Raw genomic sequence first — 84,864 nt, forward strand, 5'->3', positions numbered from 1 at the left:
GTGCTTCACCAAAGCATTTATGGTGAGCCGATTTTTAATCGCAAGATATTCCAATAATTTCCCAAAAATATATACGAACTTAAACAATTCCCTTTCCGCTTAGATCAGAAAGGGAATTATGTTGTCTTATATCACTTTAATCCAGAAAAATTCAAATTAGTTATAATTCCCGGCTTCAATTGCCTCTGTTTTTTCATCCAGAATTTCCTGATATCCTGCTTCCAGATACTCTTGGACAGCCTGCTCATAAACTGTGTCGAAATCTGCTTCCGATGCCATAACACATTTTACATAAAGTTCCTTCCACAAATCATTTAAGGTCGTCTTATACTCTGCAACACTTTCAATTACGACAGAATAAAGTGCATCTACTGTCATGTACTCCTTATAATCGTTATAATATTGATAGGCGTCCTCAATCAGATATTCATATCCGGTGGGTGCCCAATTTGCAAGATTTGCTTTGTAATTAAGCTCCTCCTTCTCATATTCTACCCCTTCCGTTACCAGACACCAATAATCTTTGTTGTTGTTTTGTGATAGCTTTGATTCCCCTGCAAAATCAGAATCTTTAACTGCCAGACCATCGGCATCCAATGTATAATTTTCGCCTTCCACACCATTTTGTAAAAAGAATAAGTTGTTTGTCTGGCTCATCCACTCTAAATAAAGCCAGATTGCTGCTCTTTCCTCATTTGATGTAGCTTGGTTGATTCCCATAATGATACCAAATGGCCAGTAAGCTCTTGATTGCGGCATTACACCCTCTGGTGAAAGCGCTGCCGGGTCCATTACCGCCAATTTAGCCTCAGGCTCATTTCCCAGTAAGCTGCTGATAACATCTGTACTGCTTGACAAATACAGCGTATATACACCGGATTTTCCTGATACAAAATCAGCCTTTGTAGAAGCCTCGTCTGTATTTAGGTAAAATTCAGGATTGATTAGCCCGTTGTTATACTGATAGTTTAAGTTCGCAAGATATTCATAAGTGGATTGCCACGGTAAAGCTGCCACCGAGAGATCAGAGTAAAGAGCTCTCTCCTTTTCATCAATCGGCCATTCACGGAACGGGTAGTCAAAGTTAAAGCTGTTTTGTATCAGATATCCACCCCCGTTGCCAAGCCCTGCCTCCTTCCACGCCTTTAATACCGCATTGTATTCTTCCAGACTATGAGGCATCTCCATGTTTACCTTATCCAGCCAGTCCTGACGTATCAGTCTTACACTATTATAGGCATCTGTGCGCCCTGCAAAAAATAAAGTCGGCTTGCCATCAACAGAGCCATATCTGGAAATTGTCTCTCCCATCTTATCAAAATAGGTCGGTGCATAATAAGCAATTTCTCCCAAATCAAGCTCCTGCATCGCTCCTTCCCCATAATATGCCAACGCCTGTGGCATATCGTAGTGGAAAATAATATCCGGCGCCGTTCCTGCCGCCAGCATTTGCGTGTAATCCGTCACTTCTGTTGTTCTGCCGATTGCGACAAAATCAACTGTTATATTGTACTTATCACCAAATTCTTTCTGTATCCAATTCGTGTAATAATTATCTGTCACATTCCAGCCCTCATATGCCCTGTCATAGACCGGAATTTGAATCGTGACATTTTCTGAAAACCCCTGCGAATAATCTATATATTCGCCCTCTTGCTTTTCTGCTTCCTTTGTTTGCGCTGTCCCGTCCGCTTCTTGGGATGCCTTTGCATTTTCCGCTGCATCTGTTGAAGCTGTTTCGTTTGCCTTGTTTCCACCGCAACCTGCCAGTGAAGCTGCCGCCATAGAGCATACTATGGAAAATGCCGCAGCCTTTCTTAAACTCCTTCTCATATACCTTTACCTCCTTAAAATAAATACCTTTTTATAGAAATAGGATTTTCCTATTTAACTATCCGCTCTATTCTTTTGCTCTTTTTCTCCCTGCAAACATACATTTTTCACCCTTATATTCGTTACATTGTCGCAAACCATCGGTATTTTTGCACTTAAATCAATATCCTCCAGGAAAATATTTCTGAGCTCATGCTCCGGAAGTCCGCAGATTTCCAATGCATTCTTTGCCCCCTGACCATAAATGTTTTTTAGATGGATATCTGAAAAATCTGACGGTTCCTCTGTCTTTGGTATTACTGTGCTGTATGGATAAAACATATTAATTTGAACTGCCTCCTCAGAGACATTGTTAATCTCAATATTCTCAAACCAGACATCCTTGACATAGCCGCCCCGTCCTCTCATTGACTTTAGGCGAATGCCCTGATTCGTTCCTTTAATTTTACAATCATATGCATAAACATTATGAACACCCCCAGACATTCCGCTGCCGATTACAATTCCTCCATGCCCTCCGTTCATCGTACAGTTGCGAATTACAATGTTTTCGCAAGGCTTTCCCACTCTCCAACCATCCTCATTCATGCCGGAGTTAATTGCAATGCAGTCATCTCCCGTGTTAAAGTAACAATCCTCTATCAGCACATTTTTACAAGAATCCGGATTTAAACCATCTGTGTTGTGCCCTTTTGACAGGACTGAGACACCTTTTACCGCCACATTCTCACAATAGACCGGATGAAGCATCCACTGCGGTCCGTCGATTATGGTAAAATCTTTTAGCTCCACTCCCTTACAATTTATAAATTGGATGAATGACGGCCGAAGCGCCGCCTCTTTCGTTCCGTAAACTCTTTTCTTGACCTCTATACCTCTGTGTTGTGCATAGCATAAATCATTTGCCGCTTCCTGCTGCACCCCTTTCCAGTGCCACCATGCCTCCCCGCCGCCATACAGCTTTCCTTTTCCGGTTATGGCGATATTCTCACATTCATTTGCATAAATCAGCGGGGAATAATTATAGCACTCGATTCCTTCCCAACGTGTAAACACGACCGGCAAGTAATCCGAAGCCTCCTCACTAAAACGAATTACGGTTCCTTCTTCAAGTTTAAGATGAATATCATTTGCCAAATGAATCGGGCCTGTTATCCAATTTCCTTCCTCAACCAAAACAGTACCGCCTCCCATATCTTTACAGACATTGACTGCTTTCTGGATTGCATGCTTGTCGTCTGATGCAGTTCTATATTCCAAAGCCCGTACTACATGCGGTGGAAATTCTGCGGGCTTAATTTGCTCCATTAAAAATGGTATCTTGTCATAATTTTCTTGCACTTGTCTTACCTCCTGCTCACTCTATCTCACTATTATACAGATAATATTAAATATATAATTCTTTGTTTTTCACCAAAACATTTCTAATATTCACTTTTTATGTTATAGTGATAAAAAGCTGCTGTTTGTTCCATAATGGCTTAGAGGAGAGATTCACTATGAATATACAAGAAATATCGTACTTGCACTCTGCTGTCAAAATTCCTTTACAGGAAAAATTTATCCTTCACAATCACCCTGACTATCATGAACTTATTTTTCTGCTTCAAGGTGATGTGACCTTCTGTGTGGAGGGCATTTTCTATCCTTTAAAGCCATATGACATTGTTTTTGCACAAAATAATGAGCTGCATCAGATTGTGTGCAACTCAATAACACCTTACGAGCGAATCGTCGTAAAAATTAATACTCATTTCTTTGAAAAATATCATTGTGAGGAGTTAAGCAGATTATTTACGGCGCGCAGTTTGGGACAACACAATCTGATTCCGCATATTTCTCATGCTCCCTATCATCTTGTCGAGCTATTTCAAAAAGTTGATTTCTATTTGGAAAATCAAAATGATATCGGGGCACTATGCGTTTTTACAGAAATCCTGACTTTGCTAAACAGGATATCTCCCTACTCTGCGCCTATTGGGAAAAGTCAAAAGAATATAAATGAGATTATAAATTTTATACATGAACACCGCAGTGAGCCAATCAGCCTCACCTCAATAGCAGACCATTTTTATCTTAACAAGCAATATCTGTGTAAGATATTTAAGGCTGCAACCGGCTATACTGTGAACCAGTATATTAACTTAAAACGCTATATGCTGGCAGAAGAATTGATAAAGCAAGGGGCATCAAAAACCGAAGCCGCTTTTGAAGCCGGCTTCGGTACTTATGCCACTTATTATAAGGTTCGTAAACTTTATGAAGGTTAGAAATATATGCCTTGCGCATTCTTGCGCCAAGCGCGTTATAATTACAGCTCCACACCCTTATCATTTAAAACAGATGTTAAAAATGCAAGTGCAAGTCCCTGTCCCCATCCCTGAATCCAGTCTTTTGGAATATTTCTATATCCGTCTCTGTCCTTCATGACAGCTGTTCCACCTGACACGTTGAGAACTCTTCCGTCCTCCGTAATATTGTCAAGTATGCCCTCCAAAGCCTTCTGTACATGCTTTGTGTGAAGAGGATTTTTGTTTGTCACCATCGCTGCCGCGATACCGGAGGACGCTGATACCTCCTCATAAGATTCCTCATCGTCCAGTATTGTTCTCCACAAACCGTTTTCCGTCTGTAACAGCTTAATTGCTCCAAGCTGATCTCTTAACGCACATTCAATATCCATATAAATCGGATACAGGTATGCCTGAGGGAGTCTTCTCTTCACCTGTGACATGGTATAAGCTGCCCAGCTGTTTGCTCTTCCCCAGTAAAAGCCTGACATATGGTCCTTGCTGATGTTGTTATAGCCGTGATACCAGAGACTTGTAGCTGGGTCCTGAAGATACTTAATATGCCAGTAATACTGGTTTAAGGCATCATCTATAATCTCTTTATCCTCCAGCTTAACGCCGACTCTTAACAGGAAGAAAGCCGCCATAAAGAGGGTATCTGCCCAAGCCTGCTCCGGAAAATCGTTTTTGATAGACACTGTATGTTGAAGCACGTTATCGCCGAAACGGAGTGCATGATTTCGAATGTAATCTACCTTGCTCATAACAAGGTCCCAATATTTTTCTTCGCCGGTTGCCTCGTAAAGTGTAATCATGGCATGTCCCATTGCACAAGTATTTACTGTCCAGTTCGGAAGTCCCAGTTCGATGTAATCGTCTGTCCATTTTTTCAGCATTTCAAGATATTCTTCGTTCTTTGTTGTCTCATAAGCTTCTGATACGCCATAGTACGCAACACCGCATGGCCATTCCCATGTCATATCCATTGTCATCGTCTTTTTTACAATTGCATCAATCGCCTGTAAAATCTGTTTTTCATCATAATTAATTTTAAACATATTTTCCTCCATTAAAGTTGCTTGTTAAGGTGAGGTCAAAGCGGATATTCGTAATCCGCTACGCTACTTACTCATAACCTTATTACCACTTCGTGGTATTTCAGTAGGTGCTTGAACACCTACTGAAACAAGCAAGTCGCACCCCCGCTTGAAGAAGCGGGGGACTTCCTTGATAAGGTTAAAACATTTCCCCTTCCATGGTAACATAGAAGGGGAAACATTAAAATGTTTTATCTTATACTAAATTAATTTAGATTAGTTGTAGTTTCCTGCTGCGATAGCTTCTGTCTTCTCATCAAGAATCTCCTGATATCCTGCTGCTAAGTAGTCTTCGCAAGCCTGCTTGTAAGTAGCTTCAAAGTCTGCCTCTGATGCCATAACGCATTTTACATAAAGCTCTTTCCATAAATCATTTAATGTTGTCTTGTACTCTGCAACACTTTCAACAACTACAGAATATAATGCATCTGGTGTCATATACTCTTTGTAATCATTGTAGTATTTGTAAGAATCTTCGATCAAGTACTCGTATCCTTCCGGAGCCCAGTTAGCAAGATTTGCTTTGTAGTTAAGCTCATCTTTGTCGTACTGTGCACTTTCTGTTACTAAAGCCCAATAATCTTTGTTGTTGTTCTGTGATAATGCTGATTCACCTGTGAAATCTGCATTCTTAACTGCTAATCCGTCAGCATCTAAAGTATAGTTATCACCTTCAACACCATTCTGTAAGAAGAATAAGTTGTCTGGCTGGCTCATCCACTCTAAGTACATCCAAATAGCTGCTCTTTCTTCATCAGAAGTTGTTGAGTTAATTCCCATGATAAAACCGAATGGCCAGTAAGCTCTTGTCTGAGGCATTGTTCCTTCTGGACTTCCTGCTGCTGTATCTAAAGCTGCTAATTTAGCATTTGGATCATTTGCTAATAAACTGCTGATAACATCAGTTGAGCTTGACAAGTATAAAGAATAAATTCCTGAAGCACCTGATACGAAATCAGCCTTTGTAGAAGCATCATCTGTATTTAAGTAGAATTCTGGATCAATTAAACCATTGTTATACTGATAGTTTAAGTTCTTTAAGTAATCATAAGTTGGCTGCCATGTGAATGCTGCTACAGAAAGGTCAGAGTAAAGAGCTCTGTCTTTCTCATCAATCGGCCATGTACGGAATGGATAGTCATAAGTAAAGTTGTTCTGAACTAAAGTTCCACCGCCGTTACCAAGTCCCGCGTCCTTCCAAGCTGTAAATACTGCATTTAATTCATCTAAGTTATGAGGCATTTCCATGTTAACTGCATCTAACCAGTCCTGGCGAATTAGCGTCACCCAGTTGTAAGCATCGCTTCTCTCGCCGAAGAAGAAAGTCGGTTTGTCTTCAACTGAACCATATTTTGCGATTGTCTCACCCATGTTTGCAAAATAGGTGGGTGCATAGTTTGCGATTTCGCCTAAGTCAAGTTCCTGCATAGCACCTTCGCTGTAGTATGCCAATGCCTGTGGCATGTCATAGTGGAAGATGATGTCCGGTGCAGTACCTGCTGCTAACATCTGTGTATAATCTGTTACTTCTGTTGATCTACCAATTGCTACAAATTCAACTGTTACGTTGTATTTGTCACCGAATTCTTTCTGAATCCACTGTGTATAGTAGTTGTCTGTTACGTTCCATCCCTCGAATGCTCTGTCATAAACAGGAATCTGAATGGTTACGTTCTCCGGAAAGCCCTGCGAATAATCTGCATAGTCACTTGCTGCCTCTGTTGTGTCAGTTGCCTCTGTGCTATCTGTGCCTTCTGTGGTCTCTGTTGTTTCTGTTGTGTCTGCTGCTTTGTCTGTTTTGCTTCCGCAGCCTGCGAGTGAACCAACAATCATAGCTCCTGCTAATGAAAGGGCTGCAACTCTTTTAAAAGTCTTTCTCATATACATTTACCTCCTTAAATTGTATACCTTTTTTTATAGGAATAGGCTTTGCCTAAATCACTATCTAAATTAACCCTTTACTGCACCAATCATAGTTCCTTGTACAAAGTACTTCTGAACAAACGGATAAACACATATAATCGGGATAGTTGCGAACATAATACAGGAAGCCTTTAATACCTCCGGATTTGTAAGCTGTGCGGAGCCTTCCACTGCCGCCTGAAAACTCTCCGTGGCCGCAACTACCAAATAGTAAAGCTTTAACTGAAGCGGTCTCAAATCGGTTCTCTGCTTAATATAGAACAATGCATCCTGATAAGCATTCCATCTGCCTACTGCATAGAACAAGGATAATGTTGCGATAATAGGCTTTGACAACGGTAATACGATACTCCACAAAATGCGGATCTGTCCTGCGCCGTCCAAATGTGCCGCTTCAATCAAGCTGTCTGATATGGAGCTTTGCAGTGAAGTTTTCATAATCAACAGGTTATATGGACTGAACGCAAGCGGTAAAATCATAGCTGCCCAACTGTCCAACAGCCCTAGCTGGTTCATCAGTAAGTATTCTGGAATGATACCACCCGCAAAATACATCGTAAACATGAAGAGAAATGTCAATACTGTTCTTCCCTTTAAATCTCTTCTGGAAAGAGGATAAGCTGCACATATCGTAATAATCATACCAAGTATTGTGAACAATACCGTTACTATGACTGATACATAAAGGGAACGAATAATACTTGCATCCGCAAAAATTTTCTTATAAGCAGAAAATGTAATTCCCTTTGGCAGTAAAACAATTTTATTTGCAATAACATATGCTTCGCTACTGATTGACTTTGATGCTACATGTATAAACGGCAGCACGCAGGTTAACGAAACAATCAATATAAATGCATATATAAGAATATCAATTCCTAAATTCTTAACTCGTGCCTGTGTCCAGGCTTTTTTCTTTTTTGGTAACATTACATTTGATGCTGAATCCATTCTAAAGCCTCCTTCTTATAGTAAGCCTTCTTCGCCGAGTCTCTTTGCAACCCAGTCAGCGGCCAATACTAATACTAATCCCACTATGGATTGGAATAAACCAATCGCAGTAGCTTCACTAAACTTACCGCTTGAAATACCAAGCTTATATACTAAGACCGGAATGGTCGTGGTAAATTCAGTTGTTGCAACGTTCATCAAGGCATATACACTTTCGAATGAACCACCCATAATCTTACCAAGGTTCATAATTAATAATGTAACGATAGTTCCTTTGATACAAGGCAATGTAACATTCATACATTTTGCCCATCTTCCTGCACCGTCCACGGTTGCTGCTTCATATAATTCTGTATCAACCGAGGTGATAGCGGCAAGATAAATAATTGTTCCCCATCCCATACTCTGCCATACGTTGATTGCTACATAAGTGATGAGCCAGTTTGTATCCTCCTGCAAAAACGGAATTCTTACTCCGCCGTTTGCTGCTATCAGGTTATTCACAATACCGCTTGCCTGACCAAAAATCTGGTATGCAATTGCACCGATAATAACGAAAGATAAAAAGTGTGGTAAATAAAGTAATGTCTGTGTTATTTTTTTGAAGTATTTGTTTTTAATTTCATTTAATAGTAACGCCAATATGATAGGCATCGGGAAACCAAATACTAATGTCAATCCGTTTAATAATAATGTATTTCTTACGGATTTTCCGAAATCCCTCATTGCAAAGACTTTTTCGAATACCTTCATTCCTACCCATTCGCTTCCTGCGAACCCTTTCAGAATTTTGTAGTCTTTAAATGCAATTACTAAGCCAACCATTGAACCATATTTAAAAATCAAAGCAAACGCTAGCGGAATCAATAATAGTAAGTACAGTTGCCAATCCTTTTTTAAATAGAATAAAGGACCGTGCTTCTTAGGACCAATCGGTGAAACTGTTTGTATATTGTTTTCACCTTTCACTGCTTTGGCAGATTTCATAACATATTCCTCCTATTTAATTTTCAATTTGTGTATTCGTTCACACTTTGAACATAGTCCCACTATACTGGTTTCCAAAAGCTTTGTAAATAATCATTTTTGATACACTGCATCATTTTTGACACACGAAAATCCCTTGATTTTAGCGGGTTTTCTATTTGTTAACTTTTTAACGAGTCTGATTTTTCACTCATTTTTATCCTATTTTTTCCGTTTTTATTATCAAAACTGATAGATGAAATCAAAAAAAGTGCCCATATAATTTATATTTTTTTACAAATCATATGGACACTTTTACAGTAACTGGAAGTCTATTGGTTGTTCTTATAATCACTTGGGGAAATGCCTTCATATTTCTTAAAAAACCGATTTACACTTTGTACGTTTCGATAACCTACTTCTATGGCTATCTGGGAGATATTCATATCCGAGTGAAGCAATAAACGCTTTACTTCCTCAATTCGAAGAATATTGACGTTGTCCATCAAACTTCTTCCGGTCTCTTCCCTCACAAGCTTTCTAAGATAAGAATAGCTGATACCTATTTTCTCCGCCAAATCCTCAAAAACAATATCTTCCTTATAGTGCTCATTGATATATTTGATAATCTGTTCCCAGTATTTGGTCTCGCTCTGTTCATCACTCTGCGTCGAATTCTCAATGATAGTCCGGTAAAGTATGGTTAAATACTCACCGATTTCCTCCAATGTATCAAATTCCGCGATGTTAGAGTAGATATTGCTATTATGCCCCATTAATATACTTGTATTCATATTATGTTCCGCCATATATTTTATCGTTGCTCCTGCAAGCTGGTTAAATATGAACACAATATTATCACTCGACATATTCGGGATGTTTCTTATTTCATCAATAATTACCTTTATCTCTGCTTCAATGCTCGTAATATCACCGCTGTTCAGGTAATTCAGTATCTTTTTCTCACTATTATAAGAATAATGATACTTTTTGTTCTCGTTGCTCTTGGATTTGTAGAAAATAATACTGTTTCTGCCTTCCACCAGTCTGTTTTTCACAGCCTCGGACGCCTCACTCGTACAGTCCTTAATCCCCTCGTAATCATTATGAACCGCGCTGACACCAATGGTAAGCGTTCCGCCCATAACCTGTGCCGCTTCATTTTTGATAATCGAAAGAACATTACCGACCGTTCGCGGTGTCTTACTGTTGTCATATTCCTTCATATTGATAATAATACCCAGCATTCCGCCGATATACCGGATACAGCTGACACAGTATCCCTCCGGAAACGCCTGCTCTATTTTCTCAAAAAGAACATAACGGTGATAACTTCTGATATCATGGTTGGTGTCGTGGAGATAGGACTTCATATTATCCGCAGAAGCAAGCGCCACCATATAATGGTTGTACGGAAACATCTTCTTAATCTCTTCCATTTCCGCTTCACTTGTCACCTCACCTATCATCAGATTGTGAAGTGCCAGATTTTTTGTCTCTTCCTCCCTCGCTCTTAGCAGCTTATGCAAATCCTCCTCCTGCTTTTGAATCTGAGAGAAGGTATTTGCGATAAATGCCAAATCGCTTCGGCTTTCGCCATAAGCGCTGCCCTCGCGGCTTCTCAATTCCTTGACCAACTGACGCATAGGCTTTGAAAACTTAGTCGCCACAAAAATAGCAAGCAGCGTTCCCAGGACAATAATGATAATGGTGAGCAGCGTATATCGCGTTCTCATCTCATTCGATTTTTCCATAAGCTTGTCAAGCGGATACTTGGCAACATAGGTCCAGTCATTAAATGAAGTTCTGTAATAGGTGTACAAAACCTTTTCCTTTTTGTCGCTCACATATTCAAAACCGGAATTTTTGCCGCTCTTTATCATGTTCTTGATATAATCATCATCACGCAGCTCTTGGAATAAGTTTTCCTTATTAATATCCGAAATAACAATTCCACTTTTATCAATGAGCATGCCTTCCATTTCTGTCCCGAAACGACTGGAATTCAAATACTTACATATTTCTGACTCTGATACATTGATTACAATCGTTCCCTTTGTTGATGTAACCAGCTTACTTAGGCGAAACACATAAGAAATTACCTCTATGTCACTCTCTTCTCCCGTCTCTACCTCATTTACCGCTCTGGACGTTGAAACTCTCGGATACCACACACCGCTCGGACCCGCTATCTGCTTTGTCGCATCCGTAAGCCAATCGATACTTTCATAGCTTTCCAGACGCACAACACCCTTATCCGTAGAAATGATGTAATCAGCATCGTCCAAATAAAAAAACGCTGAGCTGATTGCCCGATTATTATTCATAATTTCGTCGAGGGCATCACAAATTTCAAATGCCTTTGAAATACTTTCATAGTTATTGTTTAACTCTGCATATGTGTTTGTATTTCTCAATGCATTAAAAGTACTCCCCTTCACAATCTGTAAAACATTCCTTACCGTACTGTTTAAAATCTCCTCAATCAAATCACTGTTAGCTTCCAGCTTCGCCATCGCCGAGGATGCGATCTCCTCCTCCGAATACTCCAGCATACTTTTACTGCTATAGTACGTGACAATACTCGTCGGTATAACCAGCAGCAAAACCAGCAGCACGATAAGTTCAAAAAGAAACGGTACCTTCTTCATAGTTTCCTCCGCATATTACTTTAAATGGTTTCTAAGCTCTCCTTCACTTTTTCCGCCAGCTCTTTGTATTCTGCCTCTGTTAAAAACGTCTTCTGCGGATTCATCTGGAAGGTTCCGCCCCACTCGTCACCATCCTTGTACTTCGGTACAATATGCATGTGTAAATGGCAGCCTGTATCGCCGTACATACCATAGTTTAGCTTGTCCGGAGAAAATGCTTTGTGTATTGCCTTTGCCGCTCTTGTCACGTCCGCCATAAACGCATTTCTCTCCTCTTCGGAAATATTCACAATCTCACTCACATGATCCTTGTAGGCAACAATGAAACGTCCTCTTTTACTCTGCTCCTTAAAAAGTATGAGACTGCTCACACTCAACTCACAAACAAAGATACCAAACGCATCCAACAGTTCCCCTCTCATACAGTAAGCACAATTATTATCTTTCATATTATCCTCCTTCTGTGTACTTTCCCACTTTTTGTATCAATTTGCTTAATACTGATACCGCTATAAGCTCATAATGGGTATTTTAGCACAAATTATTGTTATTCACAATGCGTTTGTCCCCTTTAACCAATAATATTTTAATTTTTGTTAAAATATTATAGATTTTTTAGTAATTTAATGTTACGTTATTAGAAAAGGTTAAACGTGATTGCTCACTACCTTCACGCTTATGATTAAACTTCAACTTTAGAGGAGGCTATGATATGTTTCAAAAGATATTTCAGTTTGGAAACACACAGACAGCGGATGCCATCTCCGTTTACGCAAACACCTTATATTCCTTCGAGAAAGGCTATGGCTTTTTGACGGAGGAAAACCGTTCTGAAAATGAGCTCCTTCAAATTCCGGAATTAAATGACGGATTTGAGATATGGTATTGGTACATCGGACAGAAGCTGATACAGATTAAACAGGACGATACCGGCTGCTACCTCACCCACAGTGAAAAGCTCCCGCTCTCCTTCAAGGCTTCCGTTCCCGCCGCAGGCAACTACAAGCTCACTGTCACGATAACCGCAGGTGACAAGCCGCTTGATGATTTCATGGTTTTCACAGGACGCCGCCATCTGGCACTTCGTGACATAAATCTAAATCCTCACGAGAGCCACACCTTTGAGACGATTGTCAACGTATGCGGCTTCATTCCTCGCGGAAAAGAGATTCCTTACACAGACAATTCCATTTGCGTGACCATCCTTGGAAATGATGCGAGAATCTCTGCCCTTCAGATAGAGGAAATCGCTGTTCCTACTATATATATTGCGGGAGATTCCACGTTGACCGACCAGACAGGAGGCTATCCGTATGTACCGGAAAATTCCTACTGCGGTTGGGGACAATTCCTCTCTTTTTTCCTGAACAACAAGGCTAGCGTTTCCAATCACGCACATTCCGGGCTTACAACCGAGAGCTTCCGAAGCGAGGGACACTATTCTATTATCGAGAAACACATACAGCCAAACGACTTTTTTCTTTTGCAGTTTGGACATAATGATCAGAAGCTGAGCCACTTGACCGCTCAAGGCGGATATCGCGAAAACGTGCTTGCCTATATCCGAGAGGTAAGGGAAAAGAAAGCATTTCCGGTTCTTGTCACACCACTTTGCAGAAATTCATGGAAGGGTTCTGACGGAACCTACCACGATTTACTAGAGGACTACGACAAGGTAATACGCCAAATAGGCGAGGAAGAGAATGTTCCTGTTATTGCACTTCATAAAAAGAGTTATGATTTTATCACTGAAATCGGACTGGAGGATGCAAAACGCTATTTCTTCCCCGGAGATTTCACCCACACAAACGACTTCGGCGGCTACAAGATGGCATCCTTTATCGCAGAGGGCTTTGGTGAGTTAGATGAATTGAAGGAGTTTTTAGGCTCCGAGAGAACCGACTGGATACCGCCGCAGAAAATCGAGCCTGCAAAACCGCCAAAGGGACTTGAGAATGTGAAAAATCCTTCTGTTGCTTCCTTTAAAGTTGAATTTACAGATATTGACGACTGCGGCAACAAGGATAAAATTGTGGAACTCACCTCCATCGGTGTCATTCCGAATACTGATACTTTATTCCGCCCGACTGATGTTATTACCAGAGCAGAGGCACTTGGCATGGTTGTAAAAATTGCAAACTTCTTCCCGACCAACGTATACAATGATATGTTCAAGGATGTTGTGGGTCATGAATGGTATGCCGGTACCGTGGAATGTGCATGGTCAAACGGAATGGTAGATAAAGCCCTTGTGGATGAGAACTTCTATCCGCAAAAAGAGGTTTCCTATGAGGAGATGGTTTCCTTCGTGATAAATGGCTATAAGAGCAGGAAAACACTGCCGGAAACAAAAGAAGCCAAAACCTTCCACTGTACAGAATGGGCAACCCCTTATTACAATGCCGCCGATGCAATCGGATTGCTGGACACCTCCGTTGCAAGCAGCCAACTGTTGACACGGCAGGAGGCAGGCAATATTTTGTATGCCTTTAAGATGGCAATGTAGGCTTGAAATACTTATCCCTTTTGGATATTTTATGTAACCTTATATGAAAAAAGTGTGAGCTTAGCTCACACTTCGCAGCCAAGTCTTTCACTCATGAAGGGCTTGGCTGCTTTCTTATCTATCTAAATCTCTGCCGTTTCTACTCTCTCTATCACCTTAACCGGATTTTCTTCCAACATGATTTCCCACACACCATCGCGTATCTGCTTTACCTGATTTTTCTCAATGCCGCTCCACTCAGGACATTTTATATACTTCGGAAGAACTAACTGCAATTTGTGCGGTCTTATCGGAGTAAGTTCTACCTCGAACACCGCTTTCTTTACATTCCACTTCATTGAGATAAGCCCGTCATGGTAACGGAATTTTTTCATCGTTCCCGCAGAAATCCTCTCCTCCAACGCCGGAAGGAGCGCAAGATATCCCGGTGCCGCGTATAACAGCATTTCTTGAAGTGCATTGACATAACCCACAATGGCATCGAGCTGAACCGGGGCGGGGTCCATATTCCACGAAATGTTCATCCCTCTCCAATCATTATGGAGGGTAAAGAAGTTATTTAACAGCGTGCTCTTTGCCATATCATCAAGACACTTCATCGCACCCTCTCCATCTCGAAAGCGGGCATAGATCGCTGCCATATGTGCAAGCGACCAACCGGTCTGTGCATCGATTTTACGAAGCTTCACTGCCTTTACAAACTTCTCCATCTCATCCGGGTCTTTTTCTGGATAATATTCATAACCCGGGAATACCGGATAGATGTGAGACAGATGTCGATGGTCATATCGGTCCTCAAACATATTCTCCTGCCATTCCTTGATGGCGCCCTTCTCGTTTACCTTATATTCCGGAATGGACGCAAGTATTCTTTTCCACAGCTTCACCCGCTTATCGGAGAACGTTCCTTCCTCCATATTGGCATAGAGGTCAAGCATCTGGGAAAAAAATTCCTTCAAAATAGCCAGATCGATTGTTGAATTGATTGTTGTCGGCATCGGATGCGCCATCTGTACCCCTTCAGGAGGCATAAAGTTTTGCGGCGTATTTTCCGGTGAAACACTCGGGTAAAACTTCATGCGTTCCTTTCCGTTTTCATCCTCTGTAAAACAAACGTATTCCTCATAAAATCTTGCTGTTTTGTCCATAAACGGAAGCAGAACCGTTTTTGCATATTCCTCGTTTTTCGTGTATAAGAAATATTGGTAATAATGCTGTGCAATCCATCCTGTTGCGCCTACCCAGTTGATAATAACCGGCACAACCTGAGTCGGAGCCGCTACGCCCGGCGTCGTGCCTGCCGTCATATAGATGCCGTCAAGTCCAAAAAGCTTTCTTGCATTATCCTCAAATGCCGGTATTCTGTCGTTCATATACTGAAAGACGGACTGATTGTAGTCTATCAGATTTCCGCACAGCGTATGCCAGTAAATCATCTGAATGTTCTCATTTGCCATATTATGACACCATATCGGATCACTGTTTCCGCACCATAAACCATACAGCGGGAATGGATTTGCCATTTGGTTCGTACCACAAAGGAAAAGATATCTTCCGTAGTGCCATAACTTTTCAATCAGCTCCACAGACTGCTTGTCCGAAAATGCGTCCATCAGCAACTCCTCATTGCTCTTTGACCAGTTGTCCTCCAATTCCTCGCCAAGCGAAAGCTCTGCACTCTGATAAAGCGCCCTATGAAGCTTAGCACTTTTTGCAAGCCGTTCTTCATAGCCGTCCTTTCGTGCTTCCAGCTCATCATGCAAGCGTTTAGACGCCTTCACCTTCTCATCATCGACATACAGCCGAATTGTGATAAGAACCTCCTTGGCTCCGACAATCTTTAAGCGCTGCTCAAATGTACTTATCTCTCCACCGTCAATTACAACCTTTGCCACTGCACCAAAGTCCTGATGAAGCACACCCTTTTTCTCACGGATCGAGTTAAAATAAAGGTATGCAACCTCATCTGTCTCACAGCAGGCTTCCACGGAAGCTGCATCCTGAATTGCCTTGTATGCTTCGCTTAGCTCCTCACCTTGATTTTGATAGGCTCCAAGCTCTAAGGTATAGCTGATTTTATCCTCCGGCACCCTCCCCGGTTCTGCGGTGAGGCGATAAACGACCTCATCTTCCTCCCGAGATACAAAGACTTCTCTTTTCAAAAAAGCTGCGCCGTCCTGCCATTGCTGTGATGCCACGGCATGCTCCATATCAAGACTGCGCGAAAACGTTGAAAAGCCCTCAATCGGTACCTGCTCCACGACCATTCTCGCCAGCGGTGCATGAGCCTCCAGACGCGATTCATAGCCCTTTTCTCTCAGCGCATTTACAATTTCCCAGCTTGCTTCCTTGAAATTGCCTGCATCCATTTTCTCGCGCAGCCTGCCAAATGCCTCGTGCACATCCGGGAGTTCCTCCTCCGCGTCGCCACACCAGAAATCATGCCGGTTTAGCTGCAAGATTTCGCATTTTGCTCCTCCGTAAAGGTTTGCGCCGGTGAATCCGTTCCCTGTCGGCAAGCCCTCTCTCCATGTGTCATGCCACCATGACGAAGGGTATTTCATCTCTAATATATGCTTCACGCTATTTCCTCCTTTAAGAAGATAGTACATTTTGTTGCTTCTATTTTATCTTAATCTTGTAAAAAAACACACCGCGATACACGCCATATTCTTTCATTTTATGTCGCAATTTCTAAACTTTTTCAAGTATTATTACTACTGCTTAATTTTAACCATACTTTGCAAACTTATTAATAGTTATACTTTAAATATTTTACTTGTACTAAGTATCTGAATTACTTATAATCAAATTAAGTAAACGGAGGTGTCTTATGAAGCTGTCGCAAAACCTAAACTATTCCTTTTCCATGGAAAATCATACCTATCATATTTTGATGGTAACACAAGGTGTCATTGAGCACCCAATTCCGGCGCACAGCCACAGCTACAACAGCTATGAAGTGCATTATATTTTAGAGGGCTGCGGAAAGCTTATTGTAGGCGAAACCGTCTACCTTCTGACACCCGGAACACTTTTTGTTACAGGTCCCGGGATTTTGCACCGGCAGGAACCGGACAAAACCAATCCTATGCAAGAAAACTGCCTATATTTCTCGATTGATGACTCACCGGAGCCTGTCACAAATGCACCTATCACAAAACTCTTTCGGACCACTCCATTTTGGTATGGCACTGATAATCAGAATATTGCCGATGCGATTCATCTGATTCACCAAGAGCTTTCCTCCACCTCCATTGGTCATTCCGTTGCAATCAATGCCTGCTTTCAACGCTATCTGGTTGCATTGGCACGCAATATATCCCCTCTCTCCGCGGAGGAAAAAGGGGATATCGTGCCCTTTCAGCGTGAAATTGAAATGGCGTTTTTATACCGCTATCGTGATTTAACGCTGGATGATATCTGTGAGATTGTCGGCATGTGCCGCCGTCAGACACAGCGGGTTTTATTAAAATACTATGGCTGCACCTTTCAAGAGAAGAGGGCAGAGGCGCGAATGTCCGCCGCGGCTTCCTTTATTTTGGACGGCAATTATACCATGGAGGAAATTGCCGATTTGACCGGGTATTCCAGCTTAAGCAGCTTTTTGCAGGCGTTTAAGGCTTATTATCATATGACGACAAGGGAGTGGAGACGACACATAACAGGACTCTAATCTCTTCTTTTTACTTCACCAAATCTGCTGTCTTGGCTTCCACAAAGGAAACCAAATCCTCCGGCTTCATAATAAGCTGTGCTCCGCGTATCCCCGCACTTACATATACCTCATCAAACAAAATAATCGTCTCGTCCACATAGGTCGGATATTTCTTCTTCATTCCAATCGGCGAACAGCCTCCCCGTATATATCCGGTTAATCCTAAAAGCTCCTTTACATGAACCATTTCAATCTTCTTATCTTTTGTCAGCACCGAGGCTTTCTTTAAATCCAGCTCTTCATTTACCGGAATACAAAAAACCATAATCCCGTTTTTCTCTCCTCTTGCAACAAGCGTCTTAAATACCTGCTCACAGGGAAGTCCAAGCTCTTTTGCAAGGTGTTCTCCTGACAGATCATTTTCGTCTACTTCATATTCCTTTGTATCAAAAAGAATACCGGCTTTTTCCAGTATTCTCATTGCATTTGTCTTTACCATAACTTCGTTCCTTCTTTCGTTTCTATCCGTAAACTTTATCTTGCATTTATTTTACTCAAAGACTACACTTTTGTCCATATATTCCGTTTTTATCACAATATAAGGATAGGACATGCCCTCGCTTATTTTTTCTTCTTTGGACGGTCCAATCAAATTTGTGTCAACAAAGATTGCGTTGCTTGTCAGGTACAAATCATTTACCGCTATACTGTAGCCTCCTGTCTGCTGCTCCCCGTAGCCAACACATATGTACAGGCTTTCATTATCCGTATATGTAATTTTAAATTCACTTTGTTTTTTCTCATCCACAATGCTTTGAAGCTCCTCCGGCACATCTGCCTCCTCCACAACGGTAAACTCCAAATCACGCAGTTTTTCATTGCTTGATTCCTCCACGGAACATCCTCCGACAAACGCTGCTATAAACAGCCCGGCTGCCAAAGTGATAAAAAACCGCTTCATACTATAAATTCCTCCTCTCATATTAAAAAAAGCTCTATGATACAAAGTATTATTTTCCTTTGCATCATAGAACTTTTATTCACATCTATTTCTTAAATCGGTATCCAAGCGCCATCGACAAATCCTGCTTTACCTGTAAAACATGCGCTGACAATTCCTTCACACGCTCGTCAGTCATTCGGCTTAGCGGCGCCGATATACTGAAGGCATATTTTGCCTTTCCCCTGTAATCATAAATACAGGCAGCAATGCAGCGGACTCCTATCTCATTTTCCTCATCATCCATCGCATAACCCCGCTCTCTCACCTCTTCCAACACACGCAGCAGTTCTTCAAGCGATGTAATTGTCTTTGGCGTTTTCTTCTCAATTACGCTGGCGCTCCAAATTTTTGCCACCTCTTCGATTGAAAGTGTCGCAAGAATCGCCTTGCCCACACCGGAACAATACATCGGATGGATAAGACCAATCTGGGAAACCATTCGTATCGAGCTCACCTTCGACTCCACCTTGTCGATATAGATAATGTCATTTTCATTTCGCTGCACCAGATGGACTGTCTCCTGGCTAAGCTCTGCCAATTGCTTCATATAAGAATGGGCAATCGGAAGAATATCAATCTTATCCAGAAGCTGTCCCGACAAACCTACAATTTTATAAGAAAGCATATATTTTTGAGTATCCTCATCCTGCCTTGCGTAACCCATATAAATCAATGAGGTAAGCAGACGATGCACCGTACTTTTATGTAATCCCAAATAGTTGCTCAAATCCATAAGACCAATCGGTCCCATCTGCGCTAAAGTCTCCATCACCTGAAAAATTCTCTCCGCAGACTGAACGGGATTTTTATTTACTCCAGTTTCCTCTTGCATATTTCCTCCATCCGTACCTTTTCTTGCGAAGAAGTACCTTTCCCAATATTCTTTCCACAAAATGCGCATACTACAAATTATCGGAAATGTTTTTGATTTCGATAATTTATTTTATATTATTAAAGAAGTTCTCAAAGATTTCCTATGTCATGAAACCAGTTTCACCTAGTGAAACATTGTTATTCTACCACGCTTTTGCAAAAAAAACAACATGGTTGCAAAAAGTTATCGTTTGGTCAGTAACGGTTCAGCCCTGCCCTATAGAAATGATTACGCAAAACTTTTTTAAACTGCAAGCACTTACGACAAATTTTGCGTAATCATCCCTGCATGGCTGAACTGTTACACAAAAAGTACGAAACATGATTGTTTTTTCTTGACATCTTGTCAAATGATAGTATAATTTATTTATAGTATCGTTATGCGAAACATAGTTTTATATTATGGAACACCATGGAAGTGACTATATATTATCCAAGTATTTTTCCAAAATGATATACTACATTTTAAATAAGGAGAGATTTGTAATGAACGAAGTATTACAGAAGATTCAAAAAATTGGTATTGTACCTGTTATTAAGCTTGATGATGCAAAAGATGCAAAGCCGTTGGCAAAAGCACTTTGTGACGGAGGACTTCCTTGTGCAGAGGTAACCTTCAGAACTGCCTGCGCTGCTGAAGCTATTCAGATTATGGCAACAGAATTCCCAGAGATGCTTGTAGGCGCCGGAACTGTATTGACAACCGAGCAGGTAGACACTGCTGTTGCTGCCGGAGCTAAATTCATTGTAAGCCCGGGACTTAATCCAAAGGTAGTAAAATATTGCGTAGACAAAGGAATCCCTGTAACACCGGGTACTACAAATCCTAGTGATATCGAGCAGGCAATCGAATTAGGCTTAGAGGTTGTTAAATTCTTCCCTGCAGAGGCGGCTGGCGGACTGAACATGATTAAGTCTATGGCAGCTCCTTATGTAAACATGAAATTCATGCCAACAGGCGGTATCAATGCAAGCAACCTGACTTCTTATCTTGATTTCCCTAAGATTATTGCTTGCGGCGGAAGCTGGATGGTAAATGATACACTCGTAAAAGAGGGAAAATTTGATGAGATTACAAGACTTACTAAGGAAGCTGTAACAAACATGTTAGGCTTTGAGGTAAGACACGTAGGTATCAATGCTGCAAACGAGACAGAGGCAGACGCTACTGCAAGTGCATTTGAGAAAATGTTTGGCTTTGAGAAAAAAGTTGGTTCAAGCTCTATTTTTGCCGGAAAAGGCGTTGAAGTAATGAAAACTCCTTATCTTGGAGCTCACGGACATATTGCAATTGCAACAAACTACATTGAGAGAGCAAAATTCCATCTTGAAATGCAGGGCTTCAAATTCGACGAAGCAACCGCAAAACACAACGACAAGGGCGCTCTTGCTGCAATTTACTTTGTTGGTGAATACAGCGGATTTGCTGTACATTTGGTTCAGAAATAAAAAACAAAAATAATTAAAATTTATATTTGCAATGGAGGAAATTAAAAATGGCTAAAGTTGTTACTATGGGTGAAATCATGTTAAGATTATCAACCCCAAATAATGAAAAATTTATTCAGGCTGATGAGTTCGATATAAACTACGGTGGCGGAGAAGCTAACGTTGCTGTCTCTCTTGCTAACTACGGACATGAGGCTGACTTCGTAACTGCTGTACCGGACAATGAAATCGGTGAGTGTGCAGTTGCGGCACTTAGAAAATATGATGTTGGTACAAAAAACATCGCAAAATGCGGTGAGAGACTTGGTATCTACTTCCTTGAGACAGGTTCCGCTATGAGACCTTCCAAAGTAGTTTATGACAGAGCTTATTCTTCTATCTCAACAGCTACTGCTGCTGATTTTGATTTTGATAAAATTTTTGAGGGCGCTGACTGGTTCCACTTTACAGGAATCACACCTGCTGTTTCCGATGCTGCTGCTGTATTGACAGAGGAAGCTTTAAAGGCTGCAAAGAAACATAACGTAACTGTTTCTGTTGATCTTAACTTCCGTAAGAAATTATGGTCTTCCGAAAAAGCTCAGAAGGTTATGACAAACTTAATGCAGTATGTTGATGTTTGTATCGGTAACGAAGAAGACGCTGAATTAGTATTAGGCTTTAAGCCGGGAAATACTGACGTTACAAGCGGTGATCTTGAATTAGCAGGCTACAAGGATATCTTTGAGCAGATGGTTGCTAAATTTGATTTCAAATATGCTGTAAGCTCTTTAAGAGTAAGCCACTCCGCTTCTGATAACGGCTGGTCAGCTTGTATCTACAACGGAGAGACAAAAGAATTCTATCACTCAAGAGAGTACCGTATTACCCCGATCGTTGACCGTGTTGGTGGTGGTGACTCCTTTGCTGCCGGTGTTATCTGCGGCTTAGTTGACGGAAAAGACTTCAAGTCTGCTCTTGAATACGGCGTTGCTGCTTCTGCATTGAAGCACACAATTCCTGGAGACTTTAACCTTGTTTCCAGAAAAGAAGTTGATACCTTAGCTGGCGGAGACGCTTCAGGAAGAGTTCAAAGATAAGAAGCTGCTTTTACGCAGCAGAATGTGAGCCCGGCTCCATTCAGACATTTATTTAAGCCTTTCACACAGAGGAAACATAGAATTTCCTCTGTGTTGAAATAAATTTCAATACTTTATACCATAGAATGTTAACCCATTCATTTTATGGTAACTCTCAATAGAATTTTGCCAATTCTATTAACTAAATGATAATGTACCTTTTGCCAAAGGTGCATTATTTTTTTCTGTCTTTTATTTGCATTTTGTCTATTATTACCCCTTTTTTTATTCGTTTCATTTTCTTTTCGTCGAATTGTCTGCAAACGTTTACATTTTCAACCATTAATGGTATAATCTGCTTATAACAGTTCCGCTATATAGAAATGATTATGCTAAATGACCGCGAGCGCTTGCACTCAAAGGACATGTTGTACAAGCCTTTCTACAGGGCGGACGCCATATAGAAAGAATGTGCCGATTATTTAATAAGATACTTGGCATATTTATATTCTGGCATATTATGAATGTCACGGCTGAACTGTTATATTTTTTTGCGTTACATGTAACTATTAACATTTTTTTCAAGGGGGAAACACATGAAAAAACTATTTTCAAGAACAATTGCAGCATTACTCACTAGTGCGCTCATATTTACGAGTACAGGGTTCTCGTCATCTGCCACTATTATTGAGGACAATTCTGCAAACGTTGTCACAGAGATTACGACCGATGAACAAGAAACAGAGGAGACTGTTTCTACGAATGACATCGAGGAAATCACAACCGATGAAGCAGAAAACGTTTCTGAAAATGATGTTGTGGAAAACACAACCGGCGAAACAGAAACCTCTTCTGTAAATGAGGTTGAGCAAAACACATCCGATGAAAAGGAGAGCTCTTCTATGGCTGCTATCAATCCATCCACCACTGCTTCTGAGCTCAATGAGGCAGCGGATTATACGTGGAAATCCATCACATTCGGACAGTCCACAGACCTGAATTTTCCGTCTAACGTTTTGCCGGAAAAGATAGGCACACAGTACGCTGAGGAAACTCAGATCAGTGTCGTTGATTCATCCGTCGAGGGCGCAGAGCCGGAGACAAAAGATGCTGTAGTGATTGAGAGCCGCGGCGGTAAAATCGCAAACGCACACGACGGCTTAACCTTCTACTACACAACACTTCCGACAAGTAAAAACTTTGTTCTGGAGGCAAAGGTATTTATCAACCAGTTTGGACCGGAAAACAATTCTGCTCCAAGTAAACAGGAAGCTGTCGGTATCATGGCAAGAGATATACTTGGGGCTGCCAGGCAAGAGCCTATGGCGGAGGGATATGAGGAACTTCCTGCTGCCTCCAATGTAGCTTCTACAATGGTCATGGCAAATGAGAAAAAAACCAATACAGCTCTCAATATTATGTCTTATCAGAGAAACGGCGTATTCTATCCATACGGAAATGCTCATATTTCCTACTCAGCAACTCAGTTTGCTCAGATAAACGCAGACAAGTCAAAGACCGTAATTGAAGATGTTACACCTGCTGAGGGAGAGAGCTACGACAGCAGCGACTTCTTTACACTTCGTCTGGAACGCACCGATAACGGATTTATCACCACCTACATAGCCTCTGACGGAACCGAGAAAACCGGAAGTATTGACGATGCAGACAGACTTGCCGTTATCGACGAGGAAAATATGTATGTAGGCTTCTTCTCTTCCAGAAATGCGAAGGTGACCTACACAGATATTACCCTGACTACATCTAATGCCAACACCGCACCATGCACCTTTACACCGGAGGCATATGCTCTCTCCTTTACCAATATGTCCGCAGAGAAGACAAGCTCCAGTGATTATACAGTGGCATTTCGGACAAATTTTGACGGTACGGCAGAGATTTTGCAGGACGGCAGCGTAATTGAGGCAGCCGGAGCTGTGACCGCAGGTGAAATATATGAGCTTCCTACTACTTTAAGCAGCGACACAACGAATTTTGTGATTAATTACAGCTCAAGCAACGGCTCCAAAACCGTAGATTTTAACGTGACCAAAAATGAAGCATACCAAAAGGATCTCTATGTCTCCGTGGACGGTACAAGCTCGGGCAGCGGGGATATCGATTCACCGCTTGATTTGGATACAGCTCTCTCCTATTTATCAGAGGGACACACCATTTATCTTCGCGAAGGAACCTATAATGCCCTCGTCATCCAGGCAACAATGTCGGCAAGCACTAAAGGAATGAAGAGCTTGACCGCTTATAATGGTGAAAATGTAGTATTCAGTGGAAATTCTTATGTATATGCAAGCTACTGGAATATATCCCATATTTCAATCACCGGCTCAAATTCTGCTGGTCTTCGTGCGAGCGGAAGCGGCAATGTATTTGAATATTGCACCTTCTACGGAAATGAGGATACCGGCTTCCAGCTTGGTATGGGCTCCGACACAGACCCGCTCACATGGCCGGAAAACAACACAATCCGTTACTGTCTTTCCTATGAAAACGTAGATGCCTCCCAAATCAATGCCGATGGCTTTGCCGCTAAACTAGGCGTCGGAAAGGGTAACCTATTTGATTCTTGTATCTCCCATGACAATGCAGACGATGGCTGGGATTTATTCAATAAGCTTGGCGATGCCAAAAATGAGCCTGTCACAATACAAAACTGTATCGCTTACAGCAACGGCAACAACGGCTTTAAGCTTGGCGGAGAAGGCTATGCGGTTGACCATATCATAACTGACTGCCTTGCTTTCCAAAACAATATGGACGGCTTTACCGACAATTTTAATACCGGTGTACTGACTGTCACAAACTGTACCTCAGTTGACAATAACAGATACAATTATATTTTCCGCTTAAATCCTTATTTGTCTGCAAGCGAGCAAGGAACCTTCACCAACAATATTTCCTATCGCAGCAGCTATGATGAAGATACAGTAAATGATTATATTTCCGGCAACATTGTCAACTCCTACTTCTTCGATGAAGGAAATAATACCATTACTGCAAACGATTTCATAAGTACAACGGCTCCTGAGTCATACGAGAGAAACGCGGACGGAACCATTAACTACGGTGATTTTATGCGCCCGACTACCGCAAGCTTCCTTGCAAACAGCGGCATTTCCCATGCTTCCTATATTGGCGCAATTCCACCTGTTTCTACTCCTGCACAGTTAGTGACCAAAATCAGTTTAGACAAGACACAGGCTTCCTTAAAAATCGGTGAAACCGTTGCATTGAAGGCAAGTGTTGAGCCTGCAAACGCTACAAACTCTGCATTGACATGGACCTCCTCCAACACCGGTGTTGCTTCAGTCGATTCCACCGGTCTGGTAAAGGCTCTGTCAGCAGGAACTGCGGTTATCAGTGCCGCTTCAACTGACGGAAGCAACATTACGGCTGCTTGTGCAATTACTGTTTTACCGGATGTCGTTGGGGTTTCGTCAATTACGCTTACCAAAACTAAAACCGCAATTGCAAAAGGCTCCAGCGAGACTTTATCCGCTTCTGTTTTACCTGAAAATGCTACGGATACTTCCGTTACTTGGAGTTCCAGCAACACAAAGGTTGCAACGGTAGACCAAAACGGCAAGGTGACCGGCAAAGCGTATGGAACGGCTGTTATCAAAGCAGCTTCTGTCAGCAACCCAAGCATTACTGCTTCCTGCAGCGTAACGGTAGGCTATAAGATTACTTATTCCTTAAACAAAGGAGCGAATAACAGCAAAAATCCGGCTGCTTATTACAAGCAAAAGGTAACGCTGTCTGAGCCGACAAGAAAAGGCTATCTATTTAAAGGCTGGTACACAGACAGTAAGTTTAAAACAAAGATAACCTCCATCTCAAAAAGCAGTACAAAGAATTACAAGCTGTACGCAAAATGGGAAAAGGTATCAAAACCTGCTGCACCTGCAATAAAAGCAGCGACAAACAGCAGTGCAAAGAAAATGAAAATTACATTGAAAAGTTCAATTTCCGGTGCAAAGGGATATGAAATAACCTATGCAACAGATAAGAAATTTACAAAAAACACGAGCACTGCTACGATTTCAAAAGCCTCCACTTTGTCAAAGACAATTTCAAAGCTGACAAAGGGCAGCACCTATTATGTCAAAGTTCGGGCATATACGGTTGATTCTGAGGGCAATAAGATTTATGGAAAATATAGCAAAACCGTCAGTGTAAAAATCAGAAAATAAAAAAGTTCTATAATCTTCTATTTCTATAGCCCTCACAGCAAAAGGACGTATTTTCTATTTTTTAAAAATACGTCCTTGCCGTGAGGGCTATTAGTTTCCTATACATTTTTCACTTTTAAAACTCGAGCGTAAATGTCATAGATAGTTTTTCGTTATTCACCTGATATTTTTCAATCAGCCGAGGCCCGCAGCTATTCGAGCCGCAACCGGACATGTAGCCATCCAGACAGAGTACTGTATAGGGGGACTTCTCCAGTTCAAAATTGTGAGCTTTGGCAGCCAACTCCTCTTGTGTGTAGCAGGAAGCATTGAAACTAAACTCGGAGCCGGATACGAGCAGACAGCTTCCCTCTTCTGATGATACGGCTAAGCCGGTGCATCCAAAGTGGCTGCCATTCTCCTGTGGCCGAATATAATCCTCATGCAGATTATCCACAGATGCGGTAAACAAATCCACATAAGCATCTCGGTGCTTGTCCACATAGCTCTCTTGAGGCCCAAATCCAAAATAGGTTACTCTGTCATAAGAGGCAGGCAGAAATAGGCGCAGACCAAACCGAGGCAGAAACGGAAGCTTCTCCAGAGGTTTCCTGGCAAATTGAGGCTTTAAGGAGGAGCGGTCGCCGTCTACCTCAACGGTAATAGTACCGTCAGGCATCACGTTCCACATCATCTGCCCTGTGATGATGCGCTGCAAAGAAACTGCATACAGGGAATAATGCGACGTAATGACTGTCACTTCTTCCTTTTGTTCCCAGCCTGTCTCGTAGACTTTTATTCTGGCTCTGTCATAACCCGCGGCTTCCCACTCCGGTCGAACGTTTCGATCATTATCCATAGGGGCACGCCACACATTCAGCTCAATCGGCTTCATAATAAGGCTGTTACCGTTTCTGACCAGAGCGGAAAAAGTCCCCTTCCATTTGTCAAAAACATAGCGAAACTGTGTTCCTGTAAGAACAATCAGATTTTCCAACTCCGTCACCACCACTTCACTCTCTGTACAGGCGGCTGTAAATCCTGCTGCCTTTGCTACGACGGCTTTTGCACTCTCCGAATTTCTGCATACGGTCAACTGGTCATGACCGGCTTCATGCCCTGCAAACGTAAGAAGCTCATCATATTTTTGAATATAGTGCAGATGAATAAAAGTATTTTTAGAAGCATGGATACTCTCGGGAAGGCATACCTGAACACTTTTCTTTGCCGGGCAATCCACCTCTTCCAGCTCTCCCGATGCAAGCACTTCTCCGTCCGTGACAATCTCATAGGCAACAGTGTACCTGTCTTTAATATTGGTGTAATCCATTTTGTTATCCAGCTCCACAATCCCCTGAGCCGCATCTATCAGAGCGGCGCGGATAGGACGGGCTACATTTTTGTATTCCAGAAGTCCGGTGTGAGGTCGTCTGTCCGGATAAACCAGACCATCCATACAGAAATTGCCGTCATGGATCTCTTCCTTCCAGTCCCCTCCGTAGAAAAACTTATCCTTTCCCTCTATTGTCTTACCCATGAAGACAGAATGATCACACCACTCCCACACATAACCGCCGATATAGCCGTCATACTGATACATCCTTTGGAAGTACTCCTCCAAATCTCCCGGACCGTTTCCCATTGCATGACAATACTCCACCTCAATAAAAGGCTGCTTGCCCTTCTGGGTGCAGAAGTAATCGATAAACTCCACCGGAACATACATGCGGGAATGCACATCAATATTGGACACATCTTTTACATACTCCGAATCCTCCATCTCCCAGATACTATTCTCATAGCTCAGTACCCGATTGGGATCGTAGGATTTAATCCATGTAGATGCTTTTTCCAGACTTGGACCATATCCGCTTTCGTTTCCCATTGACCATGAAAAGACACTCGCGCAATTTTTGTCCCTGTGAACCAGATGCTGGATACGATCTAGCACGGCTTTTTCATAGGAAGGCTCTCTCATAAGCAAACCATAGGTTTTATCATATCCTACCTCTGCAATATCCTCCCTTCTGGTCCCACGCCCGTAGATAAAATTGGTCCCGTGGGATTCCAAATCCGCCTCATCCATCACATAGAAGCCGTATCTGTCATACATTTGGGCAGCCCACGGAGCATTCGGGTAATGGCTGGTACGAATGCCATTGATATTATGTTCCTTCATCAGCTTCAAATCCTGCATAAGCTGTTCTCTGGTGATAGCAGCTCCCGTGTAAGGATTGCTATCGTGTCGGTTGGTACCCTTGATTTTGAAGTTTACTCCATTTATATAGATTACATTATCCCGTATGTCAATCCGGCGAATCCCCACTTTCTGGGCGATGGTTTCTTCCCCTGTCTCCAGAACAAGAGTATATAAGACAGGGTGTTCCGCGTTCCATAAATCCGGCGAATCCACCGGAAAACTTACCCTTCCCGCAGTAATTTCCTTTTCCGACAGAAGCGTTCCGCAAGGAGCATACAAGCGGGCTTTTACAGCCGGGCTGCCGCAAAATTCCAAATCCGCTCTTACCACTGCATGTGTAAAATCCTCGGACACATCAGTATGCACAAAATAATCACGAATATGATTTTTCGGACGAAGCAGCAAATATACATCCCGAAAAATTCCCGAAAAACGCAGCTTGTCCTGATCCTCCAGATATGTTCCGTCACACCATTTCAATACGATAACAGTCAGCCGGTTACTTCCTGCCTGTACCTTGTCTGTAATGTCGAACTCGCTCCCGGAATGGGAAATCTGGCTGTAACCTGCAAACTCCCCATTTACCCATACATAGTAGCAGGAGTCCACACCTTCAAAGTTCAGATAGACATTACAAGCTGCATCCTTTTTTGCAAGGAAGAATTCCTTTATATAGACACCGGTAGGGTTCTCGTCCGGCACATAAGGCGGGTCAAAGGGGATGGGATATCGGTTATTGATGTATTGATTCCTATCATACCCCAAAATCTGCCAGCAACTTGGAACCGGGATGGTATCATAACTGTCGGTGGCAGCGTCCGCCTCTATACAGCTCTCCGGTACATCGTGCCAGCTCTCATAATATTTAAATTTCCAGTCATCTCCGTTTAAATTGACAGCACGGGATGTAGTAAGCATATCTGCCTCCATCGCCTCATTCTCATCGTTACATGGAACATAGTAGGCGCGTAGGGGCTCAGTTTTGATGTGCAGAGCATGAGGGTCCTGAAAATAGTTTGGTAATCTCATCATTGTACCTCCTTTAAGGATAATATTTTAATACTTGAATAGATTTTATACAGAATGATATAATCATTCCATAACAGTATTATTGATTCTATGGTTATTTTACGATTACTTTAAGTATTTGGATAAATGGGAAGGTCATTATATGGATTATTTAATAAGAAAAGAAATATCACCTAAAGATTTTAATCCTGATTTGGTGGATTGCAGAATGTATATAAGCTCACCTTCTATAAAAAAAGGCAGTAGATTAAAGCAACGAACCGTTCATCATTACGAGTTTGAACTTATTTTGGAATCAGAGGGGACCATTTTCCTTGACAATAAGCTTGTTCCGGTCGTGGCGGGGGATATTGTTTTTAAAAAACCCGGTCAAATAACATATGGTATCGCACCGCTCAGAAGCATATTAGTTTTTTTCGATGATACAAAAGATTTCAATCCCGCTCCAGAGCGTCATGGATTATCTGTCACACCCGTTTTGGATAGTATTTCTCCTGTCTGCCACCTTGAACCAAGGGAAGCCTACCAGCAATTATTTCACAATATATTAAATGAACACGTCAATGCAGCATATGCCTCGCCTTTGCTGATAAAGTCTTATTTGCTTCAGTTAGTCTATAACCTTTATTTTTGGACAATCGAATTATCCAATAGGGCAGTACAAGCAGAATCGCCTTATTATGTGAAGTTAAAAAAAGTGATAAACTATATTCAAAATAATTATTCGTCCAAAATTGAATTAAAAACTTTATCAAATCTTGTCGAGCTAAGTCCGAATTACTTTCATAAGATATTTACTCAGGTAATGGATATGACGCCCGGTGAGTACATGAGTAAAGTAAGATTAGATATGGCAAGAAAATTTTTAGTGGAAACAAAATTTACGATACAAGAAGTCGCTGAAAGATGTGGTTTTGAAAACTCCTCCTATTTCAGCGAAGTATTTAAAAAAGCTTATCGCTTATCTCCCAGAGATTTCAGGAAAAAGTACACAATGTGATTTCCTATCACACAAAAAAAAGCTATGATACAAGCCCCCCTTCAAATAGAAGGCTGCTTGTATCATAGCTTTTGTTATATAGAAAACATCTATATTTTCTTACAAGGTAACACCCTGCTTAAATATCGCCATATCATGGAAACCTGCCTCTTCCGCCCTTACCTTTTTGCCGGAAGCAACGGCAAGAACGTAGTCAAACAATTCCTGGGATAACTGGCTCATATCTTTTCCTTCTATAAGCTCTCCCGCATTAAAGTCAATCCAGTTGCCTTTTTTGTCTGCAAGAGCTGAGTTGCTTGATATTTTTACCGTCGGAACCGGTGATGCAAACGGAGTTCCTCTTCCCGTTGTAAATAACACGATGTGAGCGCCTGATGCACCGAGTGCCGTCGCTGCTACCAAATCATTTCCCGGAGCACTTAACAGGTTTAAGCCCTTTTCCTTCACTGTCTCGCCATATTCCAAAACACCCTTAATCAAAGCGCTTCCTGACTTCTGGGTACAGCCGAGGGACTTATCCTCCAAGGTGGAGATACCACCCTTCTTGTTTCCCGGTGATGGGTTCTCATAGATGGTCTGGTTATGACTTGTAAAATAATTCTTAAAGTTGTTAATCAAATCCACGGTCTGGTGGAACAATTCCTCATTCGCACAACGGTTCATCAAAATTGTCTCAGCCCCGAACATCTCCGGTACCTCTGTCAGAATTGTCGTTCCGCCCTTAGAGATAAGGATATCAGAAAATGCTCCTACTGTAGGGTTTGCCGTAATTCCGGAAAGTCCGTCCGAGCCTCCGCACTTCATACCAACCACAAGCTCTTTTGCACTGATTTTCTCTCTCTTAAACTGAGATACATAGGAGGCAAGCTCCTCGATCAATATAAGTGAATCCTCGATTTCATCTTCGCTTTCCTGGGATACGAGGAATTTGACACGTTTCTCGTCGTATTCTCCGATGTATTCCTTCAGTATATCAACGCCACTGTTCTCACAGCCAAGTCCAAGCACCAAAACACCGCCTGCATTCGGATGGTTGATTAAATCTGCCAAGATTTTTCTTGTATTTTCCTGATCGTCACCCATCTGGGAGCAGCCGTAAGGATGGGGGAATGCCACAATTTCTTCCACCGTTCCCTGCACAAGCTTCTGTGCTCTTTTCTCGATGGAGGTAGCAACATTGTTGACACAGCCTACCGTCGGAATAATCCAGATTTCATTGCGGACACCGACTTTTCCGTCTGCTCTTCTGTAACCTTCAAAAAATGCCTCTTCTGTCTTTGCTTCCTCTACCAACTGAGGTTGGTAAGTGTATTCCAGCACATCTCCGAGTGCCGTTTTTACATTGTGGGTATGAATCCAGGCGCCTTCCTTGATGGCTTCCTTTGCAAAGCCAATTCTGGCACCATATTTTATAACCGGTTCATTCTCTGCAATATCCTTGAGAGCGAATTTGTGTCCCTGCATAACATCTTCCAAAAGAGTTACCTTCTGTCCGGCAACATCCAAAACACTTCCTTCGGAAAGTGGCTTCAGAGCAACCGCTACACTGTCACTTGGATTAATTTTTATAAATTCCTGCATAACGAATCTCCTCCTTTTCCTATTTTGCTAAATCTTCCACAACCGCTTTCATTCCTCTTGCTCTGATGTCCGCAATGTGGCTTGCAATTGCATCTACCAAACCGTCAACCTTTGATAAATCCTCACCGCCGAAGAATTTTGTATTACTAAGATATGCTTTTGCAAATTCCTCCGGTGATTTTGCTGCGTTTTCCTTAAAGAAATCAAGTACAAATTTATCGTCACGGATAAAATATTTTTCACCGTCTCTGTCACCTACTAAGCATACACCGCCGTTTACTTCTCCTTCTTCTGTTGTAGCATAGAAGCTCATAAGCGCTGCAATAGAAAATGTCAAATATTTCGGAAGCTTTCCGAATTTCTCCACATAACCAAGGAAAGAAGGCATACAGCGTGCTTCCCATTTGGAAACGGAATTTAAAGAAATGTCAAGTAATTTATGTTTTACAAAAGGATTTTGGAAACGCTCTATTACCGCATCCGCAAATTCTTTGCAATCTTCTTCTGCAAGTGACAGCGTAGGAATTACCTCGTCAAATAAAGTTTCTTCCATATATTTACGCATTGTCTTGTCGTCCATTGACTCTTTTACAATATCATTTCCCGCAAGATAGGAAGCAAGTACAAAGGAGGTATGGGAACCGTTCAAAATTCTTACCTTTCTCTCCTTATATGGGTGATGGTCTTCTGTGAATACCACATTTAATCCTGCCTTCTCAAACGGAAGCTCTGCACGAAGCTGATCAAGAGAAAGATTTTTATCGCTTTCAATTACCCAAAGTCCGAAGGTTTCTGCTGTTACAATCAACTGATCCTCATAGCCGAATTCCTTGCATAACTCTTCTGCTTCCTCTCTTGGATAGCCCGGCACGATACGGTCAACCAAAGTAGGACAGAAGGAACATGCACTGTCAATCCAGTTTTTAAATTCATCGCCTAATTTCCACTGCTCAATCAGCTTTGAAATACATTTTTTCAGCTCAATTCCATTGTCTGCGATAAGCTCACACGGAATAATAATCAAGCCCTTATCCTGCGCGCCGTTAAATTTTTCAAATCTCTGATATAATAATTTAGTCAGCTTACCCGGATAAGATTTAGGCGGACATAGCTCAAACTCATCTGTCTCATCATATACGATACCTGCCTCGGTTGTGTTGGAAACAACATAACGAAGTGTATCAAGCAAGCCATATTCCACATATTTGTCATAGTCCTCTTTCGCTGCGACCGCATCAGCAACGGACGTGATAATACGGGTTACCTTCTTCGGCTCTCCGTTTTCAAAGCCTCTCAGCTGAAGCGTGTACTGACATTCCTGATTGTGAAAACGCTCCAAAGTTCCGAACTCAATCGGTTTTACAATTACAACGCTGCCGTTAAAATCTGTCTTCTCATTTGTCACATCAAAGATGTAATCCACAAATGCTCTCAAAAAGTTACCTTCACCAAATTGCAGAACTTTAACCGGTCTTTCTGCTGCCTTTGAAATTTTCTTGTTTAATAATTCCATCTCTTCACCTCGTACTATCTTTCACTTGTTATGATTACGTTTAAAATTGTAAGTGCTTACATTATGTATATTTTACAATTATTTTTAATTTAAGTCAACTAAATCTTATGATTTTATATTATTTTCTCTTGTAATTTAAAAGCATTCGTTTTATAATAAAAGCAATTATTGTAAGCGTTTACATTAAACATGCAGATTAGTAAGGATTGGTTCATATGAATATTTATGATGTATCAAAAGCCGCCGGTGTTTCGATTGCCACTGTTTCCAGAGTGCTAAACGGAAGCTCCAGCGTAAGTGAAAAGACAAAACAAAAGGTCCTCTCCGTCATTGACGAGATAGGCTATACCCCGAATGCCTTTGCCAGAGGACTCGGGCTGAATACAATGCAGACAATCGGTATTATGTGTCCCGATTCGTCAGACCCCTATCTTGCCGATGCTATCTACTATCTGGAGCGGGAATTAAGGCAGAACGGTTATGATTCCATTTTGTGCTGCACCGGTTATCAGACTGACACAAAGGAAAAATATTTAAAGCTGCTTCTTTCCAAGCGGATTGATGCGGTTATTTTGATTGGTTCCACCTTTATCGAGTCCAATGATAAAAATAATAAGTATATTTACGATGCCGCCAAGGAGGTTCCGATTATTTTGCTCAACGGTACTCTGGACGCACCAAACATATACAGTACGGTGTGTGACGATTATCAGGCAATCTACAATGCAGTTTCTGCCCTGATTGACTCTGGCGTCACAAAGGTTTTATATCTGTATCACTCTCTTTCCTACAGCGGTATCCGCAAACTAGAAGGCTATAAGGCTGCTATTGCAGCGCACGACATGGCTTTGGATGAGAGATATATGCAGCAATTTTCAGGAAGCCTTCAAGAGACAAAGGATTTTTTAATCAAGCTCAAGGAAGAGGGACTGGAATTTGACGGAATTGTAGCTTCTGATGACAGTCTTGCCGTAGGGGCATTAAAATATGCGAAGGCTTGTAACATCTCTGTACCGGAGCAGCTCAGCGTGATTGGCTACAACAATTCCATTATGGCGCAGTGCTGTGAGCCTGAGCTGACCACGATTGACAACAAGGTGGAAACCTTATGCATCCACTCTGTCAGCACACTGATGCGTGTCTTTGCAAACAGCAACGTTCCGGCAAAAACCATGTTTTCAGCCGATATTTTAAAGCGCGATACAACACGCTTTTAATATAAAATTTGGTGATACCAGGGTCAAAAGGGCATGCGTTTCATGCTTGCATGAAAAAGCATGACTTTGGGACCCGCAAAACATGAGAAAGTAGCCCGAACAGGGCGGATTTCGAATGTTTTTAGGATTACGAGAGCACAAAGTGCGTAGTAATCCGTAGTATCATTGGTGTCAAAAGGTGCTCCGCATTTATTCTGGCACAAAACATTAACGGGGAAGCAATCTTTCCCAATATTAATAGGAGGAAAAATTAAAATGAAACAATTTATGGACAAGGATTTCATACTCACCACCCAGACAGCGCAAACTCTCTACCATGATTTTGCAGCTAAAATGCCTGTTTTGGACTATCACTGCCACATCAATCCGAAGGAGATTGCTGAGGACAGAAAGTTCGAGAATATCACACAGGTATGGCTTGGAGGAGACCACTATAAATGGCGCCAGATGCGCTCAAACGGCATAGACGAGAAATACATCACAGGTGACGCCTCCGACAGAGAGAAATTTCAGAAGTGGGCAGAGACCCTTGAAAAAGCAATCGGTAATCCGCTTTATCACTGGAGTCACTTGGAGCTTCAAAGATATTTTGGTTACACAGGACATTTAAACGGAGAAAACGCAGAGGAAGTATGGAACTTATGCAATGAGAAGTTGCAGGATGCTTCCATGAGCGCTCGCAATATCATCAAACAGTCTAACGTAACATTAATCTGTACCACAGATGATCCGATTGACTCTCTGGAATGGCATAAGGCTATCGCAGAGGATAAGAGCTTTGACGTGCAGGTGCTTCCGGCATGGAGACCGGACAAGGCTATGAATATCGAGAAGCCAGACTATTTAGACTATCTGGCTAAATTAAGCGATGTAAGCGGCGTAAAAGTAAACAGCTTTGCTTCCCTGATTGAATCGCTCGTAGTCCGTCTTGATTTCTTTGCATCCATGGGCTGCAAGGCAACTGACCACGCTCTGGAATATGTTATGTACCAGCCTGCAAGCGAGACAGAAATTGAAGCAATTTTCACCAAAAGAGCTGCGGGCTCTGCTGTTACAAGAATAGAGGAGCTTCAGTTTAAGACTGCTTTCATGCTTGCTATGGGTAAGGAATACCACAAGCGCAACATGGCAATGCAGCTTCATTACGGCTGTAAGCGTGACAACAACGTGTTCCGCTTTAACCAGTTAGGACCGGATACAGGCTTTGATTGCATCAATAACTTTGCTCCGTCCGCTGAGATGGCTGATTTCTTAAATGCCTTAAATGCAACCGATGAGCTGCCAAAGACAATTCTTTACAGCTTAAACCCGAACGACAACGCTTCCATCGGAACAATTCTTGGTTGTTTCCAAGACTCTTCCGCTGTCGGAAAGATACAGCAGGGCTCTGCATGGTGGTTTAACGACCACAAGACGGGTATGACCGACCAGATGATTTCCCTTGCAAACTTAGGACTGCTCGGAAACTTCATCGGTATGCTCACCGACTCCAGAAGCTTTTTATCTTACACAAGACATGAGTATTTCAGAAGAATTCTCTGTGAGTTAATCGGCAACTGGGTAGAAAACGGAGAATATCCGGATGACAAGAAAGTACTTGGCAAAATGGTTGAGAATATTTCTTATAACAATGCGGTATCTTATTTCGGTTTCGACCTTTAATTAAAACTTTTCTTAATATGTTTGTTATAGAGGCAGGACTGCTATCCGATGCAACGGATTTTAGTCCTGCTTTGTTTCATCCCGGACAATTTTTAATTGCTTTCTTACACGTTTATTGCTAGAATAACTATAGGATGAAAAGTCCGTTATAAAACCAAATCTTGGAGGCAATTATGATTCGATTTCTTTTCGTTGTAATATTTTTAATTTCTTTTTTAATACTCAGCATCCCGATTCATTTTGTAGAATGGATTATCGGCAAATTCAACCCCGATTTAAAAAATAGAAGTTCCCAGAAAATCGTTCAATGGGCATTTAAGGTTATTATGAAGATCTCCGGTGTCAAGCTGACCGTAAAGGGCTTCGAGAATATTCCAAAGGATGAAGCCGTGCTGTATGTCGGCAACCACAGAAGCTATTTTGACATTGTCATCACCTACGCGCTTGCGCCAAACCTGACCGGCTATGTGGCAAAGAAGGAAATGGAGAAAGTTCCGCTTTTAAGCACGTGGATGCGCTATCTCCACTGCCTATTCCTTGACCGCGATAATATCAAGGAGGGCTTAAAAACCATTTTAACCGGAATTGAGTATATTAATTCTGGCATATCAATCTGTATTTTTCCGGAAGGAACGAGAAACAAAGGGGATGAACTGCTTCCGTTTAAAGAGGGAAGCCTTAAGATGGCAGACAAAACAGGCTGCGCAATTGTGCCTTTTGCAATGGTAAACACCCGCGACGTTTTTGAAAATCATTTCCCAAAAATCAAGAGTACGCATGTTGTTCTGGAATACGGAAAACCGATTTATCCAAAGGAGCTTGACAAGGAACACCGCAAATTCCTCGGGGCACATACCCAAAGCGTGATTCAGGAGCTCTATTTAAGCAACAAAAACTCACTTTTATAACCAAAGCACTTTTTACATGGTAGGAAGCAATATTCTCTATTTTATTTGAGTTGATATTGTATATACTTATATAGAAAAGCGTGAGCTTTGCTCACACTTGGCGCTCGAGCAGGTTGCGTATAGAAAGGAATGAATTGTTTTGAACATTACGATAAATAACATAAAAACAAATTATATCGTGGAGGGTGAAGGAGAAACCGTCCTGATGCTTCACGGCTGGGGCTCAAATATTCAGCCCTTTGCCCCGTTAATCAAGCATCTTTCCCCGCATTACAAGGTATATGCTCTTGATATGCCGGGCTTCGGACAAAGTGAAGAGCCTCCTATGCCTTGGGAAGTCGATGATTTTGTCAATTTTATCATTCAGTTTACAAAGGAAATGAAAATCGAGAGTGCCGTTCTAATCGGGCATTCTTTCGGGGGCGAGTGCATTATCAAGCTGGCGAATATCGATTCACTTCCTTTTACCATAAACAAAATTATACTGATGGGCTCTGCGGGAATCAGACGTCCGAAGACAATGAGACAAAAGCTGAAAATTCGCAAGTATAAGCTTGGAAAATGGTTTTTGCAGCTTAAGCCGGTGAAGCTTTTATATCCGGATGCCTTAGAACAGCTTCAGGCAAAAAGCGGCTCTGCCGATTACCGCGCTGCTTCGCCGCTTATGCGCCAGTCCTTTGTGAAGGTAGTCAATGAAAATCTGGGCGAGCATTACTTTACGAATATAAAGCCTTCCACTCTTTTAATCTGGGGTGAGAATGACACGGCTACCCCGTTGATTGACGGACAGTACATGGAAAAGAACATTCCGGGTGCCGGACTTGTCACCATAAAAAGCGCTGGACACTATGTCTTCTTAGACCAAGCATATACGGTTCACAAGGTAATTGATTCATTTTTAAATATAAAGGAGTAACGAATGTTTAATTTTATTTTATTACTATGCTACATCGCAGCTTTTACATGGATATTTACGGTACTGCTTCTCTATTACATCCACATGTTCCAGTTAAATTCCTATAAGCCGAAGGAACATAGGGCATGGATGAAATTACCGGAAAATTCCCTCAAAATCAAACTGCTTGACCTGCAATTTGCCGCAGCCATGCTGTTTGCTATTTTTCTTGGCAAGACAGGAATGATTATTGCCATCTTGATATTCTGCTTTATGGCGTTTATGAATAAGCCTGCAAAAGCGAAAAAGCCGCTTGTTTACACAAAGCGTGTGAAGCGTATGCTGCTCACCGCGTATCTTTTGTACGCATTGCTGCTTATTGTTTTCGTGATTGTGCATGCGAATACATTTGCATTTGAAGTGGCATTTTTCCTGTTTGGACTTCTTGTCTCCGACATGGTGCTGATTTCCAACTTAATCAACAAACCGATGGAAACTGCAATCAACAACGGTTTTATCAATGAAGCAAGAAAAATGATTGACGACATGCCAAATCTTACTGTTATCGGTGTGACCGGAAGCTACGGAAAAACGAGTGTAAAGTTCTTCCTGCAAAAGCTTTTATCTGCCAAATACAATGTACTTGTCACTCCTAAAAACTTTAATACCACCCTCGGCGTTGTCCGTACTATTCGAGAAAATCTGCGTGCCACCCATGAGATATTTGTCTGCGAGATGGGCGCAAAAAATATTGGTGATATCAAAGAAATCTGTGATCTCGTTCACCCTACTCACGGTGTGATTACCTCAATCGGGCCGCAGCATTTGGAGAGCTTTTTGACAATTGATAATGTTATAAAAACCAAGTTTGAACTTGCCGATTCCGTCGGCAAAAGAGGCAAGGTATTTTTAAACTATGACAATGAATATATTGTAAATCATAAGACTGACAACGATATTATCACCTATGGAGTTCATAACGAAACAGCTGATTTCCACCCTTATGATATTCATTCTTCAAGCGCCGGCTCCTCTTTTAAACTAAAGGACGAAGCAGGAAAAGAATGGACATTTTCGACAAAGCTGATTGGCGAGCACAATGTTTTAAATATTGCAGGTGCTATCGCAGTGGCATACAGCCTCGGCATATCAATGGAGGCTCTTGCTATTCAGGTGAGACGTTTGGAGAGTGTTCCGCACCGTTTACAGCTCGTTAAGGGAAACAATGCACTTATTATTGACGATGCGTATAATTCCAATCCTAGCGGTGCAAAAGCGGCGTTAGACACCTTAAATACCTTTGACGGAGTAAAAATTGTCGTGACACCGGGTATGGTAGAGCTTGGAAGCAAGCAAGAGGAATGTAATAAAATATTCGGCACACAGATTGCAGAGATTTGTGATTATGCCGTTTTGGTTGGTCCAAAGCAGACCGAACCGATACAGCAGGGATTGAAGGAAGCAAACTATCCGGCATCCCAGACTTATGTTGCACAGGATTTAACGGATGCGCTGGCATTTGTAGAGAGATTAAACACAAACGGTGTTCAAAAAATTGTATTATTGGAAAATGATTTACCGGATAATTATTAAGGAAAGAGGATTTGAAGCATGAAAATTAAAGTAGGTGTGTTTTTTGGCGGTCAGAGCGTTGAGCATGAGGTATCCATTATTTCAGGCATACAGGCAGTTTACGCGTTTGGCAGGGAAAAATATGATATTATCCCAATCTATATCACAAAGGATAACGAGATGTATGTGGGCGAAAACATCGGTGATATCGAGTCATACAAGGATATACCGGCTCTTTTGAAAAAGAGTCAGAAGATTATATTGGTAAATGAAAATAAGAAGCTGAATTTAGTTCGCTATCCGATGAAAAAATTCGGAAACAATGTCGTTGACTACATCGACCTTGCTTTTCCGATTGTACATGGAACTAATGTGGAAGACGGAACCTTACAGGGCTTTTTCCGCACCTTATGTATTCCGTATGTAGGTCCGGACGTAACTGCTTCCGCTGTCGGTATGGATAAATACGTTATGAAAACTGTTCTGAAAGACAACGATATTCCGGTTCTTGATTGCGTCTGCTGTGATGTGAAGCATTATCATGCAAATCCGGGCAGTACACTTGATAAAGTGGAGGAAAAAATCGGTTATCCGGTCATCGTAAAGCCGGTTAATCTTGGCTCCAGTGTCGGTATCAAGGTAGCAAAAGACCGCTCTGAGCTGGAGACCGCTTTTGACTATGCATTCCAGTTCTCCGGCAAATTATTGGCAGAAAAGGCGATTACGAAGCTTCGCGAAATCAACTGCTCCGTTCTTGGCGATTACGAGAGCGCAGAAGCATCTGAGTGTGAGGAACCGGTAGGCTCCGATGAGATTTTGAGCTATGAAGATAAATATTTATCAAGCGGCAGTTCCAAATCAGAAGGCGGCTCAAAGGGCATGACCAGTCTTTCCCGCAAGCTTCCTGCTCCTCTCTCTCCTGAGAAGCGAGAAGAAATCCGCTCCTTGGCGGTAAAAACCTTTCAGGTATTGAATTGCAGCGGTGTTTCCAGAATTGACTTTATGATTGATACGGAGACTGACCAGCTCTATGTAAACGAAATCAACACAATTCCGGGGTCCTTAGCCTTCTATCTGTGGGAGCCTGTCGGAGTCAAATATGATGAACTGTTAGACCGCATGGTTACACTCGCTTTAAAGCGTGATCGTGAATTAAGCGAAATTTCCTACTCCTTTGACACAAATATTTTGTCCGGTGTGAAACTTGGCGGAATGAAAGGAGCTAAGCTGTAATCTTTGATTACAGCTTAGCTCATAAAATGGGCACTTGCTTTTGTTAGTAATTATTGTATGTACTGGCTCTGAGGTTTTCTGCCATTATTTCTCTGCTATTCATTGTAATTTTGTTTCTGCCGTTGTTTTTCGAAAAATAAAGCTGGGTGTCCGCTTTCTCGATTAACTCATAAATTGAATTGGAGGGACTTGCTTTCATATCCGCAATGCCCATGCTCACGGTAACTTCAGGGTGGGTGGCCATTTCACCTGCCTTAATATGGAGAGATGCAATTCTCTCCTGAACATTGAGCGCTATTTCTATTCCTTCCTCCTGACTATAGTCGGTCAGAACAATTACAAATTCCTCACCGCCATAACGCACAACAAATTCCGTTTTTCTGGCGGCAATATCATAGATGCTCTCTGAAATATCTTTCAGGCACTGATCCCCTGCTACATGTCCATAGGTATCATTGTAATTTTTAAAATGGTCAATATCAATCATAACAACAAGAACGGTTTTTCGAGAGTCGCTCCACTGTCCCCATATCTGTGAGAGCTTTTCCTCGAATCCTCTGCGGTTTAACAAATTGGTCAGCCTGTCTACCTCACCGAGTGTTCGGATAGCAAACAATGCTTTCTTCTCTACAATATAATGGTAATAGCGGCTTGTCATAATTGCCACAGCCGTAAATGCAATCATAATGATAATTCCCATGTATCTGCTTATATACAGCTCTGCGTAAGATGTGTCTGCGAGCATAGCTACCGTTACCGCCGCATTAAGCAGCGTAAAGGCAAGCATTTCGGTAAACGCACCGATATAAAAACCTGCAAGCAGAAACATAAGAAAATAATAATACACAATTGTATGATAGGTATGAATTTCTGTGTATAGTTCCCTTAATCCTGCTATATTAATGCTTATCCAAAAAGTGATACAAATAAATTGTTGAATTTTTAACGATTGAATCATGCCGTTGTGAATAAAATACCAGAGTATCCCGAAAGTCAGGGTAATAAAAAGCATAACAATGCCAATATCTCCCCGCCACATTTGACTTGCTCTTAAAATAATTTTCGTGACAGAAATAATCACAAGGATAATGCTCACAATAAGCATATGTGAAATATTATCCTTTATCATATATTCATTTACTTCCTGATGCTCTCTATCTTTTCTATTTGAATAATGAAAGAACAGGATTTTAAGCTTATTCGGCATTATATTGCCAATTTTAGAACTTCTGCCATCCTCCATCGCATATCCCCCAAGCATGTAAACATTACTTTAGACCTACTTATAGTATATAAGCAATTTTTCCAAATTTCAATATTTTTTCGACATATTTGTATATTTTTTGCATAAATTCTTGAAATTATAATTTATCTATTATATAGAGAGAATTTAATACGGACCAGTTTGCCTGAAATTTACGCATCAGATTCCAGTAACCGCCGCCAAGAAGATTGTATTCCTGAATCAGCCTTAATTTTGCCTCAATGCTTCTGGCATCCTCAAACCATACGACATGCTGTACACCCGCTTCATCAAAATAATAGAAAAAAGGTGTCATTGCCGTTGTGTCAAATTCGATTACAGCATTGTACCTTGCTGCAATGTCAATTGCCTCTGTGTTTCCGATGATGACTGCCTCGCTCTCGCCCCTGACATACGGCAGTTTCCAATCGTAAGCATAGTTTGGAATTCCAAGCATAATTTTATTGACATCTATCTCCGTGATTGCATATTCCACCACTCTTCGCACCTGATCAAGCGGTGCCACCGCCATCGGCGGTCCATACAGATAGCCCCATTCGTAAGTCATCAAAAGAACGGTATCGGCAATCTCACCGATACGTGCATAGTCATGTGCCTGATAAATAAGCCCCGGCTGATCGGCGGACGTTTTCGGCGCCAAATCTACATTTACAATAAAGCCTTCCGCATGGAGTCTTGTCGTGACAGCCTCAATAAAGGTAATGTAGTTCTCACGGCTTCGTATAAATTCAAAGTCGATATCCAAACCTACATAACCTTTAATATACATTGTATTGATAATATTTGTGATAAGTGTCTCCCTTGCGACAGGGTCGCCGAACAGCTTTTCCGCGTGCTCATTGCTGAAATTTCCCTCTTCATCTATGGAGGAAATAAGCATCATAGGGGAGGCTCTAAAGGCATACGCCTCTCTTATCAAAACCTCATCGTCAATCGGAATCAGTTCTCCTGTCTCGGTAAAACCGTAACCGAATATCGTCAGCAGTGTCATATAGGTGAGAGCCGTTCTCAAGGTCTCCATATTGATGAACGGATAGGCATATCCATTAAACCGCCCCTCTCTCAGCTTTTCCCCCTCGTAAGATATGACAAGCACTTCGCCCGCATTTAGCGTGCGATTGTTAATCAATGCCGGATTGTTTTGCAATAAATTAATCTCATCAATTCCATATTGCGCAGCTATTCCCTGTATTGTCTCGCCTGCCGCCACGGTATGAGTCGTCTCCGGTATGAGCACGACGAGTGCCTGACCGACCACAAGCCGATTGACATTCTCTATTCCGTTATCCGTGATAAGTCTCTCTGCCGAAACTCCATATTGTGCTGCTATACTGTTTATTGTTTCTCCCTGATTTACAACGTGAATAATCAAATCTTTTTTCCCGCCATTATGCGCCTTAGCTAATTATATGCGGTTTATCATGTATGAATGACAGTTCAGCCATGCTATTCATAATTTGGCTGATAAGCTATTCGCAAAAGCATGAGTTCTCCACCAAATTATTACCGGTTTGAAATGCTGATTGACTCAATTGCTACGCTTCCGCCGCGCACTACCTCAATGTTTGTAAATTCCTTTGCCGCCATATGAATCAACTCATCATTTTTCTTCTCGGTCTGCACGCACTCCAATATAATGCCGGTTCTGCCCATATCTGCCACCTTCGCCTCAAACAGCTCGCCCATACGGTAGGCAAAGGTTCTCTCTTTTTCGTTTGCCGTCAGTATTTTCAGATACAAGATCTCCTTCATATGCACCGGCACATTCGTCAAATCCACAACCTTAATTACCTCTACAAAGCGGTTAAGCTGCTTTTTTATCTGCTCAAAGGTTGCATCATCACTGTCAACACATATGGTCATTCTGGACACGGTAGGATCTTGGGTCTCTCCCACGGTCAGACTGTGAAGATTATAAGATTTGCCGGAAAACAATCCTGAAACTCTTGCTAATACACCAACTTCATTTTCTACATATAATGACATCCATCTTTTTTTCACCCTAGTGCCCTCCTTAACATTCCAAAATCATTTCGTTCAAAGCATTTCCGCCCGGTATAATCGGCAGTACCAGCTCATCGCTCTCTATAATAAATTCAATAATCGTCGGTCCTTCTTGATTTGCAAGCGCCTCATCAAATGCTTTTTTGATATCCTCTTCCTCAAATACACGGATGCCCTTTGCCCCATAGCTGTCTGCCAGCTTTACAAAATCAGGTGAATAAGGCGGACATTCTTTGTTTTTGTCGAAGCAGTTTTTCTTACAGCTTCTCGTACAGCGAAGACAGGTACTTGCATATCTTCTGTCGTAATACAAATGCTGCATTTCTCTTACCATACCAAGATAGCTGTTGTTAAAAATACAGATAACAAGCGGAAGCTCACATGCCATCGCTGTCGCCATTTCCTGAATATTCATCTGCATACCGCCGTCTCCTGATATACAGACAACCTTTTTATCCGGACAGCCAAGCTTCGCTCCAATTGCAGCCGGAAGTCCAAAGCCCATTGTTCCGAGCCCTCCTGATGTCAAAAGCTTTGTTGTTCCATCCATTTTTAAATACTGTGTCGTCCACATCTGATGCTGCCCTACATCAGTTACTACGATACCGTCTTTAAAACGCTCACTGATTTCATTTATAATTTTGTCGGGCGATAAGCCTTCCGGATTTTGAGGTGCAATCTTGTGTTCCTCCTCCCAAGCATCAATTTGAGCCTTCCATTCGGACCAGTCCCGTATTTCCATTTTTGCGGTACGCTCCTGCATTGCCCCAATTGCAAGCTTTGCATCCGCCACAATCGGGATATCTACCTTAATGTTTCTGGAAATGGCAGAAGCCTCAATGTCTACATGAATAATCGATGCATTTGGCGCAAACCCGCTTATTCTTCCGGTAATTCTGTCATTAAATCTCGTTCCGATTGAGATAAGCAAATCAGATTCGCTGATTGCCATATTGGAGGCATAGGAGCCATGAAGTCCGATATTTCCTACATAAAATTCATGGTCAGTCGGAATTGCTCCTTTTCCCATAATCGTCGTGATAACCGGAATGCGAAGCTTATTAACCAAATCAGCAAGCTCTGCTTCTGCCCTCGCCAGCTTCACACCACCGCCAATCAAAAATACGGGCTTTTTCGCCTTCTCAACCATTTCCATTGCCTTTTTAATCTGCCCCAAATGAACGGAGGTATTTGGCTTGTAGCCACGGATGGAAATCGGCTGTTCAAAATCGTCTTCCCCCATAGCAAGCTGGATATCCTTTGGAATATCTATCAGTACAGGTCCGGGCTTCCCGGTTCTTGCGATAAAAAATGCCTCTTTTATAATTCTTGCTAAATCCTTTCTGTCTCGAACCGTAACGGCATATTTGCATATGCTTCTCGTAATACCAACTATATCAACCTCCTGAAAGGCATCGTTTCCAATCAGGTTCTTTGATACCTGACCTGTGAAGCATACAAGAGGAATACTGTCATAATTTGCCGTTGCAATTCCCGTAACCAAATTAGTGGCACCCGGACCGCTCGTAACAAGGCATACCCCTACTTTTCCTGTCGCGCGGGCATAACCGTCTGCCGCATGAATCAAACCCTGCTCATGTCGAGGAAGAATAACCTCAATGTCCTTTTGCTTATACAGCTCATCAAACAAATCAATTGCATAGCCGCCCGGATAACCGAATAAGATGTCTACGCCTTCTCTTTTTAATACTTCAACAAATGCCTGTGTTCCTTTTCTCTTCATTTTGATTGCCTCCTGTTTTATTGATAGACTATACGGAATGTGCTAAAGCACATTCCGTGCGCCCGAGCGGGTTGCATAACAACAACTTCCACTCCGCGAGGTGCGCATAATAGTTTTTTATAAGAAAATTCATCTGAATTTTTTTATAAAAAAACGCCCCAAGCTACTATTGTTTATTAGCTTAGGGCGAATATTCATCCGTGTTACCACCTAAATTCAGAAATCTCTTCTGCACTCTGTCAGTACGGAAATGCTGCTGACAAAGAAACTATCAGTACAGACAAATCGATACCGTTTTCCATATAACGTCGGAAACCACGTTGAAGCCTACTTAAGATTGCTCTTGTTCGGTTCACTGCTCAAAGGCTACTTCCATACTTCCCTCATAAAGATTCGCACCAACCATCTTCTCTCTGAAACTTAGGTGAGTATGTACTCCTCCTCGTCACTGCATTTATTTTTTTGATATTGTTCTTGATTATATACATTCTGAATTTAATTGTCAATGATATTTTTTAATTCATTTATAGGTAAAAATTTATGATTGGAGGTAAGACTGTCCTTTACCATTTAAACTTTTCGCCTCATTCCGCGTATTTCTTCCTTTGTCTTCTGATCCGTTTTAAGTGACTCGGTAATCTTTTGCAGCGTCTTGTTATAGGTGAAATCATCTAAATGGTTCTTACGCAGATAAGGCATCGTTTTCTCTGGCAGGTTTACATAATACATGGATATCGCCCATGCTACTCCCATCTTCACATAGTAAGCATCACTTTTAATTTTATCCATTGCCTGCAAAGCTTCATCCGCATATTCCTCGCTGATATAATAGTTGAGGAGCATTACAACACCAAAGCGGATATAATATTCCCTGTCATCCGCCAAATAGGGCTGGATAAAGTCCCACATTTCCTTGGGATGCTTCTTCGCTATTTTTAATGTGCTGCAAAACGAATCGCAGACTGACCAATTATCAATTTTATCTACAAACTCTGAAACATAGGATAACACCTCATCGATACCGGCATTCGCATAGCCAATTACCATTCCCTGCAGCATGATTTCCTCAAAAAACTCTCCCTGCGCCTCATTTAGATAAGCTCTCCAATCTCCTTTGACAAGCTGCTTTGCAAGCTTTCGAAGTGCCGGAATTCGGATGCCTAAAATATTTTCGGTTCCCGGCAAGAGCTTGCTGATAAATGCCTGATACTCAGGTTCCGCCAAATGCAGCAGCTCCTTCCTTATTTCCATGTTCTTTGTAATGTTATTTGACATATTTTATACCGAATCCTTTCACTGCAAGTTTGCCTGCACTCAAAAGGCATCCTTTCCTTTTTTACTTGTGTACCATATTAAGTAACAGTTCAGCCATGTCAATTCCCTGCGCTCTCATACTTATTACATCCAAACGCAAAATACCGATAAGCGATAAGAAAGCTGAGTGCCGCTACAAATACCTCCATGCCGATTGTCTGAAGCAAATTTCCCTTCTGCAAAAAGAAGCTTGCCGGGATAAATGCGGTGAACGCAAACGGAATGATGTAGCTTAGCACAATCCGAATCGGCTTTGCATAAATCGAGGTCGGATATTTGGCAAAGTCAGACATATTATGAACCAGATACAGCAGGCTGTAGCTGTCTTTCATAAAAAATGCGTTTGTTGCAAAAAACAATTTTACCGCTGTAAAAATAATTGCCCCCGCAATGATGGAAATGAAAAACAAAAGAATTCCTCCCACAGAGATTGCAAGGTCAAGCTTCACCGCCGAATATGCAACAAGCAAGACTCCGACAAGGATTTCCCCTATCCCGTCAGGCTGGCAACGCTCGACAATAACCTGAAACAGCGGATTGACCGGTCTTAACAAGTATCGGTCAAAGCTGCCCTCTTTTACGGTTTTTCTCGCAAACAGCCAGAGATAGTCGGTCACAAAGTGGTCGATTCCTCTTGGTATCTGAGCGTAACCATAGATAAAGATAAGCTGGTAGAAGGACCAGCCGTTTAGGTCCGGTATTTTCTCAAACACAAGGTAGAGAAATGCCACTCCAAGTATCTGGTTTAAAAAGAAGGAGAAAAAGCCGATAAAAAAGTCAATTTTAGACTGCATAAGCCCCTTCATATATTGTAAAAAGAAAATTTTATATAGCTTTAGATATCGTCCCATCTGTCAGCCCCCCAATATCGTAAGACGTTTTATCGCATGCTGCCACAAGAGGCTTCCAAGCAGATAAAAAATAACAATCCACACCAGTTGTATCGCCAGACTGCGATACATTTCTCCGCCTGTTATCTTCCCCAAATAAATCATAATCGGCGTGTAGCTCATGGATGCAAATGGTAAGAGCCGAAACACATCGGCAACTGCTTCTGGGAAAAAGGTCAGAGGAATCAAGGCTCCTGAAAAGAACCGTATAATCACATCGCTTGCCATATTAAGCCCGAAAAAGTACGTTGTATAAAATGCCAGTATGGAAAAACAAAATTCAAAGGTAAACATGTTTAAAAAGCTGAGCAGCACGCTGACAAAATACAGCAAAAACCGTTCAAAGCCAGGCCATATCACCCAGCCGTCCAAAATAAATATAATCATAAACGGCAGCAAGGTCATAAGCCCTGATGATATCATGCTTCCGATGGAAATTGCAAGAATTCTTCCCCGATAGCTAATCGGTTTTAACAGATTCATCGCAATGCTGCCGTCCGCAACCTCCCTGGAAATCAGCATGGTAGGAACCGAAAAAACAATGCCGCTTGTGAAAAATCCTACAAGTACATAGCTCGTCATTTCCTCAAAGCTAAAGCCTCCAAGCGTCGGGCTTGCACTGGACTGATAGATAGCTCTCCACAAAAAATAAGTCACCATCATCATAAAAAATTCACTCAAAAGGTAGATAAAAAAAGCCATCCGATAACTCATAAAGCTTTTCATCTCACTCACCGCAAACGGGACATAACTTCTGATATTCAGCTTGAACATTTCAGTTACCCCCATTCATATAAATCTTCTTGACAATGCTTGTGATATCAGTCTCTTTAATTCTCATATCTGAGACCTCACAAAGGTTCATAACATAACCCGCCAGCTTTGATACACTGATTTTATCCTTCACAAAAGAGATGTTCAGCGTATTGTCAGAGACTTCCGCCGACAGGCTCTCTTTTCCAAGGGAGAATGCCTCGTTTAAATCTATTTCTTTTATTTTCTCAGACTCCGCCAAATCAAGCTCCAAGGTCGTCTTCGCACCATAATTCACCTTCAGGTTCTCCAGTGAGCCGTCGTATATTTTTCTACCCTCATCAATGATAATGATATGCTTGCACAATTCCTCAATATCAACCAAATCATGGGTTGTCAAAATAACCGTCGTCTTGAAATTCCGGTTCATCTCCTTGATGGCATCGCGAATTTTATCCTTTACCACCACGTCTAGTCCGATGGTCGGCTCGTCCAAATAGAGTACGCGCGGATTATGTATCAATGCCGCACCTAAATCCGCTCTCATACGCTGTCCGAGAGACAGGGTCCGCACCGCATTGTTTTCAAACTCATGAATTCCCAATACGTCATTTAGAAATTCCATTCGCTTCTTAAAGTCCTCCTCCGTCACCTGATAAATCTCCTTTAAGACGGTGAATGTTTCAGTCAGCGGGAGGTCCCACCATAGCTGCGTACGCTGTCCGAACACAACGCCAACCTGCTTTGCATTTTGCGTGCGGTTTTTGTATGGCTCAATTCCGTTTACGATACATTTTCCGGCGGTCGGCACAAGAATTCCCGTCATCATTTTAATCGTCGTCGACTTACCTGCACCATTGCTCCCGATATAGCCTACCATCTCGCCCTCCTCGATGGAAAAGGATACATCGGAAACTGCCTTTTTGATTACTGTTTCATTGGAAAATAAAGATTTGACTGTCCCCTTAAATCCGGGATATTTCTTTGCTGTTTTAAACTCTTTTGATAAATTACTAACCTCTATCATGCTGTCTTCCTCCCGAACGAACCTTTGTTCGTTTTATTGTAATCATCTTAATATATCGGTACTTATTTGTCAAATAGTTTAGATTAATCTTTAGAATTATTTTTACAACCTGTGTTTGCTCCCTGATTTTTATCATTTTTCCCCTCATACAGGCATACACTGTTACTATATTAATCAAGCAATAGCAGGTATCAGTTTGAATAAAATAAAAAAAGGACTTATGGCCGAGCTTCTATTTTTGTTATTGCTCGTCGCTATTTTATCATGTAAAAATAATATCACTACCATTCTGACATCCCAATCGGAGGTCACCTCTGAAAACAATCCTTTCCAAAACAGGGACACCGCCCCTAAGCAAAAAACGGACTACATAAAGTGGGTGGAATTCAATGTCACCTCCAATGCCTTAAACACCGCTTATAAGTATGATGTAGAATCCCATGAAACGGCAACAAAGTTAAATTGGATTGAGCTTTTAGCCTATGCCGCTTGTAAAGGCGGAGGCACCGTTGGAAAATCGGCAGTCGCAGAGATGAAGTCTGTAGCGGAACGCATTAAAAATGGTGAGACGACGATGGAGGCACTGACGAAAGACTTGACCTACTATTCTTATTACTATGAAGCTTACAGTGCTATTTTAGGTGGATTTGTAGGGGAATATGAGATAGAGGAGGAGGACGGTGCAGGCAATAAGGTATGGGTAAAAAAGTATGGTTTGAAGGTTTTCTCTCCTATTGCAAAGGGATTTCCTTACAGCGATTATGATGATTTCGGGGTATCCCGCTCCTATGGTTATAAGAGAAACCACTTGGGACATGACATGATGGGCCAGACGGGAACGCCAATTATTGCAGTGGAATCCGGCTACGTGGAAGCACTCGGCTGGAACCAATATGGCGGCTGGCGAATCGGCATCCGAAGCTTTGACAAGAAACGCTACTATTACTATGCACACTTAAGGCAGAACTTTCCGTTTAACAAAGCTCTGAAGGAGGGCGATGCCGTAACTGCCGGAGATGTAATCGGCTATATGGGGCACACAGGCTACAGCACAACGGAAAATGTGAATAACATCAATGTTACTCATCTTCACTTTGGGATTCAGCTTATTTTTGATGAATCGCAGAAGGAATCCACGAATGAAATATGGATTGACTGCTATGCTTTAGCTAACTTCCTTGCCCAAAACCGCAGTGAAGCTATAAAAGATGAAGAAACAAAAGAATGGTACCGGGTTTATGATATGCGAGAGGTTGATACAAAAGAAGCCGCGCAGTGATAAGAGGGGCTGGCATTGCCAGCCCCTTAATATCTCTGTGTTATCCGGACATGCTCTATTCCGTTTGTGTCAGCCTGCTGACTTTGCATTTCTGCGACTTTTAAATTTCGCACCCATCATATGATAAGCTACTTTCAGCTTTTTGAAAAAATTTAATTTGGGAGATTCTTGAGGATTCCAATAATCCCGAATAAACTGAATGCGTCCGTTTTCTGTACGGCACACATCAATATAACGTCTTGAAAAAGTATCTCCGGTTGCCAACACGGTTCCGTGCCCTGTCATCTCCACGATGGCACAGTCAGGATCAACCGTGCAATGGATTTCGACATCTGTAAAATCTGACACCTTGACAATATTCAGAATTGCCTTATTGTACTTAATGATATTGTCTTTTCCCTCTACACGTCTTGGTCGTTTAGGGGGAGCGTAGGGGAATTCCATAACGGCATCTTCTGCTATCAGGTCGGTCAAAGCCCGCAGGTTTCCGGTTTGAAATATTTCAAATACTTGTTTCAGGACTTCGACAGCTCCTATGTAATCATGCTGTACAGACTGCGTTTGACTAGCTGTTAATTGAGGATCTTGTAAATTGGACATATTGTTTTACCTCCTGTGTAATTTAATTGAACCGGCATTTCACTTATCTAAATAATCAATAGCCATTTATCTTTGCCAGTTCCTTCCACGAAATATCCGGATGTGTATACCTCTGCCTGCTTTGTGTTTTATCCTTGTAGTTGATGGCATTCGTCGGACAATGATGAAGACATGCCAAGCATTGTTCACAGTGATGCTTGAAATATGGCTTTTTGTCCTGGCCATAATCAATATTTTTTACCGGACAGACTTTTTGACAGATACCGCAATGGATACAGGCGTCGGATACATTAAAGTGCTTATCCATATGAGGAGCAAGGTGGAAAAATCCCTTATAGATAAGATGCTCTATCGGTTTAATTCTCGATTCGGTCTGATTGACAGCTCTTTTTTTTATGTTATCAATAATTGGGGCCAAATCATGAGCTGATTGCCGTGTCTCTTCTTCAACGGTATCACGCATATTGTACATAATGATATAGTTTGAAAACATATCCAGCTTTTCAGCATAACTGAGCGTAATATCTTTTTGTTTTATCAAATCACGCAATTGAACCGTCGCATTGCAAGCAGTCCCAACACTCCCGCAGGTAGCAATGGCAAAAAGGTAGGTATCTTTGTTATTTTGAAAATCTAATTTCCTGACAAAATCCTGAACTTTTGCAGGTATCCCCCGATAATAAGTCGGATAGACAAAACCTATGACACCGTATTCATCCGTCAGCGTATAATTCTTGCTGCTGCCCATGGATATAATCTCACAGTTCTCCAGTTCTTCCGAAACTTTCTTTGCCACCCATAAACTGTTGCCGGTTCCGGAAAAGACAAAAATAATATTTTTTTTCATTTTATCTTAAACCCCTTTCTTACATGGCTTGGTATTATGTGTATCCACAAAAAGCATTGCCTTAAAGATTAGTTTTTATAAGCGGAATGCTAATTCCGTTTTCATTTTTACATTATACGGAATTAACATTCCGTTGTCAACATCTATTTTTTAAGGTAAAATAAAAAAAGAAAGAGGTGGCTATTTTAATGACAAACAAAATAAATTCTTGCTTAGCAGATTCCGAAAAAAACTTACGGGCAGATGCAAAAGAAAATAGAAATCAGATATTACAAGCAGCCTATAAAATTTTTGCCGAAAAGGGGCTGTCTGTTCCGATCAGTGAAATTGCCCGTGAAGCTGAGGTAGGCATTGGTACAATATACCGCCATTTTGAAACGAAAGAAGCATTGTTTGATGCGGTAAATATCAATTATAAACAGAAGCTTACAGAGGAGGCAAAATCCCTTATTAATCATACTGACCCAGGAAAGGCATTTTTTGACTTCCTTTTTCGCGTCATGGAAGTGAGCTTGACGAACAAAGCTGTGAGGGACGCTTTTAGAATTGGCACTTTTCGTGTACGGGAGGCAAGCTCAGGTGTGCTGCTGGACTTTCAGTCGGCATGTACTGAACTCCTCACCAGAGCCCAACAGGCAAAGGCAGTACGGGATGATATTGACATTATGGATCTCTTCAGCCTTATGTCAGGGCTTCTTATGGTTATCGACGATTCTGAAGGTGTTTCCAATCGAAACAAATTCAACAAATTACTATCTATTATTTGCGATGGCCTTCGTTATTAATGCAGGAAACAGCTCTTCGCCAAAAATCTGTAACATCTGTGGCAATGAAGCCATTTGATTTTGGGGATAAGGACAAAAAAAGACTGCACTGAAGGTTTTAACCCTCGATGCAGTCTTTATTTTTAAGTCTTTACTTATTACATCTATTCTTTTCTGATTATATCTTCTTTAGTACTTCAATTGCCTCATTTTCAATCATGTATTTTCCGTGCTCTTCAATGTGAGCCATAAGAAGCTTATTTCCCTCTATTCTTGCTTCAAAATCCAATGCCTGAAGCATAAAACTGTCTCGTTTATCCTGATTGATACCTGTAAAGTCCGCAAGCAGATAGTACTGCTTATTCTCTTTATACAGGTGGGAAGGAACCTTTATTGCCACTGACTTACACAATTTTTCCAAATGAGAAAAATCTGAGAAACGAAGCATAAACTTGTCTCCTGCTGCCTCTTTGGCATTATTTTTCGGAGCTTCCTCTTCTGCTTCCTCTATCTGCAGAAAACCTTCCGCTATTTTTTTATATTTTGCTATGATTTCTTGAAATGCTTCAATCTTTTCCTTACCGGCCATGTTCATGATTTCCTCAACCCGTTCCCGGCCGATTGCCTCTATCGCATCATAAGCTTCCAGCGCGCTTTCCAACATATGGTTGACCTGACTGTCAGGATTTACTTCCGTAAAGCTCAAAATAAGTTCTCCATTTGGATGAAGCACTACCTGAATTTCCTGTAAGTTACGATTTAATTGGAAGCCTGCCTCTTCGCCCTTTTCCATTACACTTCTCATGAATCTGGAAGCGGCTTCTTTATTTGTATAAAGCTCCTGCAAAACATATCCCATCTGGTCAATCTCATTCGCAGGAATGACACACTGCACGGTATAATCATTTATTTTTGTAAACGTCATATTTACCACCTTCCTCTCTATCTGTTCGGGCATTTATATGATTCGTTTCCTAAAAGTTCTCCTGTTATATTTGTTATATCTAATATATATCACATATTATTAGCACTGTCAACATGAGAGTGCTAATAATATTATTAACTTTTTGTGAAGCTGTTTTCTAACATAAATCTGAAATATCATCAAAAGCAATTTTTGTATTCGCAATCTCTAATACTTTGCTTTGCTCCTCTATACGCGATACCATTCCTGTAATCTGCACATATTCTTTATTCTGAAAAAATTCCACAGTGACAATATCTAGCTTTTGAACCTTCCTCAACTTCCGGTCCAGTTCCTCTTTCTGCTCCTCTGACAGCTCTCGCTTAGGTACGAGAATGCGTTCCTTTTCAGCCAGCGCCTCCCGAAACCCCTTCAAAGCATCAAAGGGCATAAATTGCTTCGCACGGTTTTCCCGATCCATTTTTTCCCGCTTAATCCCCACTTTTGTGCCCTCCAATCTGGCGGTTACGCTCTAGTGTTGTAGCAACATCCTGCAAATCCATTCCACGTATGAGCGCATTCTTACCAAATCTTCCTTTTATCGCCAGCTCTGCTCTTTGGATTTTCCGTTCGCGCTCAAGTTCTGCCGGATTGGTAAACAAATCATATTGTTCATAGGTTTCGTCTACAAGGTTATTACAGGAAAGACTGAGTCTTCGAATTGGTCTGCTTTTATCTGCAATGCGTCCATACAGGTCCATCACATAAGCAATGATAGCCCGGTAGGCATTCGTGGTAACTGACATGGAAACCGTTCCTGTTGCTGGCTTACATCCAAGCTCATTGGAATATCCAATCATAAGAGACAAGGAGGATGTGACGAGCCCTTTTTCTGTCATATCCAAACACAAGGCATCTGTCATTTCTTTTACAACGACTCCGCACTCTTCAAAGCTGTAATCCCTTGGAAGTATCTGTCCGCTTGACATCGAGTTACTCTTCGGCTTGTACGATTTAATATCCGCCATTTGGGTCGTTTCTCTTCCCCATGCATGATCAATTAAAAGTTCTGCATCTATCCCAAACAGACGATAAAGTATCTCTTCATCAAGCTGTGCAATCTCTCCCATTGTAGTAACTCCTATACTCGCAAGCCTTTTTACCGTTCCGGCTCCTATCCTCCAAAAATCAGTCAATGGCTTATGATTCCACAGTGTCTTTTGATATAATGTCTCATCCAGATATCCAATGTTGTCCCTTGTATGCTTTGCCGTAATATCCAGTGCGATTTTTGCCAGATAGAGATTTGTTCCGATGCCTCCTGTCGCGGTAACTCCCGTCTCTGCTTTTATATCCTTCATAATGCGAACTGCCAGTTCCTTTGCCTCCATATGATACATGGAAAGATAATGTGTCACATCAAGAAATGCTTCATCTATCGAGTAGACGTGGATATCCTCCTTGGCGACATATTTTAGATAGATCGCATAAATCTTCGCTGAATATTCAATATAAAGCTTCATTCGCGGCACCGCCATAATATACTTTACATTTGGGGGAATCTGAAATACCCTGCATCGGTTTTGAATCCCAAGTGCCTTCATACTTGGAGAAATCGCAAGACAAATCGTCTTTTCACCCCGCTCCGGGTCCGCTACCGCTAGATTTGTTGTCAGCGGATCAAGTTCACGCTCCACACATTCCACCGAAGCATAAAATGATTTTAAATCTATGCACAAATAGATATGATTTTCCAAGTTGAAAGCACCTCCAATTTATTTTTTACTATTTTTATAATTATATATTATATCACCCGAACTGGTGTTTGTGTACAGTTATTTTTTTACAATGTTATGCATTGCAGCAAACTTTTATTTCACAACTATTTGTCATTCTCTTACAAATAAGATATAATGAAACTATCTGTACAGCGATATCCCGGAGGGTTTACATGAATAATAAAAATTTTTCAAATTTAGAAGATGAAATTAAAAATATTGTGCAAAATGCAATTAATTCCAAGGACTTTAAAGAACTAAACCAAAACATCGGAGATACCGTCGAAAGTGCTATCTCGGAGGTGCAAAAGGCTCTTGGTTTAAATCGCAGTCAGGGGCAGTCCAAAAGCCGGCGCTCAAACCACTGGCAGGATTCACAGCCCGAATTTAAAGTGAATTTTGATACGGAGGATCCTTATACTCGCCAACGTTCAAACTCCAGACGTTCTTATTCGCAGCAACGCAGAAACCGGAGAACTTTTTATGAGCCTCCTTACAAAGCCCCTACAAAGCAGACCTCTGCCGCTTATCCAAGCAATCCGACCGGCAAGGTGGCTGGCATTCTCTACACGGTATTCGGCTGGATTTTTCTTCCGATTACGGGACTTGCGGTGCTTGTTTTGACATTGCTTGGCGTTTTGCTCCAAAGGATGAATATTTTCGGCTCCATTGCGCTTGGTATTCTGCCTTTATTGCTTATCAGCTTTGCGTTGACGGTCCGGGGTTCAACCCTGCGTGCGCGTCTTCGAAGGTTTTACCGCTACATGGGACTTTTTAAGGAGCAGACCTATTATTCCATCAAGGACTTGGCGTCACAGACGCAGTTGAGTGATAAATTTATTATAAAGGATTTAAGAAAGATGATTTCTCTCGGCATGTTTCCGGAGGGGCATATCGATGCACAAGGAACGTGTATTATGCTGAATCAGCAAAGCTACCGCCAATACACGGAGCTTCTAAAGAGCCAGCAGATGCAGCAGGAGGAGATTACCAAAAAAGCCAGACAGCAGGCAGATGCGCCTAAGGCAGCAACTCCTGTGAATGAGGAATTACACGCGGCAGTGGAAAACGGACGCGCCTGTATCCGTCAGATTAGGAAAGCCAACGATGCCATTCCGGGCGAGGAGATTTCAAGGAAACTTGACAGACTTGAGACCGTAATTGATAAAATTTTTACCCATGTGGAAGAACACCCTGAGCAACTCTCAGAAATCAATAAATTTATGGAGTATTACCTTCCGACCACGCTTAAGCTGGTGACCGCCTATCAGGAATTTGATGTTCAGCCTGTTCAGGGAGAGAATATCCGATCGGCAAAAAATGAGATTGAAACTACCCTAGATACCATTAATCACGCATTTGAGATTTTATTGGACAGCCTTTTTGAGGACGCTGCGCTTGATATTTCCACGGACATATCCGTACTTGAAACCATACTCGCACAAGAGGGGCTGACAAAAAGTAAATTAAAATCAGGAGGAAACTAACATGACAAATGAAACACCAACCTTGACCTTTGAGCCCTTTAAAGAAGAGGAAATTCTTTCTGCACCATCCGAGCTGCAGATGATCGAAAAAGCGGAAGCCTCTGTGCTTGAGGAGACACCTCTGACCCCGGAGGAACAAAAAATGGTGGACAACTTCGTGTCGCAGATTGATTTGACACAATCTAATTTAATTCTCCAGTACGGCGCCGGAACACAAAAAAAGATTGCCGACTTTTCCGAGAGTGCTTTAAACAATGTGCGTACCAAGGATTTGGGTGAAATCGGAGAAATGCTGACCGATGTGGTTTCAGAGCTAAAGAGCTTTGACGCGGAGGAGGAGGAAAAGGGATTCCTTGGCTTTTTTAAGAAAACCTCCAACAAGCTGACGACAATGAAGGCAAAGTATGACAAGGCAGAGCTGAATGTAAATAAAATATGCAAAGTGCTTGAAAATCATCAGATGCAGCTATTAAAAGACGTGGCAATGCTGGATAAGATGTATGAGATTAATAAAAATTACTTTAAGGAATTATCCATGTATATCCTCGCAGGTAAAAAGAAGCTGGCACAGGTGGAGAATTTGGAGCTTCCAAAGCTCGTTGAAACCTCCACAAGAACCGGATTGCCGGAGGACGCACAGGCTGTCAATGACCTGACTGCTGTCTTAAACCGCTTTGAGAAAAAAATTCATGACCTGGAATTGACTCGTATGATTTCCATTCAGATGGCACCGCAGATTCGTCTGGTTCAGGCAAACGACACGGTTATGGCAGAAAAAATCCAGTCTACCATTGTAAACACCATTCCTCTCTGGAAAAGTCAGATGGTTCTTGCCTTGGGTGTGGTACATTCCACACAGGCAGCCAGAGCGCAAAAAGAAGTGACCGATATGACAAATGAACTTCTTAAAAAGAATGCCGCTACCCTTAAACTTGCTACCATAGAGACAGCCAAAGAATCAGAGCGCGGCATTGTTGATATTGAAACTCTCCGCACGACAAACGAATCTCTCATCTCCACTCTTGACGAGGTGCTTCGTATTCAGACTGAAGGCCGTCAAAAGCGAAAAGAGGCGGAGATTGAATTAAACCGTATTGAAAATGAGTTAAAAGCGAAACTCTTAAGTATGAGAGGACAGTAACTCAGAAAACTCTAATTTTTCAAAAGGTTGAATCGAAATATGATTTTTATTCGGGTTGGCGAAAACAAATGTCTTATCCACATAATCTACATAATTTTGCAGCTTATCGTTGGTGGCACTGATAATCGCCTGAAATCCCATTTTACGGATTAGCTCTACACAACTTCCTACCTTTTCTCCGTCCATTTTGGAGAAGGCTTCGTCCAAAACGACAAGCCGCAGGGTAGGATTTCGTCTGGAGCTTTCTTTTGTATTAATCTTATATACCTGTGCAAAGCTCGCCAGCAGTGCAATATAGAGTGGGTTTTGTCCCTCTCCTCCTGAGTTCTTGGAAAGCATTTTGCTCAGTCTCATCGGAGGCATTCCGTCGATAAGCTGTTCCATATCAAAAGAAAGATAGGTTCGGTAATCTGCATATTTTTCCATGTTGTAGCGCGCTTCTTCCAGCTCCTTTGTGTCACTGTTTTCCGGCGGCATAAAAACTTCAATCAGCTCATTAATAAGCTCTGCATAGTTTTCCGAATGTCCCTTTGAAAATAAATCCATCTGGTTTTCCATATGATCGGATAACTGCGTCGGATTGACTTCCAAATTCTCATCCATGAACATGTTGTAGAACTTTCCGTCCTCTCCCTTGTTCTTCGTGATAATAAATCGGTACTTCTCTTTTCCGAAGTCCGAATTAGCAAGAATACGGTTTAGCTCCTCCTTCTGCTGCATCGCTTCCTTGATGGAGTCTCTTATCTTGTAGATAAAATCGGTCTTAAAGTGGTGGATGGCAATATTCGCCTGCTCTGCCGCCTTCCCGGTAAACTCCGAAAGCTTATCACTTTGAAGCATTTCCAACAACTGCTCATAGTCCTTATTCTCTCTTCCTGTTGTTGTAAAGCCTCGGAAAGAATATTCTCTTTGATAGCCCTCTCTGACCTTAATCAGCTTCTCGTATTCGACATTCATAGCCGTATCGCAGGTAAGCTTCTTATTAATCAGCCAGTTTTTCAGACGTTCCGGACGCTCACCGGATTTCTGTCTGATTAGCTCTTGGAAGTTCTCCTCCATCGCAGCGTCAAACACAAAACCCTTCTCCTTGGAGACAATTTCTCCGTTTAGCATCGTAAGCTCTTCCTTGAAATCGTGGAGCGCTCTTGTTTTCATTCTCTGCTCGTTGATAAACTGTTCCTTTTGGGCAGTTTTCTTTCGCAAATCATCCTCCAAGGTCTGCTTCTCATCCTTCCAAGTCTGGATATCCCTTGTCTTTAAATCGTTTATTTTTATTTCCAGCGATTCCTTTTCCACAAGTCTTGCCTGAATTTTTCTCATATCTTCCAAATATTTCTCATAGATTGGAAGTTCCTCCTGCAACGCTTCAAAGGAGAGAATTTCCCGATACTGCCTTACGCTTTCCTCAAAAGGAAGCTTTTCCTCCACCAGCTTAGCAAGGCGGCTCTCAAGACGCTTTCTTCTCTGCTCAATTGCATTTTTTCCAATGTAGGTAAATTCCGTATAATTCTTCGGGTTCATATGCTGGAGCTTATAGTTGTGGTAAAGTAGGCAATCCTTTGTCACAGCGCTTTTATTCTGTCTCAACTGCTCTGTTTTTCCACATCGGATCACGCTTCCCATCAAGAAATCCACAAAAGCCTTGGCATAATCTACACTGCTGTCTACAACCTCAGCCAAAGCCCCTTCCAGAACAGGCTTTGAAGCCTTCAACACCCGGTCTGAATCGATGACAGACACCTTATAATATTTTTTCTCATCCATCGAATGATAAATCTCAATGGCGGTCTTTGTATACTGCGGCGGCGCAATGAGGGACAGTTTATGATTTCCCATATAGCCCTCCACAGCATTTTGCCACTCACTATCTGTTATTTGAAGCAAGTCTGCAAGTACATAAATGTCTGCCTCCACGCCACAGCGCGCCTGCAATTCCTTTTGTATGTAATCCTTTGCTTCCATCAGATAAGAAGGATATGCCTTGTCGCCCGCCTTTAGCTGTCCGATTTCCGCTTTCAGTTCTCTTACTTCTTTTTCCAGTAAGCTTTTCTGCTCCTCGGCTGACCTTTGTTCCTCCAAAAGCTGTTCTCTTGCTGACCGAATATTTTCCTTTATCCGCTTAATGCCTGATGTATCCATATGATAACTTAAAAAGCTCTCAATCTGGAGCTTCGTATCCTCCGGTATCAAATCCGTTTCCAGCCACTTTTGAAGCCCATTTCCGATTTTATCGTATTTCGTCTTGCTCTCATATAAAAATTCCATAAGCTGGTTTAGAGAATTAAGCTCCGATTCCAAATGGGTATAGCCGCTGTTTTCAATCGCAATCATAACCGTGTCACGCTGCTTTTGAAGTGCCTCGACCTCTCCTGCAAGCGTCTCGATTCTTCCTGTCAGTCCTTCCAAATCTCCCTGATACGCCGTCTGCTTCTGGGAAATCTCCTTCATTCTTTGCTCTATTGTATAGATATCCAGCTTGTCAATGTTATACTGAAACTGAGTCGACTGCCGAAACAGCTTCTGAAACTGGCCGTATTGCTCCCGTACATCCTCAAGCAGTGTGATTTCCTGTTTGGTGTCCTCAAGCCTTCGTCTCAATCGTACATATTGGATGACACTGTCCTGCATATCCTCTATATGGATATTTTTCTCCATACAGATATAATTTTTCACAAAGTCCTCCAGCTTCATATTCATTCGAAACGGAATCGCTTTTTTAAACAGAGACGGAAATTTCTTTTCATCTAAGCCGCCTAGATATGTTTCATACAGCTTCGCTCTGAATTTCTCGTTTGTTCTGCTGTAATCCCACTGCTCCTTGTCATAGCGGTTTCCAAGCCAGTCTTTTAACTCCCTGATTGACATCGTTCTGTCATTTAAACGGTAGCGGTTTGTGAGCAGCCGCCCTTTATGCCAGAAAAACATACGGTCTGCATCGTTGGACGTCACATCAACGTCAAACACGACACCGATGCATTGATACTCTTCTTTTTCCACATTTTCAAATTCCAATACAATAGTCGTGGAAAAATTCTGATTTCGTAGGTAGCCTGCTTCGTCATTCTCCTGAACAACCTTCATTCCCCTCAAATACTCCATCAGGGTACGATCGGAATCGTCCTTTGCCGCCTTATTAAAAAATCCTCTTCCGTTCGTATCCACATACAGTAAGAGCTGCAGCGCATCCAGCACCGTTGATTTTCCGCTGCCTGAATGTCCGGTAAAAAAGTTAATTCCGCTGCTGAAGGACAATACTTTTTCATTAATATAGTGCCAGTTGTTCAGACACATTCTCGTCATCGCCTGAAATGCTGTCATCTTCCTCTTCCTCACTTTCCTCATATTGTGTAATGATATTTCTGACTTCCTCCGCACTTATGAGAAGATTGACAGACGGGTAAACAATAAGCTTTGTCTCCGGGCTTATCTCTCCGTCAAAATCAAGCAAATCGATAATCTGGTATTTTCGAAGCACCGCAATTGTCTTTTTCACCTCAGTAATCGGAAGTGCCTTGTTGTCCCATAGGCGAAACAGATTAATTTTGTCATAAATCTCATGCAATGCCGTATAGACATGCACAGAATTTGAGACGCTGTTCATCTTTTCCTCGAAAGTCAGTTTTAAGAGCAATACAAAGATGGTCGTAAGCTTACTTAGCTTCTCACCGATCAAGTGACCGCTTCTAAGTGCAATCACGCCATACTGCCTGTTTTCAACAACCTCAATATCCGCAACTTTAAAATATTCCATGAGAAATTCCAGATGCTTTTCGCATATGCGGTATTCCTTGTTATACTGGTATCTTGCCGTTTTTTTATCATATTTTCGCTCCAGAACAAAGGTCTGGGACTGCAAAAGCTTGATTGCCTTTGTCAGCTCCTCCTGCTCATCCTCCGGCAGTTCTCTATAATATGGTATCATTCTTCTCCTCCGTCTCCGCTTTTCTCTCAAAGGTTAGTCTAGGATAACTGAATTTTTCATTTTGAATCAATTCATACTCATCTCTTCGCACGGAATAAGGGCTTTTCTTTCGAATACTGTGATCATAGGCAAGTATGAGCAGCTCGAATTCCTCCTGTGTCTGAACAGACTGTTCATTCGTCGTGTACTCTCCCGCTTCCATTTTATCGAGTATAAAGTGCTCAATCTCTTTCTTGCTGTAACGGTTTTTGTTTCGGTTCAGCCTCAAAATTTCCTCTGCGGTCAAATCCTTTTCCTGATTCGCTTCACCCTCAATTGTATCTTCAAAGTTCTTTCTCGGACCGCGTTTTTGATACATGGCGTCCTTCGATAAAACGGTAAAATCATTGATTAAAATTGCATCACCAAGCTTATTTAAAATCTTATCCTTTCGCCTTTCGTTCATCATGCCGAGCAGCTTTACGACATTACCCTTCACGTTGTCATCGTTGTTCAGCATATATTCCAAACGTCTTACTGTGGCGCGGACGTATTTGCTGTGCTCTGAGTCGATATGGGCAATTCTCCGCTCCATATTGGCGATACCGCGCTCCACATGGTCGAGAATATCAAACAGCTCGTTGTCTGTTTCCTCCTCCGCCTTGCCGCCAAGCAGAAGCTTTTTCTTAAGCAGTGCCTGCCGCTCCTCATCCTCTCTGATTTTATTTAAGAGGGTCTTAATGTCATTTTTATAGATATAAAAATTATCTCCCGTTTTTAAAAGGGCATATTTCTTATTCACAATATTGTTGACATAACCGTTTAAATGCTCCTGCAGCAATTCTTCGTAGCTCTCCTGCTTTAACAATGTCTCAAAAAACTTATCCATATTATGAAGCATGTCCTGCAACGCACGGTTCAGCCTTGCCGTGTTCACCATCGCAGCACGAAGAAGCTCCATTCCTGCCTTATTGTCATAATAGAAGGAATAAAGGTTCGTGTACACATTCTGAATATACAAATCGGTCTCATCTGCCTCGGGGTTATCAAGCTTTTGAAAAGTCTCAATAAAAATAGAAGCGTAATCGGGAATGACTACGTTTGTCTTAAACGCCTTATAGTCCTCAATTTTTCGAAGCCAGCCAAACTTGACCAGCTTTGTAAAAATCCTTGTTGCAACCGGCTCCGACTTATCTGTATCCTCCTCCGTATCATCGGCAGAAATATCTACCAGACGGTTGGAAAAACAATCTGCCAGAAGCTGTACACATGTCTCCTTGCTAAGAAAATAGTCATTATACAAATATTCCTCATAGATGAGCAAAAGAGATTCGATATAGATATATCGGTTTCTCGACTTAAACAAACTAAAGAATTGTTCGGGTATATTATAAATTCCTTTCACGTCTACCTCCAAGCCTAACGATTTCCCTGATAGTCACTGTCTGCCGGAAAACCGCCCTTTAGCTTCTGCATTCCCCTCTGAAGCGCGTCTTTTGAATTTTTCCAGTCAGCGTCGGCATTCCGGTAATCATATTTATCCACAAGCCATGAAATATCCTCCTCCAGCCGCTTCATATTCTGAAGCATAAGCGGAAATACAAGATTTGTATACTCTTCCAACTCCTTGTCCTTTAACTTTTCGGAGGCAAGTCCCGTCACTTCCCCAAAATGATGCATGCAAAAACCTTTCGAATCCTTTATCAGCTCCTTAAACTCCGGTGTGCTTTTAAACAGATGAAAAAAGGTATCCAAATATCTTTCATAGGTGTTGTTGATATAATCACAGACAAAGCAAGTCTTCTCCTTCTCTGCTATCCATGAAGCAATTTTATCCGTACCTGCATTCTCTTTATCCTTTTTTAATTTGGAAAATAGGGAGGATTTCCCTGCCGTATACCCTTCAAGCTGCTTTTGAAGCTCCTGACTCTGCTTTCTAAAATGCGTCTTTATGATCAGAGCATTTCCGAGGGAGTTGCCGTAATGGTACATCTTCTTAAAATGATCCCTGCAAAAACCCATCTCGTCAGTCTGCTCTCTGATATCACTCTCCATATACGAAGAAGAGGAGCCCAGCGTAAAGTCCAAGGCTCCCTGTTCTAACTGTCTTTCTATATAGCAGAAAGGACATTCTGTTTCTGCCCTAAATGCTTCCATAAGAGGTATGGTATATAATTTTTCTTTCATCTAAGATTCCAGCCTTTTCTAGTTTTACAATATAACTATTATAACAAACCATTAACGTACTGGCTAGTCTCGGTATATTTTTTCTGCATTTTACGCCACTGCATTTGCATTTATCTCTTCAATAACCTTCCGTATTCCCAGCCATACATTCATATCTGTAAATATTTCTACTACGCTTCCTCTATCTGTAAACGGAGATTCCTGTAGTACCGAAAAATCTTTCATCATTCCATTATGAACAATATACTCAACAATTTGGTTCACAAAGTAAATTTGTGTAGAATCAAGATTCATTTCCAATAGGAACTCAGAAAATGCTTCTTTTGCAGCCTTCATATCAAGTCCTACAATTTCTCTTACAAATTCACCTAGCGGTTTTTGTCCATATTCCTGCTCATAATCATCTCTTGTTCCAACTTCTTTCCACAATATTTTCTCAAGTGAGGCAATATCTTGCGATGAAAGTGGTTTATTGGTCTTTAGCTTAGCAATTACAATATTATCCTGATGTTGACGCACGTAAAATTCTGCTTTCGCTTTATAATTCTTCAATTCATCACTTTCTAATTCAGCTTCCTTCCATTCTTGCGATAATATATCATCCGCAAAATGTGTCGTATATTTTATTATTCCACTCTTTGGAATATACTTCATAAGATTTCTCAATTTTTCTCTTACATGTTCAAATTCATTAATTCCTGCACGTTCTATGTAATCCGTATGAAGAATCTGATGAATCAATTCTGACTGAATTTGTATTTCAGGTATGTTCGCCACGCTAGAAATCGCACTTACCCGCTTCATTAAGTCACTTCTTGCCTTAGAATATTTCTTTCCTGCCAAGTAGGCAAGTTCAATTCCATACATTAGTGCATCAAATCGAACAGCACTTGCCTCATCTGAATCTGGTAAAATAAGAGGTGCCACTTCTTCTCTTACTAACAATGAATCTTCATAGGTTAATGTATTATAATTACTTTCATTTGAATATAAATCTACATATTTTAAATGCTGTTTTACTGCAAAATTTTCTCTATTTAGTTCCAATACCTTTTCGGACATTAATTTTACTAAATTCTTACGGTAAGCAATTAATCTATCTGTTTGATAATTTATGTCCTGCAGTTTGTATGCAATTTGAAATTCCAAGTTAAATATTGCACCTTGTAGTGCCATCATATTTGCAGTTGGTTTTCCATTACTAACTCTAAAAAATTCAAAATTTCCACAGAAGTCAAAAATATAAAATTTATTTTTATCTTCTCCATCTAATAAACCTGGACATAAACGCGTTCCTCGCCCTATCATCTGCCAGAATTTTGCCTTGCTCATAACCTTTTTAAAAAAGACTAAATTTAAAACTTCCGGAACATCAATTCCTGTATCCAGCATATCCACAGAAATAGCTATCTGAGGCATTTTTTTCGGATCAGAAAATTCATCTATCGCACTTTGCGCATAAGTCATGTAGTTGTCAATTACTTTTGCAAAGGATTGCCCATTTTTAGACAGGTTCGGATATTCTTTATTAAATACATCAAGAATTTTTTCTGCATGTTCATGATTCTTTGCAAAAATAATCGTTTTTCCAAGCGTTTCTCCATAATTAATTTTATTTCCATCTGTCATCAAAATATGCAACACTTGCTTTATCGTATCTTCATTAAATATCCAAGTATTTAGAGCAGCTGAATTAATTCTCTCAGGTAATTCTCCGTTTTCATCTTCAAAGGTTTCCTCATATTCTTCCTTATCTTCTTCTGATAATTCATCATACACAATTCCCTGATCAATAAATTTCATCTTTGTTTCGACCGATAAAAAATCTACCAGATACCCGTCCTTAACTGCCTGTGCTAACTCATATCCGTAGGTTGGCACCCCCTTTTCCAATTCAAATATCTGATACGTATTCTTATCGATATCTTCTTTAGGCGTAGCAGTAAGACCCACCAAAGGTGCGTCAAAATAAGTAAAAATATCCTTATATTTATTGTAGATGGAACGATGCGCTTCATCACAAACCAACAGATCAAAATGACCACATGTGAAAAGTTTTCCATCATCGCCTTTTATTTCATCGATACAATTCATCATCGTTTGATAGGTTGAAAATACACAATGAGCATTGTAATTATCTTTCTCTTCACAAAGATTTGTTACGGATAAATCGGGCATCAGATTTACAAAATTTCTTTTTGCCTGTGTCACAAGGGAATTTCTATCAGCTAAAAATAAAATATTTTTAATCCAGCCTGCATCCAATAGTACTTTACACAATGCAATTATAGTTCTTGTTTTACCGGAACCCGTAGCCATCACCAGCAACGCTTTTCTACGATTTTTATCGTCAAACTGGTCACATACGGCTTTAATCGCACCCTCCTGATAATATCGCCCTGCAATATCCTTATCGACCATAATGTTCTTAAGGCTTGTACGCATAGTCTGAAGATTAAAAAGCTTCTCTAAATCACGTTTGGAATAAATAACAGCTACTTTTCTCTCCGGATGCTGGTTATCTATCATTCTTGTTTCAAATCCATTAGTTAAAAACACTACCGGTCTTCTGTGATATTGTTTTTCGAGTAAATCTGCATATAGCTTTGCCTGCTGTCGCCCTTTTACCACATCTACACAGGTTCGTTTTGCTTCAATTACCGCCAGTGGCCTATGTGCATCATCGTATAATACATAATCCGCAAATCCCACCTCTGATTTGTTTGGCATACCTGACAATGCTACTTCATTAATCCAGTCTTTTCCTTCCGTCCATCCTGCATCTTTTAACATAGAATCAATGTAAATTTTACGAGTTTTATATTCAGATAAATCTAAAGGTTTTGGAACATAAGTCTGCTGCTGTTCTTCTCGTCTTTGTGTAAGCTGCTCTTTTAATGCCTTATTCTCGGCAATTAAGATTTTCAAATCTATATCTGTAGCAACTGGTTCTGTAGCAACATCCACTTTATTATTTTCTAAGAGTTCTAAATTAAAGGCTTTCTCTGTGTAATCATCCGCATAACAATAAGCCACATAATCTAAGAAGATATAAAGATTTTGCAGGCAAAGCACCGCTTCATCTTTTGTTATTTTTCTTCCATTATGTGCGGCACGATTTCCAATTCTGCGAATCAAATCCATTCGTTTCCACAAATCACCATCTACCAAGTCATGAAAGTCTTCTGTACTCATCAGACTGGCTAAAGTATCTTGATATGGCATTTCTAGGGACTTGTCCACAGAATACATCCATTTAATTGCAAATTCCATAGCCCGACGGCAATTAATGATACAAGACTCCGCATCTATTTGGATGACTTTCTCAGCTACAATTGCCACATCTGCAAAACTATTAAATTTTGGTTCTTGTTTTAAATAATCAAAGTTTGTCATCTGTACCTCCCCTTTTGTATTAAGTGATTTCTGAACTTCAAATCAGGCTTAGTATTTAATCTTCTATCTTCCCTGATATATAAGTATCCAATATAAACTGCGGGTTTTCATAATAAAAACTACCATTATAATCATCTATCAATTCACAAATAAAGGAATTATATACTTCAAATAGAGCTTCCATAACTGCTATGTTTTTGGTTTCTGCAACCCCTATGATTAAGCGTTTGTATACCTTTCCTATGTCCCAATGTGTCGGAATAGCATAATTACATTCCTTTACATTATCAAATGTTTCATATGAAATTCCTGTCTCATCAATAAACTCTTTGGCAACCTGTTCTATATTGTAGCTATGGTAAATATCTGCTAAATCATATATTTTTTCAATTTTTTCTTTACCGAGTTTTTGCACTACAAGATTTCTTTTATTTTTAGTCTTTCTAGCTATATAATCAATTATACTGCATACAAAAAACAAATCATTTACTTTCTTATCTTCCGATTATCTGATACCTCCCGACAGTCTCGATATTTTAAGCATTTGATGCCTTCTTCTGTACAGAAATTAATCTGATGTGTTGGATATTTAAACTTTGCCATTACCCAAAATTGTTCTCTTGAGATAATTTCATCCATATAGTCTGAAATAAAATTATAAATCTGATCATTTGCCATTGCCCCTATAACAATATCGTAATTATATTCTTTTCCATGTCTACACTCCACAATAAAGTCAAGCCATTCCTCTGACGTTTCTTTAAATTCTAATATTTTTAGCGAACTGTCTATTTGTACTTCATATATATTTACCATTGGGGTATTGTATCTTTTGGCCACCTCTCGGCTTGTTCTTTCATAAGGGTGCAATAAAATCCATTTCCGAAATCTTTGGTGTATTGTCCCTCTTTAATATATGGCTCTTTTACTACAGTATAACTACCTTGATATACTACCATTTTTGACATGTATTCTTTCCTCATTTCCCTAATATTGTCTTTCCCAATAAATGATACATTCTCTCTTATGAAATTTCAACTTCAGATTTCAATTTGTCGGTGGCTTGGACGAAGTCTGCAAACTCATTTTGAAGTTTCAATGGTGGTAAAGGCATTGCTAATTTACGAACTATTCCTAAATTCAGAATATCCATTGTCCCACCATGTGTATTTTCAGCAAGAGCTCTTTTTAATGAGTCTGATTGAAAATAATGCTGGAAATAGAATGGATTAACTTTTTCCTTATCAAAAGTTATTTTCATTAACCGAGGATTGATAATTCCTGCTTCGAATTCCTCTGGTAATATCAATAGTTTTCCATAGGTTCCCACTAAACTTATTAGTACATCTCCCGCTTGAACCGCACAATTCTCTAATGATTTATATCTATCTCTATCAATATAATAATTTCCAAATGTCGAATCACCACTTATAACTTGTTCTTGTCCATATATTTTAAATCCTGACTCAACATAGAATTCTTTTTTTAATGCCGAACCAAATGGACCAGCCTTTAATGCATTCTTATCTTTTGCCACAACATCTTCAATTAATGGTAATGCCCACCCCATTTCATTAAGCACTGGATCCCCAAACATCTCAACAAATCGGGATTTGATGAGGTCATCCAATTCATGTAACTGCTTTTTTCTATGCTTAGTAACTTTGCCTACTCTATCAAGTTTTTCTACACAATTATTCTGTTCTGATATATCTATATTGGGAATCTTAACTTCTGAAAGCGACCCTTTATTAATTGCTTTAAAAGTACTTCCAGTTCCTTTATTATCCAACTCTTGCTTCATACTTTTTAAGGCATAATAAATATATTTAATATTTATCTTTTCATTTACTGGTGAAATAGCTGCAAGACCTCGTCCAATACAGCATTCCTCTGTGGCAAAGTTTAATGCACCTATAGGAGCTCTGACTGATAACAACAAATCTCCTTCATTAGCTATTTTTATAGGTTTGCTACACCACATTCTTGTAACAGGATACATATCACCAAAATCTGCATTACCTTGAAAAAATGGTATCCCATCATTTTCCTGGTTGTAACTACCAGAATCTGGAGACTGTCCCATATTTATATTACAAATCGATTGTAATTCTACTCTATCATATATCATAATCATCCCTACAAATCTAAATTGCAAGCAGATGTAAATTCAGTTACCTTACGATATGAATTTTCTATGTGAGTTTTTTACATTGTTTTGATTTACCATTGCATATTTCATCGTCGTATCAATCTGTTGATGTCCTAATAATCGTTGTACTTGTTCAATCGGCATCCCTTTATCAATTGCTCGTGTTGCCATTGTACGTCTGAATTTATGTGGATGCACTCTATCTATCTTCAATTTTCTTCCAAGTTCTCGAAGTCTAATCTCTACACCACTTATTTTAAGCCTTTCATAAGGAGCATTCAACGAGACAAATAACGCCTCATTATTATCTTTCCTCTCCCTTAGATAATTTTGTATATGTAGTTTGGTCCTTGCATCAAAATAAACTTTTCTCTCTTTATCCCCTTTTCCATACACAATACATTCTCTTTCCTGAAAATTTATATCTGAAATATCCAAATTTACCAGCTCACCGACACGCATTCCCGTAGAAAACAATAAATCTATCATTGCTAAATCTCTTTTTGTTTCACAACTATCTCTCATAATTTCAATACTCTCATCAGAAATTACTTCTTTAACGGTTGTTCCTGTTTTTACTTTATGAATCCGTCGAATCGGACTTTTAATAATATGGTCCTCTTCTTCTAACCATGAAAAAAAACTTGATAAATTCCTTCTGATATTGTCTATTGTAACCTTGCCACAATTGCCTTTTGAGTGGTATTCCGTTAAATATTCTCTAATAATTTCTGTCGTCATTTTTCTCACCGGCATTTTGATTGAATCCAACATACTTGAAATTGTAGATTTGTAATAAGCTATTGTTCTATCTGAACATCCTTCAATACGTTTTGCAGCCAGAAATATCTCCATATATTCATGATTATCAATGCATTCTATTTCTTCATCATTTTCATCCAAACGTTTTATCAAAACCTCTTGTAAACGTTTCATTTGGGTAATATTCAGGCAATCAGCCATATCATTTAATATATTATAAATCTTGTTTTGCATATTGATATACTCCTTTTTATAAGAAGTATATCAATTATTTAATGTTTAATGCAATTCCTAACTACACTGACCAAGATTACATTATTGTAGCATTTGGCAGTCAAAATGCCCCAGTTGCACTTTTGTCAAAAATTTCGACAGACTTATTTTTCTCTACTTATGATTTATGAAAAATACTTTTGCATTAAGGAATCAAATAAAAGTTGTGACTCATTAAGTGATTTCTGAACTTCAGATTTCAATTTGTCGGTGGTTTGGACGAAGTCTGCAAACTCATTTTGAAGTTTCAATGGTGGTAACAATATCTTTGTTTTCTTTATTTCACCTAAGTGCAGATTTGGAACACCAATACCTTTTATACTTCCATTGAATTGCCGCTTAGTATCTGGATTATTTATAGCACACCTAAAATAAATTGGATGGATTACTTCGGTAGGTCTTAGTAGCGCTAGACTAACATATATATCAAAAACCTCATCTGTATCGTTTATAGCCGCAACCCCGTAATTTACCCCATTTTTTGACATTAAAATATCATTTTTTTGAGGTTTTATTGTCGTATATAGTTTATCGTGTAATACAGCAGGTATATACTTTATATTCGTCCAATCTATCTTCTGTGACATTACATCCTTTGATGATAAAAATTGAAACCCATTAACCGTATCATCCGTATATTCTGGCGTCTGATGAGTACCGTCTTTTATTAATGAACATACATCTTCAGTGGATACTATATCAAATCCCTTAGCGTTATCATTAAGCGTCCCAAACATCTCAACAAATCGGGATTTGATGAGGTTGTCAAAACACTTCAACTGTTTTCTTCTTTTCTCGATAACATGATTCACTTTATCTAGGACTTCAACTTCTTTTCTTTGCTGATTCAGTTCCGGAACTTTCATCTTAACCTTTAGTAAATTAGCCTTTGTTAAACTCGGTATTGTAACCGTTGTATTCAATTTTTCAAAATTAAAGTATTTACAAAAATAATATAGGTATTTAGGGATAAGTTTTTCAGGTTTAGCAACAAGTCCAAACGCTGTATCAACGTTCCAAAATGGCATCTCAACATATATCGGATTATTTATACTTCCTTTTCTACCAATAATCACTGTATTTGCTTCACAAATATATTGATCAGCATATCCCATTATTCCACCGCTACCATAAATCGGATATATTCCATCTGAATTTTCAACAGCCTTTTGATTTTTTCCATTCTTTATATCTAAAATTTCTTCAAATGTCATCTCCATATTCATCCCCTACAAATCTAAATTGTCTTTCCCTTTCTTCCATACTTACAACATTGCCTTTAATTCAGCTAACTCTCTTGCTATCTGTGCATCTAATTCTAAAATCTTATCCATAATCTCTGCTGTTGGAGGATATTCTATTTTTTCATACTCCACTTGCTTGTACTTGTTTATGGAAAGATCATATTCATTATCAACGATTTCCTGCTTTAATACGAGAAAAGATTTTTCTGTTCTTGCTCTATTTTCTTCCTCTTTTTTGTTGTGGAATCTCTTAATAATATCTGGTATATCATTCTCCCGTACCTGTGTTCTTTTATCATCCAAACTAAATCCATCGGCTGTCATGTCATAGAACCATACATGATCCGTACCGCCATGCCCTGTTTTCGTAAATATTAATATTCCAGTGGACACCCCTGCATAAGGTTTAAATACTCCTGAAGGCATTGAAATAATTGCTTCTAGTCTCTGATTTTCTACTACTTCTTTTCTAATTGCTTTATGTGCAGTAGAGGAACCAAATAATACTCCGTCAGGCACAATACAAGCACATCTTCCTCCAATTTTTAACATTCTCACAAAGAGGGTAAGAAACAATAATTCTGTTTTCTTTGTCTTGCACACTTTTAATAAATCAGGTGATACAGAATCCGCATCTAATGTCCCTTTAAATGGAGGATTTGCAAGAATTAATGAAAACTTATCTTTGTCCTGATTCTGCTCCGATAAACTATCTTTGTATTCAATAAATGGACTTTCTACTCCATGTGTCATCATATTCATCGCTCCAATTCGAAGCATTGTTCTGTCCATGTCATATCCAAAAAACATGTGGTTCATATAATGATCTTTTTTCTGTTTGTGAAAGAAGATTTCTTCCTTATGTTTTTCTTTTAAATATTCACTTGCTGTTACAAGAAATCCAGATGTTCCACAAGCAGGATCGCAAATCACATCATCGGCCTGTGGTTGCATTAGTTCTACCATCATGCGAATAATATGCCTTGGAGTTCTAAACTGTCCATTCCTCCCTGATTGGGAAATTTTTGAAAGTAAATATTCATATACATCTCCACGAATATCAATCTCTGTCTTATCCGTTTCTTTTTTTGTTTCTACCATAAGCTTATATATCTCGTCTAAGGAGTCCACAACTTTTGATAACACTAAAGGTGTTGGCAATTTAAAGATTGCATCATCCATATATTTTGAATACGCACTATTTTTATCATTATGCAACGTTTTTATAAAAGGAAATACCCATTCCTGCATAATCGAATACATTTTAGGTGCCGGAAAGTCATGAAAAACAGACCATTTTAATTGTTTTCCAGCAATATTTCTATCCCCCATTTTAACATCTTCAGCAAATATACTCTTATAAGGTAATCCAAGCATTGCACTTTCTTTTGCCCTTGTATTATCTGAATCATCTAAATCATGAATGAACATAAGGTATGTAATTTGCTCAATTACTTCAAGAGGATTCACGAGTCCTCCTGCTGCAAATATATCCCATAAGCCATCAATTTTATTTTTTAATTCACCAGTTATCATTTTATTCGTCCTCTCTATTCCATGTATAAGCGGTATAACGTCCCCCGCCAATCTTAATGATATCGCCTTTCTTTACCAAATTATTTAATGTTCGTTGTACCGTTACCTGACTAATATCAGGACATTTTTTCATAATATCTGTTTTGGTGATTTTTCCAATTGTTTCTTTTATGATTTCTCTTACTCTGTCTGGTTTTGACATACCACTTGTTGTAAGCAATCTTACTCTTGAAGAAAATTCACGATAAGCGTTTACAATAATTCCTAATGTATATTTGACAAATGGGGCATAATCATTCTCATTTTCATGCCAATTATAGGAACTCGATTGTAACGCTTCATAGTAAGTATCTTTGGATAATTCAACTAGTTTTTCTATACTAATATATTTTCCTACAATATAACCTGAACGGTATAATAGCAAAAGAGTTAACAATCGACTTATACGACCGTTTCCATCATTAAATGGATGGATACACAAAAAATCTATTACAAACATAGGGATAATAATTAATGGATCTACCAACTCATTATTATTCATAATATCATCGAATGCTTTACATAATTGTTCTATCGCTTCTGCTGTTTCCCATGAAGCAACTGGTTCAAACCTTACCTTTTTATTTCCTTGACTATCTGTTTCTGCTATGACATTATCTGAATTTTTGTAATGTCCACCGCTCTCCAGCCCACTAAACTTGTACAAGTCTCGATGTAACTGTAATATGATTGTTGGTTTGATTGGTATATGTTCATAGCTATCATGTATTGTATTTAGCACATCTCTATATCCTGCTATTTCTAACTCGTCCCTGGTCTTTGGGATAGTTTTAGCTTGTACAATTTTTTTCAATCGCTCATCTGATGTGTAAATACCTTCAATTCTATTTGATGCTTCAACACTCTGTATTTTCGCAATCTCGACTAATTCTGTTAATTCATCGGCATACGACTCTATAAACAATGTCTGCTCGCCTTTAAATTCATGTATTTTGGAAAGCAATGACACAATATCTGGCGTTAATAAATCTTTCCACTTTTGATTATAATGGTAGTCTCGCATTTTAATTACCTCATTCATATATTAATTATATCACTTTTATGATTTTGAATTAATTAAATATTACAACTTAACGATATCATTGTCAATCATCAATTTAATCATTATTTATAAAATGATTAAATTGATGATTGCTTTGATTATATCAATTTTAAAAGATATAATCTAAATCCTTAGCGAGATATTTCACGAGCTTAATATTTATGATACAATGTTTTTAAAAATACATATTCATGTCAGTTATTTATAAAAATGAGGCAGCGAAATGAAGGACGAATCTATAGATAAAAAAATGTACCTTTTATCTTACCAAGCAGCGCATAAAATCAACGCTGATTACCCCCATGGTGTCTCATTATTTTCCTTATACTATATAATAAGAACTTTGGTCGGTTCAATGATTGCAACTTCGGAACAAAAGTAATTTTAAGGGGTATGGCAAACGCCATACCCCTTAACTTTACAACCTATTCTTCTATCTCTTACTCAACAACTCCACCTTCAACAACTAAGCTGTCTGGGTCTGCTGCATCACCATATACCGGTGCAAGTGTCTCCTCGTAAGCAGCATGGAAGAACTGCTCTTCTGCAAGACTCTTAATCTCGTCATTGATAAACTCAAGTAACTCTGTATTGCCCTTCTGAACTGCCGGTGCAATCGTGTCAATGCTTCCAAGGGAGTCTACACCAACTGCATAGCCTTCGTTTTCAAGTGCCCATGCAAGAACCTCTGTGTTGTCGGTAGAAAGTGCATCACCACGTCCGTCTAACAATGCGTTGTATGCCTCACTGTACTGGTCAAATTTTAAAAGCTTCACATCCGGGTAATTCTCGCTGAAGTAGGTTTCTGCTGTTGTTCCCTTGCTGATGATTAATGTCTTTCCGTTTAACTGCTCCGGCTCTGTAATCAATGCGCTCTCAGGGGATACAATACCAAGTGCTACCTTCATATACGGAAGGGCAAAATCAACTTGCTCTGCACGTTCCTCTGTCACGGTAAAGTTTGCTAAAATAATATCAACCTTTGCACTTACCAGGTATTCTACTCTGCTCGCAGCCTCAACCGGTACATATTCTACTTCTACACCAAGGTCTTCTGCCAGTCTGTTTCCAAGGTATACGTCATAACCCTGAAAATCTCCGTTGGAATCTACATATCCAAATGGTTTCTTGTCGCTGAATACGCCGATTACGATTTTGCCGCTCTCTTTGATTTCATCCAGTGTTCTCGCTGTTCCATCTGTGCTTTCCGCAGCTGCGCTGTCTGCTGCTTCTGCTGTATCTGTAGTAGTTGCTGCTTCTGTGGAAGTTGCCGCTGAATCCTGTGTAGAATTTGAGCAGCCTGTTAAAGCGATTGCTCCTAAGCTAAGTGTCAATAGTGCTGTCAATAATTTTTTCTTCATAATATTTTCTCCTTTTCTATCTCCTACTATATATTTGAACCGCTGTCTTTGGCGGTGTCAAAATCGAATACGTTTAAAAATTGTCTTGCCCTGTCAGTTTTTGGATTTGTAAAAAACTCCTTCGGGCTGCTCTCTTCTACCAGCTTACTGCTGTCTAAAAATATAATCCTGTCTGCGATTGCTCTCGCAAACTGCATTTCATGGGTCACAATTACCATTGTGCTTCCCTCTTTTGCAAGCTTTAACATAACATCCAGCACCTCTCGAACCATTTCCGGGTCCAGTGCCGCGGTTATCTCATCAAAAAGTATGACCTCGGGGTGCATACAGAGCGCTCTTACAATCGCAACTCTCTGCTTTTGTCCGCCGGATAGCTGTCTTGGGTATGCATTCTTTTTATCCAGCAAACCCACACGCTCCAGAAGCTTTTCTGCTTCTTCCTTTACTTCCTTTTTATCGCGGCGCTGTGATTTCACAGGTCCAAGTAGAATATTATCCAATATTGTCAGATGAGGGAATAAATCATAGCTTTGGAATACCATTCCGACCTTCTGTCTTACCAGATGCATCTTTTTATCCTGATTGCTGATTTTTTCACCGCTCAAGTATATTTCGCCCTCCTGGATCTGCTCCAGCCCATTGATACATCGAAGAAGGGTGCTTTTTCCACAGCCGGAGGGACCTAGTATCACAACGACCTCTCCCCTATGGACATCTATATTAATATCGTTTAATACAACCGTTTCATCATAGTTTTTCTTTAAATGCTTGATTTCTAATATTTTTTCTTTCTGGCTCATTTCGATTTTCACCTCAATCCTTCCATTTTTTCTCCAGCCTTACCGAGAGCCTTGATATCGGATAACATACAATAAAATATAAGAAAAAGATAAATGCGTATATCCACAATGCTGCGGAAGGAACCGTTAAGCGGTTTGCCTCTATAATCTGCTGTCCTACCTTTACCATCTCGACCACACCAATCAGTACAATTAACGAGGTCGTCTTTATCATTCTTGTTACCAGATTGATTGCAAGCGGCAGTAATCTTCGAATCGTCTGCGGTATAATAATGTGCTGGTACACCTGAAAATCAGTCAGCCCGATTGCCTTACCGCTTTCATACTGATGCTTTGGAATGGACTGCAGTGCACCTCTCACCAAATCTCCCATTTCCGCCGTTCCCCATATCGTAAACACGATAACCGCCGACACCTCGCCTGAAAGGTTAATGCCGAATGCCTTTGTCAGCCCGAAGTAGACAAGAAACAATAACACAAGCTGTGGCATAATACGGACAAATTCCAGATAAACTCTTGTGACCGCTTTGGTAACGGGATTTTTCATATTCATCACCATTCCAAGCAGTATGCCAAGAATAATGGAAAGTGCAACGCTTAAGAGTGAGATTTGAAGGGTAACCCCAAGTCCGCCAAGCAATCTTATTAAATTTTTACCTTCAAAAAGAACTCTAATTCCCAAATCCTGCATAGCGCAACTTCCTCTCTATTAACGAAAAAATAATTGATATCGGCAATAAAATAATCAGGTAAGCCACTACAAGCATCAAAAGAGCCTCATCCGTCTTATAATACAGACCAATCAAATCCTTTGCTACATACATCAAATCTGCAAGTGCCACTGCACTGAATACGGACGTTTCCTTGATTAAAAATATTACATTGGCGCTAAATGCCGGCATTGATATCGTCACTGCCTGCGGCAGTATAATATGCCAAAATACCTGGAACTTTGTCAGTCCAATGCTTAGTCCCGACTCTCTTTGAATATTCGGAATTGCCTCCAAGCCGCTTCGAAATGCCTCTGCCATATAGCTTCCTCCAAGAAATACCAAACCTACGATGGCACACGCCTCGGAGCTGAGTACAATTCCGATTTTCGGCAATCCAAAGTATAAAAAGAATAACTGGATTAATAATGGAGTGTTTCTTGATAGTTCAATATAGGCTGTCACTATCTTATGTATGATGGGTATTTTATAATAACGCACTAAGCTACAAACAAATCCAACTATGACGGAAAGTAAAATTCCGATTACCGCAATGGTCAGCGTCAATCTTGCTGCCTCAACATACAGGGGAAGATATTTTGATATAAACTGTATATCCATTTGTCTACCTCTTTCTATTTCCTATTTCTTACTTACATATTATTCATATCAACTTACTATGAAATTGATATTACTATTTTTTTAACCAGAAGTCAAGAAAAATTTTTATATTATTATATTAATTAAATTCAAATTAAAGAATAGGAACAAAGCAGACAAGTCCGCATAACTCCCTAATCCCTCACTCACGAGGGGCTCGGCTGCTTGGTGGCGCCGAACGCAATCACACAGCGACATCTTCCACTTGCATTCGTGCGCATAATATTTGTTTTTATCATAGGAATTTGGAAGCAATCCCCTATAATAGAATACAAAATGTGGCTTTCATGCATATTCAAATTAATATTGCAAGAAAGCCACATAGACTTTATTTATCTTATTCAATTGCTTGAAGAGCAAAGTGTGCTACCCGACTGCTTCTCTCTCATTTCCTATACATAAATAATCGTAATCCCCGCAAAGCTTGAATTTCCAACCAATGTCACAGTCGGGACACCCGTGCTTTGATTTTTATTTTTCTCCTCGATTGCTCCGAAGGAGGTGTTTGCTTTGTTTACCACATTCCACTGCTTCGGTATAAACAACTCCACTCCTGCAAAGGATACATCAAGTGCAATAACTGCATTGTCGCCTCGAATCACAGCATTGTCAAAATATACCTTCATTGCACCAAAGGAACAGCTTAAATCTGCTTGTTTGAAATCTTCTGCATTTACATATTTGATTGTAGAGCCAAATTTACTCTCAAAGAAAAAACTGCTGTCATCCGCTTCGTCAATAATCTCCTGAAAATGCTCATCGTTCACATAGCCCTTATAACGTCTGTAATGATGTCTGTCATGGAATATAATAGAAAGTCCGATACTTCCAAGTAATGCGGCACCCAGTACCGGCCAAGGCGTAATGCTTGTGATCCCAAGCACATCATCATAGATGATGCACAAAAATGCTGCCGGAAATAATATACCGGAAAAATGCATATACCTTATGCTCCGTACCATATAAGGCACCAAAAATACGGTCAATATAACGCTGAATAAATTGATACCCTCAAAATATCCCAATCGATTTACAATAATAAAAATTCCTGCCACAATAAAAAGTAATCCCCAAAAAGTCTTTTCTTTGTTCATAGACTCATCCTCTTTTCTTCTAATTTTTCTTTTAACAGCTTATAATAATATCTTGATACAAATACCTGCTTATGTGTATTCTGAAACTGAACAATACTTGACGCCGTCAGATTACGGCTAATGGAATAAATATGGTTCACATTCAATATGGTTGATTTGGATATTCTCATAAAATATCCTGGCAAAAGCTCCTCCAATTCATAAAGCTTTCGTTTTGTCTGATAAACATTATCTAGTGTGTGCACACAAATACCGTTTCTCTCTGTCTCGAAAAACAATATTTCTTCTAAAGCCAGATAATATTCCGTGTCCCCCTTATAGAAGACAAAGCGCTGCGCTTTTGAAGCAATATCCGATACAAACTTCTGTATTTGATAAATCTTGTCATTTACCTCTTTGCAGCGGATTATGATTTCTTCTTCTGTTAAATTCTCATCTACTTCAATTCGTATTTTCATTTCCTCATCTCCATACTGCTATTATAACAAGAATTATTCTGCTGTAAATGCTTTTTGAGCGAGTGGTAAAATATTTAGGGTAAGTGGTTTAGATTTTTAAATGAAGAGTGTAAGAAAGCGTAAAAAAAGCTTTTATATAGTTTTTCCTATACAAAAGCTCTTTCCTTTTTATTTTCTTATGACAACTTAAATTGCCCTACGATATCTTCCAAATCCTTTGCACAATTAAAGCTTTCCTCCGCAAGGCTATTTGTTTCGCTGGCTCTTTCTACCATACCCGCAGTTTTCTCTGCAATATCTGTCACTCCGAGACTGGATTCCCCGATTGTATCCTTGATGCCCGACAAAGCGTCCGCAATCATATTGATAGAAAGTGCCAAGTCTTCCATTGCACCGTGGATATCATTCATATCATTTTTAAATACTGTAGCATCCTCATTGTACTGCTCGCCGACCTTAATAAATCCTTCGTAGTCCTCCAAGACAGCGCCACCTAAAAATTGTGTCGTTTCATCCAAACATTCCGCCATATTTTCTACGGCATAGTTTACCTCATCCACAACTTGGTTTATATTAGAAACCTCCTTCGAGGTCTGCTCTGCTAATTTTCCGATTTCGGATGCAACTACCGCAAAACCTCTTCCTGCCTCGCCCGCTCTTGCCGCCTCAATGCTTGCATTCAATGCCAGCAAGCCCGTCTGCGAGGAAATCTCCATAATAGCCTTCGTCAACACATTGATTTTTTCCACCGCCCTTGAATCGGCTATGGCTTTATCCGACTTAGCACGCACTGAACTGTAAATTTCCTTTGTTTTATCGCTTGCCTCAACAGTATTATCGCGAAGAGAACCTGCCCTCTTCATAATTTCTCCGGAACGGCCTGCTCCCTCCTGAGAAAGTTTGCTGATATCCGATGCTCCGGCTTTAATGTCATTTATATTTTCAAAAATAGTTTCCGTTGTAGCTGCCGTTTCCTCCATGCCTGCTGCCAGCTCCTCTGTCGTAGCAGAATTATCGGCAGACATCTGATTTACTACATGAATAACATCCTGTAAGCTGCTGACACTGCTTTTGATACGAACCTCCGCACTGTCAATCTTTCGTACCATCTCTCTGAGACTTTTCCTCATGTCATGTACCGCTCTTGCCATCTCTCCGGTCTCATCACGGCGTTTGGTCATTTTTTCGCTGTTGTCACGATGGCGGAAATTAAATTCAGCGGTGTCATGGATGATCTCTGTCAACTGCTTAATCGGCTTTACAAGAAAGCTGCCAACCACAAAGCCGTACAGTCCCATAACGATAACGATGATAACCGCGATTATCACAGATGTCTTCACAATATCGTTAATCGGCTTCATAATTTCATCCTCATCTGCCGTTACAACCAAAATATCATTGTTTTTGGTAATTGCATAGCTAGCATATTTCATAACACCCTTGTACTCGTAGATAATAACGCTGTCAGCAGGAATTTTTCCCCCCTGCAATTGGGCAACAAGTCCTTTTACCACCTCATTTTCGACGCTCGATCCGATTTTATCCGCTGTCGGGTGATATTTCATAATCCCGTCCGCGGCCACCAGATAGGCGTAGGAGCTTGCTGCATTCTCTACCTTAACACTTCCCAGAACGTCTGCATATTGTTCTGCTGTTATTTCCTTACCGTCCGACAGATTATCCAAAATAGTTCTCTCGGAGGCAGCCATGTTCAGCATATAAGATTTCGTCGTATTGGAAACCAAATTTCTGCTGATTGGTATTACTGTAAACATACATATAATAATTGCAATTAAAACAGAACTTATAATTGCCGCTATTACTTTTGCCTTAATCGACGCTATCTGAAGCGTATTTTTTTTATTCTTTTGTACTTGGCTCATTATCTAATCTCCCTATGTGCGCTAATTTTTCTTTTATTATAACATGATATTATTTTAATTAAATAATCCATTTGTCCTAATTCATGAAATTTTTATTATTTATATATAATTTATCATAAAAGAAAAATATCTTTTGATCTCTTAGTCAATCCAGCTTATGAAAATAAAAAGGAAACTGTGGTAATTCTAACATTTTAAACGTTAAGGGAAGTATCTTTTCAGACACTTCCCCTAAGGTTATTTTTAATATAAACTGACTTAAAACTAGCTTATTGCAACTCCTGCACTTGCATATCCTGTAAGTGTGGCAGCAATGTCAATACCATCTGTAACACTAGCTGAAAATACTAACAATAAGCGTGTACCCGCTGTAACCGGAATACTAAGACCTGTCGTTATTCCGTCTGCTATATCACCAATAGCAATCAATCCGTTAAAAGCAGGTGCAAGTGTTACTGTAGCTAACGCTATCGGTGCAAATACATTATCCGGTGTTGTTGATGAGTATAAGGTTGCTTCTACTGTGACATCTGAGCCAATTAATGATACTCCTAGTGTTGTACTGAAATATGCTGCAATAGAAGTAATCACCCCATCCCTTGGCATAGAAAAAGCCATGTTACCGACGGTAGTTGTATCAATCGTTCCTCCTACTAGGCTGATTCCTGTCACGCTGCTTCCAAAGCCAAGAACTGAAGTGGTTCCCAGCACTCCGCCCAAAACAGTTGTAACAACAGCCGGCGTTCCTGATGCAAATGGTATGATTGCTCCGATTCCTGGTTCTCCTGGTTCACCCTGCGGACCTGCCGGACCTGCTGCTCCTTCTGGACCTGCCGGACCTGCTGCTCCTTCTGGACCTGCCGGACCTGCTTCTCCTGCCGGACCCGCTGGACCCGCTGGACCTGCTTCGCCTGCCGGACCTGCCGGACCTGCTGCTCCTTCTGGACCTGCCGGACCTGCTTCTCCTGCTNCCTGCTTCTCCCTGAGGGCCTTGTGCTCCCGGTATTCCCTGAGGTCCCTGCGGTCCCTGTGGACCCTGCGGACCTGTTGCTCCGGTTACGCCCTGGAAACCTCTTGGTCCCATCGGACCGGTCGGTCCCTGCGGACCTCTTGGTCCTGGAGGGCCCGGAGGGCCTGGTCTACAGCAAGAGGATCCCCCACCGGATGAGCCTCCAGTCGAGTTACAAAAATCAAAACAGCTTTGCTGTGCAATATTGTCTTCCTTTTCATACTCTTTCATAGTTTAAGCTCCTTTAACTATAAATTTAGAATATTTTCTTTTAATATCATAGAAACTATTCTAATATATAATATGAAATGCATATAATATTAGTTCGAATTTCTTCTCTTCTCTTCAAAATACTTTTATTATAAAGCATTGCCGAATCTTCTGGCTTACAGTGCCCTACCAGTAGAAAAAAGTATAGGTCACGGACTAATTACAGCCCAAGACCTATACTTTTTTCATTTATTTTCTACAAAACCTATTGATATTAAAAATCATTTAATTACTTAATTGAACAATCGTTAAAGAGCGATTCATATACCCTAAAGCAGGAAAACCCGTACTAATACTTGCGCCTACTTCATCCCCTGATGCTAAGAGGGATTGAACGACAAATGTTGAGCTGCTTCTATTCGATATCTTAAAAAAGGTAGTAGTATCACCAAAAATAGGGGTACCATTGACAGTAATAATAGCATTCAGATACGGTTGATCTGTATCTGGCTCAGTAGTAGCTTCTGCGTTAATAGATATGGTTATTTGATAAATTCCACTTTCACCAACCACTAATTCATTGCCCGACAGACTAACTGTGATAGTATCTGATAGAGGTCCATTCACACTAAACGGTACCGGTGTAAGTGTTGCCCCAGGTGTCTCTACACTAGCTCCTCTTAAAGAACCATAAGCCAAAACGACCTCTCCCGCGGGACCTTGCGGACCTGCCGGACCTGCTGCTCCTTCTGGGCCTGCTGGACCCGATTCACCTGGTTCGCCCTGTGGACCTGCTGGACCTGCTTCTCCCTGTGGACCCGCTGGACCTGCTGCTCCTTCTGGGCCTGCCGGTCCTGCTTCTCCTGGCTCTCCCTGTGGACCTGCTGGACCTGCTTCTCCCTGTGCACCCGCGGGACCTGCTGCTCCTTCTGGGCCTGCCGGGCCTGCTTCGCCTGGCTCTCCCTGCGGACCTGCCGGACCTGCTTCTCCCTGTGGACCCGCTGGACCTGCCACTCCTTCTGGACCTGCCGGACCTGCCTCGCCTGCTTCTCCCTGTGGACCTGCCGGACC

At 40.7% G+C, this 84,864-nt stretch carries 66 protein-coding genes, 2 pseudogenes and 1 other annotated feature (1 of these 69 running past the window's edge); of the genes and pseudogenes, 18 read left to right on the forward strand and 50 right to left on the reverse strand.

Going from position 1 to position 84,864, the window contains the following annotated elements:
* Window positions 1-26: the 3' portion of a DUF6171 family protein gene (locus CTY48_RS15085; protein ID WP_180272743.1), read on the forward strand. 241 nt of this gene lie to the left of the window's left edge; the window shows 26 of its 267 coding nt (coding positions 242-267); the start codon falls outside the window, past its left edge; it ends in the stop codon at window positions 24-26.
* Between the two features lie 130 nt (window positions 27-156).
* On the opposite strand, the gene CTY48_RS15090 is transcribed toward CTY48_RS15085, so the two are convergent.
* Both CTY48_RS15090 and CTY48_RS15095 read right to left on the reverse strand, forming a co-directional pair.
* Window positions 157-1,833 (reverse strand): type 2 periplasmic-binding domain-containing protein, encoded by a 1,677-nt coding sequence (locus tag CTY48_RS15090; RefSeq protein ID WP_099469290.1) that lies wholly within the window; start codon window positions 1,831-1,833, stop codon window positions 157-159.
* Between the two features lie 54 nt (window positions 1,834-1,887).
* Entirely contained in the window at window positions 1,888-3,174 is a 1,287-nt protein-coding gene (locus CTY48_RS15095; RefSeq protein ID WP_099469291.1) for a glycoside hydrolase family 28 protein, read from the reverse strand.
* A 158-nt stretch (window positions 3,175-3,332) separates the two neighbouring features.
* Here CTY48_RS15095 and CTY48_RS15100 point away from each other — a divergent pair, with 158 nt between their 5' ends.
* Window positions 3,333-4,103: an AraC family transcriptional regulator gene (locus tag CTY48_RS15100; RefSeq protein ID WP_099469292.1), complete on the forward strand. Its 771-nt coding sequence runs from the start codon at window positions 3,333-3,335 to the stop codon at window positions 4,101-4,103.
* 41 nt (window positions 4,104-4,144) lie between these two features.
* On the opposite strand, the gene CTY48_RS15105 is transcribed toward CTY48_RS15100, so the two are convergent.
* The 6 genes from CTY48_RS15105 to CTY48_RS15130 all read right to left on the reverse strand — a co-directional run bounded on the left by CTY48_RS15105 (window position 4,145) and on the right by CTY48_RS15130 (window position 12,161).
* On the reverse strand, window positions 4,145-5,182 hold the full coding sequence (locus CTY48_RS15105; RefSeq protein WP_099469293.1) for a glycoside hydrolase family 88/105 protein: 1,038 nt from the start codon (window positions 5,180-5,182) through the stop codon (window positions 4,145-4,147).
* A gap of 255 nt (window positions 5,183-5,437) precedes the next feature.
* Complete coding sequence (locus CTY48_RS15110; RefSeq protein ID WP_099469294.1) at window positions 5,438-7,102, reverse strand: type 2 periplasmic-binding domain-containing protein; 1,665 nt, start codon at window positions 7,100-7,102, stop codon at window positions 5,438-5,440.
* A gap of 69 nt (window positions 7,103-7,171) precedes the next feature.
* On the reverse strand, window positions 7,172-8,095 hold the full coding sequence (locus CTY48_RS15115; RefSeq protein ID WP_236354960.1) for a carbohydrate ABC transporter permease: 924 nt from the start codon (window positions 8,093-8,095) through the stop codon (window positions 7,172-7,174).
* 15 nt (window positions 8,096-8,110) lie between these two features.
* Window positions 8,111-9,082, reverse strand: coding sequence for an ABC transporter permease (locus CTY48_RS15120; RefSeq protein ID WP_099469295.1), 972 nt, complete (start codon window positions 9,080-9,082; stop codon window positions 8,111-8,113).
* A gap of 311 nt (window positions 9,083-9,393) precedes the next feature.
* A complete protein-coding gene (locus CTY48_RS15125; protein WP_099469296.1) occupies window positions 9,394-11,712 on the reverse strand; it encodes an AraC family transcriptional regulator in 2,319 nt (772 codons plus the stop codon).
* Window positions 11,713-11,732: 20 nt separating this feature from the next.
* Complete coding sequence (locus CTY48_RS15130) at window positions 11,733-12,161, reverse strand: HIT family protein (RefSeq protein ID WP_099469297.1); 429 nt, start codon at window positions 12,159-12,161, stop codon at window positions 11,733-11,735.
* A 263-nt stretch (window positions 12,162-12,424) separates the two neighbouring features.
* Here CTY48_RS15130 and CTY48_RS15135 point away from each other — a divergent pair, with 263 nt between their 5' ends.
* A complete protein-coding gene (locus tag CTY48_RS15135; RefSeq protein ID WP_099469298.1) occupies window positions 12,425-14,218 on the forward strand; it encodes a GDSL-type esterase/lipase family protein in 1,794 nt (597 codons plus the stop codon).
* Window positions 14,219-14,340: 122 nt separating this feature from the next.
* On the opposite strand, the gene CTY48_RS15140 is transcribed toward CTY48_RS15135, so the two are convergent.
* A complete protein-coding gene (locus tag CTY48_RS15140) occupies window positions 14,341-16,800 on the reverse strand; it encodes a glycosyl hydrolase family 95 catalytic domain-containing protein (protein ID WP_180272744.1) in 2,460 nt (819 codons plus the stop codon).
* A gap of 251 nt (window positions 16,801-17,051) precedes the next feature.
* Between CTY48_RS15140 and CTY48_RS15145 the strand changes: the two genes are divergently transcribed.
* A complete protein-coding gene (locus CTY48_RS15145; RefSeq protein ID WP_099469300.1) occupies window positions 17,052-17,894 on the forward strand; it encodes a helix-turn-helix transcriptional regulator in 843 nt (280 codons plus the stop codon).
* Between the two features lie 10 nt (window positions 17,895-17,904).
* On the opposite strand, the gene ybaK is transcribed toward CTY48_RS15145, so the two are convergent.
* From ybaK to CTY48_RS15160, 3 genes are all read right to left on the reverse strand, one after another.
* Window positions 17,905-18,375, reverse strand: coding sequence for a Cys-tRNA(Pro) deacylase (gene ybaK, locus CTY48_RS15150; RefSeq protein ID WP_099469301.1), 471 nt, complete (start codon window positions 18,373-18,375; stop codon window positions 17,905-17,907).
* A gap of 51 nt (window positions 18,376-18,426) precedes the next feature.
* Complete coding sequence (locus CTY48_RS15155; RefSeq protein ID WP_236354962.1) at window positions 18,427-18,837, reverse strand: protease complex subunit PrcB family protein; 411 nt, start codon at window positions 18,835-18,837, stop codon at window positions 18,427-18,429.
* A gap of 85 nt (window positions 18,838-18,922) precedes the next feature.
* Window positions 18,923-19,711 carry an IclR family transcriptional regulator gene (locus tag CTY48_RS15160; protein WP_099469302.1) on the reverse strand — a complete coding sequence of 263 codons (789 nt, stop codon included), beginning with the start codon at window positions 19,709-19,711 and terminating at the stop codon, window positions 18,923-18,925.
* A gap of 527 nt (window positions 19,712-20,238) precedes the next feature.
* Here CTY48_RS15160 and CTY48_RS15165 point away from each other — a divergent pair.
* The 3 genes from CTY48_RS15165 to CTY48_RS15175 all read left to right on the forward strand — a co-directional run bounded on the left by CTY48_RS15165 (window position 20,239) and on the right by CTY48_RS15175 (window position 26,470).
* A complete protein-coding gene (locus tag CTY48_RS15165) occupies window positions 20,239-21,201 on the forward strand; it encodes a bifunctional 4-hydroxy-2-oxoglutarate aldolase/2-dehydro-3-deoxy-phosphogluconate aldolase (protein ID WP_099469303.1) in 963 nt (320 codons plus the stop codon).
* 47 nt (window positions 21,202-21,248) lie between these two features.
* Complete coding sequence (locus tag CTY48_RS15170) at window positions 21,249-22,280, forward strand: sugar kinase (protein WP_099469304.1); 1,032 nt, start codon at window positions 21,249-21,251, stop codon at window positions 22,278-22,280.
* Between the two features lie 575 nt (window positions 22,281-22,855).
* Complete coding sequence (locus CTY48_RS15175) at window positions 22,856-26,470, forward strand: Ig-like domain-containing protein (protein WP_099469305.1); 3,615 nt, start codon at window positions 22,856-22,858, stop codon at window positions 26,468-26,470.
* 115 nt (window positions 26,471-26,585) lie between these two features.
* On the opposite strand, the gene CTY48_RS15180 is transcribed toward CTY48_RS15175, so the two are convergent.
* Complete coding sequence (locus CTY48_RS15180; RefSeq protein WP_236354965.1) at window positions 26,586-29,681, reverse strand: glycoside hydrolase family 2 TIM barrel-domain containing protein; 3,096 nt, start codon at window positions 29,679-29,681, stop codon at window positions 26,586-26,588.
* A 139-nt stretch (window positions 29,682-29,820) separates the two neighbouring features.
* Here CTY48_RS15180 and CTY48_RS15185 point away from each other — a divergent pair, with 139 nt between their 5' ends.
* On the forward strand, window positions 29,821-30,678 hold the full coding sequence (locus CTY48_RS15185; RefSeq protein ID WP_099469307.1) for a helix-turn-helix domain-containing protein: 858 nt from the start codon (window positions 29,821-29,823) through the stop codon (window positions 30,676-30,678).
* A gap of 99 nt (window positions 30,679-30,777) precedes the next feature.
* Here CTY48_RS15185 and CTY48_RS15190 read toward each other — a convergent pair whose 3' ends face one another.
* Entirely contained in the window at window positions 30,778-32,259 is a 1,482-nt protein-coding gene (locus CTY48_RS15190) for a UxaA family hydrolase (RefSeq protein ID WP_099469308.1), read from the reverse strand.
* Between the two features lie 19 nt (window positions 32,260-32,278).
* Complete coding sequence (locus CTY48_RS15195) at window positions 32,279-33,772, reverse strand: tagaturonate reductase (protein WP_099469309.1); 1,494 nt, start codon at window positions 33,770-33,772, stop codon at window positions 32,279-32,281.
* Window positions 33,773-33,987: 215 nt separating this feature from the next.
* On the opposite strand from CTY48_RS15195, the gene CTY48_RS15200 reads away from it, so the two are divergent.
* From CTY48_RS15200 to CTY48_RS15225, 6 genes are all read left to right on the forward strand, one after another.
* A complete protein-coding gene (locus CTY48_RS15200; RefSeq protein WP_099469310.1) occupies window positions 33,988-34,989 on the forward strand; it encodes a LacI family DNA-binding transcriptional regulator in 1,002 nt (333 codons plus the stop codon).
* A 255-nt stretch (window positions 34,990-35,244) separates the two neighbouring features.
* Complete coding sequence (gene uxaC / locus CTY48_RS15205) at window positions 35,245-36,651, forward strand: glucuronate isomerase (RefSeq protein WP_099469311.1); 1,407 nt, start codon at window positions 35,245-35,247, stop codon at window positions 36,649-36,651.
* A 173-nt stretch (window positions 36,652-36,824) separates the two neighbouring features.
* Window positions 36,825-37,559, forward strand: coding sequence for a lysophospholipid acyltransferase family protein (locus CTY48_RS15210; protein WP_099469312.1), 735 nt, complete (start codon window positions 36,825-36,827; stop codon window positions 37,557-37,559).
* Between the two features lie 139 nt (window positions 37,560-37,698).
* Entirely contained in the window at window positions 37,699-38,475 is a 777-nt protein-coding gene (locus CTY48_RS15215; RefSeq protein ID WP_099469313.1) for an alpha/beta fold hydrolase, read from the forward strand.
* 3 nt (window positions 38,476-38,478) lie between these two features.
* Window positions 38,479-40,047 carry a Mur ligase family protein gene (locus CTY48_RS15220; protein ID WP_099469314.1) on the forward strand — a complete coding sequence of 523 codons (1,569 nt, stop codon included), beginning with the start codon at window positions 38,479-38,481 and terminating at the stop codon, window positions 40,045-40,047.
* Window positions 40,048-40,065: 18 nt separating this feature from the next.
* Window positions 40,066-41,259: a D-alanine--D-alanine ligase family protein gene (locus tag CTY48_RS15225; protein ID WP_099469315.1), complete on the forward strand. Its 1,194-nt coding sequence runs from the start codon at window positions 40,066-40,068 to the stop codon at window positions 41,257-41,259.
* A 43-nt stretch (window positions 41,260-41,302) separates the two neighbouring features.
* On the opposite strand, the gene CTY48_RS15230 is transcribed toward CTY48_RS15225, so the two are convergent.
* The 9 genes from CTY48_RS15230 to CTY48_RS19730 form a co-directional block, all read right to left on the reverse strand.
* Complete coding sequence (locus tag CTY48_RS15230; protein WP_180272745.1) at window positions 41,303-42,502, reverse strand: GGDEF domain-containing protein; 1,200 nt, start codon at window positions 42,500-42,502, stop codon at window positions 41,303-41,305.
* Between the two features lie 118 nt (window positions 42,503-42,620).
* The gene (locus tag CTY48_RS15235; RefSeq protein ID WP_099469317.1) at window positions 42,621-43,895 is read right to left on the reverse strand and encodes a glycosyl hydrolase family 18 protein; all 1,275 of its coding nucleotides are present in this window, start codon (window positions 43,893-43,895) and stop codon (window positions 42,621-42,623) included.
* A 131-nt stretch (window positions 43,896-44,026) separates the two neighbouring features.
* The gene (ilvN, locus tag CTY48_RS15240) at window positions 44,027-44,524 is read right to left on the reverse strand and encodes an acetolactate synthase small subunit (protein ID WP_099469318.1); all 498 of its coding nucleotides are present in this window, start codon (window positions 44,522-44,524) and stop codon (window positions 44,027-44,029) included.
* Between the two features lie 13 nt (window positions 44,525-44,537).
* Window positions 44,538-46,271, reverse strand: a complete 1,734-nt coding sequence (ilvB, locus tag CTY48_RS15245; RefSeq protein ID WP_099469319.1) for a biosynthetic-type acetolactate synthase large subunit — start codon at window positions 46,269-46,271, stop codon at window positions 44,538-44,540.
* 179 nt (window positions 46,272-46,450) lie between these two features.
* Window positions 46,451-46,729: a binding site (T-box leader), on the reverse strand.
* A gap of 112 nt (window positions 46,730-46,841) precedes the next feature.
* A complete protein-coding gene (locus CTY48_RS15250; RefSeq protein WP_236354967.1) occupies window positions 46,842-47,546 on the reverse strand; it encodes a DNA alkylation repair protein in 705 nt (234 codons plus the stop codon).
* 98 nt (window positions 47,547-47,644) lie between these two features.
* Window positions 47,645-48,436, reverse strand: a complete 792-nt coding sequence (locus tag CTY48_RS15255) for an ABC transporter permease (RefSeq protein ID WP_099469320.1) — start codon at window positions 48,434-48,436, stop codon at window positions 47,645-47,647.
* Between the two features lie 3 nt (window positions 48,437-48,439).
* Complete coding sequence (locus CTY48_RS15260; RefSeq protein ID WP_180272746.1) at window positions 48,440-49,249, reverse strand: ABC transporter permease; 810 nt, start codon at window positions 49,247-49,249, stop codon at window positions 48,440-48,442.
* Between the two features lies 1 nt (window position 49,250).
* Window positions 49,251-50,255 (reverse strand): ABC transporter ATP-binding protein, encoded by a 1,005-nt coding sequence (locus CTY48_RS15265; protein ID WP_099469322.1) that lies wholly within the window; start codon window positions 50,253-50,255, stop codon window positions 49,251-49,253.
* Window positions 50,242-50,391, reverse strand: coding sequence for a hypothetical protein (locus CTY48_RS19730; RefSeq protein ID WP_180272747.1), 150 nt, complete (start codon window positions 50,389-50,391; stop codon window positions 50,242-50,244). The genes CTY48_RS15265 and CTY48_RS19730 overlap by 14 nt, the downstream gene beginning before the upstream one ends.
* Before the next feature lie 84 nt (window positions 50,392-50,475).
* Here CTY48_RS19730 and CTY48_RS15270 point away from each other — a divergent pair, with 84 nt between their 5' ends.
* The gene (locus CTY48_RS15270; protein WP_099470191.1) at window positions 50,476-51,534 is read left to right on the forward strand and encodes a M23 family metallopeptidase; all 1,059 of its coding nucleotides are present in this window, start codon (window positions 50,476-50,478) and stop codon (window positions 51,532-51,534) included.
* 69 nt (window positions 51,535-51,603) lie between these two features.
* Here the strand turns inward: CTY48_RS15270 and CTY48_RS15275 are convergent, their stop codons facing one another.
* Both CTY48_RS15275 and CTY48_RS15280 read right to left on the reverse strand, forming a co-directional pair.
* Entirely contained in the window at window positions 51,604-52,134 is a 531-nt protein-coding gene (locus CTY48_RS15275) for a nuclear transport factor 2 family protein (RefSeq protein WP_099469323.1), read from the reverse strand.
* A 55-nt stretch (window positions 52,135-52,189) separates the two neighbouring features.
* Entirely contained in the window at window positions 52,190-52,981 is a 792-nt protein-coding gene (locus CTY48_RS15280) for an EFR1 family ferrodoxin (RefSeq protein WP_099469324.1), read from the reverse strand.
* Window positions 52,982-53,169: 188 nt separating this feature from the next.
* Here CTY48_RS15280 and CTY48_RS15285 point away from each other — a divergent pair, with 188 nt between their 5' ends.
* Window positions 53,170-53,766, forward strand: a complete 597-nt coding sequence (locus CTY48_RS15285; protein ID WP_099469325.1) for a TetR/AcrR family transcriptional regulator — start codon at window positions 53,170-53,172, stop codon at window positions 53,764-53,766.
* Between the two features lie 157 nt (window positions 53,767-53,923).
* Here the strand turns inward: CTY48_RS15285 and CTY48_RS15290 are convergent, their stop codons facing one another.
* The 3 genes from CTY48_RS15290 to CTY48_RS15300 all read right to left on the reverse strand — a co-directional run bounded on the left by CTY48_RS15290 (window position 53,924) and on the right by CTY48_RS15300 (window position 56,406).
* Complete coding sequence (locus tag CTY48_RS15290) at window positions 53,924-54,670, reverse strand: adaptor protein MecA (RefSeq protein WP_180272748.1); 747 nt, start codon at window positions 54,668-54,670, stop codon at window positions 53,924-53,926.
* Window positions 54,671-54,827: 157 nt separating this feature from the next.
* Window positions 54,828-55,151 carry a YolD-like family protein gene (locus CTY48_RS15295; RefSeq protein ID WP_328587812.1) on the reverse strand — a complete coding sequence of 108 codons (324 nt, stop codon included), beginning with the start codon at window positions 55,149-55,151 and terminating at the stop codon, window positions 54,828-54,830.
* Window positions 55,141-56,406 (reverse strand): Y-family DNA polymerase, encoded by a 1,266-nt coding sequence (locus CTY48_RS15300; protein ID WP_099469327.1) that lies wholly within the window; start codon window positions 56,404-56,406, stop codon window positions 55,141-55,143. The genes CTY48_RS15295 and CTY48_RS15300 overlap by 11 nt, the downstream gene beginning before the upstream one ends.
* A 194-nt stretch (window positions 56,407-56,600) precedes the next feature.
* Here CTY48_RS15300 and CTY48_RS15305 point away from each other — a divergent pair, with 194 nt between their 5' ends.
* Entirely contained in the window at window positions 56,601-57,914 is a 1,314-nt protein-coding gene (locus CTY48_RS15305; protein ID WP_099469328.1) for a 5-bromo-4-chloroindolyl phosphate hydrolysis family protein, read from the forward strand.
* 1 nt (window position 57,915) lies between these two features.
* Complete coding sequence (locus CTY48_RS15310; protein WP_099469329.1) at window positions 57,916-59,055, forward strand: toxic anion resistance protein; 1,140 nt, start codon at window positions 57,916-57,918, stop codon at window positions 59,053-59,055.
* Here CTY48_RS15310 and CTY48_RS15315 read toward each other — a convergent pair.
* The 21 genes and pseudogenes from CTY48_RS15315 to CTY48_RS20015 form a co-directional block, all read right to left on the reverse strand.
* A complete protein-coding gene (locus tag CTY48_RS15315; RefSeq protein ID WP_180272749.1) occupies window positions 59,035-62,373 on the reverse strand; it encodes an ATP-binding protein in 3,339 nt (1,112 codons plus the stop codon). The genes CTY48_RS15310 and CTY48_RS15315 overlap by 21 nt on opposite strands.
* Window positions 62,318-62,977: a DUF4194 domain-containing protein gene (locus CTY48_RS15320; RefSeq protein WP_099469331.1), complete on the reverse strand. Its 660-nt coding sequence runs from the start codon at window positions 62,975-62,977 to the stop codon at window positions 62,318-62,320. Before CTY48_RS15320 ends, CTY48_RS15315 begins: the two co-directional genes overlap by 56 nt.
* On the reverse strand, window positions 62,961-64,361 hold the full coding sequence (locus CTY48_RS15325; RefSeq protein WP_099469332.1) for a Wadjet anti-phage system protein JetA family protein: 1,401 nt from the start codon (window positions 64,359-64,361) through the stop codon (window positions 62,961-62,963). The genes CTY48_RS15320 and CTY48_RS15325 overlap by 17 nt, the downstream gene beginning before the upstream one ends.
* Before the next feature lie 14 nt (window positions 64,362-64,375).
* Window positions 64,376-65,143, reverse strand: a complete 768-nt coding sequence (locus tag CTY48_RS15330; RefSeq protein ID WP_099469333.1) for a DUF6062 family protein — start codon at window positions 65,141-65,143, stop codon at window positions 64,376-64,378.
* 90 nt (window positions 65,144-65,233) lie between these two features.
* Window positions 65,234-68,539 carry a DEAD/DEAH box helicase family protein gene (locus tag CTY48_RS15335; RefSeq protein WP_099469334.1) on the reverse strand — a complete coding sequence of 1,102 codons (3,306 nt, stop codon included), beginning with the start codon at window positions 68,537-68,539 and terminating at the stop codon, window positions 65,234-65,236.
* Between the two features lie 55 nt (window positions 68,540-68,594).
* Window positions 68,595-69,020 carry a hypothetical protein gene (locus tag CTY48_RS15340; protein WP_099469335.1) on the reverse strand — a complete coding sequence of 142 codons (426 nt, stop codon included), beginning with the start codon at window positions 69,018-69,020 and terminating at the stop codon, window positions 68,595-68,597.
* 5 nt (window positions 69,021-69,025) lie between these two features.
* A pseudogene (locus tag CTY48_RS15345) lies at window positions 69,026-69,522 on the reverse strand (DUF3990 domain-containing protein).
* Window positions 69,523-69,563: 41 nt separating this feature from the next.
* On the reverse strand, window positions 69,564-70,670 hold the full coding sequence (locus CTY48_RS15350; protein WP_180272750.1) for a restriction endonuclease subunit S: 1,107 nt from the start codon (window positions 70,668-70,670) through the stop codon (window positions 69,564-69,566).
* Between the two features lie 48 nt (window positions 70,671-70,718).
* Entirely contained in the window at window positions 70,719-71,687 is a 969-nt protein-coding gene (gene xerA / locus CTY48_RS15355) for a site-specific tyrosine recombinase/integron integrase (protein ID WP_099469337.1), read from the reverse strand.
* 164 nt (window positions 71,688-71,851) lie between these two features.
* Window positions 71,852-72,946, reverse strand: a complete 1,095-nt coding sequence (locus CTY48_RS15360; RefSeq protein WP_236354970.1) for a restriction endonuclease subunit S — start codon at window positions 72,944-72,946, stop codon at window positions 71,852-71,854.
* A 45-nt stretch (window positions 72,947-72,991) separates the two neighbouring features.
* Window positions 72,992-74,506 carry a class I SAM-dependent DNA methyltransferase gene (locus CTY48_RS15365; RefSeq protein WP_099469339.1) on the reverse strand — a complete coding sequence of 505 codons (1,515 nt, stop codon included), beginning with the start codon at window positions 74,504-74,506 and terminating at the stop codon, window positions 72,992-72,994.
* Window position 74,507: 1 nt separating this feature from the next.
* A complete protein-coding gene (locus tag CTY48_RS15370; protein ID WP_099469340.1) occupies window positions 74,508-75,569 on the reverse strand; it encodes a Fic family protein in 1,062 nt (353 codons plus the stop codon).
* Window positions 75,570-76,048: 479 nt separating this feature from the next.
* Window positions 76,049-76,969, reverse strand: coding sequence for a cysteine ABC transporter substrate-binding protein (locus CTY48_RS15375; protein WP_099469341.1), 921 nt, complete (start codon window positions 76,967-76,969; stop codon window positions 76,049-76,051).
* A 26-nt stretch (window positions 76,970-76,995) separates the two neighbouring features.
* Window positions 76,996-77,769 carry an amino acid ABC transporter ATP-binding protein gene (locus CTY48_RS15380; protein ID WP_099470193.1) on the reverse strand — a complete coding sequence of 258 codons (774 nt, stop codon included), beginning with the start codon at window positions 77,767-77,769 and terminating at the stop codon, window positions 76,996-76,998.
* A 13-nt stretch (window positions 77,770-77,782) separates the two neighbouring features.
* Window positions 77,783-78,460, reverse strand: coding sequence for an amino acid ABC transporter permease (locus CTY48_RS15385; protein WP_099469342.1), 678 nt, complete (start codon window positions 78,458-78,460; stop codon window positions 77,783-77,785).
* Entirely contained in the window at window positions 78,441-79,100 is a 660-nt protein-coding gene (locus tag CTY48_RS15390; RefSeq protein WP_099469343.1) for an amino acid ABC transporter permease, read from the reverse strand. Before CTY48_RS15390 ends, CTY48_RS15385 begins: the two co-directional genes overlap by 20 nt.
* Window positions 79,101-79,531: 431 nt before the next feature.
* Window positions 79,532-80,233, reverse strand: coding sequence for a LiaF transmembrane domain-containing protein (locus CTY48_RS15395; protein ID WP_099469344.1), 702 nt, complete (start codon window positions 80,231-80,233; stop codon window positions 79,532-79,534).
* Window positions 80,230-80,691, reverse strand: a complete 462-nt coding sequence (locus tag CTY48_RS15400) for a LytTR family DNA-binding domain-containing protein (protein WP_099469345.1) — start codon at window positions 80,689-80,691, stop codon at window positions 80,230-80,232. The genes CTY48_RS15395 and CTY48_RS15400 overlap by 4 nt, the downstream gene beginning before the upstream one ends.
* Window positions 80,692-80,867: 176 nt before the next feature.
* Complete coding sequence (locus tag CTY48_RS15405; RefSeq protein ID WP_099469346.1) at window positions 80,868-82,574, reverse strand: methyl-accepting chemotaxis protein; 1,707 nt, start codon at window positions 82,572-82,574, stop codon at window positions 80,868-80,870.
* A gap of 264 nt (window positions 82,575-82,838) precedes the next feature.
* Window positions 82,839-83,348 carry an exosporium glycoprotein BclB-related protein gene (locus CTY48_RS19910; protein WP_143452731.1) on the reverse strand — a complete coding sequence of 170 codons (510 nt, stop codon included), beginning with the start codon at window positions 83,346-83,348 and terminating at the stop codon, window positions 82,839-82,841.
* A 730-nt stretch (window positions 83,349-84,078) separates the two neighbouring features.
* Window positions 84,079-84,864, reverse strand: a pseudogene (locus CTY48_RS20015) (hypothetical protein); the annotation flags it as partial.

Source organism: Konateibacter massiliensis, from assembly GCF_900184995.1.
In the GTDB taxonomy this organism is placed as follows: Bacteria; Bacillota; Clostridia; order Lachnospirales; family Lachnospiraceae; genus Lachnotalea; species Lachnotalea massiliensis.

What these genes read in the sequence shown, in the direction of transcription:
- CTY48_RS15275 (WP_099469323.1), bottom strand. Translation starts at nt 52,134, where the DNA reads ATGTCCAATTTACAAGATCCTCAATTAACAGCTAGTCAAACGCAGTCT.
- CTY48_RS15160 (WP_099469302.1), bottom strand. Translation starts at nt 19,711, where the DNA reads ATGCAAGAGGAAACTGGAGTAAATAAAAATCCCGTTCAGTCTGCGGAG.
- CTY48_RS15100 (WP_099469292.1), top strand. Translation starts at nt 3,333, where the DNA reads ATGAATATACAAGAAATATCGTACTTGCACTCTGCTGTCAAAATTCCT.
- CTY48_RS15115 (WP_236354960.1), bottom strand. Translation starts at nt 8,095, where the DNA reads ATGGATTCAGCATCAAATGTAATGTTACCAAAAAAGAAAAAAGCCTGG.
- ybaK (WP_099469301.1), bottom strand. Translation starts at nt 18,375, where the DNA reads ATGGTAAAGACAAATGCAATGAGAATACTGGAAAAAGCCGGTATTCTT.
- CTY48_RS15210 (WP_099469312.1), top strand. Translation starts at nt 36,825, where the DNA reads ATGATTCGATTTCTTTTCGTTGTAATATTTTTAATTTCTTTTTTAATA.
- CTY48_RS15135 (WP_099469298.1), top strand. Translation starts at nt 12,425, where the DNA reads ATGTTTCAAAAGATATTTCAGTTTGGAAACACACAGACAGCGGATGCC.
- CTY48_RS15255 (WP_099469320.1), bottom strand. Translation starts at nt 48,436, where the DNA reads ATGGGACGATATCTAAAGCTATATAAAATTTTCTTTTTACAATATATG.
- CTY48_RS15110 (WP_099469294.1), bottom strand. Translation starts at nt 7,102, where the DNA reads ATGAGAAAGACTTTTAAAAGAGTTGCAGCCCTTTCATTAGCAGGAGCT.
- CTY48_RS15125 (WP_099469296.1), bottom strand. Translation starts at nt 11,712, where the DNA reads ATGAAGAAGGTACCGTTTCTTTTTGAACTTATCGTGCTGCTGGTTTTG.
- CTY48_RS15335 (WP_099469334.1), bottom strand. Translation starts at nt 68,539, where the DNA reads ATGACAAACTTTGATTATTTAAAACAAGAACCAAAATTTAATAGTTTT.
- CTY48_RS15220 (WP_099469314.1), top strand. Translation starts at nt 38,479, where the DNA reads ATGTTTAATTTTATTTTATTACTATGCTACATCGCAGCTTTTACATGG.
- uxaC (WP_099469311.1), top strand. Translation starts at nt 35,245, where the DNA reads ATGAAACAATTTATGGACAAGGATTTCATACTCACCACCCAGACAGCG.
- CTY48_RS15105 (WP_099469293.1), bottom strand. Translation starts at nt 5,182, where the DNA reads ATGTTTAAAATTAATTATGATGAAAAACAGATTTTACAGGCGATTGAT.
- CTY48_RS15230 (WP_180272745.1), bottom strand. Translation starts at nt 42,502, where the DNA reads ATGGAGGATGGCAGAAGTTCTAAAATTGGCAATATAATGCCGAATAAG.
- CTY48_RS15405 (WP_099469346.1), bottom strand. Translation starts at nt 82,574, where the DNA reads ATGAGCCAAGTACAAAAGAATAAAAAAAATACGCTTCAGATAGCGTCG.
- CTY48_RS15265 (WP_099469322.1), bottom strand. Translation starts at nt 50,255, where the DNA reads ATGATAGAGGTTAGTAATTTATCAAAAGAGTTTAAAACAGCAAAGAAA.
- CTY48_RS15320 (WP_099469331.1), bottom strand. Translation starts at nt 62,977, where the DNA reads ATGATACCATATTATAGAGAACTGCCGGAGGATGAGCAGGAGGAGCTG.
- CTY48_RS15315 (WP_180272749.1), bottom strand. Translation starts at nt 62,373, where the DNA reads ATGACAGCATTTCAGGCGATGACGAGAATGTGTCTGAACAACTGGCAC.
- CTY48_RS15285 (WP_099469325.1), top strand. Translation starts at nt 53,170, where the DNA reads ATGACAAACAAAATAAATTCTTGCTTAGCAGATTCCGAAAAAAACTTA.
- CTY48_RS15180 (WP_236354965.1), bottom strand. Translation starts at nt 29,681, where the DNA reads ATGATGAGATTACCAAACTATTTTCAGGACCCTCATGCTCTGCACATC.
- ilvB (WP_099469319.1), bottom strand. Translation starts at nt 46,271, where the DNA reads ATGAAGAGAAAAGGAACACAGGCATTTGTTGAAGTATTAAAAAGAGAA.
- CTY48_RS15290 (WP_180272748.1), bottom strand. Translation starts at nt 54,670, where the DNA reads ATGACGTTTACAAAAATAAATGATTATACCGTGCAGTGTGTCATTCCT.
- xerA (WP_099469337.1), bottom strand. Translation starts at nt 71,687, where the DNA reads ATGCAAAACAAGATTTATAATATATTAAATGATATGGCTGATTGCCTG.
- CTY48_RS15360 (WP_236354970.1), bottom strand. Translation starts at nt 72,946, where the DNA reads ATGGAGATGACATTTGAAGAAATTTTAGATATAAAGAATGGAAAAAAT.
- CTY48_RS15330 (WP_099469333.1), bottom strand. Translation starts at nt 65,143, where the DNA reads ATGAAAGAAAAATTATATACCATACCTCTTATGGAAGCATTTAGGGCA.
- CTY48_RS19730 (WP_180272747.1), bottom strand. Translation starts at nt 50,391, where the DNA reads ATGATAAAAATCAGGGAGCAAACACAGGTTGTAAAAATAATTCTAAAG.
- CTY48_RS15195 (WP_099469309.1), bottom strand. Translation starts at nt 33,772, where the DNA reads ATGGAATTATTAAACAAGAAAATTTCAAAGGCAGCAGAAAGACCGGTT.
- CTY48_RS15175 (WP_099469305.1), top strand. Translation starts at nt 22,856, where the DNA reads ATGAAAAAACTATTTTCAAGAACAATTGCAGCATTACTCACTAGTGCG.
- CTY48_RS15185 (WP_099469307.1), top strand. Translation starts at nt 29,821, where the DNA reads ATGGATTATTTAATAAGAAAAGAAATATCACCTAAAGATTTTAATCCT.
- CTY48_RS15270 (WP_099470191.1), top strand. Translation starts at nt 50,476, where the DNA reads ATGGCCGAGCTTCTATTTTTGTTATTGCTCGTCGCTATTTTATCATGT.
- CTY48_RS15200 (WP_099469310.1), top strand. Translation starts at nt 33,988, where the DNA reads ATGAATATTTATGATGTATCAAAAGCCGCCGGTGTTTCGATTGCCACT.
- CTY48_RS15130 (WP_099469297.1), bottom strand. Translation starts at nt 12,161, where the DNA reads ATGAAAGATAATAATTGTGCTTACTGTATGAGAGGGGAACTGTTGGAT.
- CTY48_RS15370 (WP_099469340.1), bottom strand. Translation starts at nt 75,569, where the DNA reads ATGCGAGACTACCATTATAATCAAAAGTGGAAAGATTTATTAACGCCA.
- CTY48_RS15250 (WP_236354967.1), bottom strand. Translation starts at nt 47,546, where the DNA reads ATGTCAAATAACATTACAAAGAACATGGAAATAAGGAAGGAGCTGCTG.
- CTY48_RS15305 (WP_099469328.1), top strand. Translation starts at nt 56,601, where the DNA reads ATGAATAATAAAAATTTTTCAAATTTAGAAGATGAAATTAAAAATATT.
- CTY48_RS15170 (WP_099469304.1), top strand. Translation starts at nt 21,249, where the DNA reads ATGGCTAAAGTTGTTACTATGGGTGAAATCATGTTAAGATTATCAACC.
- CTY48_RS15280 (WP_099469324.1), bottom strand. Translation starts at nt 52,981, where the DNA reads ATGAAAAAAAATATTATTTTTGTCTTTTCCGGAACCGGCAACAGTTTA.
- CTY48_RS15155 (WP_236354962.1), bottom strand. Translation starts at nt 18,837, where the DNA reads ATGAAGCGGTTTTTTATCACTTTGGCAGCCGGGCTGTTTATAGCAGCG.
- CTY48_RS15145 (WP_099469300.1), top strand. Translation starts at nt 17,052, where the DNA reads ATGAAGCTGTCGCAAAACCTAAACTATTCCTTTTCCATGGAAAATCAT.
- CTY48_RS15225 (WP_099469315.1), top strand. Translation starts at nt 40,066, where the DNA reads ATGAAAATTAAAGTAGGTGTGTTTTTTGGCGGTCAGAGCGTTGAGCAT.
- CTY48_RS15395 (WP_099469344.1), bottom strand. Translation starts at nt 80,233, where the DNA reads ATGAACAAAGAAAAGACTTTTTGGGGATTACTTTTTATTGTGGCAGGA.
- CTY48_RS15310 (WP_099469329.1), top strand. Translation starts at nt 57,916, where the DNA reads ATGACAAATGAAACACCAACCTTGACCTTTGAGCCCTTTAAAGAAGAG.
- CTY48_RS15350 (WP_180272750.1), bottom strand. Translation starts at nt 70,670, where the DNA reads ATGATATATGATAGAGTAGAATTACAATCGATTTGTAATATAAATATG.
- CTY48_RS15380 (WP_099470193.1), bottom strand. Translation starts at nt 77,769, where the DNA reads ATGAGCCAGAAAGAAAAAATATTAGAAATCAAGCATTTAAAGAAAAAC.
- CTY48_RS15365 (WP_099469339.1), bottom strand. Translation starts at nt 74,506, where the DNA reads ATGATAACTGGTGAATTAAAAAATAAAATTGATGGCTTATGGGATATA.
- CTY48_RS15375 (WP_099469341.1), bottom strand. Translation starts at nt 76,969, where the DNA reads ATGAAGAAAAAATTATTGACAGCACTATTGACACTTAGCTTAGGAGCA.
- CTY48_RS15260 (WP_180272746.1), bottom strand. Translation starts at nt 49,249, where the DNA reads ATGTTCAAGCTGAATATCAGAAGTTATGTCCCGTTTGCGGTGAGTGAG.
- CTY48_RS15165 (WP_099469303.1), top strand. Translation starts at nt 20,239, where the DNA reads ATGAACGAAGTATTACAGAAGATTCAAAAAATTGGTATTGTACCTGTT.
- CTY48_RS15090 (WP_099469290.1), bottom strand. Translation starts at nt 1,833, where the DNA reads ATGAGAAGGAGTTTAAGAAAGGCTGCGGCATTTTCCATAGTATGCTCT.
- CTY48_RS15120 (WP_099469295.1), bottom strand. Translation starts at nt 9,082, where the DNA reads ATGAAATCTGCCAAAGCAGTGAAAGGTGAAAACAATATACAAACAGTT.
- CTY48_RS15385 (WP_099469342.1), bottom strand. Translation starts at nt 78,460, where the DNA reads ATGCAGGATTTGGGAATTAGAGTTCTTTTTGAAGGTAAAAATTTAATA.
- CTY48_RS15390 (WP_099469343.1), bottom strand. Translation starts at nt 79,100, where the DNA reads ATGGATATACAGTTTATATCAAAATATCTTCCCCTGTATGTTGAGGCA.
- CTY48_RS15190 (WP_099469308.1), bottom strand. Translation starts at nt 32,259, where the DNA reads ATGCAGGAATTTATAAAAATTAATCCAAGTGACAGTGTAGCGGTTGCT.
- CTY48_RS15400 (WP_099469345.1), bottom strand. Translation starts at nt 80,691, where the DNA reads ATGAAAATACGAATTGAAGTAGATGAGAATTTAACAGAAGAAGAAATC.